The organism is Roseateles sp. GW821-FHT09B06 (assembly GCF_059418245.1).
The window spans coordinates 109,931-219,466 of the sequence record NZ_JBWKPM010000005.1; the positions used below are offsets into that span (position 1 = coordinate 109,931).

At 69.5% G+C, this 109,536-nt stretch carries 104 protein-coding genes (1 of these 104 running past the window's edge); 40 read left to right on the plus strand and 64 right to left on the minus strand.

Annotated elements, in window-relative coordinates:
* Positions 1 to 94: 94 nt before the first annotated feature.
* The gene (locus tag AC07OQ_RS06480; RefSeq protein ID WP_495052278.1) at positions 95 to 421 is read right to left on the minus strand and encodes a DUF2917 domain-containing protein; all 327 of its coding nucleotides are present in this window, start codon (positions 419 to 421) and stop codon (positions 95 to 97) included.
* A gap of 178 nt (positions 422 to 599) precedes the next feature.
* On the opposite strand from AC07OQ_RS06480, the gene AC07OQ_RS06485 reads away from it, so the two are divergent.
* Positions 600 to 2,084, plus strand: coding sequence for an aminotransferase-like domain-containing protein (locus tag AC07OQ_RS06485; protein ID WP_495052279.1), 1,485 nt, complete (start codon positions 600 to 602; stop codon positions 2,082 to 2,084).
* Between the two features lie 53 nt (positions 2,085 to 2,137).
* Positions 2,138 to 2,533, plus strand: a complete 396-nt coding sequence (locus AC07OQ_RS06490; RefSeq protein ID WP_495052280.1) for a VanZ family protein — start codon at positions 2,138 to 2,140, stop codon at positions 2,531 to 2,533.
* Here AC07OQ_RS06490 and AC07OQ_RS06495 read toward each other — a convergent pair.
* The 4 genes from AC07OQ_RS06495 to AC07OQ_RS06510 form a co-directional block, all read right to left on the minus strand.
* Entirely contained in the window at positions 2,519 to 3,325 is an 807-nt protein-coding gene (locus AC07OQ_RS06495; protein ID WP_495052281.1) for a helix-turn-helix transcriptional regulator, read from the minus strand. The genes AC07OQ_RS06490 and AC07OQ_RS06495 overlap by 15 nt on opposite strands.
* 41 nt (positions 3,326 to 3,366) lie before the next feature.
* Entirely contained in the window at positions 3,367 to 4,686 is a 1,320-nt protein-coding gene (locus tag AC07OQ_RS06500) for a TRAP transporter large permease (RefSeq protein WP_495052282.1), read from the minus strand.
* Positions 4,687 to 4,747: 61 nt separating this feature from the next.
* Positions 4,748 to 5,230 carry a TRAP transporter small permease gene (locus AC07OQ_RS06505; RefSeq protein ID WP_495052283.1) on the minus strand — a complete coding sequence of 161 codons (483 nt, stop codon included), beginning with the start codon at positions 5,228 to 5,230 and terminating at the stop codon, positions 4,748 to 4,750.
* Between the two features lie 53 nt (positions 5,231 to 5,283).
* Positions 5,284 to 6,324: a TRAP transporter substrate-binding protein gene (locus AC07OQ_RS06510; RefSeq protein WP_495052284.1), complete on the minus strand. Its 1,041-nt coding sequence runs from the start codon at positions 6,322 to 6,324 to the stop codon at positions 5,284 to 5,286.
* Positions 6,325 to 6,583: 259 nt separating this feature from the next.
* Here AC07OQ_RS06510 and egtB point away from each other — a divergent pair, with 259 nt between their 5' ends.
* Genes egtB through AC07OQ_RS06525 form a run of 3 tightly spaced genes read left to right on the plus strand, consistent with a single transcriptional unit; the run spans position 6,584 to position 9,090 of the window.
* Positions 6,584 to 7,822 (plus strand): ergothioneine biosynthesis protein EgtB, encoded by a 1,239-nt coding sequence (gene egtB, locus AC07OQ_RS06515; protein WP_495052285.1) that lies wholly within the window; start codon positions 6,584 to 6,586, stop codon positions 7,820 to 7,822.
* On the plus strand, positions 7,819 to 8,781 hold the full coding sequence (gene egtD / locus AC07OQ_RS06520) for an L-histidine N(alpha)-methyltransferase (RefSeq protein WP_495052286.1): 963 nt from the start codon (positions 7,819 to 7,821) through the stop codon (positions 8,779 to 8,781). Before egtB ends, egtD begins: the two co-directional genes overlap by 4 nt.
* A 27-nt stretch (positions 8,782 to 8,808) precedes the next feature.
* Positions 8,809 to 9,090, plus strand: coding sequence for a DUF427 domain-containing protein (locus AC07OQ_RS06525; protein WP_495052287.1), 282 nt, complete (start codon positions 8,809 to 8,811; stop codon positions 9,088 to 9,090).
* Positions 9,091 to 9,096: 6 nt separating this feature from the next.
* On the opposite strand, the gene AC07OQ_RS06530 is transcribed toward AC07OQ_RS06525, so the two are convergent.
* The 10 genes from AC07OQ_RS06530 to AC07OQ_RS06575 form a co-directional block, all read right to left on the minus strand.
* Positions 9,097 to 10,065, minus strand: coding sequence for a M14 family metallopeptidase (locus tag AC07OQ_RS06530; protein WP_495052288.1), 969 nt, complete (start codon positions 10,063 to 10,065; stop codon positions 9,097 to 9,099).
* 2 nt (positions 10,066 to 10,067) lie between these two features.
* Complete coding sequence (locus tag AC07OQ_RS06535) at positions 10,068 to 11,060, minus strand: Bug family tripartite tricarboxylate transporter substrate binding protein (protein WP_495052289.1); 993 nt, start codon at positions 11,058 to 11,060, stop codon at positions 10,068 to 10,070.
* Positions 11,061 to 11,151: 91 nt separating this feature from the next.
* Positions 11,152 to 12,027, minus strand: a complete 876-nt coding sequence (locus AC07OQ_RS06540; RefSeq protein ID WP_495052290.1) for a LysR family transcriptional regulator — start codon at positions 12,025 to 12,027, stop codon at positions 11,152 to 11,154.
* Positions 12,028 to 12,034: 7 nt separating this feature from the next.
* A complete protein-coding gene (fahA, locus tag AC07OQ_RS06545) occupies positions 12,035 to 13,372 on the minus strand; it encodes a fumarylacetoacetase (RefSeq protein ID WP_495052291.1) in 1,338 nt (445 codons plus the stop codon).
* On the minus strand, positions 13,369 to 14,655 hold the full coding sequence (gene hmgA, locus AC07OQ_RS06550; protein WP_495052292.1) for a homogentisate 1,2-dioxygenase: 1,287 nt from the start codon (positions 14,653 to 14,655) through the stop codon (positions 13,369 to 13,371). The genes fahA and hmgA overlap by 4 nt, the downstream gene beginning before the upstream one ends.
* 5 nt (positions 14,656 to 14,660) lie before the next feature.
* Positions 14,661 to 15,626: a Bug family tripartite tricarboxylate transporter substrate binding protein gene (locus tag AC07OQ_RS06555; protein WP_495052293.1), complete on the minus strand. Its 966-nt coding sequence runs from the start codon at positions 15,624 to 15,626 to the stop codon at positions 14,661 to 14,663.
* Positions 15,627 to 15,636: 10 nt separating this feature from the next.
* Complete coding sequence (locus tag AC07OQ_RS06560; protein ID WP_495052294.1) at positions 15,637 to 15,843, minus strand: DUF2783 domain-containing protein; 207 nt, start codon at positions 15,841 to 15,843, stop codon at positions 15,637 to 15,639.
* An 8-nt stretch (positions 15,844 to 15,851) separates the two neighbouring features.
* Positions 15,852 to 17,447 (minus strand): FAD-dependent oxidoreductase, encoded by a 1,596-nt coding sequence (locus AC07OQ_RS06565; protein ID WP_495052295.1) that lies wholly within the window; start codon positions 17,445 to 17,447, stop codon positions 15,852 to 15,854.
* 14 nt (positions 17,448 to 17,461) lie between these two features.
* Complete coding sequence (locus AC07OQ_RS06570) at positions 17,462 to 18,001, minus strand: VOC family protein (RefSeq protein WP_495052296.1); 540 nt, start codon at positions 17,999 to 18,001, stop codon at positions 17,462 to 17,464.
* Between the two features lie 125 nt (positions 18,002 to 18,126).
* Complete coding sequence (locus AC07OQ_RS06575; protein ID WP_495052297.1) at positions 18,127 to 19,089, minus strand: MBL fold metallo-hydrolase; 963 nt, start codon at positions 19,087 to 19,089, stop codon at positions 18,127 to 18,129.
* A gap of 120 nt (positions 19,090 to 19,209) precedes the next feature.
* On the opposite strand from AC07OQ_RS06575, the gene AC07OQ_RS06580 reads away from it, so the two are divergent.
* Both AC07OQ_RS06580 and AC07OQ_RS06585 read left to right on the plus strand, forming a co-directional pair.
* Positions 19,210 to 20,007, plus strand: coding sequence for an IclR family transcriptional regulator (locus AC07OQ_RS06580; protein ID WP_495052298.1), 798 nt, complete (start codon positions 19,210 to 19,212; stop codon positions 20,005 to 20,007).
* Positions 20,004 to 20,585 carry a nucleotidyltransferase family protein gene (locus AC07OQ_RS06585; RefSeq protein ID WP_495052299.1) on the plus strand — a complete coding sequence of 194 codons (582 nt, stop codon included), beginning with the start codon at positions 20,004 to 20,006 and terminating at the stop codon, positions 20,583 to 20,585. Before AC07OQ_RS06580 ends, AC07OQ_RS06585 begins: the two co-directional genes overlap by 4 nt.
* Positions 20,586 to 20,595: 10 nt before the next feature.
* Here AC07OQ_RS06585 and AC07OQ_RS06590 read toward each other — a convergent pair whose 3' ends face one another.
* The 7 genes from AC07OQ_RS06590 to AC07OQ_RS06620 all read right to left on the minus strand — a co-directional run bounded on the left by AC07OQ_RS06590 (position 20,596) and on the right by AC07OQ_RS06620 (position 28,560).
* Positions 20,596 to 21,324 carry an N-acyl amino acid synthase FeeM domain-containing protein gene (locus AC07OQ_RS06590; RefSeq protein ID WP_495052300.1) on the minus strand — a complete coding sequence of 243 codons (729 nt, stop codon included), beginning with the start codon at positions 21,322 to 21,324 and terminating at the stop codon, positions 20,596 to 20,598.
* A gap of 282 nt (positions 21,325 to 21,606) precedes the next feature.
* The gene (locus tag AC07OQ_RS06595) at positions 21,607 to 22,308 is read right to left on the minus strand and encodes an ABC transporter ATP-binding protein (protein WP_495052398.1); all 702 of its coding nucleotides are present in this window, start codon (positions 22,306 to 22,308) and stop codon (positions 21,607 to 21,609) included.
* A gap of 11 nt (positions 22,309 to 22,319) precedes the next feature.
* Entirely contained in the window at positions 22,320 to 23,102 is a 783-nt protein-coding gene (locus AC07OQ_RS06600) for an ABC transporter ATP-binding protein (RefSeq protein ID WP_495052301.1), read from the minus strand.
* On the minus strand, positions 23,102 to 24,469 hold the full coding sequence (locus AC07OQ_RS06605) for a branched-chain amino acid ABC transporter permease (RefSeq protein ID WP_495052302.1): 1,368 nt from the start codon (positions 24,467 to 24,469) through the stop codon (positions 23,102 to 23,104). Before AC07OQ_RS06605 ends, AC07OQ_RS06600 begins: the two co-directional genes overlap by 1 nt.
* A gap of 4 nt (positions 24,470 to 24,473) precedes the next feature.
* Positions 24,474 to 25,433, minus strand: a complete 960-nt coding sequence (locus AC07OQ_RS06610) for a branched-chain amino acid ABC transporter permease (protein WP_495052399.1) — start codon at positions 25,431 to 25,433, stop codon at positions 24,474 to 24,476.
* A gap of 151 nt (positions 25,434 to 25,584) precedes the next feature.
* Positions 25,585 to 26,823, minus strand: a complete 1,239-nt coding sequence (locus AC07OQ_RS06615; protein ID WP_495052303.1) for a branched-chain amino acid ABC transporter substrate-binding protein — start codon at positions 26,821 to 26,823, stop codon at positions 25,585 to 25,587.
* 90 nt (positions 26,824 to 26,913) lie between these two features.
* The gene (locus AC07OQ_RS06620; RefSeq protein WP_495052304.1) at positions 26,914 to 28,560 is read right to left on the minus strand and encodes a 3-(methylthio)propionyl-CoA ligase; all 1,647 of its coding nucleotides are present in this window, start codon (positions 28,558 to 28,560) and stop codon (positions 26,914 to 26,916) included.
* Between the two features lie 342 nt (positions 28,561 to 28,902).
* Here AC07OQ_RS06620 and AC07OQ_RS06625 point away from each other — a divergent pair, with 342 nt between their 5' ends.
* From AC07OQ_RS06625 to AC07OQ_RS06645, 5 genes are all read left to right on the plus strand, one after another.
* Positions 28,903 to 30,399 (plus strand): protein adenylyltransferase SelO, encoded by a 1,497-nt coding sequence (locus AC07OQ_RS06625; protein ID WP_495052305.1) that lies wholly within the window; start codon positions 28,903 to 28,905, stop codon positions 30,397 to 30,399.
* A gap of 78 nt (positions 30,400 to 30,477) precedes the next feature.
* Positions 30,478 to 31,116, plus strand: a complete 639-nt coding sequence (locus tag AC07OQ_RS06630; RefSeq protein WP_495052306.1) for a septation protein A — start codon at positions 30,478 to 30,480, stop codon at positions 31,114 to 31,116.
* Positions 31,113 to 31,370 carry a BolA family protein gene (locus AC07OQ_RS06635; protein ID WP_495052307.1) on the plus strand — a complete coding sequence of 86 codons (258 nt, stop codon included), beginning with the start codon at positions 31,113 to 31,115 and terminating at the stop codon, positions 31,368 to 31,370. Before AC07OQ_RS06630 ends, AC07OQ_RS06635 begins: the two co-directional genes overlap by 4 nt.
* A gap of 65 nt (positions 31,371 to 31,435) precedes the next feature.
* Positions 31,436 to 32,239 carry a peptidylprolyl isomerase gene (locus tag AC07OQ_RS06640; RefSeq protein WP_495052308.1) on the plus strand — a complete coding sequence of 268 codons (804 nt, stop codon included), beginning with the start codon at positions 31,436 to 31,438 and terminating at the stop codon, positions 32,237 to 32,239.
* 65 nt (positions 32,240 to 32,304) lie between these two features.
* Positions 32,305 to 32,865 (plus strand): DUF2062 domain-containing protein, encoded by a 561-nt coding sequence (locus AC07OQ_RS06645; RefSeq protein WP_495052309.1) that lies wholly within the window; start codon positions 32,305 to 32,307, stop codon positions 32,863 to 32,865.
* On the opposite strand, the gene AC07OQ_RS06650 is transcribed toward AC07OQ_RS06645, so the two are convergent.
* Positions 32,840 to 33,541 carry an ABC transporter ATP-binding protein gene (locus tag AC07OQ_RS06650; RefSeq protein ID WP_495052310.1) on the minus strand — a complete coding sequence of 234 codons (702 nt, stop codon included), beginning with the start codon at positions 33,539 to 33,541 and terminating at the stop codon, positions 32,840 to 32,842. The genes AC07OQ_RS06645 and AC07OQ_RS06650 overlap by 26 nt on opposite strands.
* Positions 33,542 to 33,560: 19 nt before the next feature.
* On the opposite strand from AC07OQ_RS06650, the gene AC07OQ_RS06655 reads away from it, so the two are divergent.
* Complete coding sequence (locus tag AC07OQ_RS06655) at positions 33,561 to 34,199, plus strand: arylesterase (RefSeq protein WP_495052311.1); 639 nt, start codon at positions 33,561 to 33,563, stop codon at positions 34,197 to 34,199.
* 3 nt (positions 34,200 to 34,202) lie between these two features.
* Here AC07OQ_RS06655 and AC07OQ_RS06660 read toward each other — a convergent pair whose 3' ends face one another.
* Together AC07OQ_RS06660 and def are read right to left on the minus strand one after the other, a co-directional pair.
* Positions 34,203 to 36,173, minus strand: coding sequence for a DUF6600 domain-containing protein (locus AC07OQ_RS06660; protein ID WP_495052312.1), 1,971 nt, complete (start codon positions 36,171 to 36,173; stop codon positions 34,203 to 34,205).
* Between the two features lie 90 nt (positions 36,174 to 36,263).
* The gene (gene def / locus AC07OQ_RS06665; protein WP_495052313.1) at positions 36,264 to 36,800 is read right to left on the minus strand and encodes a peptide deformylase; all 537 of its coding nucleotides are present in this window, start codon (positions 36,798 to 36,800) and stop codon (positions 36,264 to 36,266) included.
* Positions 36,801 to 36,859: 59 nt separating this feature from the next.
* On the opposite strand from def, the gene AC07OQ_RS06670 reads away from it, so the two are divergent.
* Entirely contained in the window at positions 36,860 to 37,831 is a 972-nt protein-coding gene (locus AC07OQ_RS06670; protein WP_495052314.1) for an MBL fold metallo-hydrolase, read from the plus strand.
* A gap of 18 nt (positions 37,832 to 37,849) precedes the next feature.
* On the opposite strand, the gene ntrC is transcribed toward AC07OQ_RS06670, so the two are convergent.
* From ntrC to AC07OQ_RS06720, 10 genes are all read right to left on the minus strand, one after another.
* The gene (ntrC, locus tag AC07OQ_RS06675) at positions 37,850 to 39,331 is read right to left on the minus strand and encodes a nitrogen regulation protein NR(I) (protein ID WP_495052315.1); all 1,482 of its coding nucleotides are present in this window, start codon (positions 39,329 to 39,331) and stop codon (positions 37,850 to 37,852) included.
* A 33-nt stretch (positions 39,332 to 39,364) separates the two neighbouring features.
* Positions 39,365 to 40,456, minus strand: coding sequence for a nitrogen regulation protein NR(II) (gene glnL / locus AC07OQ_RS06680; RefSeq protein ID WP_495052316.1), 1,092 nt, complete (start codon positions 40,454 to 40,456; stop codon positions 39,365 to 39,367).
* A 45-nt stretch (positions 40,457 to 40,501) separates the two neighbouring features.
* Positions 40,502 to 40,990 carry a hypothetical protein gene (locus AC07OQ_RS06685; RefSeq protein ID WP_495052317.1) on the minus strand — a complete coding sequence of 163 codons (489 nt, stop codon included), beginning with the start codon at positions 40,988 to 40,990 and terminating at the stop codon, positions 40,502 to 40,504.
* 114 nt (positions 40,991 to 41,104) lie between these two features.
* Positions 41,105 to 42,520: a type I glutamate--ammonia ligase gene (gene glnA, locus AC07OQ_RS06690; RefSeq protein ID WP_495052318.1), complete on the minus strand. Its 1,416-nt coding sequence runs from the start codon at positions 42,518 to 42,520 to the stop codon at positions 41,105 to 41,107.
* A 242-nt stretch (positions 42,521 to 42,762) separates the two neighbouring features.
* Positions 42,763 to 43,563: a competence/damage-inducible protein A gene (locus tag AC07OQ_RS06695; RefSeq protein WP_495052319.1), complete on the minus strand. Its 801-nt coding sequence runs from the start codon at positions 43,561 to 43,563 to the stop codon at positions 42,763 to 42,765.
* Positions 43,560 to 44,456 carry an EI24 domain-containing protein gene (locus tag AC07OQ_RS06700; RefSeq protein ID WP_495052320.1) on the minus strand — a complete coding sequence of 299 codons (897 nt, stop codon included), beginning with the start codon at positions 44,454 to 44,456 and terminating at the stop codon, positions 43,560 to 43,562. The genes AC07OQ_RS06695 and AC07OQ_RS06700 overlap by 4 nt, the downstream gene beginning before the upstream one ends.
* Positions 44,457 to 44,513: 57 nt before the next feature.
* On the minus strand, positions 44,514 to 45,476 hold the full coding sequence (locus AC07OQ_RS06705; protein ID WP_495052321.1) for a sterol desaturase family protein: 963 nt from the start codon (positions 45,474 to 45,476) through the stop codon (positions 44,514 to 44,516).
* A gap of 13 nt (positions 45,477 to 45,489) precedes the next feature.
* Positions 45,490 to 46,293, minus strand: coding sequence for a polysaccharide deacetylase family protein (locus tag AC07OQ_RS06710; protein ID WP_495052322.1), 804 nt, complete (start codon positions 46,291 to 46,293; stop codon positions 45,490 to 45,492).
* Complete coding sequence (locus AC07OQ_RS06715; protein ID WP_495052323.1) at positions 46,293 to 47,282, minus strand: YncE family protein; 990 nt, start codon at positions 47,280 to 47,282, stop codon at positions 46,293 to 46,295. Before AC07OQ_RS06715 ends, AC07OQ_RS06710 begins: the two co-directional genes overlap by 1 nt.
* 125 nt (positions 47,283 to 47,407) lie before the next feature.
* A complete protein-coding gene (locus tag AC07OQ_RS06720; protein ID WP_495052324.1) occupies positions 47,408 to 48,220 on the minus strand; it encodes a TIGR00266 family protein in 813 nt (270 codons plus the stop codon).
* Positions 48,221 to 48,308: 88 nt separating this feature from the next.
* Here AC07OQ_RS06720 and AC07OQ_RS06725 point away from each other — a divergent pair, with 88 nt between their 5' ends.
* Positions 48,309 to 49,115 (plus strand): IclR family transcriptional regulator, encoded by an 807-nt coding sequence (locus tag AC07OQ_RS06725; protein WP_495052325.1) that lies wholly within the window; start codon positions 48,309 to 48,311, stop codon positions 49,113 to 49,115.
* 144 nt (positions 49,116 to 49,259) lie between these two features.
* Here the strand turns inward: AC07OQ_RS06725 and phbB are convergent, their stop codons facing one another.
* The 3 genes from phbB to phaC all read right to left on the minus strand — a co-directional run bounded on the left by phbB (position 49,260) and on the right by phaC (position 53,026).
* Positions 49,260 to 50,000: an acetoacetyl-CoA reductase gene (phbB, locus tag AC07OQ_RS06730; protein WP_495052326.1), complete on the minus strand. Its 741-nt coding sequence runs from the start codon at positions 49,998 to 50,000 to the stop codon at positions 49,260 to 49,262.
* A gap of 136 nt (positions 50,001 to 50,136) precedes the next feature.
* Positions 50,137 to 51,318: an acetyl-CoA C-acetyltransferase gene (locus AC07OQ_RS06735; protein WP_495052327.1), complete on the minus strand. Its 1,182-nt coding sequence runs from the start codon at positions 51,316 to 51,318 to the stop codon at positions 50,137 to 50,139.
* Between the two features lie 31 nt (positions 51,319 to 51,349).
* A complete protein-coding gene (gene phaC, locus AC07OQ_RS06740) occupies positions 51,350 to 53,026 on the minus strand; it encodes a class I poly(R)-hydroxyalkanoic acid synthase (RefSeq protein ID WP_495052328.1) in 1,677 nt (558 codons plus the stop codon).
* Between the two features lie 138 nt (positions 53,027 to 53,164).
* Here phaC and AC07OQ_RS06745 point away from each other — a divergent pair, with 138 nt between their 5' ends.
* Entirely contained in the window at positions 53,165 to 53,443 is a 279-nt protein-coding gene (locus tag AC07OQ_RS06745; protein WP_495052329.1) for a hypothetical protein, read from the plus strand.
* Here AC07OQ_RS06745 and pgeF read toward each other — a convergent pair.
* Positions 53,363 to 54,124 carry a peptidoglycan editing factor PgeF gene (gene pgeF / locus AC07OQ_RS06750; RefSeq protein WP_495052330.1) on the minus strand — a complete coding sequence of 254 codons (762 nt, stop codon included), beginning with the start codon at positions 54,122 to 54,124 and terminating at the stop codon, positions 53,363 to 53,365. The two genes, AC07OQ_RS06745 and pgeF, sit on opposite strands and share 81 nt — an antisense overlap.
* Complete coding sequence (maiA, locus tag AC07OQ_RS06755) at positions 54,124 to 54,756, minus strand: maleylacetoacetate isomerase (RefSeq protein WP_495052331.1); 633 nt, start codon at positions 54,754 to 54,756, stop codon at positions 54,124 to 54,126. Before maiA ends, pgeF begins: the two co-directional genes overlap by 1 nt.
* Positions 54,757 to 54,868: 112 nt before the next feature.
* Between maiA and AC07OQ_RS06760 the strand changes: the two genes are divergently transcribed.
* Positions 54,869 to 55,429, plus strand: a complete 561-nt coding sequence (locus tag AC07OQ_RS06760; RefSeq protein ID WP_495052332.1) for an NUDIX hydrolase — start codon at positions 54,869 to 54,871, stop codon at positions 55,427 to 55,429.
* A 13-nt stretch (positions 55,430 to 55,442) separates the two neighbouring features.
* Here AC07OQ_RS06760 and AC07OQ_RS06765 read toward each other — a convergent pair whose 3' ends face one another.
* The 3 genes from AC07OQ_RS06765 to AC07OQ_RS06775 all read right to left on the minus strand — a co-directional run bounded on the left by AC07OQ_RS06765 (position 55,443) and on the right by AC07OQ_RS06775 (position 59,213).
* The gene (locus AC07OQ_RS06765; RefSeq protein WP_495052333.1) at positions 55,443 to 56,519 is read right to left on the minus strand and encodes a flavodoxin family protein; all 1,077 of its coding nucleotides are present in this window, start codon (positions 56,517 to 56,519) and stop codon (positions 55,443 to 55,445) included.
* A 92-nt stretch (positions 56,520 to 56,611) separates the two neighbouring features.
* On the minus strand, positions 56,612 to 58,537 hold the full coding sequence (locus AC07OQ_RS06770; protein WP_495052334.1) for an EAL domain-containing protein: 1,926 nt from the start codon (positions 58,535 to 58,537) through the stop codon (positions 56,612 to 56,614).
* Between the two features lie 25 nt (positions 58,538 to 58,562).
* A complete protein-coding gene (locus AC07OQ_RS06775) occupies positions 58,563 to 59,213 on the minus strand; it encodes a transglutaminase-like cysteine peptidase (RefSeq protein ID WP_495052335.1) in 651 nt (216 codons plus the stop codon).
* 176 nt (positions 59,214 to 59,389) lie between these two features.
* Here AC07OQ_RS06775 and AC07OQ_RS06780 point away from each other — a divergent pair, with 176 nt between their 5' ends.
* Positions 59,390 to 60,259 carry an HDOD domain-containing protein gene (locus tag AC07OQ_RS06780; RefSeq protein WP_495052336.1) on the plus strand — a complete coding sequence of 290 codons (870 nt, stop codon included), beginning with the start codon at positions 59,390 to 59,392 and terminating at the stop codon, positions 60,257 to 60,259.
* Positions 60,260 to 60,401: 142 nt separating this feature from the next.
* Here AC07OQ_RS06780 and AC07OQ_RS06785 read toward each other — a convergent pair whose 3' ends face one another.
* From AC07OQ_RS06785 to AC07OQ_RS06795, 3 genes are all read right to left on the minus strand, one after another.
* Positions 60,402 to 60,866, minus strand: a complete 465-nt coding sequence (locus AC07OQ_RS06785; RefSeq protein ID WP_495052337.1) for a DUF6152 family protein — start codon at positions 60,864 to 60,866, stop codon at positions 60,402 to 60,404.
* 148 nt (positions 60,867 to 61,014) lie between these two features.
* Positions 61,015 to 61,428 (minus strand): hypothetical protein, encoded by a 414-nt coding sequence (locus AC07OQ_RS06790; RefSeq protein ID WP_495052338.1) that lies wholly within the window; start codon positions 61,426 to 61,428, stop codon positions 61,015 to 61,017.
* Positions 61,429 to 61,443: 15 nt separating this feature from the next.
* Positions 61,444 to 62,328 carry a delta(1)-pyrroline-2-carboxylate reductase family protein gene (locus AC07OQ_RS06795; protein WP_495052339.1) on the minus strand — a complete coding sequence of 295 codons (885 nt, stop codon included), beginning with the start codon at positions 62,326 to 62,328 and terminating at the stop codon, positions 61,444 to 61,446.
* 132 nt (positions 62,329 to 62,460) lie between these two features.
* Between AC07OQ_RS06795 and AC07OQ_RS06800 the strand changes: the two genes are divergently transcribed.
* A complete protein-coding gene (locus AC07OQ_RS06800) occupies positions 62,461 to 63,036 on the plus strand; it encodes a hypothetical protein (protein WP_495052340.1) in 576 nt (191 codons plus the stop codon).
* 65 nt (positions 63,037 to 63,101) lie between these two features.
* Here the strand turns inward: AC07OQ_RS06800 and lpdA are convergent, their stop codons facing one another.
* The 3 genes from lpdA to aceE form a co-directional block, all read right to left on the minus strand.
* Positions 63,102 to 64,904, minus strand: coding sequence for a dihydrolipoyl dehydrogenase (gene lpdA, locus AC07OQ_RS06805; protein ID WP_495052341.1), 1,803 nt, complete (start codon positions 64,902 to 64,904; stop codon positions 63,102 to 63,104).
* 137 nt (positions 64,905 to 65,041) lie between these two features.
* Positions 65,042 to 66,679 carry a dihydrolipoyllysine-residue acetyltransferase gene (gene aceF, locus AC07OQ_RS06810; protein WP_495052342.1) on the minus strand — a complete coding sequence of 546 codons (1,638 nt, stop codon included), beginning with the start codon at positions 66,677 to 66,679 and terminating at the stop codon, positions 65,042 to 65,044.
* 26 nt (positions 66,680 to 66,705) lie between these two features.
* Positions 66,706 to 69,429, minus strand: a complete 2,724-nt coding sequence (aceE, locus tag AC07OQ_RS06815; protein WP_495052343.1) for a pyruvate dehydrogenase (acetyl-transferring), homodimeric type — start codon at positions 69,427 to 69,429, stop codon at positions 66,706 to 66,708.
* A 156-nt stretch (positions 69,430 to 69,585) separates the two neighbouring features.
* Between aceE and AC07OQ_RS06820 the strand changes: the two genes are divergently transcribed.
* The 4 genes from AC07OQ_RS06820 (at position 69,586) to AC07OQ_RS06835 (ending at position 75,722) form a co-directional block, all read left to right on the plus strand.
* Entirely contained in the window at positions 69,586 to 72,135 is a 2,550-nt protein-coding gene (locus AC07OQ_RS06820; RefSeq protein WP_495052344.1) for a PAS domain S-box protein, read from the plus strand.
* Complete coding sequence (locus tag AC07OQ_RS06825; RefSeq protein WP_495052345.1) at positions 72,132 to 72,755, plus strand: response regulator transcription factor; 624 nt, start codon at positions 72,132 to 72,134, stop codon at positions 72,753 to 72,755. The genes AC07OQ_RS06820 and AC07OQ_RS06825 overlap by 4 nt, the downstream gene beginning before the upstream one ends.
* A 64-nt stretch (positions 72,756 to 72,819) precedes the next feature.
* On the plus strand, positions 72,820 to 73,683 hold the full coding sequence (gene folD / locus AC07OQ_RS06830) for a bifunctional methylenetetrahydrofolate dehydrogenase/methenyltetrahydrofolate cyclohydrolase FolD (RefSeq protein ID WP_495052346.1): 864 nt from the start codon (positions 72,820 to 72,822) through the stop codon (positions 73,681 to 73,683).
* A gap of 5 nt (positions 73,684 to 73,688) precedes the next feature.
* Positions 73,689 to 75,722, plus strand: coding sequence for a M3 family metallopeptidase (locus AC07OQ_RS06835; RefSeq protein ID WP_495052347.1), 2,034 nt, complete (start codon positions 73,689 to 73,691; stop codon positions 75,720 to 75,722).
* Positions 75,723 to 75,779: 57 nt separating this feature from the next.
* On the opposite strand, the gene AC07OQ_RS06840 is transcribed toward AC07OQ_RS06835, so the two are convergent.
* Together AC07OQ_RS06840 and AC07OQ_RS06845 are read right to left on the minus strand one after the other, a co-directional pair.
* Positions 75,780 to 78,086: a TonB-dependent receptor gene (locus tag AC07OQ_RS06840; RefSeq protein ID WP_495052348.1), complete on the minus strand. Its 2,307-nt coding sequence runs from the start codon at positions 78,084 to 78,086 to the stop codon at positions 75,780 to 75,782.
* A 405-nt stretch (positions 78,087 to 78,491) separates the two neighbouring features.
* On the minus strand, positions 78,492 to 79,937 hold the full coding sequence (locus AC07OQ_RS06845) for a DNA recombination protein RmuC (RefSeq protein ID WP_495052349.1): 1,446 nt from the start codon (positions 79,935 to 79,937) through the stop codon (positions 78,492 to 78,494).
* Between the two features lie 38 nt (positions 79,938 to 79,975).
* On the opposite strand from AC07OQ_RS06845, the gene AC07OQ_RS06850 reads away from it, so the two are divergent.
* Positions 79,976 to 80,410 carry a GNAT family N-acetyltransferase gene (locus AC07OQ_RS06850; protein ID WP_495052350.1) on the plus strand — a complete coding sequence of 145 codons (435 nt, stop codon included), beginning with the start codon at positions 79,976 to 79,978 and terminating at the stop codon, positions 80,408 to 80,410.
* 68 nt (positions 80,411 to 80,478) lie between these two features.
* Positions 80,479 to 83,091: a winged helix-turn-helix domain-containing protein gene (locus AC07OQ_RS06855; RefSeq protein WP_495052351.1), complete on the plus strand. Its 2,613-nt coding sequence runs from the start codon at positions 80,479 to 80,481 to the stop codon at positions 83,089 to 83,091.
* A 15-nt stretch (positions 83,092 to 83,106) separates the two neighbouring features.
* Here AC07OQ_RS06855 and AC07OQ_RS06860 read toward each other — a convergent pair whose 3' ends face one another.
* The 6 genes from AC07OQ_RS06860 to AC07OQ_RS06885 form a co-directional block, all read right to left on the minus strand.
* Positions 83,107 to 85,440, minus strand: coding sequence for a putative bifunctional diguanylate cyclase/phosphodiesterase (locus AC07OQ_RS06860; RefSeq protein WP_495052352.1), 2,334 nt, complete (start codon positions 85,438 to 85,440; stop codon positions 83,107 to 83,109).
* Between the two features lie 167 nt (positions 85,441 to 85,607).
* Positions 85,608 to 86,612 carry a 2-hydroxyacid dehydrogenase gene (locus AC07OQ_RS06865; protein ID WP_495052353.1) on the minus strand — a complete coding sequence of 335 codons (1,005 nt, stop codon included), beginning with the start codon at positions 86,610 to 86,612 and terminating at the stop codon, positions 85,608 to 85,610.
* 127 nt (positions 86,613 to 86,739) lie between these two features.
* Positions 86,740 to 88,146, minus strand: coding sequence for a sodium:proton antiporter (locus tag AC07OQ_RS06870; RefSeq protein ID WP_495052354.1), 1,407 nt, complete (start codon positions 88,144 to 88,146; stop codon positions 86,740 to 86,742).
* A 21-nt stretch (positions 88,147 to 88,167) separates the two neighbouring features.
* Positions 88,168 to 88,890 (minus strand): nitroreductase, encoded by a 723-nt coding sequence (locus AC07OQ_RS06875; RefSeq protein WP_495052355.1) that lies wholly within the window; start codon positions 88,888 to 88,890, stop codon positions 88,168 to 88,170.
* Positions 88,887 to 89,345 (minus strand): acyl-CoA thioesterase, encoded by a 459-nt coding sequence (locus AC07OQ_RS06880; protein WP_495052356.1) that lies wholly within the window; start codon positions 89,343 to 89,345, stop codon positions 88,887 to 88,889. Before AC07OQ_RS06880 ends, AC07OQ_RS06875 begins: the two co-directional genes overlap by 4 nt.
* 4 nt (positions 89,346 to 89,349) lie before the next feature.
* Positions 89,350 to 90,285 carry a histone deacetylase family protein gene (locus AC07OQ_RS06885; protein ID WP_495052357.1) on the minus strand — a complete coding sequence of 312 codons (936 nt, stop codon included), beginning with the start codon at positions 90,283 to 90,285 and terminating at the stop codon, positions 89,350 to 89,352.
* A 231-nt stretch (positions 90,286 to 90,516) separates the two neighbouring features.
* On the opposite strand from AC07OQ_RS06885, the gene AC07OQ_RS06890 reads away from it, so the two are divergent.
* Together AC07OQ_RS06890 and AC07OQ_RS06895 are read left to right on the plus strand one after the other, a co-directional pair.
* On the plus strand, positions 90,517 to 91,071 hold the full coding sequence (locus tag AC07OQ_RS06890; protein ID WP_495052358.1) for a phasin family protein: 555 nt from the start codon (positions 90,517 to 90,519) through the stop codon (positions 91,069 to 91,071).
* Between the two features lie 206 nt (positions 91,072 to 91,277).
* Positions 91,278 to 92,405: a thiolase family protein gene (locus tag AC07OQ_RS06895; RefSeq protein ID WP_495052359.1), complete on the plus strand. Its 1,128-nt coding sequence runs from the start codon at positions 91,278 to 91,280 to the stop codon at positions 92,403 to 92,405.
* A gap of 60 nt (positions 92,406 to 92,465) precedes the next feature.
* Here AC07OQ_RS06895 and AC07OQ_RS06900 read toward each other — a convergent pair whose 3' ends face one another.
* Both AC07OQ_RS06900 and AC07OQ_RS06905 read right to left on the minus strand, forming a co-directional pair.
* The gene (locus AC07OQ_RS06900; protein WP_495052360.1) at positions 92,466 to 93,101 is read right to left on the minus strand and encodes an LON peptidase substrate-binding domain-containing protein; all 636 of its coding nucleotides are present in this window, start codon (positions 93,099 to 93,101) and stop codon (positions 92,466 to 92,468) included.
* A gap of 2 nt (positions 93,102 to 93,103) precedes the next feature.
* Positions 93,104 to 94,045 (minus strand): patatin-like phospholipase family protein, encoded by a 942-nt coding sequence (locus AC07OQ_RS06905; RefSeq protein WP_495052361.1) that lies wholly within the window; start codon positions 94,043 to 94,045, stop codon positions 93,104 to 93,106.
* Positions 94,046 to 94,137: 92 nt separating this feature from the next.
* Here AC07OQ_RS06905 and AC07OQ_RS06910 point away from each other — a divergent pair, with 92 nt between their 5' ends.
* Positions 94,138 to 94,467 (plus strand): cupin domain-containing protein, encoded by a 330-nt coding sequence (locus tag AC07OQ_RS06910; RefSeq protein ID WP_495052362.1) that lies wholly within the window; start codon positions 94,138 to 94,140, stop codon positions 94,465 to 94,467.
* Between the two features lie 86 nt (positions 94,468 to 94,553).
* Here AC07OQ_RS06910 and AC07OQ_RS06915 read toward each other — a convergent pair whose 3' ends face one another.
* Together AC07OQ_RS06915 and AC07OQ_RS06920 are read right to left on the minus strand one after the other, a co-directional pair.
* Positions 94,554 to 94,694: a hypothetical protein gene (locus AC07OQ_RS06915; RefSeq protein WP_495052363.1), complete on the minus strand. Its 141-nt coding sequence runs from the start codon at positions 94,692 to 94,694 to the stop codon at positions 94,554 to 94,556.
* A 58-nt stretch (positions 94,695 to 94,752) separates the two neighbouring features.
* On the minus strand, positions 94,753 to 95,262 hold the full coding sequence (locus AC07OQ_RS06920) for a DUF1993 domain-containing protein (protein WP_495052364.1): 510 nt from the start codon (positions 95,260 to 95,262) through the stop codon (positions 94,753 to 94,755).
* A gap of 125 nt (positions 95,263 to 95,387) precedes the next feature.
* Here AC07OQ_RS06920 and ybiB point away from each other — a divergent pair, with 125 nt between their 5' ends.
* The 10 genes from ybiB (at position 95,388) to AC07OQ_RS06970 (ending at position 105,086) form a co-directional block, all read left to right on the plus strand.
* Positions 95,388 to 96,311 carry a DNA-binding protein YbiB gene (gene ybiB, locus AC07OQ_RS06925; protein ID WP_495052365.1) on the plus strand — a complete coding sequence of 308 codons (924 nt, stop codon included), beginning with the start codon at positions 95,388 to 95,390 and terminating at the stop codon, positions 96,309 to 96,311.
* A 167-nt stretch (positions 96,312 to 96,478) separates the two neighbouring features.
* A complete protein-coding gene (locus AC07OQ_RS06930; RefSeq protein ID WP_495052366.1) occupies positions 96,479 to 97,246 on the plus strand; it encodes a sulfite exporter TauE/SafE family protein in 768 nt (255 codons plus the stop codon).
* A gap of 27 nt (positions 97,247 to 97,273) precedes the next feature.
* Entirely contained in the window at positions 97,274 to 98,965 is a 1,692-nt protein-coding gene (locus AC07OQ_RS06935) for a nitrite/sulfite reductase (protein ID WP_495052367.1), read from the plus strand.
* A 20-nt stretch (positions 98,966 to 98,985) separates the two neighbouring features.
* Positions 98,986 to 99,471, plus strand: a complete 486-nt coding sequence (locus tag AC07OQ_RS06940) for a DUF934 domain-containing protein (RefSeq protein ID WP_495052368.1) — start codon at positions 98,986 to 98,988, stop codon at positions 99,469 to 99,471.
* Between the two features lie 2 nt (positions 99,472 to 99,473).
* Positions 99,474 to 100,271 (plus strand): phosphoadenylyl-sulfate reductase, encoded by a 798-nt coding sequence (locus tag AC07OQ_RS06945; RefSeq protein WP_495052369.1) that lies wholly within the window; start codon positions 99,474 to 99,476, stop codon positions 100,269 to 100,271.
* Positions 100,268 to 101,239 (plus strand): sulfate adenylyltransferase subunit CysD, encoded by a 972-nt coding sequence (gene cysD, locus AC07OQ_RS06950; protein ID WP_495052370.1) that lies wholly within the window; start codon positions 100,268 to 100,270, stop codon positions 101,237 to 101,239. Before AC07OQ_RS06945 ends, cysD begins: the two co-directional genes overlap by 4 nt.
* 107 nt (positions 101,240 to 101,346) lie before the next feature.
* Positions 101,347 to 102,660, plus strand: coding sequence for a sulfate adenylyltransferase subunit 1 (locus tag AC07OQ_RS06955; protein ID WP_495052371.1), 1,314 nt, complete (start codon positions 101,347 to 101,349; stop codon positions 102,658 to 102,660).
* Positions 102,661 to 102,686: 26 nt separating this feature from the next.
* Positions 102,687 to 103,457: a uroporphyrinogen-III C-methyltransferase gene (cobA, locus tag AC07OQ_RS06960; protein WP_495052372.1), complete on the plus strand. Its 771-nt coding sequence runs from the start codon at positions 102,687 to 102,689 to the stop codon at positions 103,455 to 103,457.
* Positions 103,458 to 103,523: 66 nt separating this feature from the next.
* Positions 103,524 to 103,847: a ferredoxin FdxA gene (gene fdxA, locus AC07OQ_RS06965; RefSeq protein WP_495052373.1), complete on the plus strand. Its 324-nt coding sequence runs from the start codon at positions 103,524 to 103,526 to the stop codon at positions 103,845 to 103,847.
* 156 nt (positions 103,848 to 104,003) lie between these two features.
* Positions 104,004 to 105,086, plus strand: a complete 1,083-nt coding sequence (locus AC07OQ_RS06970) for an NAD(P)/FAD-dependent oxidoreductase (RefSeq protein ID WP_495052374.1) — start codon at positions 104,004 to 104,006, stop codon at positions 105,084 to 105,086.
* A 202-nt stretch (positions 105,087 to 105,288) separates the two neighbouring features.
* On the opposite strand, the gene AC07OQ_RS06975 is transcribed toward AC07OQ_RS06970, so the two are convergent.
* Both AC07OQ_RS06975 and AC07OQ_RS06980 read right to left on the minus strand, forming a co-directional pair.
* Positions 105,289 to 106,017, minus strand: a complete 729-nt coding sequence (locus AC07OQ_RS06975; protein WP_495052375.1) for an anti-sigma factor family protein — start codon at positions 106,015 to 106,017, stop codon at positions 105,289 to 105,291.
* Positions 106,017 to 106,514, minus strand: coding sequence for a sigma-70 family RNA polymerase sigma factor (locus AC07OQ_RS06980; protein WP_495052376.1), 498 nt, complete (start codon positions 106,512 to 106,514; stop codon positions 106,017 to 106,019). Before AC07OQ_RS06980 ends, AC07OQ_RS06975 begins: the two co-directional genes overlap by 1 nt.
* Before the next feature lie 68 nt (positions 106,515 to 106,582).
* Here AC07OQ_RS06980 and AC07OQ_RS06985 point away from each other — a divergent pair, with 68 nt between their 5' ends.
* Positions 106,583 to 107,863: a S8 family serine peptidase gene (locus AC07OQ_RS06985; protein ID WP_495052377.1), complete on the plus strand. Its 1,281-nt coding sequence runs from the start codon at positions 106,583 to 106,585 to the stop codon at positions 107,861 to 107,863.
* 137 nt (positions 107,864 to 108,000) lie between these two features.
* On the plus strand, positions 108,001 to 108,540 hold the full coding sequence (locus tag AC07OQ_RS06990) for a hypothetical protein (protein ID WP_495052378.1): 540 nt from the start codon (positions 108,001 to 108,003) through the stop codon (positions 108,538 to 108,540).
* Positions 108,541 to 108,763: 223 nt separating this feature from the next.
* Here the strand turns inward: AC07OQ_RS06990 and AC07OQ_RS06995 are convergent, their stop codons facing one another.
* Positions 108,764 to 109,536 carry the 3' portion of a LysR family transcriptional regulator gene (locus AC07OQ_RS06995; protein WP_495052379.1) on the minus strand. 103 nt of this gene lie beyond the right edge of the window, so 773 of the gene's 876 nt are visible here — the last part of the coding sequence; the start codon falls outside the window, past its right edge; its stop codon occupies positions 108,764 to 108,766.

Here is a 109,536-nt window from a genome sequence, read left to right on the forward strand (position 1 = left end):
AAAGACAAAGGGCCTGACCGACGTCAGGCCCTTTTGTTTTGGGTTCTGTTTTGAGTTGTTTTTGAGGCTCGGCCCGCGCCGAGGATGCGCCGGCTCAGGCCGGTGCCGGCCCCAAGGCGGTCAGCAGGCTGGTGCGCAGCCGGTGCCTCCAGGACAGGCCCGGGCCTTGCCCCTGGGCGATGCGGACCGGCTCGGCCAGCGGCGCCACGCGCACGCGCGCCGTCCCCTCGGCGCCCAGCAGGGCCTGGCTGCCGGCCTCCAGACGCAGGCTGCCGCCAGGTCCGACGAAATGATCCTGCGGATCCTCGGCCCGCGTGACCCAGACCCGACCTTCCAGCACCGTCAGCCAGATCGCGTCGACGGCATGCAGATCACCGTCCTGCAGTTGCAGAACGGCGGCTTGGCTCAGACTCAATGACATGGCGGCGACTCCTTGGCGACTACGGAGCTCCAGTGTCGGAAAGTCGCGTCGCGGCCGACAGACCCAGCGCAGCACATTCGCGACCGGAACAGATGCGCGCGCACGTGCTCTGTCATGGCATCAGTAGTCCACATCTGTACTGGTACGGCGGCGGGCCGGGCCGTCACAATGGCTCCATATGGACGAGTTGCCCGAGTCCCTTCCGCTGTACCAACGCATCGCCGGCCAGATCGAACGCGCCATCGCCGGCGGTGCCATGCGCGTCGGCGACCGTCTGCCCTCGGTGCGAGCGCTGAGCCAGCAGCATGGCGTCAGCATGAGCACGGCGCTGCAGACCTACCGCTGGCTGGAAAACCGCGGCGCGGTGCAGGCACGGCCCAAGTCCGGCTATTTCGTCGCTGCACAGCGCCCGCTGCTGCCCGAGCCGCAGCTGGACCTGCGCATGGAAGGCGCCTCCTTCGTCAACATGGACCAGGTGCTGCAGGAGTTCCTCTACATCGTCGACGATCCGCTGGCCATGCCGCGCTTCCACGCCGCGCCGGCGCGCGAGCTGGTGCCCGAGGCCAAGCTGCAGCAGCTGACCGCCAGCGTCAACCGTCGCCACCCCGAGTACGCCTCCGGCTACGAGATGACCGGCAGCGCCGCGCTGCGGCGCGAGATCGCGCGCCGCGCGGTGAACTCGGGCGTGCAGCTGCGGCCCGACGAGATCGTCATCACCAACGGCGGGCTGGAGGCCGTCTACCTCGCGCTGCGTTCGGTGGCCGGCTCGGGCGACACCATCCTGCTGGAATCGCCCACCTACTTCCATCTGCTGCAGGTCAACGAGAGCCTGGGGTTGAAGGTGCTGGAGATCCCGAGCCACCCGCGCACCGGCCTGTCGCTGGAGGCCCTGGACTTCGCGACGCAGCAGCCCGGCGCGGTGAAGGCCTGCATCCTGCTGCCCAACTTCCCCAACCCCACCGGCAGCCTGATGCCGGCCGAGCACAAGCGCCGCCTGGTGGCGATGCTGGCCGAGCGCGGCGTCACCATCATCGAGAGCGACATCTACGGCGAGATGCATTTCGGCGAGCAGCGCCCGCCGACCTTGAAGAGCTTCGACCTCGACGGCAATGTCATCCTCTGCTCGGCCTTCACCAAGACCGTGGCGCCCGGCTACCGCATCGGCTGGATCGCGCCGGGCCGGCATTTCCTCAAGGCCCAGGCACTGAAGATGCGCACCTCGGTGGCCTGCCCGATGCTGCAGCAGGAGGTGATGGCCCAGTTCATGCGCGACGGCGGCTACGACCACCACCTGCGCCGGCTGCGCGCGGCGCTGCGCTCGCAGGCCCAGCACATGGCCGAGGCGGTGGCACGCCATTTCCCGATGGGCTGCCGCCTGTCGATGCCGCAGGGCGGCCTGCTGATGTGGATCGAGCTGCCGCGCCATGTCGATTCGCGCGAGGTGTTCGCGCTGGCGCGGCTGGAGCATATCGGCGTGGCGCCCGGCGCGGCCTTCAGCACCAGCCGGCGCTTCGACCATTTCATCCGCCTGCAGTACGGCGATCCGTGGACGCCCAAGATGGAGGCCGCGATCCGCCGCCTGGGCCAGATCGTCGCGCGGCTGGCCGAGCGGACGCCGCTGCGGAGCGCGGCCGAGCACTCGGCCTCGGCGCAGACCGCCTGAGCAGGCCGAGGACCGCCCCCATGCCGGCTCGTATGATGCGGACCGGAGCCCGCATGAACCCCTCATCCCTGTCCCATCTGCTGCGCGAACCGCGCCCCTGGCGCGCCCTGCTGACCCTGCTGCTGATCGCGATCAGCTATCTGGCGCTCTCGCCCGCCCCGCCCCCGGTGATGGACAGCGGCTGGGACAAGCTGAACCACCTGCTGGCCTTCGGCGCGCTGGCCCTCTGTGCCGATTTCGCCTGCACCCGCCCGCGCATGCGGCGCACCCTGGCGCCGCTGGCCCTGCTCGGCTATGGCGTGCTGATCGAGCTGCTGCAGTCGCAGCTGCCGCCGCGCAGCGCCGACGCGCGCGACGTGCTGGCCGACGCCCTGGGCCTGGCACTGGGCCTGGCGCTGGCCGCCGGCCTGCGCATGCTGCTGCGCACGCAACCCTCAGCCGGTCGCTGAACCCTCGTCCAGCAGCTTCAGCGCCATCGCGCGTGCCACCGCATGGGCACGATTGCTGGCGCCCAGCTTGCGCAGGATGCGCTGCACATGGTTCTTCACGGTCAGCGCGCTGATCGCCAGGTCCACTGCGATCTGCTGGTTGCTGCGGCCCTCGCGCAGGCCGCGCAAGACCTGGCACTCGCGCCCGGTCAGGCCGGCCGGCGGAAGCGGCGCCAGCGGCTGCGGAGCAGCGCGTGACGGCGCCCCGCCCGAGGCACGCAGCCAGCCGCTGTGCAGATGCGGCGTCAGCAACTCCAGCAGCACGCCCTGGCGCGCGCCGTAGTGCGGCCGGCCATGGGCCAGCACGAAAAAGCTCTCGATCTCGCTGGGGCGCTGGGGCCGCGACACCCCGTGCAGCAGCAGCTGCGCAAAGCCCTCCAGGCCCAAGCCGGCCGCCGGCAGCAGCAGCGGCCGCCCCCGCCCCTGCTCCAGCCACAGCGCCTGCAGGCGCCGAGGCAGGCCCGAGCCCGGCGCCAGCAGCGCCTCGGACAGGCCCGGCGCCAGCGGCACGCTGTTGAACAGCTCGAAGCGCAGTTCGCGGTGGCTGCGCTGATAGGCGCCGCACAGCAGCAGCTGATGGGGCAGCAGCTGCTGCAGGCTGCCCTGGGTCCAGACGAAGAACTGGGCGCTGTGGCGCAGCGCCAGTGCGCCCTCGATCGTGCGCACCAGGGCCTGCACCTGGGGCGGGCTCAGCAGGATGGAGCCATACAGGTCCTCGGCCTGGGCGGAGAGGTGGTCGTTCGCGGCGCACATGCCCTGAGCCTATGGGCCGGGCATGACAGCTTGTTGAAGCGCTACAGCAATCGCACCAGCCAGAGGCTCACGCCGGGCACGAACAGCAGCAGCCCCATGCGCAGCGCGTCCCAGACCAGGAAGGGCAGCACGCCCTTGTAGGTCTCGCTCATCGGCACCTCGCGCGCCATGCTGTTGACGACATAGACATTCAGCCCCACCGGTGGCGCCAGCAGGCCGATGCCCACCGTGGTCAGCACCAGGATGCCGAACCAGATCGCCTTGTGCTCGGCCGTCAGGCCCCACAGGTCCAGGCCCATGATGGTGGGGAAGATCACGGGGATGGTCAGCAGCAGCATCGACAGCTCGTCCATCACGCAGCCCAGCACCACGTAGAACATCAGCACGCCGGCCACGATCAGCAGCGGCGACACCTGCTGATGCCCCACCCATTCGGCCAGATGCGCCGGCATCTGGGTCAGGGCCAGCGCCGCGTTCATCATGTCGGCACCGAGAAAGATCATGAACACCATCGCCGAGGTCTCGGCCGTTCCCATGAAGCTGCGCCTGATGCCGGCCCAGCCGAGCTCGCGCCGCGCCAGGCCCAGCGCAAAAGTGCCCAGGGCGCCGACCGCCGCGCCCTCGGTCGGCGAGAAAATGCCGCCATAGATGCCGCCGAACACCGCGACGAAGATCAGCACGATCGGCCAGATGCCCAGCAGCGCGCGCCAGCGCTGGCCCCAGGGCAAGGGCTCGGCCGGCGTGGCCAGCTCGGGGCGCAGCCGGCAGTAGATCGCCACCACGACGATATAGCCCAGCGCCGCCAGGAGGCCCGGCAGCATCGCCGCGGCGAACAGCTTGGCGATGTTCTGCTCGGTCAGGATGGCATAGACCACGAGGGGCACCGAGGGCGGGATCAGGATGCCCAGCGTGCCTCCGGTGGCCAGCACGGCCGTCGAGAGGCGTCCGGCATAGCCATGGGCCTTCATCTCGCCATAGGCCACCTGGGTGATGGTGGCCGAGGTGGCGACGGCCGAACCGCACACCGCGCCGAACGCGGCCGAGGCCAGGATTGCCGCCATGCCCAGGCCGCCGCGCACATGGCCGACGAAGGCCGCCGCCGCCTTGAACAGCGCGCGCGAGAGGCCGCCCTGGGTCGCGAACTGCCCCATCAGCAGGAACAGCGGGATCACCGAGAGGTCGTAGACCGAGAGCCGCGCCACCGCGCTGCCCTTGAGTGCATTCAGCAGCGCCATGTCACTGGTCATCAGCGCATAGCCGGCGGCGCCCGGGATGAACATCGCGGCCGCGATCGGCACGCGCAGCGCCATCATCAGCAGCATCGCGGCGAAGATGGCGGCCCCGGTCCCGGCGCCGCTCATTGGGCAAGCTCCATGCTTCGCATTGCGGTGCGAGCCCCCTTCGGGACGGCAGGGCGGCCGCTCATGCCGCCTCCCCCGGGCCCAGCAGATCCTGCGCCGCCTGCGCCACGGCGATCAGCGCGGTCAGCGCAAGGCCCGGCCCCAGCACCGCATAGCTGATCCACATCGGCAGGTCCAGGATCATCGTGGCCTCGCCGGCCTCGCGCACCGACAGCGCGCCCGCCATCGTGCGCCAGGCCAGCAGGCCCACCATCAGGGCCAGCAGCAGCGCGCCGACGCCGTCCAGCAGGGCGCGCAGGCGCGGCCCGGTGTGCTGGGTGAAAAAGTCGACGATGATGTTGGCGCGCTGCAGCTGGCACCAGGGCAGGCACAGCGCGATGCACAGCGCGATGCCGAACTGGCTCAGCTCCACGTCGCCCGGGATGGGACGGGACCACAGCGAGCGGCCGGCGATGCTGGCCACCGTCAGCAGCGCCACCAGACAGGCGCAGGCGCAGCCCGCCAGCGCACTCCACAGCGCCAGGCGGCGCAACACAGACAGCATGACGACAACCCCTCGCGGTGCGGCCCGCAGCGCCGCTGCTTCGATTTCGATACCTACTTCTTGTACTTGACCAGCAGGTCCTGCGCGTCCTTCAGCATCTGCTTGCCGGGCAGGCCGCGCTTGTCCATGTCGGCCGCCCAGTCGTCATAGAGCGGGTGGCTGGCCTTGATCCACAGGTCCACCTCGGCGGCCGGCAGGCGGTAGAAGGTGTTGCCGCGGTCCACCGCGGGCTTGCGGCCGACGGCCTGGCTCTCGTCCCAGATCTTGCCGGCCTGCTGCGACAGCCCCGCGCCGCTGTTGCGGTCGATCACGCCCTTCAGCTCGGCCGGCAGCGCGTCGTAGCGGGCCTGGTTCATCGCCAGCACGAACAGGGCCGAATAGAGCGCCGGACGCGCGGGGTCGGTTTCGGTGTGGTACTTGACCATCTCGTGCAGCTTCACCGAGGGGATCACCTCCCAGGGCAGCGCGAAGCCGTCGATCGTGCCCTTGCTGACCGCATCGGCCACCGCCGGCAGCGGCATGCCCACCGGCGTGGCGCCCAGCGAGGCCAGCAGCTTGTTGGTCTGGCGGGTCGGCGCGCGCAGCTTCAGGCCCTTCAGATCGGCCAGGCTCTTGATCTGCTTGTCGCGGGTGTGCAGATAGCCCTCGTCGTGGATGCTGAACATCAGCGGCTTGATGCCGGGGAACTCCTTGCTGCCGTACTTGCCGTAGAAGTCCCAGGCGGCGCGCGCGCCGGCCTCGGCCGAGTTGTTCATGAAGGGCAGCTCGAACACCTCCATGATGGGGAAGCGGCCCGCGGTATAGCCCGGCAGCGTGAAGACGATGTCGACCACGCCGTCCTTGGCCTGGTCGATCAGTTGCGCCGGCGTGCCGCCCAGCTGCATGGCCGGAAAGATCTGGCACTTCAGCTTGCTGGCGGAATCGGCCGCGATCTTGTCGCACCAGGGCTGCAGGATCTTGGTGGGCGGCATCGCGCCGGGCGGCCAGAAATGGTGCACCTTGAGGGTCACCTCTTGCGCCAGCGCCAGCGAGGCGCTCAGGCCTCCCGCCAGGGCCAGCAGGGCGCGCCATCCGATCTTCGACAGCTTGCTCATCCTCGTCTCCATTGTCGTCACATTGTTCGTATGTAGACCATATCGTATGAATGGCGAACTATTCGGCCATCGAGATTTGCCCTGTAGGACAGCGCCGGACCCGCAGGGCCGCGCGCGGGGCCTCCCTATCATGCCTGCGAACTCGGCCGGGCAGCGCGTCCGGTGAGCCCATGGTCCCGATACAGCTGCTGGCACTCCTGCCACTTTTTGACATGCGCTTGCGCTACCCTCTGGCCATCGCTTCAAGGAATCGAACGGCATGCCAGCATCCGATTCGCGCGCGGCCTTGGCCCAGCGCTACCTTGCGGTGCGCGCCCACACGCTGGCGCTGACCGCACCGCTCAGCGCCGAGGACCAGGCCCTGCAATCCATGCCCGACGCCAGCCCGGTCAAATGGCACCGGGCCCACACCACCTGGTTCTTCGAGGCCCTGCTGCTGCGCCCGCTGCAGCCCGGCTACCGGCCCTTCGACGAGCGCTTCTTCTACCTGTTCAACTCTTATTACGAGGCCCTGGGGCCGCGCCACCCGCGCCCGCAGCGCGGGCTGCTGAGCCGCCCCTCGCTGGACGAGGTGCAAGCTTTCCGCCGCCATGTGGATGCCGCGATGCTGGAGCTGATCGCCGGCTGCGACACTGACACCTGGGCAGCGGCCCGGCCAGTGCTGGAGCTGGGCCTGCAGCATGAGCAGCAGCACCAGGAACTGCTGCTGACCGACATCCTGCACGCCTTCTCCTGCAACCCGCTGCTGCCCGCCTATCACAGCGACGCCCCCATGCCTGCGGCCGCGGCGGCCGCGCAATGGCTGCGGCACGAAGGCGGCCGGGTCGAGACCGGCCATGGCGGAGCCGGCTTCGCCTTCGACAACGAGGGGCCGCGCCACGCAGTGCTGCTGGCCCCGTTCGAGATTGCCAGCCAGCTGGTCAGCTGTGGCGAATACGCGGCCTTCATCGCCGATGGCGGCTATCGGCGTCCCGAGTTCTGGCTGTCCGACGGCTGGGCCCTGGCCCAGGCCCAGGGCTGGCAGGCGCCGGCCTACTGGCTGGCGCCCGGCGACCCGCGCGCGCCCAATCGGGCCTGGCAGGTCTTCGGCCTGCGCGGCGTGCAGCCGATCGATCCGGACGCGCCGGTGCTTTGCCTGAGCTTCTACGAGGCCGCCGCCTATGCCGACTGGGCCGGGGCCCGCCTGCCCAGCGAGTTCGAATGGGAGGCGGCCGCGCGCTCGCTGCCCGGCATGGCCCAGTTGCAGGACACGGCCTGGCAATGGACCCGCTCGGCCTACCACCCCTACCCTGGCTTCAAGGCCATGGCCGGGCCGGCCGCCGAATACAACGGCAAGTTCATGGTGGGCCAGCTGGTGCTGCGCGGCGGCAGCCTGGCCACGCCGGCAGGCCACGCCCGGACCAGCTACCGCAATTTCTTCCCGCCGGCCGCGCGCTGGCAGTTCAGCGGCCTGCGCCTGGCGCGCGATCCGGTTCCCACCGAGGAAGGCAAGACATGACCCCACCCGTGACTCCCCACCTCCAGCTGGTGCCCGCCGACGGCTTTGCCCACGACCTGCACCAGGCGCTGCGCCAGCGCCCGCGCAGCATCTCGCCCAAGTATTTCTACGACGAGGCCGGCTCGGCCCTGTTCGAGCGCATCTGCGAGCTGCCCGAGTACTACCCCACCCGCACCGAACTGGCCCTGCTGCAGCGCCATGCCGCCGAGATGGCCGAGCTGATCGGCCCCGGCGCCCAGCTGGTGGAGTACGGCGCCGGCTCGCTGCGCAAGGTGCGGCTGCTGCTGGAGCGCCTGGCCGCGCCGCACAGCTTCGTGCCGGTGGACATCTCGGGTACCCACCTGCTGGCCGCCTCCGGCGCGCTGCAGGCCGACCACCCGGCCCTGCGCATCCAGCCGGTGGTGGCCGATTTCACCCGCCCGCACGACCTGCCCGCGCGTCCGGCGGCGGGGCGGCGCATCGGCTTCTTCCCCGGCTCCAGCATCGGCAACTTCGCGCCCGGCGAGGCGCTGGATTTCCTGCGCATGACCGCGCAGGAGCTGCGCGGCGGCGCCCTGCTGATCGGCGTGGATCTGGTCAAGGACCCGGCCCTGCTGCATGCGGCCTACAACGACGCCCAGGGCGTCACCGCCGCCTTCAATCTCAACATCCTGGCGCGCGCGCGCCGCGAGCTGGGCGCGCAGTTCGACCCCGAGGGCTTCCTGCACAGCGCCTTCTACAACGCGCCGCTGCAGCGCATCGAGATGCACCTGCAAAGCCGCCGCCGCCAGCCGCTGCAGCTGGGACAGCGGAGCTACGAGTTCGAGGCCGGCGAGACCCTGCACACCGAGAACTCGTACAAGTTCAGCGTGGCCGGCTTCCAGGCCCTGGCCGCCCGGGCCGGCTTCGCGGCGGGGCCCGTGTGGAGCGACGAGCGCGACTGGTTTGCCCTCCTCTGGCTGCAGGCCCCCAGCGCATAATCGCCGCGCACAAGGAGCCACCCCGCGATGAAAGCCATCTGGAACAACACCGTGATCGCCGAGAGCGACGACACCGTCGTCGTCGAGGGCAACCATTATTTCCCCGCAAGCACGCTGAGGCGCGAGTACACCTCCTTCAGCAACCACAAGACCATGTGCCCCTGGAAGGGGCAGGCCAGCTATCTGTCGCTGCTGGTCAACGGCGAGATGAATCCCGACGCCGTCTGGTACTACCCCGAACCCAAGTCCGGCGCCGAGGCGGTCAAGGACCGCGTGGCGTTCTGGAAGGGCGTGAAGGTCGTCGAGTAGGCCGGCTCAGACCCGTTCGGCGAAGCGCACCACCGTGACCCCGGCACGCGCCTGGCGCGTCGAGGGCATCACCAGCACGCAATCGGCGAAGGGCGTGACGACCGGCTCGCCGTCGTTGTCGCCGATCACGGTGCCGGCGCGCGCGATCCGTTCCAGCCCGGTAAAGGGCTCGCTGAAGCGGAAACGCTCGCTGCGCGCCACCACCGCGCCGCGCACGCGCAGCGCCGGCGCGGCCACCGCGGCGTCGCCCCGGCGCCAACCGGGCAGCGGGGCCTCGAGATCGGCCTCGTCGACGACATCCGCGGCCAGCAGCAGGCGCGCGCAATAGTCCTGGGCCACGCCGCGGCTCGCGGGGTCCAGGTGGTAGCCGCATTCCAGCAGCAGCGAGCGGGTCTCGGGCGCCTGCGCATCCGGCACACCGAAGCGGCCGAAGTCGCGCATGCGCACGCCGTCGGTATGGCCGGCGTCGATCACGATCGCGGCCTCGCCCCGCAGCGCACGCGCCAGCGCCAGATTGCGCGGCTGCACGCCGCTCAGCAGCAGCGGCGCCGAGCGCTCGTGCATCGAATGCAGGTCCAAGAGCCAGTCCGCCGCCTCGACGAAGGGGCGCAGCGCCAGCGCGCGGCGGCGTTCCTGGCCGACGGGCGCCGCCAGGCGCTCCTCCGACCATTGGCGGTTCAGGTCCTCGTCGACGAAGCGCGCCGCATCGTGGTTTGACGGATCGAAGCGGTCGAAGGCCGCCAGGTTGCAGAAGGCCAGCGTCAGGCGGCCACGCCTGGGGCGCAGGCCGCGCTCCAGCAGGCCCTCCAACAGACCGATGAGGGCCCAGGCGCCGCACAGCTCGTTGCCATGCACCAGGGCCGAGATCATCAGGTGCCGTCCGGGCTGGCCGCTGTCGAAGGTCCAGACCCCTTCGGTGCCGGTATTGCCCGCGCGCCACGGGCCCAGTTCGGGCTTATGCAGGGTGGGGCTCATGCTCAGTCCGTTTCGATCTTGGCGAACTCGACGATCTTGGCGAAACGCTCGACCTCGGCGCGCACGAATTTCCTGCCATCCAGATCCGGCGTCAGCGCCACGCCGGCGGCCTGCAGCTTGGCCGCCACCTCGGGCTGGCGCAGCACCTCGCGCAGTTCCTTCTGCAGCTGCGTCTGGATGGGCGCGGGCGTCTTGGCCGGCGCGAACAGGCCGAACCAGACGCCGATGTCCACGCCGGCAAAGGCCTGGGTCTCGGCCAGGGCCGGGATCTCGGGCGCGGCGGCCGAGCGCCTGGCGCTGGTGACGCCGATCGCCTTCATGCGCCCTTCCTGGATATGCGGCAGCGCGCTGGACAGCACGAAGACCGCGAAGTCCACCTGACCGCCCAGCAGATCGGTCACCATCGGCGCGGCGCCGCGGTAGGGAATGTGCAGCATGAAGAGCTTGCCGTCGCGCTTGACCAGCTCGCCGGCCAGGTGCAGCGGGGTGCCGATGCCGGAACTGGCATAGCTCAGCTTGCCCGGCCGCGCGGCCACATGGTCCTTGAAGGCGGCGGCGTTGGCCACGCCGGTGCGCGCCGTCGTCACCAGCACCAGGGGCTGGCTGCCTATCATGCCCACCGGGGCCAGGTCGGTCAGCGCGTTGTAGCGCGACTTCTTGGAAGTCAGCGCATTGATGCCCACCTCGCTGGTGGAACCCAGCAGCAGGGTGTAGCCGTCCGGCTGGGCGTTGACCACCTTGATCGCGCCCAGGGTGCCGCCGGCGCCGGCAACGTTCTCCACCAGCACCTGCTGGTTCAGGCGCTTGGCCAGTTCGGGCGCGACGATGCGCGCCACCAGGTCCACGCTGCCACCGGCGGCATAGCCGACCACCAGGGTCACGGGCTTCCTGGCGGGATAGCCGTCGGCCTGGGCCTGGCCCAGGCTGGGCAGCAAGCCCAGCAGCGCGAGCATGGCGGCCAGCAGGGCGGAGCGCAGCGGTTTTTTCATCGTCATGGCGTGCGGGCAGCGATGGGTGAAGGGAACCCGATCTTGCGCGCCACCAGCCCCAAGCCGATTGCCGAATCGGCAATCTCGATTGCTTTTCTCAGGAGCGACGGCTGTGGGCGACCAAAGCCTCCCAGACCTGGGCCACGGCCGCGGTCGGCGGCTTCTTGCGGCGGAACAGCCGGGTCTCGAAGGGGATCTGCCAGGCCGGCTCGCCCCAGATGGCGAGGGTGCCGGCGCGCAGATCGGCCGCCACCATCGACAGCGGCAGCCAGGCCAGGCCCATGCCGCGCATCGCGTATTCGCGCAGCGAATCGACCGAGTCGCAGCGCATGCCCGGCACCAGCGGCGGCAGACCGCGCAGATGGGCCAGGTGGTCGTCGAGCAGGCGCCCCAGGGCCTGGCCGGGATCGTAGGCCAAGAGGCGCGGCGGACCGTCCCCCGCCGGGCCATGCAGCACCGGTACCAGGCGGTCGTCGGCGCCGCGCGCCTGCAGATAGCGCCGCCCGTCCAGGCGCAGCGCCAGCACCGGATGGTGGTAGCTCAAGAGGATGTCGACCTCGCCGCGCTCCAGCAGCTCGCTGGCCTCGTTCATCAGCCGCGTCATCACCTGCACCAGGGGCGCGTCCGGACGCCGCATCAGCGGGGCCAGCGCATCGGCCACGACGCTGTGCGCCAGGGTGCGGCCGGTGACCAGGCGCACCAGGCGATCGCCCTGGCCGGCCGTGCCCAGCTCCTGGCGCAGCAGCTCCAGCTCGCGCGTGGTGGCACGGCCCTGCTCGGCGAGGCGCTGGCCGGCGGCGCTCAGGCGCGGCGGCTGGCTGCCCGGCTCGAACAGCGGCACGCCGGCCCATTGCTCCAGCGCCTTGAGGCGGCGCCCGAAGGCCGGCGCGGTGACATGGCGCAGCTCGGCGGCGGCCTTGAAGCTGCCGGCGTCGACGACGGCCTGCAGATCGGCCAGCCACTTGAGCTGCACGCCCGCCTCAGGCCGGCTGCGTCAGCGCCGGCAGCACCGTGGCGGCGCAGTCGCCGAAGCCGATGCGGCGCGCGCCCTCCTTCACCGCATGGCCGCGCAGGATCACGGTGTCGCCGTCCTGCAGGAAGGTCCGCGTCTCGCCGTTCGGCAGGGTCAGGGCCTGCTTGCCGCCCAGGCTCAGCTCCAGCAGCGAGCCGCCCTGCTCCGGCGCGGCGCCGCTCTGCGTGCCGGTGCCCAGCAGGTCGCCGGGCTGCAGATTGCAGCCGTTGCTGGCGTGGTGCACCAGCATCTGGGCCAGGGTCCAGTAGGCCGATTCGCCGAAATTGGAACGCATCAGGCGCGTCGGCGCCGCGCCGGCCGCGCGCATCTGCTCGGTCTGCAGCCAGACCTCCAGCTCGATCGCATAGCCGCCCTCGGCGCGGTTGCGCGCCGAGTCCAGATAGGGCAGCGGCTGCGGGTCCTCGGCCGGGTGCGCAAAGGCGCAGCGGAACGGTTCCAGCGCCTCCATCGTGACGATCCAGGGCGAGATCGTGCTGCCGAAGTTCTTGGCCAGGAAGGGGCCCAGCGGCTGGTATTCCCAGGCCTGCACATCGCGGGCCGACCAGTCGTTCAGCAGGGTCAGGCCGAACAGGTGCTCGTCGGCCGCCTCCATCGGGATGGTCTCGCCCAGCGCATTGCCGCCGGCGACGAAGACGCCCAGCTCCAGCTCGTAGTCCAGGCGCCTGGCCGGCGCGCGCTCCGGCATGCTGGCGCCCGGCGCCATCAGCTGGCCCAGCGGGCGGCGCACGTCCTGCCCCGTGACCCCGATCGAGGAGCTGCGGCCGTGATAGCCGATCGGCACCCATTTGTAGTTGGGCAGCAGCGGGTTGTCGGGGCGGAACAGCTTGCCCACCGTGGTCGCGTGATGGATGCCGGTGTAGAAGTCGGTGTAGTCGCCGATGCGGCAGGGCACGGCCATCTGCGCGGCGGCCTGCGGCACGAGGCAGGCGGCCAGCGCGGCCTCCTGCTTGCTGCCCGCCAGCAGGGCCTCGAACAGGGCCTGGCGCAGCAGGCGGCGCCGGGCCGCGGGCTGCGCCATGAAGGCGTTCAGCTCGCCCCGGGCCAGCGGCTGCAGCAGCACCTGCACCGCGCTGCTCCAGCGCCCGGCGCTGGCGGCTCGGCTCAGGTCGAGGATCTGGTCGCCGATCGCAACGCCGACACGGGCGCTCTCGTTCGTGCCGGCGCGGCGGAACAGGCCGTAGGGCAGGTTCTGGATCGGGAAATCGCAATCCGCTGCATTGGCGGCATTGGCCGAGGCCACCCAGCTCTGGGCGGCCGGGTCATGGGTGTGGTCGAGTTGGCTCATGCTTTGAAGTTGTCTTGGAGGTCGTGCCAGCAGTCGGCGTATGTCTTTTCCAGCGTCCCGCCATTCAGCGCGAAATCGGTGGGCAGCAGGCGCCAGCGGGTCTCGAACATGAAGGCCAGGGTCTGGTCCAGCTTGTGCGGCTTCAGCTCCGCGCTGCTGGCCCTGGCGAAGGCCTCGGTGTCGGGACCATGCGGCACCATCGCGTTGTGCAGGCTGGAGCCGCCGGGCTTGAAGCCCTCGGGCTTGGCATCGTACTGCCCCAGCACCAGCCCCATGTACTCGCTCATCACATTGCGGTGATACCAGGGCGGCCGGAAGGTGTCCTCGGCCACCAGCCAGCGCGGCGGGAAGATCACGAAGTCGACATTGGCCCAGCCCGGCGTGTCCGAGGGCGAGGTCAGCACCGTGAAGATGCTGGGGTCCGGATGGTCGAAGCTGATCGACCCGATGGTCATGAAATGCGCCGTGTCGTACTTGCAGGGCGCCAGATTGCCGTGCCAGGCCACGACGTTGAAGGGCGTGTGGTCCTGCCTGGCGCGCCAGAGGCGGCCGCCGAATTTCTTGACGATCTCGTAGGCCCCCGGTTCGTCCTCATAGGCCGCCACCGGCGCCAGGAAGTCGCGCGGATTGGCCAGACCGTTGGAGCCGATCGGACCCAGCTCCGGCAGGCGGAAGGCCGCGCCGTAGTTCTCGCAGACATAGCCCCGCGACGGCCCATCGACGGCCACCTTGAAGGCCAGGCCGCGCGGCAGCAGCGCCACCTCGCCGGGCTTCACATCCAGCAGTCCCAGCTCGGTCGTGATGCGCAGGCTGCCCTGCTGCGGCACGATCAGCAGCTCGCCGTCGGCATTGACGAAGGCGCGCTTTTCCATCGAGCGGTTGGCCAGGTACAGGTGCGCGGCCATGCCGACCTGGGCATCCGGGTCGCCGTTGACGGCCATGGTCCGCAGGCCGTCGACAAAGTCCAGCGGCTCGGCAGGGATGGCGCTGGGCGCCCAGCGCAGCGGGTCCGGAGGGACGACGGCGCCGTCGCGCGCGCCGGTCTTCAGGAACTCCCGCTGCAGCGGCACATAGCCGCCCACCACCACCGAGGGCTGGCGGCGGTACAGCCAGCTGCGCAGGTTCTCGGCACGCGGTGCGGTGAAGGCCGTGCCCGAGAGCAGCTCGGCATAGAGGCCGTGAGCCGCCCGCTGCGGGCTGTTGCGGCCGATCGGCAGGCTGCCCGGCAGCGCCTCGCTGGCATGCTCGTTGCCGAAGCCCGATTGGTACTTGAGCTCGCTCATATCCCTCAGTCCAGCTTGATGTTGGCGGCCTTGATGACCTGGCCCCATTTGGCCAGCTCCTGCTTCCAGTAGGCGCGCATCTGCTCCGGCGTGCCGCCCAGGGGCTCCAGGCCCAGCACCTGGAAGCGCGCCTTGACCGCGGTGCTGTTCAGCGCATCCTGCAGGGCCTTGTTGAGGGTGGCGATCACCGGCGCCGGCGTCGCGGCCGGCACCGTCAGGCCCTGCCAGGCATAGGCCTCGAAGCCGGCTAGGCCCTGCTCGGCGAAGGTGGGCACCTCGGCAAAGGTCTTGATGCGGGCCGGGCTGGCCACCGCGATCGCGCGCAGCTTGCCCGACAGGATATGCGGGTAGCCGGCCGCGGTGTCCACGAACATGAAGGGCAGCTGGCCGCCGATCACGTCCTGCACCGCCGGCGCGGCGCCGCGGTAAGGGATGTGGTTGAGCTTCAGCTGCGCCTTCTCGCGCAGCAGCTCGGTGGCCAGGTGGTGCGGACTGCCGGCGCCGGGTGTGGCGTAGTTGACGCCCTGTTCCTGTCTGGCGGCCCAGGCCAGAAATTCCCGGTAGGTCTTGACCGGCACATTGGGGTTGACCACCAGCAGCATCGGGAAGCGCGCCATCAGGCCCACCGGAGCCAGGTCCTGCTCGGCCTTGTAGGGCAGCTTGGCATAGAGCCAGGGGTTGGCGGCGAGGGTCGCGGTGTCGGCGGTCAGCATCACCAGGCCGTCGGGCCTGGCCTTGGCGACATAGTCGGCGCCGATATTGGTGGCGGCGCCGGGCTTGTTGTTGATGATCAGGGTCTGGCCCAGGGTCTTGCCCATGGCCTCGGCCAGGGTGCGGGCCACCACATCGGCGCCGCCGCCGGCCGGATAGGGCACGACCCATTCGACGGGCCTGTCGGGGTAGGCGGCCAGGGCGGGCAGCGTCAGGGCGGCCAGGCTCAGCGCGAGCAGGGAACGGCGGGGAGTTGACATGGGAATGGGTTCAGGATGAGGAGGAAAGGGTGTTGGCACGGGCCAGGGCCAGGGCCTCGTCGAGCACGGTGCGATCGCCCACCTGGTTGGCAAGGATCAGCACCAGCTTGGCCAGCAGCAGGTCGGCCTGCGCGTCGCTCAGATCGCGCTGGGCATCGATCAGGGCCTCGTAGAAGCCATCGGGGTCGGGGATGTTGGGGGTATGGATCAGGGGCATGGTGTCACTCACTGCTGGCCCAGGCAACGATCGAGCGCGGCGGCCACCTTGGCGGCGTCGAAAGCGCGCCAGCGCGCGGCCACATGCTGGTCGGGGCGGATCAGGTAGACGGTGCCGGGGCGGCCGTCGTAGCGCTCGGCGATCAGGCCGGCCGGGTCGGCCAGGTCCCGGCCGACGCAAACAAGCTGAACCAGCGCCGGGGCCAGGTCTTGCGGCGGCAGCGGACCGAAGCTCAGCAGGGTGAAGCCCCGACCGAAGCTGTCCAGCAGCCAGCCGCCCTGGCCCTGCGGGGCGTCGAGGCAGGGGCTGCCCGGGCGCATCGCGCTGTCGAAGGCCTCCTCGTCGGGCGTGTTCAGCGGCGAGGCGGCGTAATGGGTCGGCATCGACAGCCGGCCGCTGTTGACCAGCGGACGCGCGAAGGCCTCGGTCTTGGCCAGCTCCAGCACCGCGTCGCGCAGCCGCAGCGAGGCGCGGCTCTTGGGTGAGATGAAGTCGGTGGAGCGGGTGGAATTGAGGATGTTCTCGTCGGCCGCGGCGGCGCGCTCGGCGTGATAGCTGTCCAGCAGGGTTGCGGGCGCCACGCCGTCCAGCACGGCCTTGAGTTTCCAGCCGAGGTTGTCGGCATCCTGCACGCCGCTGTTGGCGCCGCGTGCACCGAAGGGCGAGACCTGATGGGCCGAGTCGCCGACGAAGAGCACGCGGCCATGGCGGAAGCGCTCCAGGCGCCGGCAGGCGAATTGGTAGACCGACACCCATTCCAGCTCGAACTCGACATCCGGCCCCAGCATGGCCTGGATGCGCGGGATCACCTTCTCCGGCTTCTTCTCCTCGGCCGGGTCGGCATCGCTGCCCAGCTGGAAGTCGATGCGCCAGACGCCGTCGCATTGCTTGTGCAAGAGCACCGACTGGCCGCGGTGGAACGGGGGGTCGAACCAGAACCAGCGCTCGGTGGGGAAGTCGGCCTTCATCACGACGTCGGCGATCAGGAAGCGGTCCTGGAAGACCTGACCCTCGAAGTCCAGGCCCAGCATGCCGCGGGTATCGCTGCCAGCGCCGTCGCAGGCCAGCAGGTAGTCGGCCTCCAGCGCGAAGCGGCCATCGGGCGTCTCGACCTGCAGGGCCAGGCCCTCGGGCCGCTGGGCCAGGGCCACCAGCTTGTGCTTCCAGCGCAGATCGATCAGCGGCTCGGCCTGGCAGGCCCGCACCAGGGCTTCCTCCAGGTGGTACTGCTGCAGATTGATCATCGCCGGCATGCGGTGCTGCTGCTGCGGCAGCAGGTCGAATTGGTAGGCCAGCTCGTCGCGGAAGAAGACCTTGCCGACCTGCCAGCGCACACCCCGCTCGGCCAGCCCGGCGCCCAGGCCCAGGCGCTCCCAGATCTCCAGCGTGCGCTTGGCGTAGCAGACCGCGCGCGAGCCCTGGCTGACGCTGTTGTTGTCGTCCAGCAGCAGCACGCGCAGGCCGCGCGCCGCGCAGTCCAGCGCCGCCGTCAGGCCCACCGGGCCGGCGCCGATGATCACGACCGGATGGCGCAAGACCCGGCCCTCGCGCTGCTCGGGGCTCTGGCCGTAGGCGTACTCGGGAAAGGTGTAGGTCTTCAACATGGCAGCACAGCCGCTCAGGCGGGCCGGAATTCCTGGTCATGCATCCAGGCGGCATGCTTGGGCGCGCGCTTGGTGGCGCTCCATTCCTCCAGCATCTCCCACTTGCAGGCATCGAGCTTGGCGTACATCGCGGGCGTGCCGACATCGGCCGCCAACTCGACGCGGTGGCCGTTGGGGTCGAAGAAGTAGATGCTCTTGAAGAGGGCGTGGTCGGTCACGCCGATCACCGCGATGCCCGCAGCCTGCAGCTCGGCCTTCTTGGCCTCCAGCTCGGCCACGCTGCCGACCTTGAAGGCGATGTGCTGCACCCACTCCGGGGTGTTCTCGTCACGGCCCATCGGCCTGGCCGTGGGCAACTCGAAGAAGGCCAGCACATTGCCGCCGCCGGCGTCGAGGAAGAGATGCATATAGGGATCGTCGGCCTTGGTCGACGGCACCCTGTCCTCGGCGATCGCGAGCACGAAGTCCATGCCCAGGTGCCGGCGGTACCACTCGACCGTGGTCTTGGCGTCTAGGCAGCGGTAGGCGACGTGGTGGATGCGTTCGATCTTCATCTGAGAATCCTATGGTCCGGAACGCAACCGGCGCTCCTTGATCCAGCAGAGCCCGCGGATCCGGCTCCGCCGGTCCGCCGGGCTCGCCCCCTTGAGGGGGCGCGCGCAGCGCGTAGGGGGTGGGCTTACTTCATGTCTTCCAGGGCCTTCCACATCTCGATGTCGCGCTCGGCGGTCCAGATGCGCGGATCGGGGAACTGGGTGGCCTCGTCATAGGCACGGGTCACGTCGAAGGGCATGCAGTGGGCGAAGATGACCCATTGGCCATACTTGGGCGCCAGCGCCTCGTAGGTTTCACGGTAGACGGTCTTCAGGTCGCGTCCGGCCGCGACACCGGCCCTGACGGCGGCATACAGCTCGGAGACGAAGGCGCGCGTGCCGGCCAGACCCGCGGCCACGTCGTCCGGACTCTGCAGCGCGCGACCGCGGCCCGGCACCAGCTTCTCGGGCCGCAGCGCGGCAATGTTGTCCAGGGTCTGCGGCCAGTCCTGGAAATAGGCATCGCCGGCATAGGGCGTGGCATCGAACTCGACCAGGTCGCCGCTGAACAACACCTTGTCCTGGGGCAGCCAGACCACCGTGTCGCCCTTGGTGTGGCCTCGGCCCAGCTGCAGGATCTGCACCTCGAGCTTGCCGAGGAACAGGGTCATCTTGCCGCTGAAGGTGATGCTGGGCCAGGTCATGCCCGGCGGCACCGACTCGACATTGCGGAACAGGCGCGGGAAGCGGCCGATCTCGCTGGCCTTGTCCTGCTCGCCGCGCTCGACGATCAGCTCATAGGTGTCCTGGCTGGCGATGATGTGCTCGGGCTCGTATGCGCTGGCGCCCAGCACCCGCACCGCGTGGTAATGGCTCAGCAGCACATACTTGATCGGCTTGTCGGTCACTTCGCGGATGCGGCGGATCACGTCCTGGGCCATCACCGGCGTGGCCTGGGTGTCGATCACCATCACCGCGTCGTCGCCGATCACGATGCCGGTATTGGGGTCGCCTTCGGCGGTGTAGGCCCAGGCATGGGCCGACAGCTGGTCAAAGCTGACCTGCTTTTCTTCGACATCGGCATGGGAGGCAAAGGTCTTCTGGCTCATTGCTGGGAGGTCTCCATCATTTAACCTAAGCAAATCAATTTGCTTAAAACGAATTCATGGCTTGATCTTAGTCATCACGTTTGTTAATGTCTAATCGATTGTTTTAAGTAGAAACCCTAGATGAACGAAAACAAGGCGTCGGCGGATCCCGCCGAGCGCGGCGGGCCGCGCGGCATCCAGAGCGTGGAGGTGGGCGGCCAGTTGCTGATCGCCCTGGCCCACCATGGGCGGCCGCTGGCGCTGAAGGACCTGGCGCGCGAGGCCGGCATGCCGCCGGCCAAGGCCCATCCCTATCTGGTGAGCTTCATCAAGCTGGGTCTGGTGGAGCAGGAGGCCGGCGGCGGCCGCTACGGCCTGGGACCGCTGGCCCTGCAGCTGGGCCTGATCAGCCTGCAGCAGTACGAGCCGGTGCGGCTGGCCACGCCGCGCATCGAGGAGTTGGCGCAGGCCCTGGGCCACACGGTGGCGATCGCGGTGTGGGGCAACCGCGGCCCCACCATCGTGCGCGTGGCCGAGGCGCCCAGCCCGGTGCACATCAGCATGCGCCATGGCACGGTGATGAGCCTGACCGGCACGGCGTCGGGACGGCTGTTCGCCGCCTACCTGCCGCGCGAACAGGTGCTGGCCGCCCTGCAGCAGGACGGCGGCCAGGCCGCCCTGCCGGCGGAGCTCGAGACGCTCGAGACGCATATGGCCCAGGCGCGGCTGCTGGGCATCGCGAGCTCGCAGGACGGGGTGGTGGCCGGCGTCAGCGCGCTGGCCGCGCCGGTGTTCGACGATCAGGGGCGGATGGTGCTGAGTCTCACGGCCATCGGCGCCAGCGGCAGCTTCGATCTGCGGCTGGACGGCGCGCTGGCGCAGGGGCTGCGCAAGACGGGCGCTGAGCTGTCGCGCCAGCTGGGCGGGCGGGCGCCATGAGCCGCACGGCCGAGCCGGCGCAGCGCCTGCGCGAGCTGGCCCGCGCCAGCCCCTGGTTCATGCGCGCGCTACGCGCGGCCCGGGAGCATGCCCCCATGCCGTGGTGCATCGGTGCGGGCGCGGTGCGCAACCTGGTCTGGGACGCCTTGCACGGCCATGCCCAGCCCTCGGCATTGGCCGACATCGACCTGGCCTTCTTCGATGCGGCGGACCTGACCCAGACCCGCGACATGGCGCTGCAAGCAGCCCTCGGCCGCGCCGCGCCCGGCCTGCCCTGGGAAGTTACCAACCAGGCCGGCGTGCACCTCTGGTTCGAACGCTGCTTCGGCCATCCGGTCGAAGCGCTGCGCACGCTGGAGGATGCCGTCGCATCCTGGCCGGAATATGCCACCGCGGTGGGGCTGCGGCTGGAAGCCGACGACGCGCTGACGGTAATCGCGCCGCTGGGCCTGGCCGACCTGTTCGGCATGGTGGTGCGACGCAACCCGCGGCGCGTCAGCCCGGCCGCCTATGCGCAACGTGTCGCGCAGAAGAACTATGCGGCGCGCTGGCCGCGGGTCACGGTGCTGCCGGCCTGAGGCGCGAGGCTCAGATGACGATGCGCGAACCGGCCCGCAGGATCGCCAGTTGCTCGGCTTCCTGCTCGCGGGAGTAGGAATAGGGGTAGAGGCTGCGCACCGATGCGCTGAGCTCGGGACGTCCGCCATAGCGCGCGATCTGCTGCTCGACATACTCGAAGTCCAGGCTCATCAGCACCGCCGGCGCCTGGACGCACAGATTCATGCGCTCTTCACTGCAGACCTTGAAGTCCAGCATGCGCCGGTAATAAGGCACATGGCGCGGATTGACCTCGATCACCAGGCTTTGCACCCCGCGCAGCCGATAGGCATGCAGATAGGCGCTGTGAAACAGGGCCGCCAGCACCCGCTTGGAGGCCACCTCGGCATCCAGGGCCAGCTGGGTGAACTCGCAGACCTGGTGGCCGCGCTCGCGCAGCATGGCCAACTCGTCCGGGAACACGATGTCGGCATTGAGCCCGCGGGGGGAGTCGAAACGCACGCCCAGCGTGCCCAGGGTCTGCCCCAGCGCATCGGAAGCGCTCAGCACCACCAGCTGGGACTCGGCCTCCGCCGCCGTGCTGACGCGCTGGTAGCCGCGCTGCGCGTAGCGTCGCTGCACCAGCTGGCCGGCCTGGTGCCGATGCTGGTGGCTGTGGGCCGCATGAACCGCAAAACCACTTCCAGCGCCGAAATGCCGCAGGCCTGGAATAGGACCCAGAACGGCCTGCTGGCCGATTGCGACGCTGTCGTGCTGCATGAAATCCTTAACTGCTGGACGGTAGCGGGCTAGTCTAGCGGCCGAATCTGTAACAGAGTGCGGAATACATGTCGCCAAAACAACTGACACAAAACACTTACACCTTCAAGCCCCACCCAAGGGGGTAACCCTCATATTGTCAAAAATGGGCCTGCGCCGATTGGCGCCACGGAATATACAAAGCCAGCCAAGCGCGGCGAGGCATCGGCGTAGGACTCGTGTCCAGGGCTTCTGCCCAGGTCTCTTGTCCGGCCATTTCGGCTCGATCCCGGCGGCCGGTGCTCACACCTCCAGCCATTCCTTGCGGATGTAATTGTTGGCACGCAGATCCGCCGGCGTGCCCTCGAAGACGATGCGGCCATGGCCCATCACATAGCAGCGCTCGGAAATCTCCAGCGCGATCGCCAGCTTCTGCTCGACCAGCAGCACCGCGACGCCGCGTGACTTCAGGGTCTTCAGGTACTCGGCCACCAGCTCGACGATCTTGGGCGCCAGGCCCTCGGTGGGCTCGTCGATCATGATCAGGTCCGGATCGCCCATCAGCGTGCGGCACAGCGTCAGCATCTGCTGCTCACCGCCGGAGAGCACGCCGGCCTCGGTGTGCTGACGCTCCTTCAGGCGCGGAAACATGCGGTACATGTCGTCGAAGCTCCAGCGCCCGCCCTTCTGCTTCCGGCCGCCCTTCTGCCCCAGCAGCAGGTTCTGGTGCACGGTCAGCTTGGGGAAGATGTCGCGGTTTTCCGGCACATAGCCGAGGCCCTGGTGCGCGATCTCGTAGGCCTTCCGGCCCAGCAGCTCCTGCGCGCCGAAACGCACCGAGCCCTGGCCGTCCACCTGGCCCATGATGGTCTTGACCGTGGTGGAGCGGCCCGAACCGTTGCGCCCCAGCAGGCTGACGATCTCGCCGGGACGCACCTCCATCGTCACGCCGTGCAGCACATGGCTCTTGCCGTAGAAGGCGTGGACATTGTCGAGTTTCAGCAGTCGGCCCTGGCTCATGCATGCGCTCCCGCTGCTTGCTGCTCGGCCAGCACCGAGCCGAGATAGGCCTCCTGCACGCGCGCATTGGCACGCACCGCCTCCGGCGTGTCGAAGGCGATCACCTCGCCATAGACCAGCACCGCGATCTTGTCGGCCAGGCCGAACACCACGCCCATGTCATGCTCCACGGTCAGCAGGGTCTTGCCCTCGGTGACCTCGCGGATCAGCTGGATGAAGCGCTTGGTCTCGCTCTTGCTCATGCCCGCGGTCGGCTCGTCCAGCAGGATCACGCTGGAGCCGCCGGCGATCGTGATGCCGATCTCCAGCGCGCGCGCCTCGGCATAGGTGAGGTTCATCGCCAGCACGTCGCGCTTCTTGTCGAGCTTGATCATCTCCAGCACCCGCTCGGCCCGTTCGTTGGCATCGTCGAGATCGGCCAGGAACTTCCAGAAGGCGTAGCGGTAGCCCATCGACCACAGCACCGCGCAGCGGATGTTCTCGAACACCGACAGGCGCGTGAACAGGTTCGAGACCTGGAAGCTGCGCGACAGGCCGCGGCGGTTGATCTCGTAGGGCTTCATGCCGTCGATGCGCTGGCCATGCAGGCGGATCTCGCCGCTGGAAAGACCGAAGCGGCCGCTGATCAGGTTGAACAGCGTGCTCTTGCCCGCGCCGTTGGGGCCGATGATGGCGACCCGCTCGCCGGGCAACACCCGCAGCTGGGCGCCGCGGATGATCTCGCTCTTGCCGAAGCTCTTGCGCACATCGAGCAATTCCAATGCGTAGCCGCTGCTCATCAGAGCGCCTCCCGACGTTTGATCTCTTTCTCGATCTCTTCCTGGATCCGGTCCCACTCGCGCTTGAACTGGCGCCGCGCCAGCTCGAACAGCCCGGCGCCCACCAGCAGGGTCAGGGTCGAACCCAGCCAGGCGTCGACGCCATGCGCATTGATCGTCGCGCCCATGAAGGGCAGTTGCGGACCCAGCGCCTCGTTGAGCTGCAGGTGGTAGAGCATCTCGATCATCGCGGCGCCGCCCACCAGCATGGTCAGCGCGGTGCCGAACAGCGCGAGGTAGGAAGTCCAGAGCCGGCCCAGCTTGCCGAAGGCCGCGACGCGCAGATTCATCATGATCAGGCTGGCGATGCCGCCCGGCGCATACATCACCATGAAGAGGAAGATCAGGCCCAGGTAGAGCAGCCAGGCCGTGGTCAGCTCGGACAGGAGCACGCCCGCCAGCACCATCAGCACCGCGCCGATGATGGGGCCGAAGAAGAAGGTGGCGCCGCCCAGGAAGGTGAACAGCAGGTAGGCGCCCGAGCGCGCCGCCCCCACCACCTCGGCGGTGACGATCTCGGTGTTGAGCGCGCTCAGGGCGCCCGCGATGCCGGCGAAGAAGCCCGAGATCGTGAAGGCCATCAGGCGCACCCAATGGGTGTCGTAGCCGATGAACTCGACCCGCTCGGGGTTGTCGCGCACCGCATTGAGCATGCGGCCCAGCGGCGTGCGCGTCAGCGCGAACATCAGGCCCGTGCAGACGAAGCAATACAGCGCCACCAGGTAGTAGACCTGGATCTGCGGGCCGAAGCTGATGCCCAGCACCGGCTTGCCGACCACGCGATTGCTGGAGATACCACCCTCGCCGCCGAAGAACTCCGGCAGCATCAGCGACATGGACCAGACCAGCTCGCCCAGGCCCAGCGTGATCATCGCGAAGGGCGTGCCGGCCTTCTTGGTCGACACATAGCCCAGCAGGGCCGCGAAGAAGAGGCCGGCCGCGCCGCCCGCCAGGGGTACCAGGCTGACCGGGATGGCCCAGGCGCCGCCGCCCACCTGGTTGAGCGTGTGGATGGCCAGGTAGGCGCCCAGGCCGCTGTAGACCGCATGGCCGAAGCTGAGCATGCCGCCCTGTCCAAGCAGCATGTTGTAGGCCAGGCAGGCGATGATGCCGATGCCCATCTGGGTCAGCATGGTCTGGGCCAGACCGCTGGTCCAGATCAGCGGCGCCACGATCAGCGCCAGGGCGAACAGGCCCCAGATGATCCAGCGGCCGACGTTATGGGGCTTGAAGTGGTAGTGGCTGCGGCTCGTGGGCCAGGCGGCCGCCCCAAGGGAGGCCTGCGCCCCCCCGGGGAGCAGTGAGCGCAGTGAATGTGGGGGCTTCATGGCTTCAGTCCTCGCGAGTGCCCAGCAGGCCCTTGGGCCGGAAGATCAGGATCAGCACCATCAGCAGATAAGGCAGGATCGGCGCCACCTGCGCCAGCGTGAGTCTGAGCAGCGGATAGCCCGGCGTGCCGGGGCCGATCTGGGCGCCCCAGCTGTTGAACAGCGAGGCCAGCGAGCCATCCACGGTCAGCGGCAGGGTCTGCAGCAGGCCGATCAGGATGGAGCCGACGAAGGCGCCCGCCAGCGAGCCCACGCCGCCGACCACCACCACCACGAAGATGATGGAGCCGACGATGGCCGCCATGGCCGGCTCGGTGACGAAGGTGATGCCGCCGATCACCCCGGCCAGCGCCGCCAGCGCGCAGCCGCTGCCGAACACCAGCATGAAGACCCGCGGCACGTTGTGCCCCAGGGCCTCGACCATCTCCGGGTGGCTCAGCGCCGCCTGGATCACCAGGCCGATGCGGGTGCGCGTCAGCAGCAGCCACAGGGCCAGCAGCATCAGCAGGGCCACCCCCATCATGAAGACGCGGGTGAGCGGGAAGTTCGAGCACATGGCCTGGGCGCACAGCGCCGCGGGCGCGCCGCCGAGCACGATGGACAGCCCCTCGAGCGGATGCTGCACGATGCTGAAGGCCGGTCCCTGCAGGGCCGACGGCGGCGTGAAGGGCACGGCCGTGCGCCCCCAGATCAGCTGCACCACCTCCAGGATCACATAGGACACGCCGAAGGTGATCAGCAGCTCGGGCACATGGCCGAACTTGTGCACCCGGCGCAGCGCCAGGCGCTCGAAGGCCGCGCCCGCGAAACCCACCAGCAGCGGCGCGAGGAACAGCGCCGGCCAGAAGCCGAGGAGCTTGACCAGGCTGTAGGCGATATAGGCGCCCAGCATGTAGAAGCTGGCATGGGCGAAGTTCAGCACGCCCATCATGCTGAAGATCAGGGTCAGGCCGGAGCTGAGCATGAACAGCAGCAGTCCGGAGGACAGACCGTTCAGGACATTGATGAGGATTTGATCCACGGGGTCGTCTGGGAAAAACGGCGGCGGCCGCGTGTTGGGAAGACGCGAGTCCGGGGCGGCGGCCGCGCCGCCCCGGCCCGCACAGCGCGTGGATTTACGACCGCTTCATCTGGCACGAGGTCGGCGTGCTCGAGACATAGGGCTCGAAGGTCTTGACCGGCACGAAGGTCATGCCGGTCTTCTCGGGGCTGTAGCTGTTCTTGGCATCGGTCTTCTGCCACACCGACAGGTACAGGGTCTGCTGCAGCTGGTGGTCGGCCTTGCGCATCTCGACCTCGCCGTTGAAGCTCTTGGTCTTCATGCCCTCCATCACCGCCGCCACCTTGACCGGGTCGGTGCTCTTGGCCTTGGCCATGGCCTCGCCCAGCAGGGTGTAGATGTGGATCACGCTGCCGGTATAGAAGTCCGAGTTGAACTTGTCCTGGAACTCCTGCTGCCACTTGGACATCTGGCCGCCCATGTTGTAGTGGTTGTAGGAGATCTGATAGACCCGGCCGGCCGAACCCGTGCCCAGCGCCGTGGGCGTGCCGGTGACGCCGGCGTAATAGGTGAAGAACTTGCCGTTGAAGCCGGCCTCGTTGGCGGCCTTCACCAGCAGGGCCAGGTCCGAGCCCCAGTTGCCGGTGATCACGGTGTCGGCACCGCTGGCCTTGATCTTGGCCACATAGGGCGCGAAGTCGCGCACCTGGGCCAGCGGATGCAGGTCCTCGCCGGCGATCTTCACGTCGGGGCGCTTACGGGCCAGCATCTCCTTGGCGTACTTGGCGACCTGGTGGCCGTGGGCATAGTTCTGGTTCAGCAGGAACACGCTCTTGATGTCGGGCTGCTCCTTCATGAAGGTGGTCATGGCCTCCATCTTCATCGAGGTATCGGCATCGGTGCGGAAATGCCAGTAGCTGCACTTGCTGTTGGTCAGGTCGGGATCGACCGCCGAGTGGTTCAGGTACAGCACCTCCTTGCCGGGGTTGCGCTCGTTGTGCTTGTTGACCGCGTCGATGATGGCCAGCGCCGCGCCCGAGCCATTGCCCTGGGTCACATAGCGCACGCCCTGGTCGATCGCCGACTTCAGCGCGTTCAGGCTCTCGGCCGGGCTCAGCTTGTTGTCGATCGGGATGATCTCGAACTTCACGCCCGCGGGGTTGGTCGCGTTGAACTTCTCGGCGAAGAACTGGAAGCTCTTCACCTGGTTCTGGCCCACCGGTGCCATCAGGCCCGACAGCGGATCGATCCAGGCGATCTTCACGGTCTCGCCCTTCTGTGCATGGGCGGCCGCGCCGCTGGCAACGAGGGCCGCCGCCAGGGTGGCTTTCAGGACATGCTTGCTGCTATACATCGTTGTCTCCTCTTTGGTTTGCAAGGCGAGTAAAGCTTATGGCCCCGGGACCGCAACACGGCCTCGGGATATGCCCTGGGGTCGGGGCAATCAGACGGTGGGCAGGCGATAGCCCTTGAACTGCTCGCGCAGCCTGAGCTTTTGCACCTTGCCGGTGGCGGTGTGCGGGATCTCGGCGACGAAGGCGACGTCGTCCGGGATCTGCCACTTGGCGATCTTGCCTTCGTAGAAGGCCAGCATCTGCTCGCGCGTCAGCGCCGCATCGGGCTTCTTGACGACCACCAGCAGCGGCCGCTCGTCCCATTTCGGATGCAGCGCGGCGATCACCGCGGCCTCGTGCACGGCCGGATGGGCCATCGCGATGTTCTCCAGCTCGATCGAGCTGATCCATTCGCCGCCGGACTTGATCACGTCCTTGCTGCGGTCGGTGATCTGCATGAAGCCGTCGGCATCGATCGTGGCCACGTCGCCGGTCGGGAACCAGCCCGGCTGGCCGTCCACCGCCACCAGGGGCGAGGCGTCCTGGCGGAAGTAGCTGCCGATCACCCAATGGCCGCGCACGACCAGGTTGCCCGAGCTCTTGCCGTCCCAGGGCAGGGAGCGCCCCTCATCGTCGATCACCGCCATGTCGATGCCGTAGATCACCTTGCCCTGCTTCTCCAGGATGTGGCGCTGGGCTTCGGCGGGCAGCTGCAACTGCTTGGCGTTCAGCTTGCACAGGGTGCCCAGCGGCGACAGCTCGGTCATGCCCCAGGCGTGGATCACCTCGACGCCATAGTCGTCCATCAGGGTGGCGAGCATGGCCGGCGGGCAGGCCGAACCGCCGATCACGGTGCGCTTGAAGGTGCTGAACTTCAGCTGGTTGGCCTTCATATAGTTCAGCAGGCCCAGCCAGACCGTGGGCACGCCGGCGCTGAAGGTCACGCCCTCGTTCTCGAACAGGTCGTAGAGCGACTTGCCGTCCAGATGCGGCCCGGGGAACACCACCTTGGCGCCGACGATGGCCATGCTGTAGGGCAGGCCCCAGGCATTGACATGAAACATCGGCACGACCGGCAGGATCACGTCCTTGCTGGAGCAGTCCATCGCATCCGGCAGGGCCGCGCCGTAGGCATGCAGCACGCTGGAGCGGTGGCTGTAGACGGCGCCCTTGGGATGGCCGGTGGTGCCCGAGGTGTAGCAGATGCTGGAGGCGGTGTTCTCGTCGAACTGCGGCCAGGCATAGTTGCCGTCCTCGGCCGCGATCAGCTCCTCGTAGCACAGCAGGTCCGGGATGCCGGTCTCGGCAGGCATGTGGGCCCGGTCGCTCATCAGCACGAAGTGGCGCACGCTGCTCAGCTGCGGACGCAGCTTCTCGATCAGCGGCAGGAAGCCGAGGTCGAAGCACAGCACCTTGTCCTCGGCGTCGCCGGCAATCCAGGCGATCTGCTCGGGGAACAGGCGCGGGTTGATGGTGTGGCAGACCAGGGCGGAGCCCGAGCTGCCGTAGTAGATCTCCAGGTGGCGATAGCCGTTCCAGGCCAGCGTGCCGATGCGGTCGCCGCTCTCGCAGCCCAGCCGCGCCAGGGCCTGGGCCAGCTTGCGCGAACGCAACTCGGCGTCGCGCCAGGTGTAGCGGTGCAGGTCGCCTTCGCAGCGCTTGCTGACGATCTCGGTATCGCCCGAATGCTTGGCCGCATGCTGAATCAGGGACGAAATCAGCAAAGGCATGGACATCATCTGGCCCAGCAGCGCCATCGGCGGTCTCCTTGTGTTATGCGGTCTCGGCGGACCTGGTTCGGGCCAGTTTAAACCTGGCTTCGCGGGCCCCTGAGTCACCCTCGTTACACAGCCGGGCCTGCTTTACTCAGGGTATTCACTGCGAACGGGTGCAAGCCATGGCGCATGCACCGGGACGGGTTGATCCGAACCAGCTCGAAGTCCGCATGAACCTGGACAATATCGACCAGGCGCGCGAGCCGCGGTCGGCGAGCCGATCGGCGGCCCCCGCTCGGGAATGCCGGGGGCAGCCAAGGCGCGCCGACAAGGCTTAAGCCCCAGCTAAGCAGGGGCCAGGGGCGGCTGGCTACACTGGCTGCAATGACAGCCTCCGAACCCCTGCCCGGCCTGATAGCGAACGGCCCCGCGGCCTCCTGGCCCAACCGCTTCGCCGGTCTGGGCGACGAGTTCTACACCGCGCTACCGGCCCAGGGCCTGCCCGATCCGCATTGGGTGGCGACCAGCCCGGCCTGCGCCGAACTCCTGGGCTGGCCCGCCGACTGGTGGCAGCGCGAGGACTGGCAGGCGCTGCAGCTGCTGTCCGGCAACGCCGTCTGGCCCGGCATGCGGCCGCTGGCCACGGTCTACAGCGGCCACCAGTTCGGCGTCTGGGCCGGCCAGCTGGGCGATGGGCGCGCGCTGCTGCTGGGCGAGCTGGACACGCCGTCCGGCCCGCTGGAGCTGCAACTCAAGGGCGCCGGCCTGACGCCCTACTCCCGCATGGGCGACGGCCGCGCGGTGCTGCGCTCCTCGATCCGCGAGTTCCTCTGCTCCGAGGCCATGTATGGCTTGGGCATCCCGACCACGCGCGCGCTGGCCATCACCGGCTCGGCGCTGCCGGTGCGGCGCGAAACGATGGAGAGCGCCGCGGTGGTGACGCGCGTGGCCCCCAGCTTCATCCGCTTCGGCCATTTCGAGCATTTCGCCCACCATGGCCTGCACGAGCAATTGCGGCGGCTGGCCGATTTCTTCATCGCCCAGTACGCGCCGGAATGCCGCGACGCGCCGGTGCCGGTCGCCGCCCTGCTGGAAAAGGTGACGCGCCAGACCGCCGAGCTGCTCGCGCAATGGCAGGCCGTCGGCTTCTGCCACGGCGTGATGAACACCGACAATATGTCGATGCTGGGCCTGACCATCGACTATGGCCCCTTCGGTTTCATGGACGGCTTCGATCCCGGTCATGTCTGCAATCACAGCGACCACCAGGGCCGCTATGCCTACGCAAGCCAGCCCAATGTGGCGTTCTGGAATCTGCACGCGCTGGCCCAGGCCCTGCTGCCGCTGGTCGGCGGCGACGGCGAACCGCTGCTGGCCGCGCTGGAGGCCTACCGGAGCGCCTTCCCGGCTGCCTTGATGCGCCGGATGCGCGCCAAGCTGGGCCTGCGCGACGCGCGCGACGAGGACCGGGCGCTGGTCGACGACTGGCTCAAGCTGATGGCCACCGGCCGGGTCGACTTCACGATCGCGTTCCGGCGCCTTGGCGCCTTCGCGCGGGACGGTGCCGACGCGCCGCTGCGCGACCTGTTCCTCGACCGCACGGCCTTCGATGCCTGGGCCGGGCGCTATCGCGCTCGCCTGGCCGCGGAGCACAGCGTCGACGCCGAGCGGCATGCCCGCATGCTGGCGACCAATCCGGCCGTGGTGCTGCGCAACCATCTGGCCGAGGGCGCGATCCGGCAGGCCCAGGCCGGCGATTTTGGCGAGGTCGCCCGGCTGCTGGAAGTTCTGCAGCGGCCGTTCGACGAGCCGGCATCGGCCGCCGACGCCGACTTCCCGCCCGACTGGGCGCAAACCCTGGAAGTGTCCTGTTCATCATGAGCCGGCCTCCCGGCGGGCGCGACCACCCCGTCAGCGTCACGCCCGCCTCCATTCCGCCGCGATAAACTTTCGGTCCAAATGAAGCTACTCCTGGATTTCCTGCCGCTGATCCTGTTCTTCGGCACCTTCAAGGTCGCCGAGGGCCAGGCCGCGGCCGCGGCCGCCTTCGCCACCGAGCATTTCGGCTTTCTGGTCTCCGGCGGCCAGGTCGGCGCGGGCGAGGCCCCGGTGCTGCTGGCCACCCTGGTGGTGATGGTCGCCACCCTGCTGCAGGCCCTGATCCTGAAGCTGCGCGGCAAGAAGATCGACCTGATGCTGTGGATCAGCCTGGCCCTGGTCGTCGTGCTGGGCGGCGCCACCGTCTGGTTCCACAACGAGACCTTCATCAAGTGGAAGCCCAGCGGCCTGTACTGGGCCATGGCCCTGGTGTTCTTCGCCAGCCAGACCTTCTTCCGCAAGAATCTGCTGCAGGCCATGCTGGGCGCCGAGCTGCAGCTGCCGGCCACCGTGTGGAAGCGCCTGAACTGGGCCTGGGTGAGCTTCTTCGCCGCGATGGGCGTGCTCAACCTCTATGTGGCCTACAACTTCTCGACCTCGGCCTGGGCCAACTTCAAGGTCTTCGGCGCCACCGGCCTGATGCTGATCTTCACCCTGGCCCAGGGCCTGTACATGAGCAAGTACCTGAGCGACACGCCGGAAAAGCGCGACGAAGCATGAGCCTGCTGACCGATATCGAAAGCCGCCTGTGCGCGGCGCTGCAGCCCACCGCGCTGGAATTGCGCGACGACAGCGCCCAGCATGCCGGCCATGCCGGCGCGCGCGAAGGCGGCCATTTCCATGTGCTGATCGTCAGCGAGCGCTTTAGGGATCTGCCTCGGGTGGCCCGACATCGGCTCGTATATGATGCCCTCGCCGAGCTGATGCAGCGCGGCATCCACGCGCTGGCCATCGACGCCCGCACGCCGGAATGACGCTGCCACAAGCCGCACCCCGCGCCGCACGGCGCCTTTTTCATTCTTTGCCGACCTACATCCCCATGAAGAAGTTTGTGCTCGCCGCCTCCGTCGCGGCCCTGTCCGCTGCGCTCCTGCCCGTGTCGGCCAGCGCGCAGAACATCGCCGTCGTCAATGGCAAGGCCGTGCCCAAGGCACGCGCCGAACTGCTGATCGACCAGGTCACCAAGAGCGGCCAGCAGCAGCGTTCGCCGGAGCTGGAAGCCCAGGTCAAGGACGAGGTCGTGCTGCGCGAGATCTTCATCCAGGAAGCCGAGAAGCGCGGCATTCCCGCCAGCGGCGACTACAAGGCCCAGATGGAACTGGCCCGCCAGAGCATCCTGATCCGCGAGCTGTTCGCCGACTACGCCAAGAAGAACCCGGTCACCGACGTCGAGGCCCGCGCCGAGTACGACAAGTTCAAGGCCCAGAACAGCGGCACCGAGTACCGCGCCCGCCACATCCTGGTCGAGAAGGAAGAAGAGGCCAAGGCCCTGATCGCCCAGATCAAGAACGGCGCCAAGTTCGAAGACCTGGCCGGCAAGAACTCCAAGGACCCCGGCTCCGCGGCCAATGGCGGCGACCTGGACTTCGCCAACCCCAGCGGCTTCGTGCCCGAGTTCAGCGCCGCCATGACCGCGCTGAAGAAGGGCGAGATGACCCCGGAGCCGGTGAAGACCCAGTTCGGCTACCACATCATCAAGCTGGAAGACACCCGCGACGCCCAGTTCCCGGCCTTCGACGACGTCAAGCCGCAGATCCTGCAGCGTCTGGGTCAGCAGAAGCTGGCCACCTTCCAGGCCGACCTGAAGAGCAAGGCCAAGACGGACTACAAGTTCGCTCGCTGATCTCCGCGCCTAGCGCCGAACCCGCGATCGTGCCAGCTCGGCGTCGCGGGTTTTTTTACGCCCCCATGCCCGCCACCCGATTCGCCCGCCGCATCCTGCCCCGCCCCGACGCCCTGGCGCAAACGCCCGGCCTGCGCTGGCTCGGACATTACCTGGCGCCGCGCCCCTGGCTGTGGGTCGCGCACCGGCGCCGCGTCGCGCTGGGGGCGGCGCTGGGCCTGGCCATGGGCGTGATCCCGCTGCCGACGCAGATGCTGTTCGCGGCCCTGATCGCCATCGTGTTCCGCGCCAATGTGGCGGCCGCGGTCGCCGCGACCTGGCTGACCAACCCCTTCACCCTGCTGCCGATCTGGACCCTGGCGGTCGCGCTGGGCCGCCTGGTGGTGGGCAACGGCGAACCGGTCGTGGCGCCGGTCATGCCGGAGTTCGACTGGGCCGCCCCGATGAGCTGGGGCCCCTCGCTGTGGGGCTGGCTGCAGACCCTGGGCAAGCCGCTGCTGGTGGGTCTGCCCCTGGCCGGCGTGCTGCTCGGCGCCCTCGCCTACCTGGCCGTCTATCTGGGCTGGTGGGCGGTGATCCGCGGCGAACGCTGGCGCCGCCTCAGGCAACGACAGCAGCGTCGCTGAGCGCGTCGGCCACCAGGTGGCCGGCATCGATGCGCAGCTGCCGCTGGCAGCGCGCGGCGATGCCGGTATCGTGGGTCACCAGCACCAGGGTCGTGCCGGCCTCGCGGTTCATCTCGAACATCAGCTCCATCACCGCGGCACCGGTGGCGAAGTCCAGGCTGCCGGTCGGCTCGTCCGCCAGCAGCAGGGCGGGCCTCAGCACGAAGGCGCGCGCCAGCGCCACGCGCTGCTGCTCGCCGCCCGACAGCACGCGCGGGTAATGCCCGAGCCGCTGCCCCAGCCCCACGCGCTGCAGCATCTGCGTGGCCTGGGCGCGCGCATCACGCTCGCCGCGCAGTTCCAGCGGCAGCATCACGTTCTCCAGCGCGGTCAGGTTGGCCAGCAGCTGAAAGCTCTGGAACACGAAGCCCAGATGGCGGGCGCGCAGCGCGGCGCGCTGGTCCTCGTCCAGCACGAACAGGTCCTGACCGGCCAGCCGCACCGTGCCGGCGCTCGGCTTGTCCAGGCCGGCGAGGATGGCCAGCAAGGTGCTCTTGCCCGAGCCGGAGGCCCCGACGATGGCCACGGATTCACGCGGCGCCAGCGTGAAGGAGATGTCATGCAGAATCGTCAGCATGCCGCCAGCGTCTTGCACCTGCTTGGCTACGCCTTGAACTTCAATGATGGCTTCGGACATGGATGAAATGGATACGGGGATGACACGCCGCGCGTGGATGCTGGACTGTAGCTTGCTGGCGCTCGGCCTGGCCCTGCCGGGCCTGGCGGGCGCCGAAACGCGCCCGCAGCGCCTGCTGGTGCTGGGCGACAGCCTGTCGGCCGAGTATGGCATCGCGCGCGGCAGCGGCTGGGTGGCGCTGCTGCAGCAGCGCCTGGCGACGCACAAGCCCCCCGTCGAGGTGGTGAACGCCAGCATCAGCGGCGACACCACCGCGGGCGGGCGCTCGCGCCTGCCGGGCCTGCTCGGCCAGCACCGGCCCAGTCATGTGGTGATCGAGCTGGGCGGCAACGATGCGCTGCGCGGCCTGCCGCTGAAGGGCACGCAGGACAACCTGCTGGCCATGGTGCGCGCCGCCAAGACGGCCGGCGCCAAGGTACTGCTGGTGGGCATGCAGCTGCCGCCCAACTATGGCGCCAGCTATGGGCGCGATTTCGCGGCGCTGTTCGAGCGCGTGGCCAAGTCCGAACAGACCGCACTGACGCCCTTCCTGCTGAAGGGCGTGGCCGACCGGCCGGATGCCGAGGACTGGTTCCAGGGCGACCGCATCCACCCGCTGGCCAAGGCCCACCCGCTGATGCTGGAGCAGGTCTGGCAGGGGCTCAAGCCCCTGCTCTGAGGCCTACTGCGCCTGCTGCGAGCGACCGTTCGCTTCGCCGCGGCCGCGGCCCCGCTCCCGTTCGCCCCGCTCACCCCGATCCCCTCGCTCGTCCTGGCGCGGCGGGGTGACGGCCGGCCGCGGCGGGCCGGGATTGTTGTCGCGGGCCTGTGGCGGCGGCGCGGCCTCGCGGCGCGGCGGCTCGACGCGCTGCGGCATCGGCTGAGGCATCGGCTGCGGCACCGGCATGGCGCGCTCGGGTGCGGGCATCGGCGCGCGCGGCAACTCGGCCGCGGGCTGCTGCGGGCGTTCACGCGGACGCTCCGGCTGCGCTCGCTCGGCCCGTGGCATGTGCTCGCGCTCGCGCTGACGCAGCTGCGGCAACTCGTCGGTCGGCCGCGCCGGCTGTTCGGGCCGCACGCCCTGCCACTGCGGACGCTCGCCACGGTCCGCGTCCCTGGCGGGTCGTTCGGCTCGATCAGGACGCTCCGGGCGTTCCGGACGCTCCTGCCGTTCGATGCGCGGCGGCAGCTGGGGCCGATCGGCACGGTCGGGGCGCTCGGGGCGCTCGGCGCGATCCCCCCCGTCCGGCCGCTCGCGCCGCCGGGGTTCGAATGCCGGCTGCGGGCGCGTTTCGCGCGGCTGGACCAACGGCAGATCGCCGCGGCCGGGCGCCTGCGCCAGCGGCTTCAGGGGACCGGCCTCCGTCGGACGGTAAGGCATGGGGCGCCCGCCCTGGGCCGGCATGGCGCTGACGGCGCCGACCACTTCCAGATTGCGGTGCGGGCGCGGCGAGCCGGGGCGGTCGGGACGCTCCGATCCCTGTCCGGGCCGGCCGGGCCGGACCACGGTGACCGGGTCATGGTCGCGGTTCAGGCGCTGCCAGTAGCCATGGCTGTGGCGATAGCTCGGCGCATAGGCCTCGCGCGGCGCCAGCGGCACCCAGCCGTAACGCGGTGGCGGCGGACGCCCTCCGCCGACATTGACGCCGACGCTCACCGCCGGCGCACCGACCCAGGCCACCAGGGCCGGCGCATAGACCGGCCGCGCGACATAACGCCCCGGCGCCCAGCACCAGCGGCCGCCCCAATGCACCCAGCGGCCGTAATGGAAGGGCGCGAAGCCCCAGGGCGCATCGTCCACCCAGGTCCAACCCCAGCTCACCGACCAGACCCAGCGGCCATAGCGATAGGGGGCCCAGCCCACGGCCACCACGCTGGGCGCCCAGAGCGGACCGTAGTCGCTGCTCTGCTCCCAGCGGCCATAGCGGTCCAGATCCTCCGCGCCGGTCATCTCGGGCGAGACATAGCCATGCGCCAGATGCCGGCCCTCCGCCTCGCGCTGCGCCAGCAGCCAGTCGGAGAATTCGTCGCGCGCCAGTTTCTGGCGTTCGGCGCGCGGGCCGTCGGCCCACCAGAACTCGGCCTGCTCGCCGGCATTGATCCACACCGGTCCGGCCTCCGGCGCGCGCGAGTCGAAACGCAGGCTGCCCTCCCAGCTCAGACCGCGGCTGCCGCGCTCCAGCTGGTCGATGCGGTACAGGCCCTCGCGCTCGGCCGTGAAACGGCCCTCGCGGGTGCGCAGCCGGTAGTCGTTGACCTCCTCGCGGCTGCGCAGGCGCAGCGCGGCGGCACCCTTGTCCAGCACCAGCTCGACCCGCTCGTCGTCCAGGCGGCTGAACTCGAGATCGGAGTCCTCGTCCAGCCACAGACTGGTGGAGCCGACGCGCAGCGTGACGCGGCTGCGCTCCTCGGTGCGCAGGCGGTCGCCGGCGGCAATGGTCTGGTTGCGGGTCACACGGGTCCATTCCCGTGCCTCGGTGTCGAACAGCCAGGCCTCGCCGCTGATCTCGGCCACCCGGCCGGCCCGCGCCGGCGGATCGTTGTCGTCCCGCTCGGCGGCGACCCAGGCCGGCACCGCGCATAGCGCCAGCAGCAGGCCGATGCGACGCAACAGGCGCAGCCAGGATGCGACGGATGGGGGCAGGGCGCGCATGACGGTCTCCTCGATATGCCGATATAACGCCGGCCGGACGCCACGGGCCGACCCGTTTACATTTTTTTGCCTCGTGAACCCGGGCGGGACTCAGTCGTCGGCGTTCGGGTCCAGCTCGGGAAACAGCACCGCGGTGTAGCCGAAACGGCTGAAATCACGCACCCGCATCGGGTACAGCAGGCCCTGCAGATGGTCGCATTCATGCTGGACGACGCGGGCATGGAAACCCTCGGCCTCGCGCTCGACCGGCCGACCGTCCAGGTCCTGGCCGGTGTAGCGGATGCGGGCGAAGCGCGGCACCACGCCGCGCAGGCCGGGCACCGACAGGCAGCCCTCCCAGCCCTCCTCCTCGACCTCGGAGAGCGGCGTGATCAGCGGATTCAGCAGCACGGTCAGCGGCACCGGCGGCGCCTCCGGATAGCGTTCGTTGCGCTCGAAACCAAAGATCACCAGCTGCAGGTCCACGCCGATCTGCGGCGCGGCCAGGCCGGCGCCATTGGCGGCCTTCATCGTGTCCATCATGTCGGCCACCAGTTCGCGCAGCGCGGGCGTGCCGAACTCGGTGACGGCCTTGGCCACGCGCAACAGGCGCGCATCGCCCATCTTCAGAATCTCTCGAACGGCCATCGGCACAATCTCTTCGGCTATGGTTGCGCCATTCTAAGTAAGGAGATAAGGAGACCTCGATGCCCGCGATGCCCGATTACCTGCAGGACCTGGGCGATGGCATCCATGCCGTCGACACCGGCTTCCAGCGCGACCATTTCGATGCCGCCTACCTGCTGGTCGATGACGGCCGCGCCGCCTTCATCGACACCGGCACCAACCATGCGGTGCCGCGCCTGCTGGGCGCGCTGGCGGCGCTGGGCTTGGGCGTCGAGGCGGTGGACTGGGTGATCCCGACCCATGTGCATCTGGACCATGCGGGCGGCGCGGGCCTGCTGATGCGCTCGCTGCCGAACGCCGGTCTGCTGGTGCATCCGCGCGGCGCGCGCCATCTGATCGACCCGACGGCGCTCTACCAGGGCGCGCTGGCGGTCTATGGCGCGGCGGAGATGCAGCGCTCTTATGGGCGGCTGGTCGGCGTGCCGGCCGAGCGGGTCGTGCAAAGCCATGACGAGATGCGCGTGCAGCTCGGCGGGCGCGAGCTGCTGCTGCTGGACACGCCGGGCCATGCGCGCCACCACCACTGCATCTGGGACGCCAGGAGCCGCGGCTGCTTCACCGGCGACACCTTCGGCCTGTCCTACCGCGAGTTCGACACGCCGCCGCTCGGCGCCTGGATCATGCCGACCAGCACGCCGGTGCAGTTCGAGCCCGAGGCGCTGTACGCCTCGGTCGAGCGGCTGCTGGGCTACGAGCCGCGGCAGATGTTCCTGACCCACTATGGCCGCGTCGGCGGCAGCGAAGCCGAGGTGCGGCGCCTGGCCGAGCTGCTGCTGCGCCAGGCACGCGCGATGGTCGAGATCGCGCAGGCGCAGCGCGGCAACCCGGATCGGCATGCGGCGCTGAAGGCCGGCCTGGAGGCGCTCTACCTGGGCGAGCTGGCCCGCCACGGCTGCACGCTGGCGCCGGCGCGCCAGCGCGAGCTGCTGGCGATGGATGTGGAGCTGAACGCCCAAGGGCTGGGCGTGTGGCTGGACAAGAGCGCCGGCTGACAGCACGCCGGCCGGCGCTCAGGCATCCAGGCCCAGCTCCTGGATCTTGCGGGTGATCGTGTTGCGGCCTATGCCCAGCTTCTGCGCCGCCTCGATGCGGCGGCCGCGCGTGACATCCAGCGCGGTCAGGATCAGGCTGGCCTCGAAGCGGCGGGTCAGCGTGTCCCAGACCTCGGGCTCGCCATTGGCCAGCAGGCGGCGCGCCTCGCGCGCCATCTCGGCCACCCAGGCATCGGGCCCGGAGGTAAAAGGCGTCAGGCCGACCGCTGCGGCGGCTTCGCCGGCCCCTGCGGCCGCGGGCTGGGCCGGCGCACTGGGCATGCCGGCCGCGGCCACCGGCGGCGGCGCGGCCTGCAGCAGCTCCTGCGGCAGGTCCTTGGGCTCGACCACCTGGGTCGGTGCCATCACGCTGAGCCAGTGGCAGACGTTCTCCAGCTGGCGCACATTGCCGGGGAAGTCGAAGCCCACCAGCTTGGCGAGCGCCGCGTCCGACAGGCGCTTGGCCTCGACACCCAGCTCGATGGCGCTGCGCTGCAGGAAGTAGCGCGCCAGCACCGGGATGTCCTCGCGGCGCTCGCGCAGCGCCGGCAGCCTCAACCGGATCACGTTGAGGCGGTGGAACAGATCCTCGCGGAACACGCCCTGGCGCACCCGCTCCTCCAGGTTCTGGTGGGTGGCCGCGATCACGCGCACATTGCTGCGCTGCGGGCTGTGGCCGCCGACGCGGTAGAACTGGCCGTCGGACAGCACGCGCAGCAAACGCGTCTGCAGGTCCAGCGGCATGTCGCCGATCTCGTCCAGGAACAGCGTGCCGCCGTCGGCCTGCTCGAAGCGGCCACGCCGCGTCGCCTGCGCGCCGGTGAAGGCGCCGCGCTCGTGGCCGAACAGCTCGCTCTCCAGCAGGTCCTTGGGGATGGCCGCGGTGTTGATCGCGACGAACGGGCCTTCGCCGCGCGGGCTGTGCTTGTGCAGCGCGCGCGCCACCAACTCCTTGCCGGAACCGGACTCGCCGGTGATCAGCACGGTGACATGGCTTTGCGAGAGCCGGCCGATGGCGCGGAACACGTCCTGCATCGCCGGGGCCTGGCCCAGCATCTCGGGCACCTGGGCCGAGCCCTCCTCGGCCACCGCCTCGCGCTGGCTTTCCTCCTGGGCGCGGCGGATCAGCTCGACCGCGCGGCTCAGGTCGAAGGGCTTGGGCAGATATTCGAAGGCGCCGCCCTGGAAGGCCGAGACCGCACTGTCCAGATCGGAGTAGGCGGTCATGATGATGACCGGCAGGCCGGGCAGCCTCTCCTTCACCTTGGCCAGCAGGTCCAGGCCCGAGCCGCCGGGCATGCGGATGTCGGACACCAGCACCTGGGGGCTGTCCTCGTCGAGTGCCGCCAGCAGGTCGCGCGCATTGCTGAAGCTGCGCACCGGCAGCCCTTCGCGGCTCAAGGCCTTCTCCAGCACAAAACGGATCGAATGGTCGTCGTCAACAATCCAGATGGATTTCATGCAAGGCTCCCCTTTGCTTCTGATCGCCCGCGCTCAGGGCAAAGGCAGTGTGATTCGAAAGTCGGTCCGGCCCGGTTCGCTGTCGCAGTCGATCATGCCCTGATGCTGCTGGGCGATGGTCTGCGACAGCGTGAGTCCCAAGCCCGTCCCTCCGTCCCGGCCCGAGACCAGGGGATAGAAGATGCGGTCGCGGATTTCCGCCGGCACACCGGGGCCGTTGTCCTGCACATGCAATTCCAGTGCCAAGCGCCAGCGTTGCTTGCCGATCGTGACCTGGCGCGCCACGCGGGTCTGCAGGGTGATCCGCGCATCACCGGCGGCGATGCGCGCATGCAGGGCCTGGGCGGCGTTCTGCACGATGTTCAGCACGGCCTGGATCAGCTGTTCGCGGTCGCCGCGGAAATCGGGCAGCGAGGTGTCGTAGTCGCGCAGCACCGCAAGGCCGCGCGGGAACTCGGCCAGGATGACCGAGCGCACGCGTTCGCAGATCTCGTGGATGTTGACATCACCGACCACCTGGGCACGGCGGTGCGGCGCGAGCAGCCGATCCACCAGGGACTGCAGCCGGTCGGCCTCGTGCACGATCACCTGGGTGTATTCGTTCAGCTCGGACCCCAGGTCGGTCGGCTGGAGCTCCAGCGCCAGCAGCTGGGCCGCACCGCGGATGCCGCCCAGCGGGTTCTTGATCTCATGCGCCAGGTTGCGGATCAGTTCCTTGGTGGCCTGCACCTGGTCGAGCGTGCGCTCCTCGCGATCCTGGCGCACCGCTTTAGCGTTCTCGATCAGCTCGACCAGCACGCGCTCCGGGCTGTCGGTCTGGCTGACCAGCACATGCACCGGCAGCAGGTCCTCATGCGGACGCGGGCCGCGGCGCAGCTGCGCATCGAAGCGGCTGCTGGAGAAAACATTGCCGGCGACCGCCTCGACCGTTTCGGACAGGCGCTGCGCGTCGGCGAACAGATCGAACAGGTTGACGCCCTGCACGGCGCGGCGCGACAGCCGCATCACCGCCTCGAAGGCGGTGTTGGCGAACAGGCATTCGCCGTCGGGCCGGATCACGGCCACCACGGTGGCCAGCATGTCGAAGGCTTCGAAGCCGGAGGTGTCGGACGGGTTCTGGTTCATGGTTGCAAGGCCTCGCGGGCCCGGCCACCATGCCGCCGCAGGGCTTCAGGGCAGTTTGCCGATCTCGCGCTTGAGGGCCTGGATGTCGGCCTCCTGACGGGCGATGCCGGCCTTGAGCTCGGCCACCCGGTCCAGGTACTTCTGGTAGTTGCGTTCGTCGCCACGCCGTTCGGGCTGACCACCCTGGTATTCGCGCTGCAGCTCGGCCAGGCGCTGCTCGCCGGCGCGCAGCTCGGTCTCCAGCACGCGGCGGCGCTCGTCGTCGCGGCTCTTCTGCTGCGCGGGGTCGACGCGTCCATCACCGGGCGTCCTCGCTGCAGCGCCGCTGGCCGCTGAGACGGCCGGGCGCGGACGCCCCGACTGCAGCACCGTGATCGGCGTGCCCTCGATCGTGCGGCAGCCCTTGTCCTGCGCCTCCTTGGGCGTCAGCGCATCGGTGTAGAGCACCGGCGGCCCGGGGCAGCGGTAGACCTGCGCATGGGCGGCCGCCCCCGCCAGGGCGAGCAGCAGAAACAGGGCGTGACGGTTTGGCATGGGGTGATTGTGGCGCAAGCGGCACGCCGCAAATGACAAGGGACGGCCCGAGCCGTCCCTTGCGCGCCGGCCCGGGCAGCGTGGCGTGGGATGCACGCTCGCCGCCCATGGGCATCACAGTGCGTAGTACATATCGAATTCCACCGGGTGGGTGGTCATGCGGAAGCGCTGCACTTCCTGCATCTTCAGATCGATGTACGCATCGATGTAAGCGTCGGTGAACACGCCGCCCTTCGTGAGGAATGCACGGTCCTTGTCCAGGTATTCCAGGGCCTGGTCCAGGCTGTGGCAGACGGTCGGGATCTTCGCGTCTTCTTCCGGCGGCAGGTGGTACAGGTCCTTGGTGGCGGCCTCGCCCGGATGGATCTTGTTCTCGACACCGTCCAGACCGGCCATCAGCAGGGCCGCGAAGGCCAGATAGGGGTTGGCCGAAGGATCGGGGAAACGCGCCTCGATGCGGCGGCCCTTGGGGTTCGCCACATAGGGGATGCGGATCGAGGCCGAGCGGTTCTTGGCCGAGTAGGCCAGCTTCACCGGGGCCTCGAAGCCGGGCACCAGACGCTTGTAGGAGTTCGTGCCGGGGTTGGTGATCGCGTTCAGCGCGCGGGCATGCTTGATGATGCCGCCGATGTAGTACAGCGCGAACTCGCTCAGACCGGCATAGCCGTCACCGGCGAACAGGTTCTTGCCGTCCTTCCAGACGGACTGGTGCACGTGCATGCCGCTGCCGTTGTCGCCGACGATGGGCTTGGGCATGAAGGTGGCGGTCTTGCCATAGGCATGGGCCACGTTCTGGATCACGTACTTCTGCAGCTGCAGCCAGTCGGCGCGCTGCACCAGCGAGCTGAACTTGGTGCCGATTTCCATCTGGCCGGCGTTCGCCACTTCGTGGTGATGCACCTCGACCGGGATGCCCAGCGATTCCAGGATCAGGCACATCTCCGAACGCATGTCCTGGCCGGAGTCGACCGGGGGCACGGGGAAGTAGCCGCCCTTGACGGTGGGACGGTAGCCGTGGTTGCCGTGCTCGTATTCCTTGCCGGTGTTCCAGGCGGCCTCTTCCGACTCGATCTTGACGAAGCAGCCGGACATGTCGACGTTCCAGCGCACCGAGTCGAAGATGAAGAACTCGGGCTCGGGACCGAAGTAGGCGGTGTCGCCCAGGCCGCTGCTCTTCAGGTAGGCCTCGGCACGCTTGGCCAGCGAGCGCGGATCGCGCTCATAGGCCTTGCCGTCGGCCGGGTCGATCACGTCGCAGGACAGGATCAGGGTCGGCTCTTCGAAGAAGGGGTCGATATTGGCCGTGTTCGGGTCCGGCATCAGCAGCATGTCGGAGGCTTCGATGCCCTTCCAGCCGGCGATGGACGAGCCGTCGAAGGCGTGGCCCGAGGCGAACTTGTCCTCGTCGAAATGGGACACGGGCACGGAAACATGCTGCTCCTTGCCACGGGTGTCGGTGAAGCGGAAATCAACGAACTTGACTTCGTTGTCCTTCACCATTTGCATCACGTCGGCGACGGTCTTGGCCATCAATTACTCCTAGCGGGATTGGGACGGGGTGTGAATGTCTTTGCGAATTCAGTGAGCGCCCGAAAGCGTCGTGCAAAGGAAAGCAGTTTGCGTGCCAGCCATCGCCTCATTCCGGGCCTGCCGGCTCCAGGGCGGTGCATGGCTGGTATGTCGCGCACTTGGCGCTGTTGGTGCGCCCAGCGCCCGCTCACAGAGAGGGGCGATGGGGCAGCCACAGCATCGGTGCACTCCATCGGTGCAGTCTAGCGCACCAATTCGGTTCTTACATCCGCACCAAAATGGGTGAGGCCGAGTTTCAGGGCCTCGTAGGCGGCCAGCAGGCGGGCCTCCAGTTCCGGCCCGGCCTTGACGCCCAGCTCGATATGCCGGCCCCATTGCGGATGGTCGACGCTGGGCAGGCTGAATACCTTGACCCCGGGGAACTCCGCCTCGATGCGCTCCATCAGCGGCGTCAGCGTCGCCTCCATCGCGCCAGTCAGGATCAGCGAGCGCTCGCGCAGCGCGCCGCGCCGCAGCTCGGGGTGCCGCTGGTCCAGCACCCAGGCCATCATCGGATGCGCCATCACCGGGAAGCCGGGCACGAAGTAGACCGTGCCGACCGAGAAGCCCGGGATCCTGTTGTAGGGGTTGGGGATGATGGCCGCGCCCTCGGGGAACTCGCCCATCTGCAGGCGGCGCAGGGTGTCGGGATGCTCGGGGTCGGCACTGGCGCCCTGCTCCGCCGCCATCTGGCGGATGCGCTGCCAGATCAGCTCGCGCGCCTCCGGGTGCAGCGCCAGCGGCCGCCCCAGTGCCGCGGCGGCGGCCTGGCGGGTATGGTCGTCCGGCGTGGCGCCGATGCCGCCGCAGCTCAGCACCAGATCGCCGCTGGCGAAGGCACGCGCCAGCGCGGCGGTCAGGCGTTCGCGGTCGTCACCCACATACTCGGCCCATGACAGGGCCAGGCCGCGCTCGCCCAGCAGTTCGATGAACTTGGCCAGGTGCTTGTCCTGGCGCTTGCCGGAGAGGATTTCGTCGCCGACGACGATCAGGCCGATGTTCATGGCGGACCTCCATGCAGCGGTGGCAGCAGATCGGGTGTTGCCACCTCCTCGACCCAGGGCATCTCCGCGGGCGGGGCCGCGGCCGACCGCGCGGCGCGCAGCTCGGCCAGCGCGGTCAGCGCATAGTGGGCGAACCACAGCGAGGAGAAGGCGAACACCAGGGTGTAGAGCCAGACCGTCAGCAGCACCAGCAGCGGCGCCAGCACCACGGCCAGCATGCTGAAGGCCCAGATCAGCGAGGGCGCGGCACCCAGGTAGCCGGTGATCACGCCCATGGTGAGCAGCGGCAGGCGGTGCTCGCGCATCAGCTGCTTGCGTTCCGCGGCCGAGGCATGCTCGGCGAGCACGTCGAAGGCGAAGACGCGGTAGGACAGCCAGCCCCAGATCAGCGGCGGCAGCACCAGCACCAGCGGCGGGATCAGCCAGAACGGCATGCTGAGGAACAGCGCCAGCAGCGCTCCGGCCGCACAGAGCAGCGACCACAGCAGGCCCTGCCACCAGTTACCACCGTGCTTGCGCTCCATGGCCGGGAAACGCCGCTCGCTCACCAGCGCGACGCAGGACGGCGTCATCAGCCAGGCCACCAGCACCAGGGCCAGCACCAGCACCACCGGCACGGCCATCGCGACCACCAGCAGCGGCGCCATCACGCTGCGGAAGCCCGCAGCGCCCATGCTGTCCAGCCAGCGCAGCAGGCTCTCCACCAGCAGCCAGGATTCCAGGGTGGCGCGCACGCCGTCCACCGCCGTCTCCCAGAAGAAATAGGCCAGACCGACGGTCAGCCCGGCGGCGATCAACAGCGGCAGCAGCGACAGGCCGATGACGCGCGGATGCAGGCAATAGGCGGCGGCACGCCAGCAGGCGTCGGCCATGCGGCCCATGGTGTTGACCATCGTCTCCCTCTCGTGGACTTCAGCGTCCCGCCAGCATACCCGGTGGCACGGCGGGACTCAGCGCAGGCCGACCAGGCGGCGCAGGCCCAGCCATTGCTGGCGCCAGAAGCCGCGGCCGTAGTCGCGCGCGCCCTCCTCGGCCAGCTGGTCGCGGATGCCGGTCGGCTCGTAGCGCAGCTGGAAGTCGGCGGTGCCGAACAGCAGGTCCCAGACCGGGAACAGCACGGCGAAGTTGTGCCCGCCCAGCGTGCCGCGGCCGCCCGACTCATGGCCGATGCCGATCGAATGGTGGCGGCGGTGGAAGCGCGGGCTCACCAGCACGCGCTCCAGCAGCGGCCCGAACCAGAGCCGTGCGTTGACGTGCGACAGGCTCTCCAGCAGCTGCGAGACCGCGATCAGCGCGACGAACTGCCCCGGCTCCACGCCGATCAGGCGCGCCAGGATCACGAACACGCTGTCGATCAGCAGATCGTCCAGCAGGTGGTTGCGGTTGTCGCTCCACAAGGTCATCTGGCGCTGGCTGTGGTGCAGCGCATGCAGGCCCCACCACCAGTGGAACTGGTGCTGGGCCCGGTGCAGCCAGTAGTTGACGAAGTCGAACGCCAGCAGATAGAGCAGGAAGCTGACCCAGGGAATGTCGCTGACGCCCGGCCACAGCGCATCGAGCTGGTAGCTGGGCAGGCCGGCCATTCGCGCCTGGCCGGCCAGGAAATCCCACAGCGGGTCGATCGCAAAGAACAGCACCAGGCGGAACAGGCCCAGGCGGTGGATCAGCGTGTAGAGGATGTCGACGCGCACCGCGGCCCGGTCGGCCACCGGCTCCACCGGGCGCCAGCGCTCCAGCGCGCGGAACAGGGTCAGCATCACGCCGATCTGCAGCAGGCCGACGAGCAGCCAGCCGGTGGCATCAAACGCGTCCTCCAACAGATTGCCTTGGCCCAGGTCGAACACCAGGGGCTGGATCAGGGTCTCGAACAGCCATTGCTGGACCAGACCGAAGCCGTCGTTCAGGAACTCCATCAACGCTATTTCATCACGGCTTGGTGGCAGCGCCGCGCAGCAGCGGGCCGTAGCGCGGATGTTCGCGCAGCGGTGCGAAGCACAGGCCGCGCTCCTTCAGCCCCGCGACCAGGGGCTCCAGCACCGCCGGCGCCCAGGGGTCCTGGCGCGACCAGATGCCCAGATGGGCCAGCAGGATGTCGCCGGGCTTGACCTCGCGCAGCGCCTTCTCCAACAGCTGGGCGTTCGAGTAGCGCTCGCTGGGCAGTTCGTCGCCCAGGAAGCCCGCGCGGCTCCAGCCCACATGATGGAAGCCGCAGGCCTGGGCGGCCGCCAGCAGGGCCGGCGAGGCGCGGCCGCCGGGCGCGCGGAAGAGCGGCGCCATCTCGCGGCCGGTCATCTGCTGGAAGCGCTGCGCCGGCTTCCTCAGCTCCTCGCAGTACTGCCGGGCCGTCAGCTCGCGGATGCGCGGCTGCTGCATGCCGGCCACGGTGCGGAAGCGAAAGCGCGGCTCGCCGTCGACGCTCGGCAGGTCGGCGATCCAGATGTCATGCTCCCAGGTGTGGGAGCCGAAGTCGTGGCCTTCGGCGGCGCGTTCGCGCCACCAGGGCGCCCAGCGCTCGTCCAATGTCGTGCCGCCGCCGAGCGTCGGCTCCTCGGCCAGGAAGAAGGTGGCGCGCACGGCATGGCGCTTCAGCACCTCGGCCACCAGCGGCGCCACGCCCATATGGCCGGTGTCGAAGGTCAGGTAGACCGGCTTGTCGCAGGCGGTCTGGGCGCGGGCGCCCGGCGCGCTCCCGAGTGCCGCGCAGAGCAGCAGCAGGAAGGAACGGCGCATCACTGGCGCGTGACGTGATTCAGGGTCCAGACGCCGTGCGGCGATTTGCCGACCTTGACCTGGCGCAGCAGCTTCTTGGTCGGCAGGTCCAGCACCGAGAGCTTGCGTGCCCAGCGCGAGGTGAACAGCAGGGTGCGGCCGTCGGCCAGCAGTTCCATGTCGTCGGGGCCGCCCGGGGCCTTGAACTCGTCCACGACGCTGAAGCCCTGCAGATCGATCTTGCTGATGGTGTTGGCCGCGCGGTTGCTGACCAGCACATGGCGCTTGTCGCCCATCGAGCGGAAGGAATGGGCGCCGTTGCCGGTCTCCACGCGCTTGACCAGGCGCGGCTGCGCGCCCGAGACGTCGTAGACCTCGACATGGCGCTCGCCGGTCAGGGCCAGCAGCAGATGCTTGTCGTCGGCCGTCAGGAACAGGTCGGCCGGCATCTTGCCGACGCTGATCTTCCAGCGCGGCGCCTGGGTGTTCAGGTCGATGGCCAGCAACTCGTCGCTGTCCTGCAGGCTGGCGTAGACCACGCTGCTCCTGCTGTCGATGCTCAGGTGGCTGGGCGTCTTGGGCGCCGGGATGCGCTTGACCAGCTGCAGCGGCTGCTCCGCGTTCTGCGGCTGCCAGCGGTACAGGGCCACATGGTCGAGCCGGTTGCCGGCGGTGACGAACCACTTCATGTCCGGCGAGAAGCGCAGATGGTAGGGATCGGAGATGCCGCGCAGCACGCGCTGCACCTCGGCCGTGCGCGGGTCGATGAAGGTCAGCGAGTCGCCCAGGGCATTGGCCACCACCATGGACTTGTCGTCCGGCGTCAGATAGAGGTGGTGCGGCTCCTTGCCGGTCGGGATGCGCTTGAGCGACTCGAAGCTCACCGGATCGATCACGCTGATGTCCGCATCCAGCGAATTCAGCACGAAGATGGGGCTGCTGGCCTGGGCCAGGCCCAGCATGCAGCAGGACAACAGGGCCGCGACCAGCGACCGGGATTTCAAGAACATCAGGCTTTCCTCGGATTCAAGCAGCCGGCGCCCCAAAAAGAGCAAAGGGCAGCGCAAGCACTGCCCTCAAGTGTAGGCGCCGGCGGCTCGCCGGCGCCTTAAGCCGCGTCAAGGCGGCCCAGCCTTCACTCGTCGTCGCCGCCCAGCACCGAGCCCAGCAGGCCGCCGCCCGCAAAGCCGCCCAGCACCGAGCCCTCCTCGCGGCGGCCGCCGTTCTGCGGCGCGGCCGCGAAGATGCGCGAGGCCAGGCGCGAGAACGGCAGGCTCTGCAGCCAGACCTCGCCGGGGCCGGTCAGCTTGGCCAGGAACAGGCCCTCGCCGCCGAACAGCGCGGTCTTGATCTTGCCGACATACTGGATCTCGAAGTCGACGCTGGGCGTGTAGGCCACGACGCAGCCGGTGTCCACCAGCAGGGTCTGACCCGGCTGCAGGGTGCGGCGCAGCACGGTGCCGCCGGCATGCACGAAGGCCAGACCGTCGCCGTCGAGCTTCTGCATGATGAAGCCCTCGCCGCCGAAGAAGCCGGTGCCGAGCTTCTGCTGGATCGCGATGCCCAGCGAGACGCCGCGCGCCGCGCACAGGAAGGCATCCTTCTGGCAGATCAGGGTGCCGCCCAGCTTGCTCAGATCCATCGGCAGGATCTTGCCGGGATAGGGCGCGGCGAAGGCGACGCGCTGTTTGCCCGAGCCCTGGTTGGTATAGACCGTCGTGAACAGCGACTCACCGGTGATCAGGCGCTTGCCCGCGCCCAGCAGCTTGCCGAAGAAGCCGCCCTGCTGCTGCGCGCCGTCGCCGAACACCGTGTCCATCGCGATGCCCGCATCCATGAACATCATGCTGCCCGCCTCGCCGATCGCAGCCTCGCCGGGGTCGAGCTCGACCTCGACGAACTGCATCTCGCTGCCCTTGATCTCGTAGTCCACCACATCCATTGCCATCGTTCACTCCTGTGCCAAGCAAAACCGAAACGGCCGCGATGGTAACCAATCCGGAACCGCGCCGGGGCCCTGCCTATACTGGACGCCCATGAACGAAGCCTCTCCCGTCAACGCCGTTCCGGACCTCAAGCCCGGCGACAGCTATGTGCAGTCGTTCGCGCGCGGCCTGGCGGTGATCCGGGCCTTCAGCGCCGAGGCGCCGCGCCAGACGCTCACCGAAGTGGCCAGGCGCTGCGGCCTGACGCGCGCCGGCGCGCGCCGCATCCTGCTGACCCTCGAGACCCTGGGCTATGTGAAGAGCGACGGCCGGCTGTTCTACCTGACGCCGAAGATCCTCGACCTGGGCTTCGCCTATCTGTCCTCGCAGCCGCTGTGGCAGTTTGCCGAGCCGGTGATGCAGGCCCTGGTGGCCGAGCTGAAGGAAAGCTGCTCGGCCGCGGTGCTGGAGGGCACGGACATCGTCTACGTGCTGCGCGTGCCGGCGCGCAAGATCATGAGCATCAATCTGGGCCTGGGCAGCCGCCTGCCGGCCTGGTGCACCTCGATGGGCCGGGTGCTGCTGGCCGGCCTGCCGCCGCACGAGCTGGACGCCTATCTGGCGCAGCTGCAGCTGCAGCCGCTCACCAGTCGCACGGTGCGCAGCCTGCCCGAGTTGCGACAGCGCATCGCCGCGGCGCGCGAGCAGGGCTGGTGCCTGGTGAACCAGGAGCTGGAGGAAGGCCTGGTCTCGCTGGCGGCCCCCATCGTCGATCGCAACGGCCGCACGATCGCGGCGCTGAATCTCAGCACCCAGGTCAACCGCAACCCGCCCGAAAGCCTGCTGGCCAACCATCTGCCGCGACTGCTGGAGGCGGCGCAGAGCATCTCGCGGCTGCTGCAGATCAGGGCGGCCTGAGGTCAGCCCCCACCAAGTGCCACCCGGCCAAGCCGGGTAGCACTCACGGAAGTCACCCCACGGAGCCCGAGGATCCGGCTTGGCCGGTCCTACGGGCTCGCCCCCTTGAGGGGGCGCGCGAAGCGCGTAGGGGGTGATCCGTTCCTATCCCATGTGCAGCCCGCCGTTGCAGGAGAAGTCGGCGCCCGTGGTGAAGCCGGAGTCCCCGCCGGCCAGCCAGGCGACGATGGCCGCGATCTCCTCGGGCTGGCCCAGGCGCTTGACCGGGATGGTGGCGATGATCTTGTCCAGCACGTCCTGGCGCACCGCCTTGACCATGTCGGTGGCGATATAGCCGGGGCTCACGGTGTTGACCGTCACGCCCTTGGCCGCCACTTCCTGCGCCAGCGCCATCGTGAAGCCATGCATGCCGGCCTTGGCCGCCGAATAGTTGGTCTGGCCGAACTGCCCCTTCTCGCCGTTCACCGATGAGATGTTGATGATGCGGCCCCAGCCCTGGTCGAGCATGCCGTCGATCACCTGCTTGGTGACGTTGAACATGCTGTCGAGGTTGGTGGACATCACGGCCTGCCAATCGGCCAGGCTCATCTTGCGGAACTGGCCGTCGCGCGTGATGCCGGCGTTGTTGACCAGCACGCTGATCGTGCCATGTTCGGCCTTCACCTTGTCGAAGGCCGCCACCGTCGATTCCCAATCGGCCACATTGCCGACCGAGGCGTAGAAGGTATAGCCCAGCGCGGCCTGCTCGCCGAGCCATTTGTCGTAGTCGCGGCTCGGGCCGCAGCCGGCGATCACCTTGAAGCCTTCCTTGTGCAGACGCTGGCACATCGCGGTGCCGATGCCGCCCATGCCGCCGGTCACATAGGCTACCTTTTTGTCGCTCATCTGAATCTCCTTTGCCTCCATGGCTTTTATGGGGCCCGCCGCTAGGGCCCCGCTTCAGGCTCCCGCAAGCCCGGCGGACGGTCAAGCGGGTTTGCCCCCGAGGGCAGCGAGGCGCTGCCGGCTTATCGTCCGAGGGTCAGCGCTCGACGGTCAGCGCGACGCCCATGCCGCCGCCGATGCACAGCGAGGCGATGCCCTTCTTCGCATCGCGCTTTTGCATCTCGTGCAGCAGGGTCACCAGGATGCGCGCGCCGGAGGCGCCGATCGGGTGGCCCAGCGCGATCGCGCCACCGTTGACATTGACCTTGCTCAGGTCCCAGCCCATCTCCTGGTGCACCGCGCAGGCCTGGGCCGCGAAGGCCTCGTTGATCTCCAGCAGGTCGAGGTCCTGCGGCTTCCAGCCGGCGCGTTCCAGCGCCTTGCGGGCGGCCGGCACCGGGCCCATGCCCATGATGGCCGGATCCAGGCCCGCGCTGGCATAGGAGGCGATGCGCGCCAGCGGCGTCAGGCCCAGCGCGGCGGCCTTCTTCGCGCTCATCACGACCAGGCCGGCGGCGCCGTCGTTCAGGCCCGAAGCATTGCCGGCGGTGACGCTGCCGGCCTTGTCGAAGGCGGGCCTGAGGCTAGAGAGCGCCTCCGCATTGGTCTTGCGGTTGATGAACTCGTCCTTGTCGAAGACGATGGGGTCGCCCTTCTTCTGCGCGATGCTGAAGGGCACGATCTCGTCGCCGAAGCGACCGGCGTCCTGCGCCGCGGCGGCCTTCTGCTGCGAGGCCAGCGCCAGCGCGTCCTGCGCCTCGCGGCTGATGCCATGCTTCTTGGCCACGTTCTCGGCCGTGATGCCCATGTGGTACTGGTTGTAGACGTCCCACAGGCCGTCCACGATCATCGTGTCCACCAGCTTCCAGTCGCCCATGCGCTGACCGTCGCGCGAGCCCGGCAGCACATGCGGCGCCATGCTCATGCTTTCCTGGCCGCCGGCGATGATGATCTCCGAATCGCCGTCGCGGATCGCCTGCGCGGCCAGCATCACCGCCTTCAGGCCCGAGCCGCAGACCTTGTTGATGGTCATCGCCGGGATGGTGTTGGGCAGGCCGGACTTGATGACGGTCTGGCGCGCCGGATTCTGGCCGGTGCCGGCCTGCAGCACCTGGCCCAGGATCAGCTCGCCCACCTGGCCGCCTTCCAGATTGGCACGGCGCAGCAGATCCTGCACGACCGCGGCGCCCAGCTCGCTGGCGGGGGTCTTGGCGAGCGCGCCGCCGAACTTGCCAATGGCGGTGCGGGCCGCCGCAACGATCACGATGTCGGTAGTCATTGTCTTCTCCGGTGGTGGGGTTTGTCGGCTCTCAGGCCTTGGCTTTCACATAGCGGCCCGGCGCCGGCTCGATGGCCTTGTACGTCCGGTTGCCCGCCGCCTTCGGTGCGGTCTTCCTGGCGCCGGCATGCGCGCCCAGCCAGGCGGCCCAGTCGGACCACCAGCTGCCGGCATGCTCGGTCGCGTCGGACAGCCACTGCTGCGCATCGGCCGGCAGCGCCGTGCCCTTGCCGATCCAGTGGCTGCGCTTCTTCTTGGCCGGCGGGTTGATCACGCCGGCGATATGGCCCGAGGCGCCCAGCACGAAGCGCTTCTTGCCCGTGAACACCTGGGTCGAGCGGTAGGCGCTGTCCCAGGGCACGATATGGTCCTCGCGCGAGCCGTAGATATAGACCGGCGCCTTGATCTTCGCCAGATCCACGGCCTCGCCGCAGACCGTCAGCCGGCCCGGGACCTTCAGCTCGTTCTGCAGATAGGTGTGGCGCAGGTACCAGCAATACATCGGGCCTGGCAGATTGGTCGAATCGCCGTTCCAGTACAGCAGGTCGAAGGCCGGCGGCGCCTCGCCCTTGAGGTAGTTGCCGACCACATAGTTCCACACCAGGTCGTTGGGCCTCAGGAAGCTGAAGGTGGTGGCCAGCTCCTGGCCATGCAGCAGGCCCGGACCCTTGGGACTCTGGGCGCCGATGGACATCTCGCGCAGCTGCACCGAGGCCTCGTCGACGAACAGGTCCAGCACGCCGTTGCTGCTGAAGTCGATCAGCGTGGTCAGCAGGGTGACGCTCTCGGCCGGATGTTCGCCGCGCGCCGCCAGCACGGCCAGCGCGGTGGCGAGTATCGTGCCGCCGACGCAGAAGCCCAGCGTGTTGATGGTCTTCGTGCCGCCGATCTCGCGCACCACCTCGATCGCCTTGATCGCGGCCTGCTCGATGTAGTCGTCCCAGGTCCAGCTCTTGCAGCTCTCGTCCGGGTTGCGCCAGCTGACCACGAAGGTGCGATGGCCCTGCTCCACGGCGTAGCGGATCAGCGAGTTCTCGGGCTGCAGATCGAGGATGTAGTACTTGTTGATGCAGGGCGGTATCAGCACCAGCGGCCGCTCGTGCACCTGGGCCGTCAGCGGCTTGTACTCGATCAGCTGGAACAGCTCGTTCTCGAACACCACGCTGCCCTCGCTGGTGGCCACGTTGCGGCCCACCTCGAAGGCGCTCTCGTCGGTCTGCGACAGATGGCCGCGCTGCATGTCGGCCCACAGCAGCTGCAGGCCCTTGGCAATGCTCTCGCCCTGGCTGTCCAGCGCCAGGCGCTGGGCTTCGGGGTTCAGGGCCAGGTAGTTGCTGGGCGCGGCCGCATCGACGAATTGCTGGACGGCGAAACGGATGCGCGCCTTGGTCTTCTCCTCGCCCTCCACCCCCTCGGCCATCTGCTGCAGGGTCTTAGCGTTGAGCAGGTAGAGCTGGGCCATGAAGGCACTGGCGGGATTGGATTGCCAGCCCTGGCCGGCGAAACGGCGGTCGCTGGGCGCCGAGGTGCTGCCCTGCAGCGCCTGGTTCCACAGCTCGGTGGCCTGTTTCAGATAGTCGGCCTGCAGATGGCTCCAGGCACTCACGGGCACTTGCAGGCCCGACAGATTCTTCATCAGCATCTCGGCCGCGGCCTGCGGCGTCTCCGGAACGGCGAACGCCGCATCCGCTTGGGGCTTGCGCTTCATGTGTCTCCTCAGGGGCAGGACCGCCCTGGACCCGCGGTCCGAACGGCTCGTCATCATCATCTCAGCACAGGCAAGAAGCTTGCCACAGCCGGGCCCTCCATGTTGTACCCTTGTCAAACAATCTTCTGATGACAACCCATGTACCTGGTTGCAATCGCCTGGCTGTATGTGGCGCTGATGATGGCCCTGGCCGAGGCCCTCAGCAGCCAGGGCTCGATCCTCGGCGCCGTCTTCACCTTCGCGCTCTATGGCGCGCTGCCGGTCAGCATCCTGATGTACCTGCTGGGCACGCCGTCGCGGCGCGCGGCACGCAGGCGCGCCGCGGCAGCGCAAGCCTCAGAGCAGGCGGATGGCGGCGACCATGCGGCCGCTGGCATGCCCGTCGAGGGGCTCGCGCCGGAACGAAAAGAACCGTGAGGGTTCGCCGAAGGTGCACCACTGGCCGCCGCTGATGCGGCCGAGGCCGACGGCCGCCAGGCGCGAGCGCGCCAGTGCCGGCAGATCGGCGCGCCAGCGCGGCTCGCCCCGCGCATTGGGCCGATAGACATAGCAGGCCGGATCGCCGCCGCAGGCCTGCAGCACGTCCTCGCCCACCTCGAAGGCCGCGGGGCCGATGCAGGCGCCCAGCCAGGCCTGGATCTCGTCGGCGCGGCAGCCGGTGGCCGCGCGCAGCGCCGCCACGGTGTTCTCCAGCACGCCGCCCGCCAGCCCGCGCCAGCCGGCATGGGCGCCGCCCACCGCGCCCGGCGCGGCGAACAGCACCGGCAGGCAGTCGGCCACCTGGATCGCCACGCCCAGGGCCGGATCGGTGCTGATCGCGGCATCGGCCGCCGGCGCATCGTCGCGCCGCAACTCGGGCCGCAGTCGCAACACCTCGTTACCATGAACCTGGCGCAGGAACACCGCCGGCACGCCCAGCGCGGCCTCGACGCGCGCGCGGTTCTCGGCCACCGCGGTCGCATCGTCGCCCACCGCGCGACCCACGTTCATGCTGGCATAGGGGCCCCGGCTGACGCCGCCGGCGCGCGTGGTCATGAAGGCATGGGCGCGGGGCGCGTCCCAGTCCGGCCGCAGCCAATCGCCGTGGGGCGCCGCCATCACTCGGCGTCCGGGCAGGCCGAGGGCTGGGTCTTGGCGAAGGCCTCATGCGCCATGCAGTTCGCATGCACGCGCAGCACCTCGGGCAGATGGTCCAGCCGGCAGTTGAAGCGCTGGGCATTGAAGACCTGCGGCACCAGCACGCAGTCGGCCAGCCCCGGTGTGTCGCCGTGGCAGAAGCGCCCGGCACCCTGCTTCAGGCGCTGTTCCACCACCGCCAGCCCCTCTTCCACCCAATGGCGGTACCAGCGGTTTTTCGCCTCGTCCCCCACCCCCATCTCGCGCACCAGATAGCGCAGCACGCGCAGATTGTTCAGCGGGTGGATCTCGCAGGCCATGTCCTGCGCCAGCGCGCGCACCCGGGCGCGGCCCAGCGCATCGGCCGGCAGCAGCGGCGGCTCGGGGTGGGTCTCGTCCAGGTATTCGATGATGGCCAGCGACTGGCCCAGCAGCGCGTCGCCATCCTTCAGCAGCGGCACCAGCCTGGACACCGAGCTGCTGGCGTAGGGCTCGGCCAGCTGCTCGTTCCTGACCAGGTGCACCGGCCGGTAGTCGTAGTCGAGCCCCTTCAGTGCCAGCGCGATGCGCACGCGCCAGGAGGCCGAGGAGCGGAAATAGTTGAACAGTTCCATGTCGATAGCCGAACCGCCCCGAGCATGGCGCCGCTCGGGGGCAGCGAACGCAGGGGGCGTGGGTTTGCAATGCCCGGGATCATGCCACCGGCGAGCCGCTACACTGAAGCGCATGTGGCTCACGCGTCGCTTCAAACATTGCCCCAGCTGCGGCGCCGCCGTCGAATACCGCATGCCCGCCGACGACAACCGCGAGCGCGCCACCTGCACGGCCTGCAGCAGCATCCATTACGAGAACCCGATCAATGTGGTCGGCACCCTGCCCGTCTGGGGCGAGGGGCCGGACGCGTCGGTGCTGCTGTGCAAGCGCGCGATCGAGCCGCGCTACGGCCTGTGGACCCTGCCCGCCGGCTTTCTGGAGCTGGGCGAGACGGCCGCCGAGGGCGCGCGGCGCGAGACCGACGAGGAGGCCGGCGCGCAGATCGAACTGCTCAATCTGTACTGCCTGCTGAACGTGGTCCAGGTGGGCCAGATCCATATCTACTACCGCGCCCGGCTGCTCTCGCCCGAGTTCGCTCCCGGCCCGGAAACGCTGGAGGCGCGCCTGTTCCACGAGCACGAGATTCCGTGGGACGAACTGGCCTTCCGCACCGTGCGCGAGACCCTGCGGCGCTTTTTCGACGACCGCCGCCTGCAACGCCCCCACGACCTGCACGTCGCCGACATCGTCTGAACGGCGCCGGCCCTCACTTGGGCCGCACCGGCCGCGCATCATGGCCCGGGCGCTCGAACCTGCCGGCGCGCTGCGCCCGCGTCGCGACCAGCAGCACCCGGGTCGCCTGGCGCACCTCGTCCTGCAGCGCCCGGTCGGCATCCAGCGCCGCGTGGCTGTCGCAGTAGGGCTCGTAATAGCCCAGGTAGCGGTCCAGCCGCGCCGGCATGCCGGCGTCGATCAGGCCCATCCAGTCCAGCCAGTCGCACAGATTGCGGCGCTGCGACTCGACGCCGGCCACGTCGCCATGCACCACCACGCCGTAGACCCGGCCGGCCAGATGCTTGGGATAGGGCCAGCCGCGGCGTTCCAGCGCCTTGGCCAGCGCGACGTTCTTGCCCTGGGTGCTGGTCGGATCGGGGTTGCCGCCGTCGGCGCAGACCAGGCGGTCCATCATCAGCTTCAGCGGGCTGGGCGACTGGTACCAGTAGGTCGGCGCGAACACCATCACCCCATGCGCGGCGCTCCAGCGCTCGTAGATCTCGTTCATCCAGTCCGGCACCTGCCCCAGCGCGGGGTTGGGGTAGCAGCTGCAGGGCCAGTGGCACAGCGGCATGGCGGTGGACACGCAGCCCTTGCAGGGATGGATGATGCGGCCGTACTCCGAGCTCAGCAGGCTCAGGTCGAGCATGTCGACCTCCAGCTCCCGCTCGTCCTGCAGCGCCAGGCGCGCCAGCTCGGTCAGGCGCCAGGTCTTGGACATCTCGCCGGGGCAGCTGCCGTCGTTGCGGGCGCTGCCGCAGATCAGCAGCAGGCGGGTCGGCGTGGCCGGATCGCGCCAGCGCCGCAGCGCCGCCTGCAGGCGCTCGCGGGTCTCGACCCAGGGCAGCGCCAGCTCGTAGTCGGGATCGGCGAACCCGGGGCCGGCGCGCTGCGTCAGCGGCGCCTTGCGCCCTTCCCGCATCGCGGTCCAGGCGATCCGCTCCAGCCGCTCGATCGCACCGCGCTCGCCGTCGAAGGCGGGATCGACGAAACGTGCCCCGAAACGGCGGTGAAACTCGTCGCGACTCAGGGTCGGCGGCGCCTGGCCCTCGCGGATCTTGCTGCTCACGGCGGCTCTCCTTCAACGGCTGGAGAAGCCAGTATCCGCAGCCTGGCCGCCGCGGCTGCCGGACGGCGCCGCGCCCGCGCTTCGGTCTCTTCCTACACGCCGGCGCCGCGCTGCGCCGTGGCCCAGGGGCCGGTGACGCCGTCGAGTTCGCAGTCCCACAGCGCCTGCACATCCATGCCGTCGACCACGCCCTCGGCATAGACCTTCAGCGCCAGGCTGCGCAGCATGATGACCATGCCGCGCACGAAGGCGGCGCGCGCCGCGTCGCCCGACACGCCCACCACCACGGCGGTATCCAGCTTCACATAGTCCAGCCCGGCCTGGTAGAGCCGGTCCACCTGCGACAGTCCCGAGCCGGCATGCTCCAGGCCCAGCTTGACGCCCAGCGGGCGCAGCTGCCTACCCATCTCCTGCAGCAGCTCGAAATGCTGGATCGCCGCGCTCTCGTCCAGTTCCAGGCCCAGCTTGCGCGCGGCCTGGGGCGACTGGAACACCAGCTCGCGCAGGCGCGCGACGAAGCCGCCGTCCAGCAGCGAGGCCGGTGCCACGTTGACGCAGCGCGGCCGGCCGTCCAGCACGATCGCCTCCAGGGCCAGCGCGGTGACATGCACGTCCAGTTCGGCGGTCAGGCGCGCACGCTGGGCCAGCGGCAGCCAGCGCGCCGCCGGCTCGAAGCGCCCGCTCTCGGGGTTCAGCTGCAGCTGCAGCGGACATTCCAGATGCAAGACCTGGCCCTGACGATCCAGCAGCGGGAATTCGACCAGGCGGCTGCGCCGCGCCGCCAGCGCCGCGGCGATCTGGCCACGCCAGGCGCGCTCGCCCTGCAGGGGCGCACCGACCGGTGGCGTCAGCGCCTCCACCGCAAAGCCGCTGCGCGCCTCGGCGCGCGCCAGCGCGGCATCGGCGGCCCCGAACCAGTCGCTCAGCGGGCGCTCGCGCTCCAGCTCCACCGCGCCCAGCGACACCTGGATGCCGGCGTCCAGTCCGGTCAGGCTCGCGCGCAGGGCCTCGGCCAGCGCGTTGGCGGTGTCCGGCGCCACATCCGGGGCCGGCAGCCAGAGCGCAAAATCGGCGCCGTTCAGGCGTCCCGCCAGGCAGCCCTTGACCCGTTCCGGATAGAGCTTGATCGCATGGCTCAGCGCCACCAGGGCCTGATCCACCGCGGCATGGCCCAGGCGCTGGTTCAGCCCGGCCAGGTCGCGCAGGCGCAGCAGCACCAGGCCGCCGCGCTCCGGGCCCTCGTCGCGCGTCAGGGCCGATTCCAGCTCGGCCAGGAAATGCTTGCGGTGGCTCATGCCGGTGAGCTCGTCGCAATGGGCCCGGCGGCGCAGCACCTCCAGCTGCTCGGCCTGGGCCTCGAACATCTGGCGCACCCGCGCCACCATGCTGTTCATCGCCTGGGCCAGGCGCGCCAGCTCCGGCGCCTTCGGCTCGTCCACCAGGGTGTACTGGCCCTGCACCAGCGCCTGGGCCTGGGCCACCGCCGCGTCCAGGGGCCGGCGGATATGGCCCAGCACCCAGTAGGCCAGCGCCCCGGCCGCCAGGCCGACCACGACCAGCAGGCCCGCCATGCGCAGCACCGCATTCCACAGCTCGTCGTGGACATAGGAGGAATGACTCATCACCTCCACCGAACCGGCCGCGCTCCAGCCGCTCGACACCTTGGCCACGCCGGGCGCCACCTCGATCGGCAGCAGCGCCCTGAACCAGGCCGGCGCCGATCCCATGCGCGCCTGCGACACCCGCTCGAAGGCCATCGTGCCGTCGGCGCGGCGCCATACCAGGCGCTGGTAGTAGCCGGTGTCGAACTGGGCCGACACCAGCAGCGCCATCAGCTGCGCATCGCCGCCCTGCTGCGACATGGCCAGCGCCAGGGCCGTGGCGTTGTCGCTGTTCTTCAGCTGCAGCTGGGTCTGCATCAGCTGACGCATGCCCAGCGTCGACACCGCCGCGCTGCCCACCAGGGCGGCCAGCACCACGGCCAACAGCAGGAACCAGACTTGACGTATCAGCGACATGGACTTATTCCGTTCTTGCTCATGATTAGAACCCCTCCGCCCTGATCTTCGCCAAGGCATCCCTCCAGATCGACAGCCGCGCCACCGGGTTGCCGGCGCTGGTGGCGCCGACGCCCTGCCACAGCCCCTCGGCATTGAAGCTGAACACCGGCGCCAGGTCGGCGCGCGCCGAGGCGGGCTTCACCTCGGGCTGCAGATTGTCCAGAATCACCGGCTCCGCCTCGGGCTGCGCATAGTAGGCCAAGACCATGTGGGCCTGCGGCCGGCCGTCCAGCATGGCCCGCACATACACCAGGCGCAGCCGCGTCTGCGGCACGCCGCTGGCCAGCAGGCTGAAGTACTTGGCGATCGCGTAGTCCTCGCAGTCGCCCTGGCCGCGGTCCAGGGTCTCGAGCGGACTGGCCCAGTAATCGACCTGACCCCAGACCGCCTGGTCGTCGCGAAAGGCGATGCGCTGGTTGAAGAAGTCGTTGACGGCCTTGAGGCGCTGGGCGTCGTCCTGCGCGGCCAGACGATCCACCAGCTGCTGCAGCTGACGCGCCGCGGCCAGGGTGCGCGAGCCATAACGGCCGGCAGCCTCCAGCACCCGGCCGCTGTCCCAGGCCAGCGCCACCGGGGCGAACAGCGCACCGATGGCGAGCAGCGCGGACAGCAGCAGGCCTGCAAGTGCCGCCAAGCGGTATTCCTGCATGGGACGTCGCCGGCGGTGGAGGGACGAGGGCTTGGCCTGGGCCATACTGTGCCGCACTGTACCCTGCACCACCCGCGGGATCGGGCCGCTCGCGGCGCCGGCCGCGGCGATCGGCGGCAACTTTTCTCGGGACGGCGGGTCCTGCCGCGCCACCCTTATCTATGAAGTCCCAACAAGCGATCCGCCAAGAGCTGGACGGCGCGCGCAGGCATGGTCCGCTGCGCCAGATCCAGATCCCGCCCTGCCCCGAACTGCTGGTGCGGCTGCAGGCCGCGATGGCCCACGCCGAGCCCGACCTCAACGAGGTGGCACGCATCGCCGCCAGCGATGTGGCCATGTCCGCCACCCTGCTGCGCACCGCCAACAGCCCGGTCTACAAGGACCCGCAGGGCCTGCCCTGCATCACCGTGGGCCAGGCGCTGAACCGCATCGGGCTGAAGGCGACCGCCGCGGTGATGGCCGGCTTCCTGCTGCGCCACGCCATCCCCGTCAACAGCCCGCAGCTGCTGCGCTTCTGGGAGCGCTCGACCAAGCGTGCGCTGGCGATGAGCTTCATCGCGCGCCAGCTGCCCGGACTCTCCCCCGACCTGGCGCATACCTACGGCCTGTTCTGCCATGTCGGCATGCCGGTGCTGCTGCAGAGCGTGCGCGGCTATGGCTCCACGATGGTGGAGGCCGCGGCACGCATCGACCGGCCCTACATCGCCACCGAGAACGCCAATCACCGCACCGACCACGCGGTGGTCGGCGCCCTGCTGATCCGCGCCTGGAACATGGCGCCGGAGCTGATGAGCGCGATCCGGTTGCACCACGACTTCGCCTCGCTGGGCGACGCCGGCATCGAACCCGAGGTGCATACCCTGGTGGCGGCCGGCCTGGTGGCCGAGCACCTGATGCGCCGCCACGAGGTGCTGCCCGAGGACATCGACTGGGCTGCCAACCGCGCCGCGGCGCTGGACTGGCTGCAGATCGAGGCGGACGAACTCGAGGTCTGGGACGAGCAGCTGCGGGCGGTGCTGGACGAAGCCTGAAAGGCCCACCCCCTACCGGCTTCGCCGGCCCCCTCAAGGGGGCGCACCCGCAGGCCCGGCGAAGCCGGATCCTCGGGCGCCGCTCGGTTAGAGCTGTCTTTTGCGCTGCGGGTGCCGCGATGCGGCATTGAGAGCTGGGGAGTCAGGCCGGGCTCGAACGCAAGCCGTAGGCTTTGTCACCGACGAACAGGTACTCGGCGCGCAGCAGCGCGTCGCCCTTCTCACCCTCGAAGCCGAAGCCCAGCACGCCCAGCGTGTCGCCGGGCCTGATCTCGGCCACGCTCCAGGCCTGCATGCGGGTCAGCGGCGCAAGCTCGATGCGCCAGAGCTTGTCGGCGCGGCGCGGCAGCTCGGCCCTGGCCAGCAGCGCGGCGCCGTCGACGCCGGCGCTCTGCGCGGGCAGCTTGCGCTGCTTCAGATCGGCCGGCAGCGCGGGCCTGTCGGGCAGTTGCAGATCCAGCTCGACATGGGGGTTGCGCCACCAGACCTTGGTGGCCTTGCCCTCCAGCCACAGCGGGCGCTGCTGATCAAAGCTGCTCCATCCATGGTGGGCATGCGCCGCCAGCGGCAGCGCGGCTGCGGCCAGCAGGAAAAGACGTCGGTCCATGACAGCACTCATTTCAGTCCTCCATCCTGTAGCGTGACACTCGCAGCGCCGAAAGCAGATCAAGCCGAGCGACGCCCGAGGATCCGGCTCCGCCGGGCCTGCGGGCGTGCCCCCTTGAGGGGCCGGCGAAGCCGGTAGGGGGTGTTCGTCAGACATAGGCGATCCAGCGACCGCAGATGATGACAGCAGACCAAAACCCCAAGGACAGCAGGCATTGCAGCCGGGTCAGCCGGCCAACGCGCGCCAGCCCGCCGCGCGCATGCAGCCAGGCCGCATTGACGCCGGCCAGCGCGATCAGCAGCAGCTTCAGGCGAAAGGCCCGGTTGGCCAGCAGTTCCTCGGCTTGGCCGGCAAACATCGACAGGCCGGTGACCACGCACAGCGCGAAACCGATCAGGGCCAGGGGCAGGGTCAGGCGCGCTAGCGCGCGCAGATCCAGCGCGGCGCCCAGGCCCCAGACGCGCAGTTCGAACACCAGCAGGGCGCCGAACAGCAGCGCGATGCCCACCACATGCAGCGCCTCCAGTGCCGGATAGGCCCAGGCGATGGCATCGAGCCGCATGTCGGGCCGGCGCCGTCAGGTCCGCCGCACGGCCACGCGCGCGGCGGCCAGGTCCCAGCGCGCGCAGCCCACGCTCTTGAACACCCGCGTGCGCGCATCGTCGACCGGCCGCTGCCCCAGCACCAGATCCTCCAGCGCGGGCAGCGGCTCGAACAGGCCGGCCGCCAGCAGGTCGCCGGCCTCGACCTGGGCGCCCGGTGGATCGTCGACGAAGACCTGGGCCGCGCGCAGCAGCTCGGGCGGCAGCTCCACCATGTCGTGGCGGAAGGCGCCGACGCCGATCACCAGCGCCCCCTCCCCCACGCCGGGCCGCAGCACCGGCACGCGGCTGGTGGTGGCGCAGACGATCAGGTCCCAGTCGCGGGCCGTCTGCGCCGCAGAAGGCACGGCCTCCAGCCCCATCGCGGGCACGAAAGCGGGCACGCTCCGATGCCCCTGCACGCCGATGCGCGCCTCGGGATACAGCGCGCGCAGCCCCTCGGCATGGGCCTGGGCCTGCACGCCGCCGCCGACGATCAGCACCTCGCGCGGTACGCGGCGCGCCAGGTGGCGCAGCGCCAGCAGGCTGACCGCGGCGGTGCGGCGGGCCGTGACCGTGGGGCCGTCCAGCAGGGCCAGGCGCTGCCCGCTGCGGCTGTCCAGCACGACCACCTCGCCGGCAATCGTCGGCAGGCCCTGGGCCGCGTTGTGCGGGTGCACCGTCACCAGCTTGGTGATGCTGATGCTGGCGCTCAGCGCCGGCATCAGCAGCAGGCTGCCGTCCTGGGCCAGCGGCAGCGCCATGCGCGGCGGGCATTGAATGCCGCCGCTGCGGTGCTCGCGGCAGACGGCCGCGATCTCGTCCAGCAGTGCATCCCAGGGCAGGGCCGCGGCGGTGGCTTCGGCGTCGAGCATTTGCATGGTCATCACATCGGTGGCGGGTTCGGCATCCCGGCACGACCCGGTCTACAAACATTCACGGTGGACAAGGCCGGCAGGCCGTCGACACAGTATCTCCCAAGGGGTGCGCGCGGCGGCGGAGACAATGTGGCGATGAGCCGCCGCCGCCCCGTCTCGCCGCCACACCGCAGGCTGCTGGCGGCCGCCTGCCTGCTGGCGCTGATGCTGCTGCCGGTCGGCTGGCGGCTGTTCGGTCCGCGCGGAGTCAGCGTCGAGATCGTGGCCAAGACCTGGCAGCGCGACGTGGAGATCGAGCGCCTGTTGCTGGAAAGCGCCTCCGGCTGGTGCGAGGAGCTGCCGGCCGGGGCCCGCGATGTCAGCCGCCGCCTGCTGCAGGACCCCGAGGGGCGGCGCGGCCTGGCCGAGCATTGCCGTTTCCAGCTGCCGCAATGGCGCGGCCGCCGCAGCGCGCGCGCCGCGGGGCAAGACCCGACCCCTCCCTATTGGCCCGAGGTGACGCTGGAGCCCCAGCCTGGCCAAACCCTGGGTGCCGAGCGGGCCGGCAAACGGCATGAGCATTACGCGCTGCAGCTGAGGGCCGTCGACGGCCAGGCCTGGACCTGCGAGCTGCCGCTGCCGCAGTGGCGGCGGATCGCGGTCGGCAGCAGGTTCCGGCTGCAGGTCGATCGCCAGGGCACGGCCGACTGCGGCCGCCTGCCGGGCGGCTGAGGAGCGCATCCCGCCAAAAGAGAAGGGCCCGCAGGCCCTTCCCATGATTGACGCGCGATACCGGCTCAGCGCCTGGCCGGCGGCACGTCGGTGCAACTGCCATGCGCCACCTCGGCGGCCAGGCCGATGCTCTCGCCCAGCGTGGGATGCGGGTGGATGGTCTTGCCGATGTCCACCGCGTCCGCGCCCATCTCGATGGCCAGCGCGATCTCGCCGATCATGTCGCCGGCATGGGTGCCGACGATGCCGCCGCCGATGATGCGGTGCGTCTCCTCGTCGAACAGCAGCTTGGTGAAGCCCTCGTCGCGGCCGTTGGCGATGGCGCGGCCGGAGGCGCTCCAGGGCAGCAGGCCCTTCTTCACCTTGATGCCGCGCGCCTTGGCCTCGTCCTCGGTGATGCCGACCCAGGCGATCTCGGGATCGGTGTAGGCCACGCTCGGGATCACGCGGGCATCGAAGCGGGCCTTGGCCAGTTTCTCGTCGCCCAGCAGCTCGCCGGCGATGACCTCGGCCGCCACATGGCCCTCGTGCACCGCCTTGTGCGCCAGCATCGGCTGGCCCACCAGGTCGCCGATCGCGAACACATTCGGCACATTGGTGCGCATCTGCACATCCACCGGCACGAAGCCGCGCTCGCTGACGATCACGCCGGCCTTGTCGGCACCGATCTTCTTGCCGTTCGGCGAGCGGCCCACCGCCTGCAGCACCAGGTCGTAGACCTGGGGCTCCTTGGGCGCGCCCTCGCCTTCGAACGTGACCTCGATGCCCTCTTGTGTCGCTCGCGCGGCCACCGTCTTGGTGTTGAGCATGATGTGGTCGAAGCGCGGCGCGTTCATCTTCTGCCAGACCTTGACCAGGTCACGGTCGGCGCCGGTCATCAGGGTCGGCAGCATTTCCACCACGTCCAGGCGTGCGCCCAGCGTGGAGTAGACCGTGCCCATCTCCAGGCCGATGATGCCGCCGCCGACGATCAGCATGCGCTTCGGTGCCATGTTCAGCTCCAGCGCGCCGGTCGAGTCGATCACGCGCGGATCATTGGGCATGAAGGGCAGGCGCACCGCCTGCGAACCCGCGGCCAGGATGATCTTCTTGAACTTCAGCGTCTGGGTCTTGCCGGTCTTTTCCTGGCCCTCGCCGCTCGTCTCTTCGACGCTCAGATGGTTGGCGTCGAGCAGCGAACCATAGCCGCGCACGACCGTGACCTTGCGCATCTTGGCCATCATCGCCAGGCCGCCGGTCAGCTTGCCGATGACCTTCTGCTTGTGCTTGAGCAGCTTGGGCAGCTCGATCTTGGGCGCGCCGAATTCGACGCCCAGATCGGCGAAATGCTTGACTTCGTCCATCACCGCCGCCACGTGCAGCAGGGCCTTGGAGGGGATGCAGCCCACGTTCAGGCAGACACCGCCCAGGGTCGTGTAACGCTCGACCAGGGCCACCTTCAGCCCCAGATCGGCGGCGCGGAAGGCGGCCGAATAGCCACCGGGGCCACCGCCCAGCACCACCACGTCGTATTCGGCATCGGCCTTCCCTTCAAATGTTGCGGCGAAGCTGGCGGCCGTCGGTGCGACCGCGGGCGCAGCGGTGGCGGCAGTTGCCGCCGCCGCCAACGTCGGTGCCGGCGCTTGCGCGCCGTCCGCCTCCAGCAGCAGCACCAGGCTGCCCTGGTTCACCACGTCGCCGATCTTGAGCTTCACTTCCTTGACCACGCCGGCGTGCGTCGAGGGAATCTCCATCGAGGCCTTGTCGCTCTCGACCGTGATCAGGCTCTGCTCGACCTTGATCTGGTCGCCGGCCTTGACCAGCAGCTCGATCACCGCCACGTCCTTGAAGTCGCCGATGTCCGGGACCTTCACTTCAACCAATGCCATAGTCATTTCTCCGTTCGTCGAACAGGCCAGCGGCCCGCCCCTACGAGGTTTTTACCAAGCGGCGCCCGCGGATCCGGCTTTGCCGGGCCGACGGGCGCGCCCCCTTGAGGGGGAGGCGCACGGCGCCTCGGGGGTGGTCAAAGGGCAATCCGGCGGAAGTCCGCCAGCAGCGATGCGAAGTAGACGTTGAAGCGGGCCGCGGCGGCGCCGTCGATGACGCGGTGATCCCAGCTCAGCGACAGCGGCAGGATCAGACGCGGCTGGAAGGCCTTGCCGTCCCACACCGGCTCGATGCTGCTCTTGCAGACGCCCATGATGGCGACCTCGGGCGCATTGATGATGGGGGTGAAGTATTTGCCGCCGATGCCGCCCAGCGACGAGATCGAGAAGCAGCCGCCGCTCATGTCGGCGGGCCCCAGCTTGCCGTCGCGGGCCTTCTTGGCCAGCTCGCCCATTTCCTGGCTGATCTGGAAGATGCCCTTCTTGTCGGCATCCTTGATCACCGGCACCACGAGGCCGTTGGGCGTGTCGGCCGCGAAGCCGATGTGGAAGTAGTTCTTCAGCACCAGGGTGCCGTCGACGTCCAGCGAGCTGTTGAACTCGGGGAACTTCTTCAGCGCGGCGACCGCGGCCTTGATCATGAAGGCCAGCATCGTGACCTTGATGCCCGACTTCTCGTTCTCCTTGTTGGTCGCGACGCGGAAGGCTTCCAGCTCGGTGATGTCCGCATCGTCGTGGTTCGTCACATGCGGGATCGTGACCCAGTTGCGATGCAGATTGGCCCCCGAGATCTTCTTGATGCGCGACAGCTCCTTGCGCTCGACGGGGCCGAACTTCTCGTAGTCCACCTTGGGCCAGGGCAGCAGTCCGGGGAAGGCGCCGCCAGCGGCGGCGCCGGCCGGTGCGGCAGCCTTCTGCGCGGCGGTCTGCGCGGTGCCAGCCATCACGGCCTTGACGAAGCCCTGCACATCGGCCTCGGTGATGCGGCCCTTGGCGCCGGAACCCTTGACCTCGTCCAGCGGCACGCCCAGCTCGCGTGCCAGCTTGCGGATGCTGGGCGACGCGTGGGGCAGCTTGCCCTGGGGCGCGCTGGGCTCGTGCGGAGGCAACGCGGCGGTGGGCACGTGACGCTCGGGGGCCGGTGCGCTCGCGGTAGCGGCAGGCGCAGCCGACATGGCAGGCGCGGCCGGTGCCGGCGCAGCCGCGCCGACCGCCTCGACCACGGCCAGCACCGAGCCCTTGGCCACCTTGTCGCCCAGCTTGACCTTGAGCTCCTTGACCACGCCGGCATGCGAGGACGGGATCTCCATCGAGGCCTTGTCGCTCTCGACGGTGATCAGGCTCTGCTCCAGCTTGACGGTATCGCCCGGCTTGACCAGCAGCTCGATCACCGCGACCTCGTCGAAATCGCCGATGTCGGGCACGAGCACCTCGATCAGGCCGGCGGGCCCGGCCGGAGCGGCCGCCACCGGGGCCGGTGCGGCCACCGGAGCAGCGACCGGCGCGACGGCGGGAGCCGACGCGGGCGCCGCGGCGCCCTCGGACTCCAGCGTCACCAGCAGGCTGCCTTCGTTGACCGTGTCGCCGATCTGGACCTTGATCTCCTTGACCACGCCGGCCGTGGAGCTGGGGATCTCCATCGAGGCCTTGTCGCTCTCGACGGTGACCAGGCTCTGCTCGACCTTGACGGTGTCGCCCACCTTGACCAGCAGCTCGATGACGGCCACGTCCTTGACATCCCCGATATCGGGAACCTTGACTTCAACCAATGCCATGTTCTTGTCTCCGAGTCGCCGCCTGATCAGGCGTACAGCGGGTTGATCTTGTTGACGTTGATGCCGTACTTGGCAATCGCCTCGGCCACCTTGGCCGCGGGCAGCTTGCCCTCGTCGGCCAGCGCCTTCAGCGCGGCGACGACGACGTAGTGGCGGTTCACCTCGAAATGCTCGCGCAGCTTGGCGCGGAAGTCGCTGCGGCCGAAGCCGTCGGTGCCCAGCACCTTGTAGGCCTGGCCCTTGGGAATGAAGGCGCGGATCTGCTCGGCGTAGTTCTTCATATAGTCGGTCGACGCGATCACCGGGCCGGGCTGGCCGGCCAGCTGTTCGGTGACGTAGGCCGTCTTCGGCACCTCAGTCGGGTGCAGCAGGTTCCAGCGCTCGATGGCCTGGCCGTCGCGCGCCAGCTCGTTGAAGCTCGGGCAGCTCCAGACGTTGGCGCTCACGCCCCAGTCCTGCTCCAGCAGGGCCTTGGCGGCGATCGACTCGCGCAGGATGGTGCCCGAGCCCAGTAGGTTGACCAGCGGCTTGCCGGCGGCCTTGTCGGCGTCCTGCAGCAGGTACATGCCCTTGAGGATCTGCTCCTCGGTGCCGGCCTTCAGGCCCGGCATCGCGTAGTTCTCGTTCAGCAGGGTGACGTAGTAGAAGACGTTCTCCTGCTTCTCCACCATGCGCTTGAGGCCCTGGTGCATGATCACCGCCACCTCGTGCGCAAAGGTCGGGTCGTAGGACACGCAGTTCGGGATCGTGCCGGCCAGGATATGGCTGTGGCCGTCCTCATGCTGCAGGCCTTCGCCGTTCAAGGTGGTACGGCCCGAGGTGCCGCCCAAGAGGAAGCCGCGCGCCTGCATATCGCCGGCGGCCCAGGCCAGGTCGCCGATGCGCTGGAAGCCGAACATCGAGTAGTAGACGAAGAAGGGGATCATCACCCGGTTGTTCGTCGAGTACGAGGTCGCCGCGGCGATCCACGAGGCCATGCCGCCGGCCTCGTTGATGCCTTCCTGCAGGATCTGGCCGGCCTTGTCCTCGCGGTAGTACATCACCTGGTCCTTGTCGACCGGGGTATAGAGCTGGCCCGCAGGGTTGTAGATGCCGATCTGGCGGAACAGGCCCTCCATGCCGAAGGTGCGCGCCTCGTCCACCAGGATGGGCACGGTGCGCGGGCCCAGCTCCTTGTCGCGCAGCAAGGTGGTCAGGAAGCGCACATAGGCCTGCGTCGTCGAGATCTCGCGGCCCTCGGCGGTCGGGTCCAGCACGGCCTGGAAGGCGGCCAGGTCCGGCACCTTCAGCGCCTCCTCGGTCTTGGCGCGGCGCTTGGGCAGGTAGCCGCCCAGCTTCTTGCGGCGCTCGTGCAGATACTGCATCTCGGGCGTGTCGTCGGCCGGCTTGTAGAACGGGATCTTGGCCAGCTCGGCGTCCGGGATGGGGATGTTGAAGCGGTCGCGGAAGGCCTTGATGTCCTCGTCCTGCAGCTTCTTGGTCTGGTGGGCGGTGTTCTTGCCCTCGCCGATCTTGCCCATGCCGTAGCCCTTGACGGTCTTGATCAGCATGACGGTGGGCTGGCCCACGGTGTTGACCGCCTTGTGATAGGCCGCGTAGACCTTCTGCGGATCGTGGCCGCCGCGGTTCAGGCGCCAGATGTCCTCGTCGCTCATCTTGGCCACCATCTCCAGCAGCTTGGGGTGGCGGCCGAAGAAGTTCTTGCGCACGAAGGCGCCGTCGTTGGCCTTGAAGGCCTGGTAGTCGCCGTCCAGGGTCTCCATCATGACCTTGCGCAGCAGCTCGTCCTTGTCGCGCGCCAGCAGCGGATCCCAGTAGCTGCCCCACAGCAGCTTGATGACGTTCCAGCCGGCACCGCGGAACTCGCCCTCCAGCTCCTGGATGATCTTGCCGTTGCCGCGCACCGGGCCGTCCAGGCGCTGCAGATTGCAGTTGACGATGAAGATCAGGTTGTCGAGCTTCTCGCGTGCGGCAAGCCCAATGGCACCCAGGCTTTCCGGCTCGTCCATCTCGCCGTCGCCCAGGAACACCCAGACCTTGCGCTGGCTCGTGTCGGCGATGCCGCGGGCATGCAGGTACTTCAGGAAGCGCGCCTGGTAGATGGCCATCAAGGGGCCCAGGCCCATCGAGACGGTCGGGAACTGCCAGAACTCGGGCATCAGCTTGGGATGCGGGTAGCTGGACAGGCCCTTGCCGTCGACCTCCTGGCGGAAGTTGATCAGCTGCTCTTCCGAGATGCGGCCCTCCAGGAAGGCGCGGGCATAAATGCCGGGGGCGCTGTGGCCCTGGATGTAGAGCAGGTCGCCGCCGTGGCTGCCGCCCTCGCCCTGATCATCGCCATGCCAGAAATGGTTGAAGCCGCAGCCCAGCATCGTCGCCAGCGAGGCGAAGCTGGAGATGTGGCCGCCCAGATCGCCGCCGTCATCGGGGGCCAGGCGATTGGCACGCACCACCATGGCCATCGCGTTCCAGCGCATGAAGGCGCGCAGGCGCTCCTCGATCTCGATATTGCCCGGGAAGCGCTCTTCCTGGTCGGGCGGGATCGTGTTGACATAGGCCGTGTGGCCCGAGAAGGGCACGTCGATGCCGGCCTGGCGCGCATGGTCGATCAGGGTCTCGAGCAGGAAATGGGCACGCTCGCCCCCCTCCTCGCCGATCACGGCCGACAGCGCGTCCAGCCATTCCTTGGTTTCGAGGGCGTCGGTGTCATTGGCGGCGGCGCCAAGAAAAGACTGCGGCTGGGCGGACATGCTTGTCTCCTTTATTAGAGGGGTATGCCAAAACGATTGTGGCGCAGTGTCGCATAGCTCATCGCATTTTCCAAATTGTGCGAATTGATTTCATATTATGAAACAACAGGGATAGCGCCGAGCCTCCCGAACAAAGGAGACCCGGATAATCCGGCCATGCTTTCCCGTTTCGAACTCAAGAACGCCTCACGCCGTGCGCTGCTGCCGCTGCAGCGCCTGGTGGCCAGTTGGTGGCGCCGCCAATCGCCGGCGCGCCAGGACCGTTTTGCCACCTTGGGCCCGCTGGTTTCGGTGCTGTTGTTCCTGGCGGCCATCATCCTGGCCTTTTGGTATCTGCGGAACGAGGAAATCGAGCGCGAGGCCGAAGCCGTCAAACGCGACACCGAGATCGCCCAGCAGCAGATCCGGCTGCGCCTGATCGAGAACCAGGAACAGCTGGTGCGCATCGCCCGGGAAGTGGTGACGCGCCAGATCGACGCGCTGGAGTTCAGCAGCCAAGCCAGCACCTTCGCGCGCGAGCGGCCGGAGATCACGCATGTGACCTGGCTGTCGGCCCGGCGCGAGCGTCGCGCCAGCGTCAGCGCCGCCGGCTTCCAGTCCGATACCCTGATGAACGGCAGCAGCACCGACCCCTCGATGCCCCTGGCCGAACAGTCCAGCCCGGCCGAGCTGGCGTTCCAGGCCGCACGCGAGCGCCGTCAGCCGGTCTACTCGATGCCCTTCGGCGACTACAACCGCCTGACCGTGTTCCAGGTCCAGGTGCCGCTGCTGGACCGCACCGGCTTCGCCGGCGTGCTGATCGCCGAGTACTCGGTCGAGGCCTTGCTGCGCTACTGGGTGCCCTCCGAGGTGTCCTCGCGCCATCCGATCTCGGTGCTCGATTCGCGCGAGCAGCCGGTGGCCAGCACCGTGACGCCGATGCCGGGCCAGCGCCTGCAGCGTGCCTCCATCGTGCATGACGTACCGCTGGCCCCCGCGCTGAACGGCCTGGTCTTGCGCGGCCAGGGCTACCGCGTATCGATCGGCCTGATCTCCAACACCCTGTTCTGGATGGTGGTGGCGCTGTCGGTGCTGACGGTCTGGATGCTGCTCGGCACCTGGAAGCATATGCGCCGGCGCCTGCAGGTACAGACCGCGCTGGCCAGCGAGACCAATTTCCGCCGTGCGATGGAGAACTCGATGCTGACCGGCATGCGCGCGATGGACATGGAGTCGCGCATCTCCTATGTGAACCCGGCCTTCTGCGCGATGACCGGCTTCTCCGAGGCGGAGCTGATCGGCCGCAAGCCGCCGCTGCCCCATTGGCCGCCGGACCGCTACGAGGAGAACTTCCGCCTGCTGCAGCAGGAACTGCAGGGCCGCAGCCCGGCCGGCGGCGCCGAGGTCAAGGTGATGCGCAAGGACGGCACCATCTTCGACGCGCGCATGTACGTCAGCCCCCTGATCGACCCCAAGGGCAAGCAGAGCGGCTGGATGGCCTCGATGACCAACATCACCGAGGCCAAGCGCGTGCGCGACCAGCTCAGCGCCTCGCATGAGCGCTTCACCACCGTGCTGGAGGGGCTGGACGCGGCGGTGTCGGTGCTGTCGGTGCAGCAGGGCGAGCTGCTGTTCGCCAACCGCAGCTACCGCCTCTGGTTCGGCGCCGATCCCAAGGGTCACGCGATGCTGGCCGGCAGCCAGTTGGGCCGTGGCGGCGCTCCGGAGATCGACGAGGAGGTGGACGACTATTCCGGCATACCGGCCCAGCAGCTCACCGAGGCCGGCTCCGACCCGCGCGAGGTCTACATCGACACGCTGGAGATGTGGTTCGACGTGCGCGCCCGCTATCTGCAGTGGACCGACGGCCGCCTCGCCCAGATGCTGATCGCCACCGACATCACCGCACGCCGCCATGCCGAGATGGTGTCGGCCCAGCAGGCCGAGAAGGCCCAGGTGACGAGCCGGCTGATGACCATGGGCGAGATGGCCTCCAGCGTGGCCCATGAGCTGAACCAGCCGCTGACCGCGATCACCAACTACTGCAACGGCATGGTCTCGCGCGTGCGCGACGACAACATCCGCAAGGAGGATCTGTTGGCCGCGCTGGAGAAGACCGCCAAGCAGGCGCAGCGCGCCGGCCAGATCATCCACCGCATCCGCAACTTCGTGAAGCGCAGCGAGCCGCAGCGCCAGCCGGCCTCGGCCCATGCCATCGTCGAGGACGCGGTGGAGCTGGCCGGCATCGAGCTGCGCCGCCGCAATGTCGCGATCCACAGCTATGTGGCGCAGCGCCTGCCGCAGCTGCTGGTGGATCCGATCCTGATCGAGCAGGTGGTGCTGAACCTCTTGAAGAACGCGGCCGAGGCGATCGACAACGCCAACCTGCCGGTGTCGCGCCGCCACATCGAACTGAGAGTGATCCCCAAGCACACACCCGAGTTGGGGGGGCACATCGAGTTCAGCGTCACCGACATGGGCCCCGGCCTGCCCGAGGAGGTGATCGAGCGCATGTATGAGGCATTTTTCTCGACCAAGGCCGATGGATTGGGCATCGGACTAGGGTTATGCCGGTCTATTGTGGAGTCCCACCAGGGCCGGATCCGGGCCGAGAACTTATACAATGGAGCGGCTATTGTGGGGTGCCGGTTCGCCTTCACTCTCCCTGTAGACATCCCGCGCCCCGAGCCCTCGGGGACCGCCATGAACCACGCTGCGACACCATGAGTCTGATTCCGAAGAAGGGTAACGTCTACGTTGTAGATGACGACGAGGCCGTGCGGGATTCCCTGCAATGGCTGCTGGAAGGCAAGGACTATCGCGTCAAGTGCTTCGACTCCGCCGAGAGCTTCCTGTCGCGCTACGACCCACGCGAGGTGGCCTGCCTGATCGCCGACATCCGCATGGAAGGCATGAGCGGGCTGGAGCTGCAGGACCGTCTGCTGGAACGCCGCAGCCCGCTGCCGGTGGTCTTCATCACCGGCCACGGCGACGTGCCGATGGCGGTGCAGACCATGAAGAAGGGCGCGATGGACTTCATCGAGAAGCCCTTCAAGGAAGACGAGCTGCTGGCCCTGGTCGAGCGCATGCTGGACCAGGCGCGCAACGCCTTCTCCACGCACCAGGAAGCCGCCAGCCGCGACGCCCTGCTGTCGCGCCTGACGACGCGCGAGGCCCAGGTGCTGGAGCGCATCGTCGCCGGCCGCCTGAACAAGCAGATCGCCGACGACCTGGGCATCAGCATCAAGACGGTGGAGGCGCACCGCGCCAACATCATGGAGAAGCTCAACGCCAACACGGTGGCCGATCTCTTGAAGATCGCGCTGGGCGCCACGGCCAAGGCCTGAACCCCGACCCCATTCAACGAGGCCGCTGCTACAGCGGCCTCTTTTACTTTCAGGAGTACATCGCATGAGCGCCCATTTGATCGACGGCAACGCCCTCTCCAAGCAACTCCGCGGCGAGGTCGCCCAGCGCGCCGCCGCATTGACGGCCAAGGGGCTGAAGCCCGGCTTGGCCGTGGTGCTTGTCGGCGACAACCCGGCCAGCCAGGTCTATGTGCGCAACAAGGTCAAGGCCTGCGAGGACTCCGGCCTGCACTCGGTGCTGGAAAAGTATGAGGCCACGATGAGCGAGGCCGAGCTGCTGGCGCGCGTGCATGCGCTGAACAACGACCCCAGCATCCACGGCATCCTGGTCCAACTGCCCCTGCCGGCCCACATCGACGACCACAAGGTGATCGAGGCAATCTCGCCCGAGAAGGACGTCGACGGTTTCCATGTCGCCAGCGCCGGCGCACTGATGGTCGGCGAAACCGGCTTCAAGGCCTGCACGCCCTATGGCTGCATGAAGATGCTGGAGAGCATCGGCATGAAGGACCTGCGCGGCAAGCATGCGGTCGTGATCGGCCGCTCCAATATCGTCGGTAAGCCGATGGCGATGATGCTCTTGCAGGCCAATGCCACCGTCACCATCTGTCATAGCGGCACCGCCGATCTCGGCGCAATGACCCGCCAGGCCGATGTGATCGTCGCCGCCGTGGGCAAGCGCAACGTCCTGAGCGCCGACATGGTCAAGCCCGGCGCCGTGGTGATCGACGTCGGCATGAACCGCAATGACGAGGGCAAGCTCTGCGGCGACGTGGACTTCGCGGGCGTCAAGGAAGTGGCCGGCTGGATCACCCCGGTGCCGGGTGGGGTCGGCCCGATGACGATCACGATGCTGCTGGTCAACACGCTAGAGTCGGCCGAACGCGCCCTGCAGAACAAGGCTTGAAGACGATGACGACGACCGCCATTAACACCAACCCGCTGCTCTCCACCGTCCCCCTGCCCGCTTTCGCGAGCATCCGGCCCGAGCACATCGGGCCGGCCGTCCGGCAGTTGCTGGACGAGGCCCGCGCCGCGCTGGCCCAGGCCACCGACGCGGCCACGCCGGCCGACTACGACACCTTGGCGCGCGTGCTGTCGGTTGCGACCGAACGCCTGTCGCATGCCTGGGGCGCGGTCGGCCATCTGAACGCGGTTGCCAACACGCCCGAGCTGCGCGAGGCCTACAACGCGATGCTGCCGGCCGTCACCGAGTTCTACACCGCGCTGGGCGCCGACGAGCGGCTCTATGCCAAGTACAAGGCCATCAATGCCAGAGCCGAGGCCCTGAGTCCGGCGCGGCGCCAGGCGCTGAAGCACTGGATCCGCGACTTCGTGCTCTCGGGTGCCGAGCTGCAGGGCGAGGCCAAGGAACGCTTTGCCGCCATCCAGGAACAGAGCGCCGAGCTGGCGCAGAAGTTCTCCGAGCACGTGATGGACGCCACCGACGGCTATGCCTATTACGCCTCGGCCGAGGAACTGGCCGGCGTGCCCGCGGACGTGCTCGGCAATGCGCGCGCGGCGGCCGAGGCCGAGGGCAAGGATGGCCACAAGCTGACCCTGCATTTCCCCAGCTACTTCCCGGTGATGCAGTACGCGGAGCACCGGCCGCTGCGCGAGACCCTGTACCGCGCCTATGTCACGCGCGCCAGCGAGTTCGGCGCCAAGCCCGAGTGGGACAACAGCGCGCTGATGCAGCAACTGCTGATGCTGCGCCAGGAAGAGGCGCAGCTGCTGGGCTTCAAGAGCTTCGCCGAGGTCTCGCTGGTGGCTAAGATGGCCGAGTCGCCGGCCCAGGTGCTGGACTTCCTGCGCGACCTGGCCGCGCGCGCCCGCCCCTATGCCGAGAAGGACCTGGCCGAGCTGCGTGAGTTCGCCGCCAAGGAACTGGGCCTGGCCGAGATGCAGGCCTGGGACCAGGCCTATGTCTCCGAGAAGCTGAAGGAGGCGCGCTATGCCTTCAGCGACCAGGAGGTGCGCCAGTACCTGACCGTGCCGCGCGTGCTGGCCGGCCTGTTCGACATCATCCAGCGCCTGTTCGACGTCAGGATCGTCGAGAGCCAGGCCGAGGTCTGGCACGAGTCGGTCAGGTTCTACCGCCTGGAGCGCCAAGGCGCCCTGGTCGGTCAGTTCTACCTCGACCTCTATGCCCGCCCCGGCAAGCGCCCCGGCGCCTGGATGGACGAGGTGCGCAGCCGCTGGGCCCGCCCGGAAGGACTGCAGCAGACACCGGTCGCCCAGCTGGTCTGCAACTTCGCCTCGCCCTCCGGCGACAAGCCGGCGCTGCTGACGCATGACGACGTCACCACCCTGTTCCACGAGTTCGGCCATGGCCTGCACCATCTGCTGACCCAGGTGGACGAACTCGGCGTCTCGGGGATCTCCGGCGTCGAATGGGATGCGGTCGAGCTGCCCAGCCAGTTCATGGAGAATTTCTGCTGGGAATGGGAGGTGCTGCAGCAGCTCTCCAGCCATATCGAGACCGGCGGGCCGCTGCCGCGCGCGCTGTTCGACAAGATGCTTGCTGCGAAGAACTTCCAGAGCGGGCTGCAGACCCTGCGCCAGATCGAGTTTTCGCTGTTCGACATGCGCCTGCACGGCGAACCGGGCACTGAGGCCGCGATCCAGACCCTGCTGGACGAGGTACGCGCCGAGGTGGCGGTGAACCCGCCGCCGGCCTTCAACCGCTTCCAGCACAGCTTCTCGCACATCTTCGCGGGCGGCTATTCGGCCGGCTACTACAGCTACAAATGGGCCGAGGTGCTTTCCGCCGACGCCTGGAGCGCCTTCGAGGAGGAAGGCGTATTCAACCCGGCCACCGGCCAGCGCTATCTGCACAGCATCCTGGAAGCCGGCGGCGCGCGCGACGCGATGGACAGCTTCAAGGCCTTCCGCGGCCGCGAGCCCCGGATCGACGCGCTGCTGCGCCACCAGGGCATGGCCTGAACGTCGCGGCGGGCGGCAAGCCCTGCGCTTGCCGCCCGCCGATCCGCCCGCTCGGTCTCAGTACGAGACCTTGAACTGCACGCCGTAGCTGCGTGGCTCGTTCAGGATGCCGGTCAGGTTGTTGAAGTCGATCGCGGCGACCACCTGCTGGCGGTCGGTGATATTGCGCACATAGGCCGAGGCCTCGTACTTGCCATTGCCCCAGGCGTAGCCGGCGCGCAGACCGCCTTCCAGCAGGGACTTGGCCTTGTACTCCTTGGCCTCGTACAGGAACATGTTGTACTTGTCCTTGTAGGCCCAGTCGGTCAGCACATAGAGATCGCCGCCGGCCAGTTCGGTGCTGTACTTCAGCGTCCAGTTCACCACCCATTTCGGCGCGCGCGGCAGGTCGTTGCCGCCGATCAGCACCGTGCCGGCCACCGGGCCCGGCTTGTTCAGCACCGTGCAGCCGGTGTTGGGCTGCAGGAACTGGAAGTTGGCATTGCCGCAGGGCTGGACGAATAGGCCGTTGTCCTTGATCTCGGTGTCGTTGTAGCTCAGGCCCAGCGTGGTGCGCCAGTCGCGCGCCAGGATGGCCTGCACGTCGAGCTCGAAGCCGCGGCCCACCGCCTTGTCGGCGTTGACCAGGCGGTTCTGGTTGACCGAGCCGCTGCCGGCGGTCAGTTGCAGATCCTTGACGCGGTAGGCGAACACCGTGCCGCTGATGCGCGCGGCATTGTTCAGGATGTCCTTCTTGAAGCCGGCCTCGAAGGACAGGGCCTTCTCGGAGTCGGCCACCGAGATGGTGTCGCCGAACAGCACGCGGCCCTGGATGCTGGGCGCGCGGTAGCCGGTGGCGACGCGCGTGAACAGCGAGGTGGACTTGTCCAGCGTGTAGTTGGCGCCCAGGTCCCAGCTCCAGTTGGTGGACTTCGGATGGGCGGTCAGCGGGCCGACATTGACCCCGCCGAACGGGGTCTGGGTGCGGGCGGCGTCGAAATCCTTCTTGTCGTCGGTGTAGCGCAGGCCGCCGCGCAGCTTCAGGTCGGGCGTCAGCGCGTAGTTGACGTTGCCGAACAGCGCATAGGACTTGGCCTCCTGGTGCTGCACCGCGTAGCCGTTCTGCGGGTCGCCGGCGGCGAAGGAGTCGAAGTTGAAGCTGTCCACCTGCAGCTTCTCGTTGAAGTAGTAGAAACCGGCGATCCACTGCAGCGGGTCCTTGGTGTTGGACTCGACGCGGAACTCCTGGGTCAGCTGGCGCAGATAGGGCATGCCGTCGGCGGTCTGCGCGTCGAAGGGGATCAGCGCGGTCTGGCCCGGATAGTCCGGGCCGTCCTCGATGGCGGCGAAGCGGCTGCCGAAGCCGCCGTCCACATCGCCGCGGCTGTAGTACTTGGCGCGGTCGTAGCCGGTGATCGAGTGCAGCACCAGATCGCCCAGATCCCAGCGCAGGCGGGCGCTGGCGCCCCAGGACTTCAGGGTCTGGACGTTGTAGCCGTCGGTCGGGTAGTAGCCGTAGTCGAAGCCGTCGACCAGGTCGTTGGTGCCGCGCTTGATGATGTTGGCGCGGAAGGTGGTGGCCGAGCCCTTGTAGTCGCGGCCCTGCAGCTTGAACAGGCCGGTGAAGCCGCCGTTGCGATACTGCGCCTGCACGCGCGCGGCCTTGTCCGTGTAGCCCTCGAGGTCGCTCTCGGCGTCCGGCAGCGGGTTGTGCACGCGGTCGTCGGCACGCTGGGCGATCGCCGCGGCGCGCAGCGACCAGTCGGGGCTCAGCGGCACATTGACGACGCCCTCCAGATTCACCGCGCCGTAGCGGCCGATGCCGATGCCGGCGCTGCCCTCGAAGCGCTTGCTGGGCTTGACCGAGTCGAACTTCAGCACGCCGGCCGGCGAGTTGCGGCCGAACAGGGTGCCCTGCGGGCCGCGCAGGATTTCCACCTGCTCGACGTCGAACACCGGGAAACCCTTCAACATCGGGCTTTCCTGCACCACATCGTCATAGACCAGGCCCACCGGCTGCGAGGCGTTCAGGTCGAAGTCGGTGTTGCCCAGGCCGCGGATGTAGAAGCGCGGGAAGGTGCGGCCGAAGTCCGATTCGATGTTCAGGCTGGGCACCCGGGCCGACAGCGAACGCACGTCCTGGCCGCTCGCGGTATAGGTTTCCAGCACATCGCCCTTCATCGCCGAGATCGACATCGGCACGTCCTTCAGATTCTCGACCCGACGGCTGCCGGTCACGATGACGGCCTCCAGCTGCGTGGTGTCCTTCTTGGCCTGGGCCGTGCCATCGGCATCGGCGCTCTGGGCATGAGCCGTCTGCAGCGGAAACGCGGCGGCGAGCGCCAGCGCGAGTGCGCTGGGATGGAGGCGACGGTAGGTGGACATCAGCGAGTTCCTGTTGGTGGCAGTGGTGTCGATAGGCCGGCCGTCGCCCGGCTAAACGAGCGGCGGCAACGAACATTCCCTAGAGAGACGCTTGAGACGCTTGAGCACCCCATTCGGTTCAAGCACATTCGCAAACGTTTGCTCTTGCAACAACCTAATCTAGCGAGTGCGGCGATCACCGCACATCGGGATCGTCGCTATACGCCCGAACTTTGCGTGCGCGCCACACCCAGGAAACCGAGCATAGGCAGGGGGCGTCCGTCGGTGCTTGTCGCGGTCGCCGGCCGCTCGCGGGCGGCCGAACCGGGCCGAGAATCAGCAGGCGGCTGAACATGATCGCGGGCAGGCTGGGCCAGGGCAGCGCCACCGCATGGCCCATATGGCGACCGGTCCACCCGGCGGCCATCAGGCCGAGGCCTCGTCGTCATCCGCCTGAGCCAGGTTCAGCAGCTGGGTCGCCGAGTCGTCGGGCAGCGCCTCGACGCTCTTGAGCTTGCGCGTCATCGCGCGGGTGCGCACCTCGGCGCTGTCGATCGTGTTGGCGGCCTCCTCGAGCTTCTTCTTGGTCTTGGCCAGCACATCGCCGAACTTGCCGAACTCGGTCTTCACCGCGCCCAGCACCTCCCAGACCTCGGCCGAGCGCTTCTCCAGCGCCAAGGTGCGGAAGCCCATCTGCAGGCTGGACAAGGTGGCCAGCAAGGTGGTCGGGCCGCACAGCATCACCTTGTGTTCGCGCTGCAGGCCCTCCACCAGGCCGGGGCGGCGCAGCGCCTCGGCGTACAGGCCCTCGGTGGGCACGAACAGCAGCGCGAAATCGGTGGTGTGCGGCGGCGCGATGTACTTCTCGCGGATGGTGCGCGCCTCCAGGCGCAGCCGCGTCTCGATGGCCTTGGCCGAGAGCTCGGCGGCGGCGGCATCGGCACGGTCCTGCGCCTCCAGCAGGCGCTCGTAGTCCTCGCGCGGGAACTTCGCGTCGATCGGCAGCCACAGCGGCTGGCCGTCCTCGCGCTGGCCCGGCAGGCGGATCGCGAACTCGACCCGCTCGCTGCTGTTGGGCACCGTCGCCACATTGGCCGCGTACTGCTCGGGCGTGAACACCTGCTCCAGCAGGCCCGCCAGCTGCACCTCGCCGAAGATGCCGCGCGTCTTCACATTGGACAGCACGCGGTTCAGCGAGCCCACATCACGCGCCAGGTTCTGCATCTCGCCCAGGCCGCGGTAGACCTGCTCCAGGCGCTCGGCCACCTGCTTGAAGCTCTCGCCCAGGCGCTGCTCCAGGGTGGCCTGCAGCTTCTCGTCCACCGTGGCGCGCATCTGCTCCAGCTTCTTCTCGTTGTCCTGCTGGATCGCGCCAAGCCGCTGATCGACGGCGGCCTGCACCACGGACAGGCGCTGGTCCACCGCCGCCTGCACCTGGGTCAGGCGCTGCTCCTGACGCTGGCCCAGCAGCTGCAGCTGCTCGCTCAGCGTGCCGCCCAAACGCGCGCCGGCCGCGTCCTGCGCCTCGCGCGCCGCCAGCGCCTGGCCGGCCAGGGCCTGCTGCAGGGTAGCGAGCTGGACGCGGAAGCTGTCGATCTGCTCGTTCTGGGTACGCGCCACATCGCCGCCCTGGGCCAGCAGGGTCTGCTGGAACTGTGCCAGGCTGGCCAGCAGCTCCTGGCGCGTGCCGCCGGCGCTGCGCGCGAGTTCGTCGCGCAGCTCGCGCTCCAGCCGCTCCAGGCGTTCGCCGGACTGCCGGATCAGGGGCTCCAGCGCGCTCTCCTGCGGGCGGCGCAAGCGGCCCCAGACCAGCAGCAGGAAGACGAGGACCAGGGCCAGCAGGCCCAGCAGCAAGGCATCGACAAGACTCATGCCGGCCATTGTCTCAGGGCCCATCTATCATCCGGCGCATGGATCGCACGCCCGAAGCGCTGCACTACACGCGCCACGACGAGCTGCCCGCGGACGACGCCCGCCGGGTGGACGAGGGCCTGGGCGCGGCCAACGATGCCGCCGCGCCGCTGCACGAGGTGCGGCCCCTCGCCTGCTTCGCGCGCCGCGCGGACGGCACGATGATCGGCGGTGCGCTGGGCCGCAGCTGGGGCCCCTGCTGCGAGCTGCAGCAGCTCTGGGTCGAACCGGCGCAGCGCCGCCAGGGCATCGCCACGCGCCTGGTGCGCGAGTTCGAGGCCCTGGCCCAGACGCGCGGCTGCCGCCTCTTCTATCTGGAAACCTTCAGCTTCCAGGCGCCGGCGCTGTACCTTGCGCTGGGCTACCGCAGCGTGCACGAGCACGCGGTCTACCCGCATGGCATCGTCAAGCATCTGATGCTGCGCGAGCTCTAGCCGCGGCGGTCCGGCCCCCGCGTTCGCGCTGATGCCGGTGCGGGCCACGCGACCTATCATCCCGGCCCATGTCGTTCGCCCGCACCAAGATCCAGCCGCCGCGCCCGCGGCCGGGCCTGCTGCTGGCGCGGCCGGCGCTGGAGCAGCGCCTGCTGAACCTGCTGACCGAGCGGCGCGCCGTGCTGCTGTGCGCGCCGGCCGGCTACGGCAAGACCGCCCTGCTGGGCCGCACGCTCGACCAGCTGCCCGGCGACCATGCGCTGGCCTGGATCTCGCTCGACGAGGGCGACGACCTGCACCGCCTGCTGAGCTGCCTGACCGCCGCGCTGGAACCGCTGGACCCGCCCTGGCGCACCGCGCCCGAGGGCCTGATGGCGGCGGCCGGCCGCCCCCAGGCGCAGCAGGCGGTGGTCGACGAGCTGGTCAATGCGCTGGACCAATGCGAGGTGCCGCATGGCGTGATCGTGCTGGACGATCTGCACCATATCGAGGACCCGGCCTGCCTGGCCTTCCTGGACCTCTGGCTGCAGCGTGCCAGCCCGCGTTGGACCCTGGTGCTGGCCAGCCGCCACGAGCCGCCGCTGCGCCTGGCGCGCCTGCGCGCCTCGCAGGAGCTGGGCGAGTTGCGCCAGGACGCGCTGCGCCTCGAACGCCAGGAAGTGCAGGCGCTGGTGCTGGGCGCCGGGCTGGACGCCGCCGCGGCCGAGACCCTCTACCAGCGCACCGACGGCTGGGCCGCCGGGCTGCGCCTGGCGCTCAGCGGCGGCAAGAGCCTGGGCGGCAGCGGCACGCTGGACCGCGCCGCCTTCGAGTTCATGACCACCGAGGTGCTGGCCCGCATCGACCCGGCGCTGCGCGGGTTCCTGCTGCGCGTCAGCGTGCTGCCCGAGCTGGACGCGGCGCGCTGCGCCGCGCTGAGCCAGGACGCGCAGGCCGCGCACCGCCTGGCCGAGATCGAGCGCCTGGGCCTGTTCGCCACCGTGCTGGACGAGGCCGGTCCGACCTTGAAGCTGCACGCGCTGTTCCGCGAGGCGCTGCAGCACCGCCTGCGCCTGGAGCGGCCGGCCGAGCGTCTGGCGCTGCTGGAGCGCGCCGCCTTCCTGGAGCCCGACCCGCTGCGCCGCCAGGCCCTGCTGCTGGCCACCGAGCGCCACGACCTGGCCGCCCAGGACCTGCTGAGCGCCGCCACCGGCCTGATCACGCAGGGCGGTGTCGGCACCCTGCTGCGCCTGTGCCGCCAGTTCCCGGCCGGCTTTGCCGAGCGCAGCGCCGATCTGCAGCAGGCCACCGGGCTGGCGCAGTGGCTGCTGTGGGACTTCCGTGCCGCAGAGCAGCATCTGCGGCGCGCCGAGCAGCTCTACCTGGCGCACGGCGCGGACGGTGCCGGCCGCGGCCCGGTCCAGCTGGTGCGCGCCTATCGCGCCAGCACCCTGATCGGGCTCGGGCGCCTGGCCGAGGCCGGCGAGACGCTGGCGGCCCTGCCGATGCAAGACCTGGCCCCCGAGGCGCGCATCATCGCGCTGGTGGCGCACACCTGGCACGCGCTGGAGCTGGGCCGCTACCACCGCGTCGCCGAGCCCTTCGAGGCCCTGGTGCGCGCGCTGGAGGCCGACCTGCGGCTGGAGAGCTGGTTCATGACCGTGCCGCCGCCGCGCCTGACGGCCTGCCTCGGCGCGGCGGGCCTGGCGGCGCGCTGGGCCGCCGGCGCGCTGCAGGTGACCGACGAGCGGCCGGTGCCGCTGCGGCCCCTGGCCCTGCTGACGCAGAGCTGGCTGGCGCTGTGGCGCGGCGACCGGCAGGGCGCCGCCGAGCTGCTGGCGCGCGCCGAGGACGATGCGCAATGGGCCGGCCAGCAGGTGATCGCGCGCAGCCACACCCTGGCCAACCGGGCGATGCAGCAGGCCCTGCGCGGCGAGCATGCGGCCGCGCTGGCGGCGATGCAGACGCGCCTGGCCGAGCACCCCAGCGGCTACGGCGACTGGGGCCTGTGGCATCTGCTGTTCTTTGCCTGCCGCATTGCCGCGGTATGCGGCGATGCCATCGCGCTGCAGCGCTGGCTGGACCAGCTGCTGACCCTGCAGCCCGGCCTCAGCGATGCCACGCCCGAGCGCCTGCACCCGGGCCTGCCGCTGCTGGCCCAGCGCGCCTGGCTGGCCGGCCGCGCGGACGAGGCCATCGCGCTATGGCGCCAGGCCCTGCAGCACGAGGAAAGCATCGACCTGCTGAACCAGGCGGCCGAGGCGCGTCTCGGCCTGGCCCGCGCGCTGGCGCGGCGCGGCACGCCGGCCGAGGCCGCCGCCGTGCTGCAGCCGCTGCTGCAGACCCAGGAGCAGCCGGGTGGCGCCCTGCTGGCCGCCGCCGCGCTGCGCGAACTGGCCGCGCTACGCTGGGACGCCCTGCTCGACATGGCGGCGCAGGAACGGCTGCGCGCCTGGGCCGCGTTGGCGGGCGCGGGCTCGGTCGAGGCGCCCGCCCCGGCCGGCGGCGACCAGGGCCTGAGCCCGCGCGAGCTGGAGGTGCTGGCCCTGATCGCACGCGGCGACAGCAACAAGCTGATCGCCCGTGCCCTGGACCTCAGCCCGCACACCGTCAAGCGCCATGTCGCGCATATCCTGGAGAAGCTGGTGCTGAGCTCGCGCGGCCAGGCTGCGGCCTGGTGGCGCGCGCGCCGGCCGGGCTGAGCGCTCTGCCAGGCCTCAGGCCTCGACGCCCGGCGCCAGACTGCGCTCGCCGCGCAGCAGCGCGCGCCAATGCGCGGGCCGCTCGGGCCGGCCGTACAGCCAGCCCTGCACACCCTGCACGCCCAGCGCCTGCAGAAGGTCCAGCTGGGCGCCGGTCTCGACGCCCTCGGCCACCACCTGCAGTCCCAGGCTGTGGGCCAGCGATACCATCGAGCGCAGCACCCGCTCGCGCCGTGCCGCGCCCGGCAGCCCGCGCAGGAAGCTGCGATCGATCTTCAGCACGTCGATCGGCAGGTCCACCAGCTTGGCCAGCGAGGAATAGCCGGTGCCGAAGTCGTCGATCGCGATCCGGAAGCCGGCCGCATGCAGGCGCTGCAGCAGCGCCAGGGCCTGGGCCGGCTGGCGCGCCAGCGCCGATTCGGTGACCTCCAGCTCCAGTTCGCCCGGCGTCACGCCGTGCAGCGCCAGCGTGGCCATCAACAGGTCGTGGAAGCCGGCGCGCTCCAGGTCATGGGCCGAGAGGTTGACGGCCAGCGGCGGCGGCCCGCGGCCCAGTTCGACGCGCCAGGCCGCCAACTGCGCACAGGCGGCGTCCAGCACCCAGTCGGTGATGCCGCCGATCAGGCCGCAGGCTTCGGCCACCGGGATGAACTCGGTCGGCAGCACCGGGCCCAGCGCCGGGCTGTTCCAGCGCACCAGGGCCTCGAAGCCGAGCAGCCGGCCGTCGGGCCGCAGCTTGGGCTGGTAGAGCAGGTGCAGCTGGGCGCCGGCCAGGGCCTGGGGCAGTTCGGCCTCGATCGCGATGCTGCGCGCCATGGCGCGCGCGGTCTGGGCGTTGAAGCACAGCAGCGCGTCGGCGCCTTCGCGCCAGCGCGGGTCCTGCGCCATGTCGAGCGCCAGCTCGCTGCAGCGCAGCAGCTCGGCACCGTCGGCCTCGGGCTCGCGCGCCAGCAGATCGGCGGCCAGCACCAGGCCGAAGGCCAGGTCCAGCAGCACCGCCTGGCGTGCCGTCATCGTCTGCACCGGCAGGGCCTCGCGCAGCCGGCCCACCTGCGCCAGCGCCGCGACCTCGTCGTCCAGGTCCGGCAGCAGCACCGCGATCACCGAGCCGCGCACGCGCGCGGCGCGCGCGCCGCGCGGCAGGGCGGCCTGCAGGCCGGCGACGAAGTCGCGCAGCAGCGCGTCGCCGGCGCCCACGCCATAGCGGGCATTGAGCTGGCGCAGATTGCACAGGCGCAGGGTCAGCAGGGCCAGGCCCGGCGCGCCACGCTGGCACAGCGCATCGAGCTGCTGGATGCAGCGGGCACGGTTGGGCAGGCCGGTCAGCGGGTCGTGCCAGGTGGCCCAGGCCTCGCGCTGCACCGAGGCCGCCAGGTCGGCCTGCACGCGGCGCAGCTCGGTCACGTCCTCGAAGGCGTAGGCGGTCAGGCGCAGCCCGATGCCGCGCGCCGAGCGCAGCAGCACCTCGCGCGCCTCGCCGCCCTCGCCAGGCTCGGCGAAGCGCCAGCGCAGCCCCGGCTCGGACCGCCAATCGACGGCCTCGCCCGCGGTGGCGACGAACAGATGGGCAATCGGGCGGCCGCGCAGCCGTGCCTCGCTGGCCGATCCGCAGAGGGCAAGAAATGGCTTGTTGCAACGCACGATCCTGCCCCGGGCATCGCACACCAGCGTGGGCCCGCTGGCGATCTGGAACACCTGCTCGCTGAGCTGACGCCAGCCGCGCAGCTTGCGCTCCACGCGCTGCATGCCGGCCACGACGCGGAACATCGCCAGCGGCAGGCAGAGGTTGAAGAACAGGTAGAGCGCCGCGTGCACATAGGCCGACGAATGCGGCAGCCGCACGTCCTGCTGCGGCAGCTGCGGCGCCTCCCAGCCCCACAGCAGCAGCGCGAACAAGCCGGTGTTCAGCAGCATCAGGGCCAGCGCCAGGCGCCAGCTGATCAGCAGGCCGGCCAGCATCGGTGCGGCATAGGCCAGCACATGGCCGAGGCGCGAGATCGCGGGTTGGCTGCCCGTGGACACCGTGATCGCGACGCTGGACACATAGACCGCCGCCAGCAGGCAGAGCGCGCCGGTGCGCCGGCTGCTGCGCGCCTGCTGCACCGCCGCCGCCAGCAGCGCGACGACGACGGCAACGATGGCGAAGGCCCAGGGCTTGCCGCGCAGCCAGGCGGCCACCGCCACATGCAGGCCGACCACGGCAGCCAGCAGCAGGCCCGACAGCAGCACCACGCGCAGGGCGCTGAGCTGGATGTCGGCGGCGGCCAGGCCGCCGCGCGCCGGCTGGGCCAGCACCCAATTGCCCAGGCGGGCCCAGCGTTTGATTGCGATCGCTCTGATACTGCCCATCGGCAACACGGGCGGCATGCGCAGGCCGGTCAAGACCTGGCCCCTCCCTGGCCTCCCTCGATTCTCCGGCCCGCGGCAAAGCGCCGTCGGCAACGGTGTCCACGGCGGACTTTAACGTCCGCTTACGGGGCCCCGACCCTCGGGAAATGGGCCATGTCGGCAATAAGTCAGTGCTTTCGCTGTGTCGTGGCCAACACCTCGGGATTGAGCGCGGTCGGCGGCGCGCCGCCGGTCAGCACGGCGATCAGGTTGTCCACCGCCAGATTGCTCATCGCGCGCCGCGTCGGGATCGAGGCGCTGGCGATATGCGGGGTCAGCACGACGTTGCGCACCGCCAAGAGGCCGGGGTGCACCGCCGGCTCGCCCTCGAACACGTCCAGTCCCGCCGCGGCGATGCGGTTCGAGGCCAGGGCCTCGGCCAGCGCGGCGTCATCGACCACGCCGCCGCGCGCGATATTGGTCAGCGTGGCCGTGGGCTTCATCAGCGAGAGCTCGCGCGCGCCGATCATGTGGTGCGAGCCGGGGCCGTAGGGCACGACGATCATCAGGTGGTCGGCCTGGCGCACCAGCTCGTCCTTCTCGACCCAGCGCGCGCCAAGCGGCGCCTCCTGCTCGGGCGCCAGGCGGCTGCGATTGTGATAAATCACCTGCATGCCGAAGCCCAGGTGACCGCGCCGCGCGATCGCCTGGCCGATGCGGCCCATGCCCAGGATGCCCAGCGTGGCGCCATGCAGGTCGGTGCCGGCGAACATGGTCACCGACCATTGCTTCCAGCCGCCCGAGCGCAGGCAATGCTCGCTCTCGGCCAGGCGGCGCGCGGCCGCCATCATCAGCGCGAAGCCGAAGTCGGCCGTGGTCTCGGTCAGCACGTCGGGCGCATTGCTGACCAGCACGCCGCGCAGGGTGCAGGCCGGCACGTCGATATTGTTGTAGCCCACCGCCATCGAGCAGACGGCCTTGAGCTCCGGGCAGGCCTTCAGCAGCGTGGCGTCGATCTTCTCGGTGCCGGCCACATAGACGCCCTGCTTGCCCTGCAGGCGGCGGATCAGCTCCTCCTGCGACCAGGCCTCGTCGCCCTCGTTGGTCTCGACCTCGAAGTGCGCGCGCAGGCGGTCGACGATGTCGTCGAAGGTCTTGCGGGCCACCAGCACCTTGGGCTTGTCGCTCATCATTGCTTCTCCTGTCAGTCAACATAGGCTACACGCCGGCCACGTCCGGCAGAGCCCGAGGGTCCGACTCTGCCGGCCCTGCGGGCTCGCCCCCTTGAGGGGGCGCGCGCCGCGCGTAGGGGGTGAGTCATTACCTGAACCAGATGATTGTCATGCCGAGGAACAGCGGAATCAGCACCGCGCCCGACCAGGCCATGTAGCCGAAGAAGCTGGGCATCCTGACGCCGCGCTCCTCGGCGATGGCCTTGACCATGAAGTTGGGGGCGTTGCCGATATAGGTGTTCGCGCCCATGAAGACCGAGCCGGCCGAGACCGCGGCCAGCGTGGCCGCCAGCGGCCCCATCAGCTGCTGCGGATCGCCGCCGGCCAGGTTGAAGAACACCAGATAGGTGGGCGCATTGTCCAGAAAGGACGACAGCGCGCCGCTGAACCAGAAATAGGCCCAGGGCAGCGGCTGGCCGTCCGGCGCGGTGACCGCGCGCGTGACGGCGGCGAAGGCGCCCTGCTCGCCGGCCTTCAGCATCGCCAGCACCGGCACCATGGTCAGGAAAATGCCGATGAAGAGCTTGGCCACCTCCTGCATCGGTCCCCAGGAGAACTGGTTCTTCTCGCGCAGCCCCTGGGGCGTGATGGCCAGCGACCAGCAGGTGACCCCGATCAGCAGCGCGTCGCGCAGCAGCGACTGCAGTTCCACCTCGGTGCCTAGCACCCGGAAGCTGATGCCGGGCTGCCACAGCCCGCTCATCAGCACCAGGGCGACGACGGCGGCCAGCGGCAGGAAATTGATGCCGCCCTCGATGCCGAAGCGCGGCGTGTCGGGGGTCGGGTCTCGCCTGAACGCGCCCTGGATGCCTTCACGGCGGTAGTACCAGCTGTCGATCGCATAGAAGATGGCCAGCAGCGCGCCGATCAGGAACAGGGTCTCGGGGAAGATATGGCGCATGGTCCAGAAGAAGTCCACCCCCTTCAGGAAGCCCAGGAACAGCGGCGGGTCGCCCAGCGGCGTCAGCGAGCCGCCGGCATTGCTGACGATGAAGATGAAGAACACCAGCACATGGGCGTTGTGGCGGCGGTTGTCGTTGGCGCGTATCAGCGGCCGCACCATCAGCATCGAGGCGCCGGTCGTGCCCATGAAGCTGGCCAGCACGGCACCGAGGCCCATCAGGCCGGCATTCAGGGCCGGGCTGCCATGCAGATTGCCGCGCACATAGATGCCGCCGGCGGTGGTGAACAGCGCGACGAGCAGGATGATGAAGGGGAGGTATTCGGCCAGCAGGGTGTGGGCCAGCACGCCGGCCGTCATCCCCAGACCCTGGGTGGCGGCGAAGGGCAGCAGGAAGGCCAGGGCCCAGCCGGCCGCGATCTTGCCGAAATGGTGATGCCAGAGCTTGGGCGCGGCCAGCGGCAGGATGGCGATCGACAGCAGCATGCCGGCGAAGGGGATGCCCCACAGGGCATTGAAGGCCCGGCCGTCGAGATCGGTGGCCAGGGCCGGCCCGGCCAGGCCCAGCAGGGCCAGGGAAAGGAGGAATTTCATGCGCTCGGCGTTCTTCTCTTCTTATTGATCGAGGAAGCGGGTGAAGCCGGCCACCGGCTCGCGCTCGGTGACCAGGCTGTTCTCCACCGCGGCCGGGTCGGCATAGCCCAGGGCCATGCCGCAGACCAGCTGCTGCTGCGGAGCCAGCCGCAGCTCCTCGGCGATCAGGCGGTGGAACTGGGTGAAGGCCGCCTGCGGGCAGGTGTGCAGGCCGCGGCCGCGCGCCGCGATCATGATGTTCTGCAGGAACATGCCGTAGTCCAGCCAGCTGCCCTGCTGCATCACGCGGTCGATCGTGAAGAGCAGGCCCACCGGCGCGTCGAAGAAGACGTAGTTGCGGCCATGCTGGTCGTGCATGCGCGCCTTGTCGCCCTTGGCGATGTTCAGCAGGCCGTACAGGTCCCAACCCACCTTGCGGCGCCGGTCGATGAAGGGCGAGACCCATTCGCGCGGGTAGTAGGCGTATTCCTCGCCATGGGTGGCCAGTTCCTCCGGGTCGTCATAGGTGGCCATGATGCGGTCCGACAGGCGGGTCTTGGCCGCGCCGCTCAGCACATGCACCTGCCAGGGCTGGGTGTTCGTGCCGGAAGGTGCCCGGGACGCCACGCGCAGGATGTCCTCGACCACGCTGCGCTCGACGGGCGTGGGCAGGAAGGCACGCATCGAATGGCGGGTCTGGATCGCGGCATCGACCGCGGCGGTCGCGGCGGGGCTGGGCGGGTCGAACGGGCCGAATGAGTTCATGGCAGCATCAATCCTTGCAAGGCTTGCAGATAGGGCTCGGGCAGCTCGGCCACCGGGCGGCGGCTGTCGCGCTCGACATAGACATGGACGAAATGACCGCGCGCCGCGGTGAGCGGGGCGCCTTCGGCGAACAGGCCGATCTCGTAGCGCACGCTGGAGCGACCCAGCCTGGCCACGCGCAGGCCGGCATCCACGCGCTGCGGGAATGCCAGCGAGCCGAAGAAATTGCAATGCGTCTCCACCACCAGGCCGATCACCGCGCCGCCATGGATGTCCAGCGCGCCCGCGGCGATCAGCACCTGGTTCACCGCGGTGTCGAACAGGCTGTAGTAGACGACGTTGTTCAGATGCCCGTAGATGTCGTTGTCCATCCAGCGGGTGCCCAGCTGCACGAAGCGGGCATAGGCCGCGCGGCCTTCGGCTTGGGATCTTGCTGGTTCGCTCATGGACCCCATTCTTTCATCGCGCGGCCCGCCACAAGGCCCAGCTGTGCGCGGCTTCCCTCAGGGTATTCACCTGCACCGCCACCGTGGTGCTCAGATCCTGGCCATAACCGCCCGCCATGGACAGCGCCACCGGGATGCGGCGTTCGCGCAGCGCCGCGAGCACCCGGCGGTCGCGCTCGCGCAGCCCCGCGGTCGTCAGCTTGAGACGACCGAGGCGGTCGCCCTCGTGCGGATCGGCCCCGGCCAGGTAGAAGGCCAGGCCGGGCAAGGCGCCGCCATGGCCCTGCCAGACCCGCGCCAGCGCCAGGTCCAGCGCCGCCAGGTAGTCGGCGTCGCCGCAGCCGTCGGGCAGTTCGACATCCAGGTCGCCGGGCTCCTTGCGGAAGGGGAAGTTCTTCGCCCCATGCATCGAGAAGGTGAACACGGTCGGGTCCTGGCGGAAGATCGCCGCCGTGCCGTTGCCCTGGTGCACGTCCAGATCGATCACCAGCACCCGCAGCAGCTCGCGCCGGTGCCGGCTCCATTCGGCCTGCATCAGGCGCGCCGCCACCGCCACATCGTTGAACACGCAATAGCCCGAACCCTTGTCGGCATAGGCATGGTGGGTGCCGCCGGCCAGATTGGCCGCCAGCCCCTCCGCCAGCGCCGCACGCGCCGCCATGATGGTGGCGCCCACCGAGCGGCGCGAGCGCTCGGCCATCGACGGAGACCAGGGGAAACCGATCTCGCGCTGCTGGGCGGCCGACAGGTGCCCCAGCAGCACCGCGTCCACGTAGTCCGGCGTGTGGGCGAGCGCCAGTTCGCCGTCGCTGGCCGCCTCGGCCGGCGCCAGCCGCAGCGCGCCGGGCTCGGCCTCCAGGCGCTCGCGCAGCATGCGGTACTTGGACTGCGGAAAACGATGGCCGGGCGGCAGGACCAGGCTGTGGGCGTCGGCGTGGAAGGCTTGCATCGAGCGCCACCATAGCCGCTTTCCCGCCCCGACGCCGCGTGCCGGCCAGCAGCGCCGATCGGCCCGATCTAGGAAATTCCCTCTACTTTGCTGCACCGCAACAAAAACCGCTTGCAATCGCCCGCGACGGCCCTATACTTCGTTCCATGTTGCGGTGCAGCAATTCAAATTGAACGGCACCGATGGTTACCCCGAGACCTCAATCCTCAAACCGTGCCAGGAGCTTTCCCTATGCTGACCGCTGAACAAGTTTTCGCCGCCCACAAAGCCAATGTCGAGACCCTTTTCGGTCTGACCAACAAGGCCTTCGAAGGCGTCGAGAAGCTGGTTGAACTGAACCTGCAAGTGGCCAAGACCGCCCTGAGCGAAGCCGCCGAGACCACCACCGCCGCGCTGTCGGTGAAGGACGCCCAGGAACTGCTGACCCTGCAAGCCTCGCTGCTGCAGCCCAGCGCCGAGAAGGCCGCGTCCTACAGCCGTCATCTGTACGACATCGCCGCCAGCACGAACGCCGAAGTGGTGAAGGTCGCCGAGGCCCAGATCGCCGACACGCAGAAGAAGTTCGCTGCCGTGGTCGACAGCGCCGCCAAGAATGCCCCGGCCGGCACCGAGAACGCCGTTGCCCTGGTGAAGTCGGCCGTGGCCGCCGCCAACAACGCCTTCGAATCGGTGCAGAAGGCCACCAAGCAAGCCGTCGAAGTGGCCGAAGCCAACTTCCAGGCCGCCACCAACACCGCCGTCAAGGCCACCCAGACCGCGGCCCGCGCCGGCAAGCGCGCCGCCTAAGGTTCTTCGCTTGTCTCCTCGGTACCCACGAAGCATCGCTTCCAAGTACCCTTCAAGCCCGGCCTGGCCGGGCTTTTTTTCGTCCGGCTCTCGGCCCATCGGGGCCACGCCATGCTTGGCCTTTGGGTCGGCAGGGGCTTCTCCATTTTTAATCATCACCATCATCATTAATTAATATGATGGTCGTCATCGAAAAGGAGATGCCCATGAAAGCCCTGATTAGTGCCTACGCCCGCTCGCCCTTCCATTTCGCGAAGAAAGGCGCGCTGGCGCAGACCCGCCCCGACGAACTCGCCGCCCAGGTGGTCAAGGGTCTGCTGCAGCGCAGCCGCTTCGACCCCGCCCTGCTGGACGACCTGATCCTCGGCTGCGCCTACCCCGAGGCGGCCCAGGGCAACAACCTCGCGCGCATCGTCGGCCTGCTGGCCGGCTTGCCGCAGCAGCTGGGCGGCATGACGGTGAACCGCTTCTGCGGCTCCTCGATGTCGGCGATCCAGATCGCCGCGGCGCAGATCGAGGCCGGGCTGGGCGAGGCTTATCTGTGCGTCGGCGTCGAGTCGATGACCATGGTGCCGCAGGGCGGCTTCAACTTCTCGCCCAACCCCGGGCTCTACGAGCACACCGACACCTATGTCTCGATGGGCCAGACCGCCGAGAACGTGGCCCGTGAGTACCGCGTCAGCCGCGCCGACCAGGAGCTGCTGGCCCTGCGGTCGCATCAGAAGGCCGCGGCGGCGCGCGCCGCCGGCAGGCTGGCCGACGAGATCGTGCCGATCCGTCTGGAGGACGGCAGCCTGGTCGAGGCCGATGGCTGCATCCGTCCCGGCACCACGCTGGAAGCCCTGGCCACGCTGAAGCCGGCCTTCGGCGGCGTGGTGACGGCCGGCACCGCCTCGCCGCTGACCGACGGCGCGGTGGCGGTGCTGGTCACCAGCGAGGACTTCGCCCGGACCCAGGGCCTGGCCCCCATGGCCCGCATCAAGGCCATGGCCACCGTCGGCTGCGACCCGGCGCTGATGGGCATCGGCCCGATCCCGGCCACCCGCAAGGCGCTGGCGCGCGCCGGCCTGACGGCGGCGGATCTGGACGTGGTCGAGATCAACGAGGCCTTCGGCTCCCAGGCCCTGGCCTGCATCCGCGAGTTGGGACTGGACATGGAGCGCATCAATTTGGACGGCGGCGGCCTGGCGATCGGCCATCCGCTGGGCGCCACCGGTGCGCGCATCACGGCCAAGGCCGCGGCCCTGCTGCAGCGCGAGGGCGGCCGCTATGCGCTGGCCACCCAATGCATCGGCGGCGGCCAGGGCATCGCAACGATCCTGGAACGCCTGTAGGGCCTGTAAGGCCGGCGCCGCGACGGCGCGCGGCTCGGCCCGGGCCCGGCAGAGGCGCCGTCAGCCCGGGTCCGGTGCCGTCCCGAGCCGCTCCAGCTGATCGCCGATCAGCTCCAGGCGCAGCAACGGATTGTCCAGCGCCAGCAGGCGCTGCTTCTCGGCCGCCGGCAGCGGCAGCAGCTCGCACCAGCGATTCGCCAGCCAGCCGCAGTCGTCCCAGCGATAGGGCGGCTGCAGCGGCAGGTCCTCGACCGCCGCGCCGGTCTCCAGCTGGTGCAGCAGGGTCTGCAGCAGCCGCGCCGCCTGCGCCAGATCGGGCGGCAGCGGCACCCGCGCGTCTTCGTCCAGCGGTTCGGCCGCCCCCATCCACAGCCCATGCGGCAGGCAATGCGGCTCGCCCACCAGCCGGAAGCGCCGGCCGCCGCGGCAGCGGATGCGCAGCAAGCCGGCCTGCGGCCGCTCGACATGTTCCAGCCGGGCCAGCGTGCCCAGTGCATGGAAGCGCTCGCGCGCGAAGCCCTCGCCCTCGCGGCGGCGCACCTCGCCGCCCTCGATCAGCGCCAGCACGCCGAAGGGCCGCCCCTCCTGCTCGCAGCGCCTGATCAGGTCCAGGTAGCGCGGCTCGAAGATCTGCAGCGCCAGCAGCCCGTCGGGAAACAGCGGGGCCTGCAGCGGAAACAGCGCAAGGTCGTCCATGCTCATCGCGTCTTGGCCTCGATGCGCTGGCGCAACGCGGGCAGCATCGCCAGCGCGGCCTCGCGCCCGGCCTGGATGCTGCGCCGGCGCGCGCCGAAGTCGGCGCTGCCGATGCCCATCAGCTGCGGACGCAGCACCAGGTCGGCCTCGCGCAGCTCGTAGGCATTGATGCTGCGGCTCATGATGGCGAAGGTCTGCAGCAGCATGCGCATCGCGTCGCCCAGCGGCTTGTCGTCAGGCGGCGAGCTGATGTCCACCGCGATCACCAGGTCCGCGCCCATCTGGCGCGCCTGGCGCACCGGCACCGGCGCCACCAGGCCGCCGTCCACATACTCGCGCCCGGCGATCTTCACCGGCTGGAACACCGCCGGCACGGCGCTGGAGGCGCGCACCGCGGTGCCGGTGTCGCCCGTGCGGAACAGCACGCCCGAGCCGTCGCTCAGGTCGGTGGCCAGGATGCCCAGTGGGATGGCCATCTGCTCGATGCTCTTGTGCCCGGTGCGCTCGCGCACGAAGCGCGCCAGCGCATCGCCGCGGATCAGGCCGCGGCCGGGAAAGGCCCAGTCGGTGATCGCGCCCTCGTCCATGCCCTCGGCCAAGGTCGCCAGCTCCTTGCCGTTCTTGCCCGCGGCGTAGAGCGCGGCCACCAGCGAGCCGGCCGAGGTGCCGGCCACCAGGTCCACCTTGATGCCCTGCTCCTCCAGCACCTGGATCACGCCGATATGGGCGAAGCCGCGCGCCGCACCGCCGCCCAGCGCCAGACCCACAACCGGCAGTCTTGGCGGCGGCGGGACGGGCTTGGGGCCGGGTGGTGCGGCATCGACCGGCGGCGGCGCGCTCGGGGTGCCGACCAGCGGCAGATTGGAACAGGCCGCCAGGGCCAGGGGCGCCAGCAGCAGGCCGCGGCGCGACAGCCCCTTCAGGGGGCGGGATTCGAGAGACATGGCGGCATTCTAGGAGCCGCGAGGCGAGGCTCCTTAGGCCTCCTTAGGCGATACTGAAGCCGCCCGGCAGCGCTGCCGCGGAGGAGACGGATATGGCTCTTGAGCATGCCCACATCGGTCAGCTGATTGACCTCAAGCCCCTGGCCGAGGGCGATACCGACAGCCCCAGCACCAGCCTGATCAAGACCGAGCAGCTGCAGCTGCTGCATGTCGTGCTGCGCACCGGCCAGCGCCTGCCCGAGCACAAGGTGAGCGGCGAGTTGTGCGTGCAATGCCTGGCCGGGCGGGTGCGCCTGGTGATGCCCGGCACCGAGCTGCCGCTGGCGGCCGGCCAGCTGACCGTGCTGGGCGGCGGCGAGCCGCATGCGGTGCTGGCCGAGCAGGACAGCTGCCTGCTGCTGACGCTGATCCTCGCCCATTAGCCGTCCCCCGACCCGGCGTCACCGCGCCCGCGCAGGAGTCGTGAGGCCGGCGGCCCGCCGGAAGCGCTTAGCAGCGCCCCCGGCTGCTACTTCTTTTTCTTGCTGCGATCCGGCACCACGGTCGTGATGCTGGGCATCACCGCCCCGGGCGAGATCGGCTTGGGCGGCGAGCTGTCCTTCTTGGGCTTCTTGCTTTCCTTATTGCTCTTTTGCTGACCTTTGGCCATGGGGCTCTCCTTGGTGGGATGCAGCGAGTGTACGGACCCTCGGCCCGGCTCCGCTCATTCAGTACGCGCCCATATAGTCCTTCTTGCCCACATCGATCCCGTTGTGGCGCAGGATGGCGTAGCCGGTGGTGACATGGAAGAAGAACTGCGGCAGGCCGTAATGCAGCAGATAGTCCTGGCCGCTGAAGCGACGCTCCTTGGGCGTGCCCGGGCGCGTGACGATCTCGCGCGTGGCGGCGGCGGCAAACTGGGCCTCGGGCAGCGCGGCCATGAAGGCCTGGGTGCCGGCAATGCGGGCCTGCAACTCGGCAAAGCTGCTCTCCTTGGCCTCGTAGCCGGGCACCTCGACGCCGGCCAGGCGGGCGCAGACGCCGGCCGCGAAGTCGCAGGCCACCTGCACCTGGCGGGTCAGCGCAAACATATCCGGGAACAGGCGCGCCTGCAGCAGGGCCGCGGGCTCGATGTTGCGGGCCGTGGCATGGGCCTCGGCCTTGGCCAGGACATCGGCCAGGCCGCCCAGCATCTGTTTGAACAAGGGAACGCTGGCTTCGTAGATCGGGATCGACATGGGAACAGGCCTGGGATTAAGCTGGGATTAAGGAAAGAGGGGCGGATTCTCGCAGCCCGCCATGTCGGCCACCCGCGGCACCCGAACGGCCGCCATCGGCATGGCCGCGCCTACACTGCCGGCCTATGGAATTCGCTCCCCTGATCAAGGAAATCGGCCGCGGCACGCGCGGCGCGCGCGACCTGGACGAGACCCGGGCCGAGGCCCTGTTCGGCGCGATCCTGGACGGCCGCGTGCCCGCGCTGGAGCTGGGCGCGATCCTGCTGTCCATGCGCATCAAGGGCGAGAGCGCGGCCGAGCTGGCCGGCTTCTGGCGCGCGATGCAGGCGCGCACCGCGCGCGTGGCGGTGCCCGACGCGGGCCCGCGCTGCGTGCTGCTGCCCACCTTCAACGGCGCGCGCAAGCAGGCGAACCTGATGCCCCTGGTGGCCCTGCTGCTGGCGCGCGAGGGCGTGCCGGTGCTGATCCATGGCCGGCACGATTTCGACAGCCGGCAGAGCCCCTTCGAGCTGCTGGCGGCGCTGGGCCTGGCGCCGGCCGCCTCGGCGGACGAAGCGGGTGAGCAGCTGGCTCGCAAACGCCTGGCCGTCCTGCCGCTGGCCCTGCTGAACCCCGGGCTGGACGCGCTGATGGCGCTGCGTCCGCGCCTCGGGGTGCGCAACAGCGGCCACAGCGTCGCCAAGCTGCTGGACGCCGCGCCGGGGCGCAGCGTCCGGGTCGTGTCCGTGACCCATCCCGAGTATCTGGACAGCATGGGCCAGGCCCTGCTGGCGCAAAGCCAGGACGGCCACCGCGGCCTGCTGATGCGCGCCAGCGAGGGCGAGGCCTATGCGCACCTGCGCCGCAAGGCCCAGCTCTACGGCTTTGTCGACGGCCAGCGCCTGGACCTGCATCCGGCCGACAGCGCGGACCTCGACTGGCCGCTGTCGCCCGATTGCGAGGCCGAGGCCAATGCCCGGCTGATCCGGGCCATGCTGGACGGCCGCGCGCCGCTGCCGCCGCGCATCGCCGAACAGGTGCAGGCCCTGCGCCAGCTGGCAACCGGCTGAACCGACCTCCTTGGAAGGCTATAAGGTCTAAGGCCGTTCATATGCTTATTCGCCAATAAGCAATCTACGATTCTGTAGTTCCTATATATATAAAGCTTCCATAGAGTCCGCAGCCTAGGCCCGGGATTCCATTTCCGGGCCCCACCCATCGGGAGCAGGACTTGTTGTTGGACTGGATTGCGATCGCAAGCGGCTTCGGCGTCGGCGTCATCGTCGGCATCACCGGCGTGGGCGGCGGTTCGCTGATGACGCCGCTGCTGCTGTCGGTCTTCAGGCTGAACCCGGCCGTGGCCATCGGCACCGACCTCTGGTTCGCCGCGCTGACCAAGGTGTCGGGCTCGGTGGCTCATGCGCGCCACGGCCATGTGAAGTGGCGCATCACCAGCCTGCTGCTGGCCGGCTCTATTCCCGCCTCGATCGCCACCGTGGCGCTGATGCACCTGACCGGCGTCACCAAGGGCTGGGCCAGCACCCTGTCCTTCTCGCTGGGCATCGCCCTGCTGCTGACCGCCATGGTCGTGGCCTTCAAGAAAAGCTGGCAGGCCCTGGGCCTGCGGCTGGAGCGGGTCATCCCCGAGTCGCGCAAGCCCGCGCTGACCATCGCCTCGGGCGTGATCCTCGGTGTGCTGGTGTCGCTGTCCTCGATCGGCGCCGGCGCGATCGGCGCCACCCTGATCCTCCTGATCTACCCGCGCCTGGAGGCGCGCTACATCGTCGGCAGCGACATCGCCCATGCGGTGCCGCTGACCCTGGTGGCCGGCATCGGCCACGCCACCCTGGGCCATGTCAACTGGCCGCTGCTGGTGCCGCTCCTGATCGGCTCGGTGCCCGGCATCTGGCTGGGCGCACAGCTGACGCGCCGCCTGCCCGACGGCGTGGTGCGCGGCCTGCTGTGCGCCTCGCTGCTGATGGCCGGCTGGAAAGTGATTCACTGATTGATTGCTTGAGTTTCTGACGTAGCTATGTACGCCTATACCGATTTCGACCGCCAGTTCGTCCACGCCCGCGCCGCGCAGTTCCGCGACCAGCTGGAGCGCAACCTGGCCGGCACCCTCACCGACGACGAGTTCCGCCCGCTGCGCCTGCAGAACGGCTGGTATGTGCAGCGCCATGCACCGATGCTGCGCGTGGCCGTGCCCTATGGCGTGCTGTCCGCCAGGCAACTTCGCCAGCTGGCCCATATCGCGCGCAAATGGGACCGCGGCTACGGCCATTTCACGACCCGCCAGAACCTGCAGTACAACTGGATCCCGCTGGTCGACGCGGCCGACGTGATGGACGCGCTGGCCGATGTGGACATGCACGGCATCCAGACCAGCGGCAACTGCATCCGCAACATCACGGCCGATGGCCTGGCCGGCGTGGCCGCCGACGAGATCGTCGACCCGCGCCCCTATGCGGAAGTGCTGCGCCAGTGGAGCACCCTGCACCCCGAGTTCGCCTTCCTGCCGCGCAAGTTCAAGATCGCGGTCTCCGGCGCGCTGGAAGACCGCGCCGCGATCGCCTGGCACGACATCGGCCTGCAGCTGCTGAAGAACGAAGCCGGCGAGGTCGGCTTCAAGGTGCTGGTCGGCGGCGGCATGGGCCGCACGCCGATCACCGGCCAGGTGATCAAGGAGTTCCTGCCCTGGAACCAGATCCTCGTCTACATCGAGGCGATCGTGCGCGTCTACAACCGCTACGGCCGCCGCGACAATATGTACAAGGCCCGCATCAAGATCCTGGTGAAGGCCGAGGGCCAGCAGTTCTTCGACGCGGTGAACGCCGAGTTCGCCCATATCCTGGCCGACGATGCCGGTGGCCATGAGCACATCATTCCGCAGGCCGAGCTGGAGCGCGTGGCGGCCAGCTTCGTGGTGCCGGAAGGCGTGGCGGCCGCGCCCGCGATCGACATCCTGGAAGGCGCATCGGGCAGCTACAAGCGCTGGCTGGAGCGCAATGTCCATGCGCACCGCCTGAGCGGCTACCGCGGCGTGACCCTGTCGCTGAAGCGCCTGGGCATCCCGCCGGGCGACGCCACCGACGCGCAGATGGAGGCCGCCGCCGGGCTGTCCGAGCGCTACAGCCAGGGCGAGCTGCGCGTCACGCATGACCAGAACCTGCTGCTGCCCTGGGTGCGCGAGAGCGACCTGCCGGCCCTGTACGAGGAAGCCAAGGCCAACGGCTTCGCGACGCCGAACATCGGCCTGCTCTCCGACATGATCGCCTGCCCCGGCGGCGACTTCTGCGCGCTGGCCAATGCCCGCTCGATCCCCGTGGCCGAGGCGATCACCGAGCGCTTCCAGGACCTGGACGAGCTCTACGACATCGGCGACATCGACCTGCACATCAGCGGCTGCATCAACAGCTGCGGCCACCACCACAGCGGCCATATCGGCATCCTCGGCGTCGACAAGGACGGCAGCGAGTGGTACCAGATCACCCTGGGCGGCTCGGACGGCTCGACGATCTCCGGCGCGGCCGTGCCCGGCAAGGTGATCGGCCCCAGCTTCGCGGCCGACGAGGTGCCCGACGTGATCGAGTCCGTCGTCCAGACCTATCGCCGCGAGCGCGCGGCCACCGAGCGCTTCATCGACACGGTGCGCCGCATCGGCCTGGAGCCCTTCAAGGGCCCCGCCAACGCCCAGCGCACGCTGACAGCCGCCGCCCGCTGAGAACGAGCAGAGATCACCCCATGAAGTTCATCGATCCCCATCACGACCAATGGCACCGCGTCGTCGGCGAGGACGGCCCCAAGCCCGATCCCGATCCGGCGCCCTACCGGCTGCTGAGCCTGGAGCAGTGGCATGCGGTGCGCGACCATTGGCCGGCCGGCCTGCCCACCGCCGTCGAGCTGCCCAACGACCATGACATCGAGGACCTGGCCGCCGATCTGCCGCGCCTGAGCCTGATCGTGCTGCAGTTTCCCAAGTGGGTGGACGGCCGCGCCTACAGCCAGGCCCGCATCCTGCGCAGCCGCTACCGCTTCGCCGGCGAGATCCGCGCCACCGGCGAGGTGCTGGTGGACATGGTGCTGCTGGCCGCCCGCACCGGCTTCGACGCGGTGCAACTGCGCGCCGACCAGAGCCTGGAGGCCGCGCGCCGGGCCCTGTCCTTCTTCCCCGGCCATTACCAGGGCGACGTGGCGCACGCCAAGCCGCATTTCGCCGAGGCGCGCTGATCATGAGCGAGGCCCAAGTCTCCTCCCTGCTGCCCTCGGCGGCGACCGCGTCGGCCATCGGCCTCTATGCCCGCAAGACCGCCGGCTTCGATGAGCGCCTGGCCGAGACCATCGCGCTGCTGCGCGCCGCCGTCGCGGAGCATGGCGCCGGCCTGCTGCAGTCCACCTCGCTGGGCGCCGAGGACATGGTGATCACCGACCTGATCGCGCGCCATGCGCTGCCGATCGGCATCGCCACCTTGAACACCGGCAAGCTGCACGCCGAGACCCTGGACCTGATCCCGCGCATCGAGGCGAAGTACCCCGGCGTCAGGGTCGAGGTGTTCGAGCCGGTGCAGGAACAGGCGATCCACTTCGTGCGCGCCAACGGCGAGGATGCGATGTACCGCAGCATCGAGCTGCGCAAGGCCTGCTGCGGCATGCGCAAGCTGGAGCCGCTGTCGCGCATGCTGGCCGGCCGCAGCGCCTGGATCACCGGCCTGCGCCGCGAGCAGAGCGCGAACCGCGCCGAGGTGCCCTTCGACGAGGACGACGGCAAGGGCCGCCGCAAGCTGAACGTGCTGGCCGCCTGGAGCTGGGCCGATGTCTGGCACTACATCCAGGCCTTCGACCTGCCCTACAACCCGCTGCACGACCGGTTCATGCCCAGCATCGGCTGCGCGCCCTGCACCCGCGCGATCGCCGTCGGCGAGGACTTCCGCGCCGGCCGCTGGTGGTGGGAAGACGAGAACGCCAAGGAATGCGGCCTGCACAAGGCCCACACCAACGAAGAACTGAAGAGCACAGGAGCCCCGGCATGAACGCCCCGGTCAATCTCGAGAAACTGCTGCCGACGGTCGATCACCGTCATCTGGACCACCTGGAGGAAGAAGCCATCTTCATCCTGCGCGAGGTGGCCGCCGCCTTCGAGCGCCCGGGCCTGCTGTTCTCCAGCGGCAAGGACAGCTGCGTGGTGCTGCGCCTGGCCGAGAAGGCCTTCAAGCAGCGCGACAAGAGCGATCCCTGCGGCAACAGTTTCAAGGGCAAGTTGCCCTTCCCGCTGGTGCATGTGGACACCGGCCACAATTTCCCCGAGGTGATCGAGTTCCGCGACCGCCGCGTCGCCGAGATGGGCGAGCGCCTGGTCGTCGCGCATATGGACGAGTCGATCCGGAACGGCACGGTGCGCCTGGCGCATCCGCTGGAGTCGCGCAACGGCCACCAGACCGTCACGCTCCTGGAAGCCATCGAGGCGAACCGCTTCGACGTGCTGATCGGCGGCGCCCGCCGCGACGAGGAGAAGGCGCGCGCCAAGGAGCGCATCTTCAGCCACCGCGACAGCTTCGGCCAGTGGCAGCCCAAGGAACAGCGCCCGGAACTCTGGAACCTGTTCAACACCCGCATCCGCCCGGGCGAGCATTTCCGCGCCTTCCCGATCAGCAACTGGACCGAGCTGGACGTCTGGCTCTACATCGCCCGCGAGAACATCCCGCTGCCCAGCCTGTACTTCGCGCACCAGCGCCAGATCATCCGGCGCAAGGGTCTCTTGGTGCCCGTCACCGAGGTCACGCCGCCGGAGGCCGGCGAGCAGATCGAGACCGAGACCGTGCGTTTCCGCACCGTCGGCGACATGACCTGCACCTGCCCGGTCGAGAGCCCGGCCACCTCGGCCCAGGACATCGTCGCCGAGACCCTGACCGTCACGGTCAGCGAGCGCGGCGCCACCCGCATGGACGATCGCACCTCCGAGGCCTCGATGGAGCGCCGCAAGAAAGAGGGCTATTTCTAAGACCACCCCCGAGGCGCCGCGCGCCTCCCCCTCAAGGGGCGAGTCCGATGGCCCGGCAAAGCCGGATCCACGGCCTCCACTCGATCAAGACAAGGTTTGATGCAGACATGAGCGCCATACCCAAACAAGAGATCGTCCACGAACAGGACATCGACACCCAGCACCGCGCGCTGCGCTTCCTGACCGCCGGCAGCGTCGACGACGGCAAGAGCACCCTGATCGGCCGCCTGCTGTATGACAGCCGCGCGATCCTGGCCGACCAGCTGGACACCTTGGAGAAGCGCGCCGCCGGCGCGCCGATCGACCTGAGCCTGCTGACCGACGGCCTGGAGGCCGAGCGCGAGCAGGGCATCACGATCGACGTGGCCTACCGCTACTTCGCCACCAAGACCCGCAAGTTCATCATTGCCGATGCGCCGGGCCATGAGCAGTACACCCGCAATATGGTGACGGCCGCGGCCGGCAGCGACGCCGCCGTCGTGCTGGTGGACATCACCAAGCTGGACCTGAGCCAGGACGAGGTGCCGCTGCTGCCGCAGACCCGCCGCCACAGCCTGCTGGCGCATCTGCTGCGCGTGCCCAGCATCGTCTTCGCGGTCAACAAGATCGACGCGCTGGAGGCTCCGGCCGAAGGCTTCGCCAAGGTCGGCGCCGCGCTGAAGGCCTTCGCCGCGCAGGCCGGCATCGCGGTCACCGCCATCATCCCGGTCTCGGCGCTGCGCGGCGACAACGTCACCCAGCCGCTGGACGCGCCCTGGTACGACGGCCCCTCGCTCTTGCAGGTGCTGGAAGGCCTGCCGGCGCTGCAGGAAAAGGTCGAGGGCCAGTTGCTGATCCCGGTGCAGTATGTCGCCCGGGACTCCGGAGAAAAGGGTGAAGGCACCGGCCACCAGCCGCGCACCCTGTGGGGCCGCATCGCCCATGGCCAGGTCAAGGCCGGCGACGAGATCCAGATCCTGCCGAGCGGCCAGACCGCCATCGTCGCCGAGGTGCGCCGCGCCGGCGAGACGGTCGCGCACAGCGTGGCCGGCGAATCGGCCGGCCTCGTGCTGGACCGCCAGCTCGACGTCAGCCGCGGCGACTGGATCGTCACGCCCGGCAGCGCCACGCCAACGCAGAGCTTCGAGGCCACCCTGGCCTGGCTGGACACCGAACCCGCCCAGGTCGGCCGCAAGTACTGGGTGCGCCACGGCAACCGCTGGGTGCAGGCGCGCATCAGCTCGATCGAGCACAGGCTGGACATCCACACCCTGGCCGAGACCGAGGCGCATGAGCTGGCGGTCAACGAGATCGGCCATGTGCGCATCGAGCTGCAGGCCGCGCTGCCGGTGGAGCCCTATGCGGCGAATCGGGTCGGCGGCGCGCTGATCGTCGTCGACCCGACCAGCAATCGCACCAGCGGCGCCTTGCTGGTACGCTGAGGCCTGCGGGAAGTTTGCGAGCAGACATGGGCAAGGTCATCTTCGTCAGCGCCGGTCCCGGAGCCGCGGACCTGATCACGCTGCGCGGCGCGCGCGCGCTGCAGCAGGCCGACGTGGTGCTGTTCGATGCGCTGACCGACCCGCTGCTGCGCGAGTTCGCGCCGCAGGCCCAGTGGCTGGACGTCGGCAAGCGCGGTTTCACCACCAGCACCGCGCAGACCGCGATCGACGCCCTGCTGGTCAAGATGGCCCTTCAGCATCAGGTGGTCGTGCGCCTGAAGGGCGGCGATGCCAGCATCTTCGGCCGCCTGGAGGAAGAGCTGCTGGCACTCGGGCGCGCCGGCATCGCGAGCGAGGTGGTGCCCGGCGTCACCGCCGCGATCGCCGCCGCCGCCCACACCCAGCGCCCGCTGACCCGCCGCGGCCGGGGCCGCAGCGTCAGCCTGAGCACCGCGATGACCCGCGAGGGCGATCTGCAGGCGCTGAAGAGTGCCGACACCGAGGTCTTCTACATGGCCGGCCGCCAGCTGGCCGCCCTCTCCCGCAAGCTGCTCGAGGCCGGCTGGGCGCCCGACACGCCCTGCTGCGCGGTCTCGCGCGCCGGCTGGCCCGACGCCCTGGCCAGCGAGCATCCGGTGTCAGGTCTTGCGGCCGCCGCCCTGCTGCACCGCGGCCGCCCCACGGTGGTCACCGTGGGCGCCGGCGCCCGCGCGCTGCCCTCGGGGCAGGCCGCCAAATGCGGCAAGGCCACGGAGCTTGAGCAGGAACAAGCCCTGACGCCGAGCCCGAACGATTAAAATCCGTCTCGCCCCGCCGGCGCGGATACCCGCGCCGGTCGCTGCCCATAAGAACCGAGTTGCCCCATGACCCACGTCGTTACCGAAGCCTGCATCCGCTGCAAGTACACCGATTGCGTTGATGTCTGCCCCGTCGATTGCTTCCGCGAAGGCCCGAACTTCCTGACCATCGACCCCGACGAATGCATCGACTGCGCCGTCTGCATCCCCGAATGCCCGGTCAATGCGATCGTCCCCGAGGAAGACGTGCCGGGCAATCAGCAGCACATGATCAAGCTCAATGCCGATCTGGCCAAGAACTGGCCCAGCATCACCAAGCGCAAGCCCGCCCTGCCCGACGCCGACGAGTGGAAGGACCGCACGGACAAGCTGTCCGAGCTGATCCGCTGAAGCGCCAGGCCCCGCGCTTCGCGCGCCAAGGCCAGAGGCCTTGGCCGTCGCCAGGCACAAACAGTCCGCAGGGACTGTTTGTGTCCCGGCTCCGCCCCCTCAAGGGGCGACACCGGCCGCCCGGTAACACGGGTCCGACATAGAGACCGAGACGCCATGACGAACAGCAGTCCGATTGCACCGATCGAAACCGACGCCGTCATCGTCGGCGCCGGCCCGGTGGGCCTGTTCCAGGTCTTCGAGCTGGGCCTCCTGGAGATCAAGGCCCATATCATCGACTCGCTGGCCTACCCCGGCGGACAGTGCATCGAGCTCTACCCCGACAAGCCGATCTACGACATCCCGGCCGTGCCCATGTGCACCGGCAAGGAGCTGACCGACAGCCTGCTCAAGCAGATCGAGCCCTTCGGCGCGACCTTCCACCTGGGCCAGGAGGTCACGCTGGTGCAGAAGCAGGAGGACGGCCGCTTCGCCGTCGAGACCGCCAAGGGCACGCGCTTCCTGACCAAGACGATCTTCATCGCCGGCGGCGTCGGCAGCTTCCAGCCGCGCACCCTGAAGGTCGAGGGCGTCGAGCCCTTCGAGGGCACGCAGCTGCATTACCGCGTCAAGGGCCCCGAGCAGTTCGCCGGCAAGAACCTGCTGGTGGTGGGCGGCGGCGACTCGGCGCTGGACTGGGCGCTGAATTTCTGCGCAGGCAATGCCGACGGCAACCCGCACAAGGCCGAGAGCGTGATCCTGCTGCACCGTCGCGACGGCTTCAAGGCCGCACCGGCCAGCGTCGCGAAGATGCACGCGCTGTGCGACGCGCACGAGATGCAGTTCCTGGTCGGCCAGGTGACCGGCATCGTCGAGGAAGGCGGGCTGCTGACCGGCGCCAAGGTCACCGGCGCCGACGGCGTCACCCGCATCGTGCCCTGCGACCAGGTGCTGGCCTTCTTCGGCCTGTCGCCGAAGCTGGGCCCGATCGCCGAATGGGGTCTGGCGCTGGAACGCAAGCAGATCGTCGTCGACACCGAGAAGTTCGAGACCAGCGTCCCCGGCATCTTCGCGGTGGGCGACGTCAACACCTACCCGGGCAAGAAGAAGCTGATCCTGTCGGGCTTCCACGAGGCCGCGCTGGCCGCCTTCGGCGCCGCGCCTTACGTCTTCCCCGAGAAGCGCATCCACCTGCAGTACACCACCACCAGCCCCAAGCTGCACAAGGTGCTGGGGGTCGAATCGCCCGTGTTTGATTGACCCACCCCCTACGCGCTTCGCGCGCCAAGGCCAGAGGCCTTGGCCGTCGCCAGGCACAACCAGTCCGCAGGGACTGTTTGTGTCCGGGCTCCGCCCCCTCAAGGGGGCGACACCGGCAGCCCGGCGAAGCCGGATCTGCGGTGTCCGCTTGGTGGAAGTCATCTGCCGGGGCAGGCATCGCGGCTGACGGGAGCCGGGTGTTTCAGCGCTGCCAGCCGCGCTCGCGCGCCGCGCGCTCCGCGGCCGCATCCAGCACCTCGCCCTCGCGCATCGCATCGATCGTCTGCAGCAGGGCCGGCGGCAGGGCGGTGGCCGCGGTCCGGTAGGCCGGATCGGCGCCCTTGCCATCGGCGCTGCGCTGCAGCTGCTCGATGCGCCATTGCCGGCCCGCGTCGTCGCGGCAGGCCAGGCCAGCGCTGCCGCCCTCCAGGCCGAAGCTGCGGCAATAGCGCCCGCCCTGGGCGACAAAGCTGAGCCCCGGCGTCACCCCGTCCTGCTGCTGGCCCGACAGCCGCTGGTCCAGCGCCAGCGCCAGCCCGCCGCGCGCCACCAGGCCGCCGTCCCCGGCCTGCGCCAGCAGGCCCGGATCGCCGGGCGACAGCCATTGCATGCCCACCGCCAGCCCCAGCAGCAGGCTGGCGGCCATGCCCCCCCATTGGACCCAGGAGGGCCGGCGCTGCGCTCGCTGCTCGGCCAGCGACACCACGGGCGCGGCCCGCAAGACCTCTTGCAGCCGCTGCGGGACCGGCTCGTCCAGCACCGGGTCGAAGCTCGCGCCCAGCGCCGCGCGCAGCTCGCGCTCGCGCGCCAGCGCGGCGCGCAGCGCCGGCTCCTGCGCCAGCCGTTCCTCGAAGGCGCGGCCGGCGGCGGCATCGAGCTCGCCGTCGGCATAGGCCATCAGCAGCAGTTGATCGTCATCGCTCATCATCATCACCGCTCCACCTGCGCATCGACCAGCAGCCTCTGCAGCGCCTCGCGGCCGCGCGCCAGCCGGCTGGTCAAGGTGCCGATCGGGATCTCCAGCGTCGCCGCCGCCTCCTTGTAGGGCAGGCCCTCGACCAGCACCAGGCTCACCGCCAGACGCTGCTCCTCGGGCAGCCGCGCCAGCGCCGCCTGCACCGACAGCCGCATGATCCGCGTCCCGCTCTCGTCATGCCCGACCTGCTCGCCCGCCTCCTCGGGCGCCAGCAGCTCGGCGCGGCGCGCGCGGCTGCGCAGCTCGTCGATCCAGGCGTTCTTCATGATGCGGAACAGCCAGCTGTCCAGCCGCGTGCCCGCCTGCCATTGCTCCCTTGCCTTCAGCGCACGCTCCAGCGCGACCTGCACCAGGTCGTCGGCATCCTCGCGCTGCCAGGCCAGCGTGCGCGCGAAGCGGCGCAGCCGCGGCAGCAGTTCGGCGATCCCCTGGCGCAACTCGCTATCGTTCATGCCATGATCATCATCAGTAAACGTCGGCGCGGCGGATTTTCTTCCATCGCCGCAACGTTCTCTCCGACATGAAGATCAAATTGCTCGCTCTCGGCCTGGGCCTGCTGCTGGCCGCCGCTTCCGCCCGGGCCCAGTTGCGCCTGCCGGGCGGCCTGCCGCAACTGCCCCAGCTCCCCGCCCAGCCCGCGGGGTCGCTGCTGCAGCAGCAGCGCCTGGATCGCGGCCTGGCGCCGCCCGACCTGCTGGGCCTGCGGCAGCGGCTGGTCGAGCAGCTGCTGGCCCGCCACCCGCGCGAGCTGGCGCGCGATCCGGCCGGCGAGCCGATCCTGCGCGCCCAGCTGCTGGCCCTGCCCTCCGACCCGGCGGCGCGCGAACGCCTGCTGGGCCTGCCGGGGCTGCATCCGGTCGAGGACCTGCAGTTCGAGGGGCTGGAGCTCGGCTGGCTGCGCCTGCGCACCGACCCGGGCCAGGACCTGGCCGCGCTGCTGCGGCGGCTGCGCGCCCAGGACCCGGACGGCCTGTACGACTATCACCATCTCTACCTGCCCGGCGGCACGGCCGCAAGCGCCGCGGACGGCTCGGCGCCAGGCCCCGCCGACGGCGGCGCCGGCCGGGTCGGCCGGGTCGGCCTGATCGACAGCGGCCTCGACCTCGCCCACCCGGCGCTGCATGGGGCCGCCGTGCAGCGCCATGGCTGCCAGGGTCGCACCCATCCGACCGCGCATGGCACGGCCGTCGCCTCGCTGCTGCTCGGCCGGGACGGCGGGCGCATGGCGCTCTATGCGGCCGATGTCTATTGCGACGCACCGGACGGCGGCTCGGTGCTGGCCATCGCCCAGGCCCTGGCCTGGCTGGCGCGCGAGCGGGTCGCGGTGATCAACGTCAGCCTCGTCGGGCCACCCAATGCACTGCTGCAGCGCGCCGTGGCCGCGGCCCAGGCGCGCGGGCATCTGATCGTCGCCGCGGTCGGCAACGACGGGCCGGCCGCGCCGCCCCTGTACCCGGCCGCTTGGCCGGGCGTGGTGGGCGTCACCGCGGTCGACGCGCGTCGGCGCGTGCTGGCCGAGGCCGGGCGCGGGCCGCAGGTGATGTTCGCGGCGCCGGGCGGCGACATGCTGGCGGCCGGCGGCGACGCGGCCTATGTGCCGGTACGCGGCACCTCCTTCGCCGCCCCGCTGGTGGCCGCGCTGCTGGCCGCCCGCCTGGCCGAACCCGACGCGGCGCGCGGCGCCGAACAGCTGGCCCGGCTCGCCCGCGAGGCGCAGGATCTGGGCACGCCCGGCCGCGACGAGGTCTACGGCCAGGGCCTGGTTGGCGAGGCCCTGCGCCTCGCGCGCGCGCCGCGCTGAGTGCCGCTCGATCAAGCCCTCGGTCAAGCCATCGATTACCAATCGTTGCAATCGCCGCGGAAGAAGAGCGCGGCCGCGCTCGTTGTCATCGATGCAGGCGCCGGATGGTCCGGCCCGCTGATCACAAGGAGCTCAGCATGATGAACACCAAGCAACAACGCATTTCCACCCAGGTCCTCGGCACGCTGGCCGTTTCGGCATCCCTGCTGCTGGCGGCCCTGCCCGCGCAGGCCGGCCTGCTGGGCGGCAGCTTGGGCGGCGGCGGCGCTCTCGGGGGCCATCTGAGCGGCGGCCTGCAACGGCCCGAGTTGCAACGGCCCGAGCTGCCGCGCGGCCAGGCCGTTGCCGGCAAGGTCCAGCAGACCACGGCCGAGGCCCAGGGGCGGGCCCAGGGTACGGCCGGTGGCCTGCGGGACAAGCTGCAAGAGCAGGCACCCGACGGCGGCATGCCGGCCGCACCGCTGCCCTCGGCCGGCGCCGCCGGCGACGGCGGTGCCGGCGGCTCCTTGGCCGGCAAGCCGGCGGCGCCCACCGAGGGCGGCACGGCCCCGGGCGGCAAGCCGGCACCGAGCGCCCAGGCCAGGGGCGATGCCGGCGGCCAGGCCTCGGCCAGCCGCAATGGCGCGTCCGGCTCGGCTTCGGGTTCGGCGTCCCTGGGCGCCTCGGCGCAGCGCTGAGGCCGGCACATCGCGGGCCGCGTTGAGGCGCGCCCGCGATCCTGTTTGCGGTGACGGCGCTGCGGCTGCCGGAAGGGACGCTGGCGGAACGCAGGGGCGAACGCACCGAGTGGGCATCGTCATCGCGGTCGACCACCGACCATGTCGCGGGCCGACAGGCCCGCCGCAACCGCCGCCCGGGGCCTCATGGTGCAAGCCGGGATGGCGTGTTCACGAAGGCGAGTCAGGCGCTGGGGCGCGGCTCGCGCAGCAAGGCCGTCAGCGCCTGCAGAGGCGCGCTGGCCTCGCCGGCCCACACCAGGTGGGTACGGTTCACGCGCAGGCGCGCCGGCAGCGGATGGCGCTGCACCGCCGCACCCAGCACGGCATGGTCGAGCATTTCCGCCGGCACGATGGCCAGGCCCATGCCGGCGGCAACGCAGGCCACGATGGCGTGATACGAGCCGAGGTCCAGCATCCGGCCCGGCGATGCCCCCGCCTCGGCCACCCAATCGACCAGCCGGCGCCGGTAGGAACAGCCATGCGGAAAGGCCAGCAATGTCTGGCCATCCAGGTCGGCCGCACGCCGCGGCGCCGGCGTCCCCTTCGCCGTGATCAGCACCAGGTCCTCCGCGAAGGCCGGCAGCGACGCGAGGCGCCCCTTCTCGAAGGGTTCGGACACGAAGGCGGCCTCGATCTCGAAGCGCTCCAGCCTGCGCAGCAGCGAGCCGGTCGTGCCGGTCTGCAACTCGATCGACACCTCCGGGTACAGGGCGTGAAATGCCGACAGCAGCGGCGGCAGCCGGGCGCCCGCCGCGCTTTCCAGGGAACCCAGTCTCAGCACCCCTTGCACGACACCGCTGCGCAGCTCCTGCTCGGCCAGATCGGCCATCTGCAGCAGGCGCTCGGCATGGCCCAGCAGCGTGCGGCCCGCGTCGGTCAACGCTAGGCCGCGGCCCTCGCGGCGGAACAGGGCGACGCCCAGGCGCTCCTCGAACTGCTTGATTCTCGTGGTGA

Excerpts from the sequence above, each read along its gene's own strand:
- AC07OQ_RS06975 (WP_495052375.1), bottom strand. The coding sequence starts at position 106,017 with ATGATGATGAGCGATGACGATCAACTGCTGCTGATGGCCTATGCCGAC.
- AC07OQ_RS06495 (WP_495052281.1), bottom strand. The coding sequence starts at position 3,325 with ATGTGCGCCGCGAACGACCACCTCTCCGCCCAGGCCGAGGACCTGTAT.
- AC07OQ_RS06985 (WP_495052377.1), top strand. The coding sequence starts at position 106,583 with ATGAAGATCAAATTGCTCGCTCTCGGCCTGGGCCTGCTGCTGGCCGCC.
- AC07OQ_RS06745 (WP_495052329.1), top strand. The coding sequence starts at position 53,165 with ATGTACCTGGTTGCAATCGCCTGGCTGTATGTGGCGCTGATGATGGCC.
- AC07OQ_RS06485 (WP_495052279.1), top strand. The coding sequence starts at position 600 with ATGGACGAGTTGCCCGAGTCCCTTCCGCTGTACCAACGCATCGCCGGC.
- AC07OQ_RS06915 (WP_495052363.1), bottom strand. The coding sequence starts at position 94,694 with ATGGCCAAAGGTCAGCAAAAGAGCAATAAGGAAAGCAAGAAGCCCAAG.
- AC07OQ_RS06875 (WP_495052355.1), bottom strand. The coding sequence starts at position 88,890 with ATGAACTCATTCGGCCCGTTCGACCCGCCCAGCCCCGCCGCGACCGCC.
- AC07OQ_RS06560 (WP_495052294.1), bottom strand. The coding sequence starts at position 15,843 with ATGCCCCTGATCCATACCCCCAACATCCCCGACCCCGATGGCTTCTAC.
- AC07OQ_RS06685 (WP_495052317.1), bottom strand. The coding sequence starts at position 40,990 with ATGCCAAACCGTCACGCCCTGTTTCTGCTGCTCGCCCTGGCGGGGGCG.
- def (WP_495052313.1), bottom strand. The coding sequence starts at position 36,800 with ATGGCCGTTCGAGAGATTCTGAAGATGGGCGATGCGCGCCTGTTGCGC.
- AC07OQ_RS06955 (WP_495052371.1), top strand. The coding sequence starts at position 101,347 with ATGAGCGCCATACCCAAACAAGAGATCGTCCACGAACAGGACATCGAC.
- cysD (WP_495052370.1), top strand. The coding sequence starts at position 100,268 with ATGAACGCCCCGGTCAATCTCGAGAAACTGCTGCCGACGGTCGATCAC.
- AC07OQ_RS06820 (WP_495052344.1), top strand. The coding sequence starts at position 69,586 with ATGCTTTCCCGTTTCGAACTCAAGAACGCCTCACGCCGTGCGCTGCTG.
- AC07OQ_RS06920 (WP_495052364.1), bottom strand. The coding sequence starts at position 95,262 with ATGTCGATCCCGATCTACGAAGCCAGCGTTCCCTTGTTCAAACAGATG.
- folD (WP_495052346.1), top strand. The coding sequence starts at position 72,820 with ATGAGCGCCCATTTGATCGACGGCAACGCCCTCTCCAAGCAACTCCGC.
- cobA (WP_495052372.1), top strand. The coding sequence starts at position 102,687 with ATGGGCAAGGTCATCTTCGTCAGCGCCGGTCCCGGAGCCGCGGACCTG.
- AC07OQ_RS06585 (WP_495052299.1), top strand. The coding sequence starts at position 20,004 with ATGAGCCGCACGGCCGAGCCGGCGCAGCGCCTGCGCGAGCTGGCCCGC.
- AC07OQ_RS06850 (WP_495052350.1), top strand. The coding sequence starts at position 79,976 with ATGGATCGCACGCCCGAAGCGCTGCACTACACGCGCCACGACGAGCTG.
- AC07OQ_RS06480 (WP_495052278.1), bottom strand. The coding sequence starts at position 421 with ATGTCATTGAGTCTGAGCCAAGCCGCCGTTCTGCAACTGCAGGACGGT.
- maiA (WP_495052331.1), bottom strand. The coding sequence starts at position 54,756 with ATGGAACTGTTCAACTATTTCCGCTCCTCGGCCTCCTGGCGCGTGCGC.
- AC07OQ_RS06640 (WP_495052308.1), top strand. The coding sequence starts at position 31,436 with ATGAAGAAGTTTGTGCTCGCCGCCTCCGTCGCGGCCCTGTCCGCTGCG.
- fdxA (WP_495052373.1), top strand. The coding sequence starts at position 103,524 with ATGACCCACGTCGTTACCGAAGCCTGCATCCGCTGCAAGTACACCGAT.
- AC07OQ_RS06860 (WP_495052352.1), bottom strand. The coding sequence starts at position 85,440 with ATGGGCAGTATCAGAGCGATCGCAATCAAACGCTGGGCCCGCCTGGGC.
- AC07OQ_RS06880 (WP_495052356.1), bottom strand. The coding sequence starts at position 89,345 with ATGGGGTCCATGAGCGAACCAGCAAGATCCCAAGCCGAAGGCCGCGCG.
- AC07OQ_RS06735 (WP_495052327.1), bottom strand. The coding sequence starts at position 51,318 with ATGACTACCGACATCGTGATCGTTGCGGCGGCCCGCACCGCCATTGGC.
- AC07OQ_RS06895 (WP_495052359.1), top strand. The coding sequence starts at position 91,278 with ATGAAAGCCCTGATTAGTGCCTACGCCCGCTCGCCCTTCCATTTCGCG.
- AC07OQ_RS06905 (WP_495052361.1), bottom strand. The coding sequence starts at position 94,045 with ATGTCTCTCGAATCCCGCCCCCTGAAGGGGCTGTCGCGCCGCGGCCTG.
- AC07OQ_RS06935 (WP_495052367.1), top strand. The coding sequence starts at position 97,274 with ATGTACGCCTATACCGATTTCGACCGCCAGTTCGTCCACGCCCGCGCC.
- AC07OQ_RS06720 (WP_495052324.1), bottom strand. The coding sequence starts at position 48,220 with ATGGCAATGGATGTGGTGGACTACGAGATCAAGGGCAGCGAGATGCAG.
- AC07OQ_RS06570 (WP_495052296.1), bottom strand. The coding sequence starts at position 18,001 with ATGAAGATCGAACGCATCCACCACGTCGCCTACCGCTGCCTAGACGCC.
- AC07OQ_RS06490 (WP_495052280.1), top strand. The coding sequence starts at position 2,138 with ATGAACCCCTCATCCCTGTCCCATCTGCTGCGCGAACCGCGCCCCTGG.
- fahA (WP_495052291.1), bottom strand. The coding sequence starts at position 13,372 with ATGAGCCAACTCGACCACACCCATGACCCGGCCGCCCAGAGCTGGGTG.
- AC07OQ_RS06610 (WP_495052399.1), bottom strand. The coding sequence starts at position 25,433 with ATGCTCAGCTCCGGCCTGACCCTGATCTTCAGCATGATGGGCGTGCTG.
- AC07OQ_RS06600 (WP_495052301.1), bottom strand. The coding sequence starts at position 23,102 with ATGAGCAGCGGCTACGCATTGGAATTGCTCGATGTGCGCAAGAGCTTC.
- AC07OQ_RS06865 (WP_495052353.1), bottom strand. The coding sequence starts at position 86,612 with ATGATGAGCGACAAGCCCAAGGTGCTGGTGGCCCGCAAGACCTTCGAC.
- ybiB (WP_495052365.1), top strand. The coding sequence starts at position 95,388 with ATGGAATTCGCTCCCCTGATCAAGGAAATCGGCCGCGGCACGCGCGGC.
- AC07OQ_RS06660 (WP_495052312.1), bottom strand. The coding sequence starts at position 36,173 with ATGCGCGCCCTGCCCCCATCCGTCGCATCCTGGCTGCGCCTGTTGCGT.
- AC07OQ_RS06580 (WP_495052298.1), top strand. The coding sequence starts at position 19,210 with ATGAACGAAAACAAGGCGTCGGCGGATCCCGCCGAGCGCGGCGGGCCG.
- AC07OQ_RS06795 (WP_495052339.1), bottom strand. The coding sequence starts at position 62,328 with ATGCAAATGCTCGACGCCGAAGCCACCGCCGCGGCCCTGCCCTGGGAT.
- ntrC (WP_495052315.1), bottom strand. The coding sequence starts at position 39,331 with ATGAAATCCATCTGGATTGTTGACGACGACCATTCGATCCGTTTTGTG.
- AC07OQ_RS06855 (WP_495052351.1), top strand. The coding sequence starts at position 80,479 with ATGTCGTTCGCCCGCACCAAGATCCAGCCGCCGCGCCCGCGGCCGGGC.
- AC07OQ_RS06870 (WP_495052354.1), bottom strand. The coding sequence starts at position 88,146 with ATGAAATTCCTCCTTTCCCTGGCCCTGCTGGGCCTGGCCGGGCCGGCC.
- phaC (WP_495052328.1), bottom strand. The coding sequence starts at position 53,026 with ATGAAGCGCAAGCCCCAAGCGGATGCGGCGTTCGCCGTTCCGGAGACG.
- AC07OQ_RS06780 (WP_495052336.1), top strand. The coding sequence starts at position 59,390 with ATGAAGTCCCAACAAGCGATCCGCCAAGAGCTGGACGGCGCGCGCAGG.
- AC07OQ_RS06645 (WP_495052309.1), top strand. The coding sequence starts at position 32,305 with ATGCCCGCCACCCGATTCGCCCGCCGCATCCTGCCCCGCCCCGACGCC.
- AC07OQ_RS06910 (WP_495052362.1), top strand. The coding sequence starts at position 94,138 with ATGGCTCTTGAGCATGCCCACATCGGTCAGCTGATTGACCTCAAGCCC.
- AC07OQ_RS06700 (WP_495052320.1), bottom strand. The coding sequence starts at position 44,456 with ATGGTCAACACCATGGGCCGCATGGCCGACGCCTGCTGGCGTGCCGCC.
- AC07OQ_RS06590 (WP_495052300.1), bottom strand. The coding sequence starts at position 21,324 with ATGCAGCACGACAGCGTCGCAATCGGCCAGCAGGCCGTTCTGGGTCCT.
- AC07OQ_RS06715 (WP_495052323.1), bottom strand. The coding sequence starts at position 47,282 with ATGTTCTTGAAATCCCGGTCGCTGGTCGCGGCCCTGTTGTCCTGCTGC.
- AC07OQ_RS06840 (WP_495052348.1), bottom strand. The coding sequence starts at position 78,086 with ATGTCCACCTACCGTCGCCTCCATCCCAGCGCACTCGCGCTGGCGCTC.
- AC07OQ_RS06500 (WP_495052282.1), bottom strand. The coding sequence starts at position 4,686 with ATGAGCGGCGCCGGGACCGGGGCCGCCATCTTCGCCGCGATGCTGCTG.
- AC07OQ_RS06760 (WP_495052332.1), top strand. The coding sequence starts at position 54,869 with ATGTGGCTCACGCGTCGCTTCAAACATTGCCCCAGCTGCGGCGCCGCC.
- AC07OQ_RS06770 (WP_495052334.1), bottom strand. The coding sequence starts at position 58,537 with ATGTCGCTGATACGTCAAGTCTGGTTCCTGCTGTTGGCCGTGGTGCTG.
- pgeF (WP_495052330.1), bottom strand. The coding sequence starts at position 54,124 with ATGGCGGCGCCCCACGGCGATTGGCTGCGGCCGGACTGGGACGCGCCC.
- AC07OQ_RS06555 (WP_495052293.1), bottom strand. The coding sequence starts at position 15,626 with ATGTCAACTCCCCGCCGTTCCCTGCTCGCGCTGAGCCTGGCCGCCCTG.
- AC07OQ_RS06650 (WP_495052310.1), bottom strand. The coding sequence starts at position 33,541 with ATGTCCGAAGCCATCATTGAAGTTCAAGGCGTAGCCAAGCAGGTGCAA.
- AC07OQ_RS06605 (WP_495052302.1), bottom strand. The coding sequence starts at position 24,469 with ATGAAGCCCCCACATTCACTGCGCTCACTGCTCCCCGGGGGGGCGCAG.
- AC07OQ_RS06800 (WP_495052340.1), top strand. The coding sequence starts at position 62,461 with ATGAGCCGCCGCCGCCCCGTCTCGCCGCCACACCGCAGGCTGCTGGCG.
- AC07OQ_RS06790 (WP_495052338.1), bottom strand. The coding sequence starts at position 61,428 with ATGCGGCTCGATGCCATCGCCTGGGCCTATCCGGCACTGGAGGCGCTG.
- egtD (WP_495052286.1), top strand. The coding sequence starts at position 7,819 with ATGACCCCACCCGTGACTCCCCACCTCCAGCTGGTGCCCGCCGACGGC.
- AC07OQ_RS06835 (WP_495052347.1), top strand. The coding sequence starts at position 73,689 with ATGACGACGACCGCCATTAACACCAACCCGCTGCTCTCCACCGTCCCC.
- AC07OQ_RS06980 (WP_495052376.1), bottom strand. The coding sequence starts at position 106,514 with ATGAACGATAGCGAGTTGCGCCAGGGGATCGCCGAACTGCTGCCGCGG.
- AC07OQ_RS06625 (WP_495052305.1), top strand. The coding sequence starts at position 28,903 with ATGACAGCCTCCGAACCCCTGCCCGGCCTGATAGCGAACGGCCCCGCG.
- AC07OQ_RS06505 (WP_495052283.1), bottom strand. The coding sequence starts at position 5,230 with ATGCTGTCTGTGTTGCGCCGCCTGGCGCTGTGGAGTGCGCTGGCGGGC.
- AC07OQ_RS06695 (WP_495052319.1), bottom strand. The coding sequence starts at position 43,563 with ATGAACATCGGCCTGATCGTCGTCGGCGACGAAATCCTCTCCGGCAAG.
- AC07OQ_RS06635 (WP_495052307.1), top strand. The coding sequence starts at position 31,113 with ATGAGCCTGCTGACCGATATCGAAAGCCGCCTGTGCGCGGCGCTGCAG.
- AC07OQ_RS06890 (WP_495052358.1), top strand. The coding sequence starts at position 90,517 with ATGCTGACCGCTGAACAAGTTTTCGCCGCCCACAAAGCCAATGTCGAG.
- AC07OQ_RS06525 (WP_495052287.1), top strand. The coding sequence starts at position 8,809 with ATGAAAGCCATCTGGAACAACACCGTGATCGCCGAGAGCGACGACACC.
- hmgA (WP_495052292.1), bottom strand. The coding sequence starts at position 14,655 with ATGAGCGAGCTCAAGTACCAATCGGGCTTCGGCAACGAGCATGCCAGC.
- AC07OQ_RS06945 (WP_495052369.1), top strand. The coding sequence starts at position 99,474 with ATGAGCGAGGCCCAAGTCTCCTCCCTGCTGCCCTCGGCGGCGACCGCG.
- aceF (WP_495052342.1), bottom strand. The coding sequence starts at position 66,679 with ATGGCATTGGTTGAAGTCAAGGTTCCCGATATCGGGGATGTCAAGGAC.
- glnL (WP_495052316.1), bottom strand. The coding sequence starts at position 40,456 with ATGAACCAGAACCCGTCCGACACCTCCGGCTTCGAAGCCTTCGACATG.
- lpdA (WP_495052341.1), bottom strand. The coding sequence starts at position 64,904 with ATGGCATTGGTTGAAGTGAAGGTCCCGGACATCGGCGACTTCAAGGAC.
- egtB (WP_495052285.1), top strand. The coding sequence starts at position 6,584 with ATGCCAGCATCCGATTCGCGCGCGGCCTTGGCCCAGCGCTACCTTGCG.
- AC07OQ_RS06630 (WP_495052306.1), top strand. The coding sequence starts at position 30,478 with ATGAAGCTACTCCTGGATTTCCTGCCGCTGATCCTGTTCTTCGGCACC.
- AC07OQ_RS06970 (WP_495052374.1), top strand. The coding sequence starts at position 104,004 with ATGACGAACAGCAGTCCGATTGCACCGATCGAAACCGACGCCGTCATC.
- AC07OQ_RS06535 (WP_495052289.1), bottom strand. The coding sequence starts at position 11,060 with ATGACGATGAAAAAACCGCTGCGCTCCGCCCTGCTGGCCGCCATGCTC.
- AC07OQ_RS06845 (WP_495052349.1), bottom strand. The coding sequence starts at position 79,937 with ATGAGTCTTGTCGATGCCTTGCTGCTGGGCCTGCTGGCCCTGGTCCTC.
- AC07OQ_RS06785 (WP_495052337.1), bottom strand. The coding sequence starts at position 60,866 with ATGGACCGACGTCTTTTCCTGCTGGCCGCAGCCGCGCTGCCGCTGGCG.
- AC07OQ_RS06575 (WP_495052297.1), bottom strand. The coding sequence starts at position 19,089 with ATGAGCCAGAAGACCTTTGCCTCCCATGCCGATGTCGAAGAAAAGCAG.
- AC07OQ_RS06825 (WP_495052345.1), top strand. The coding sequence starts at position 72,132 with ATGAGTCTGATTCCGAAGAAGGGTAACGTCTACGTTGTAGATGACGAC.
- aceE (WP_495052343.1), bottom strand. The coding sequence starts at position 69,429 with ATGTCCGCCCAGCCGCAGTCTTTTCTTGGCGCCGCCGCCAATGACACC.
- AC07OQ_RS06710 (WP_495052322.1), bottom strand. The coding sequence starts at position 46,293 with ATGCGCCGTTCCTTCCTGCTGCTGCTCTGCGCGGCACTCGGGAGCGCG.
- AC07OQ_RS06670 (WP_495052314.1), top strand. The coding sequence starts at position 36,860 with ATGCCCGCGATGCCCGATTACCTGCAGGACCTGGGCGATGGCATCCAT.
- AC07OQ_RS06900 (WP_495052360.1), bottom strand. The coding sequence starts at position 93,101 with ATGGACGACCTTGCGCTGTTTCCGCTGCAGGCCCCGCTGTTTCCCGAC.
- AC07OQ_RS06615 (WP_495052303.1), bottom strand. The coding sequence starts at position 26,823 with ATGTATAGCAGCAAGCATGTCCTGAAAGCCACCCTGGCGGCGGCCCTC.
- AC07OQ_RS06655 (WP_495052311.1), top strand. The coding sequence starts at position 33,561 with ATGACACGCCGCGCGTGGATGCTGGACTGTAGCTTGCTGGCGCTCGGC.
- phbB (WP_495052326.1), bottom strand. The coding sequence starts at position 50,000 with ATGAGCGACAAAAAGGTAGCCTATGTGACCGGCGGCATGGGCGGCATC.
- AC07OQ_RS06530 (WP_495052288.1), bottom strand. The coding sequence starts at position 10,065 with ATGAGCCCCACCCTGCATAAGCCCGAACTGGGCCCGTGGCGCGCGGGC.
- AC07OQ_RS06940 (WP_495052368.1), top strand. The coding sequence starts at position 98,986 with ATGAAGTTCATCGATCCCCATCACGACCAATGGCACCGCGTCGTCGGC.
- AC07OQ_RS06620 (WP_495052304.1), bottom strand. The coding sequence starts at position 28,560 with ATGGCGCTGCTGGGCCAGATGATGTCCATGCCTTTGCTGATTTCGTCC.
- AC07OQ_RS06990 (WP_495052378.1), top strand. The coding sequence starts at position 108,001 with ATGATGAACACCAAGCAACAACGCATTTCCACCCAGGTCCTCGGCACG.
- AC07OQ_RS06725 (WP_495052325.1), top strand. The coding sequence starts at position 48,309 with ATGAACGAAGCCTCTCCCGTCAACGCCGTTCCGGACCTCAAGCCCGGC.
- AC07OQ_RS06565 (WP_495052295.1), bottom strand. The coding sequence starts at position 17,447 with ATGTTGAAGACCTACACCTTTCCCGAGTACGCCTACGGCCAGAGCCCC.
- glnA (WP_495052318.1), bottom strand. The coding sequence starts at position 42,520 with ATGGCCAAGACCGTCGCCGACGTGATGCAAATGGTGAAGGACAACGAA.
- AC07OQ_RS06885 (WP_495052357.1), bottom strand. The coding sequence starts at position 90,285 with ATGCAAGCCTTCCACGCCGACGCCCACAGCCTGGTCCTGCCGCCCGGC.
- AC07OQ_RS06705 (WP_495052321.1), bottom strand. The coding sequence starts at position 45,476 with ATGGAGTTCCTGAACGACGGCTTCGGTCTGGTCCAGCAATGGCTGTTC.
- AC07OQ_RS06510 (WP_495052284.1), bottom strand. The coding sequence starts at position 6,324 with ATGAGCAAGCTGTCGAAGATCGGATGGCGCGCCCTGCTGGCCCTGGCG.